This is a genomic window from Synechococcus sp. LTW-G, from assembly GCF_054459035.1.
This window is the reverse complement of the sequence record NZ_JBTKYW010000002.1, coordinates 168,529-277,344: the sequence shown is the minus strand read 5'-3', so window position 1 is coordinate 277,344 and position 108,816 is coordinate 168,529. Positions and strand designations below refer to the sequence as shown.

The following is a 108,816-nucleotide window of genomic DNA, read 5'->3' as shown; positions in this document are numbered from 1 at the left end:
CTGTACCCGCGTCGGTCCTGGGGGCGTGCTGGTGATCAGCGGCTTCAGTGAAGAACCCGGGGCGGACATGGAGCTCTGGCAGGCGATCGCCCGCGCCCGCTTCCACGCCCAAGGCATGGACTCCGAATCGATCGAGCGCGTGATGGCTTCCCGCAATGCCGGGGTCTACTCCGTGGATGCAACTCGACTGGCGGGGCAATTGCATCGGGCGGGGATGGAGCCAGCGACACAACTGCTGCAGGCCCTGTTCAACCGGCTTTGGTTCAGCCGCCGGCCTGCAGCGCAATGAGATCGTGAGGAGCCAACTGGCCCCCTTCGATGAGCGACGCCCTGCAAGAGCTGATCGCGGTGGTCGCCAAGCTGCGCGATCCCGATGGGGGCTGCCCCTGGGACCTGGAGCAAACCCACAAGTCCCTGGTGCCCTATGTGCTCGAGGAGGCCCACGAGGTGGCCGATGCCATCCGCCATGGGGATGACGTCCACCTCAAGGAAGAACTTGGCGATCTACTGCTGCAGGTGGTCCTCCATGCCCAGATCGCCCAGGAGGAGCAGCGCTTCGATCTCGAGGCCATCGCGCGGGGGATCAGCGAGAAATTGATCCGCCGCCACCCCCACGTCTTTGGCGATGCCATCGCCGAAGACAGCGCCGCGGTCAAGGACACCTGGGAGGCCATCAAAGCCAGCGAAAAAGGAGAGGCTCCGCCCTCCGCCAGTCCCCTGAGCGATCGCCTGGCGGGCAAGGTGCGCGGCCAAGGCGCCCTCGCCGGAGCGATGACCATCTCCAAGAAAGCCGCCAAGGCGGGCTTCGAATGGGATGACATGAACGGCGTCTGGGAGAAGGTGCACGAGGAGCTCGAGGAGCTCAAGGAAGCCGTGGCCTCAGGGGACAAGCGTCACGCCCAGGAGGAACTCGGTGATGTCCTCTTCACCCTGGTGAACGTGGCGCGCTGGTGCGGCATCGAACCCGAGGAAGGCCTCGCGGGCACCAACCGTCGCTTCCTCGATCGCTTCTCCCGCGTCGAAGCCGCCCTGGGGGGCGATCTTCAGGGCCGCAGCATCCGCGAACTCGAGGGTCTCTGGCAGCAGGCCAAGGCCCAGATCCGCCAGGAGCAGCAGGACGCGGTCTGATCGAAAAACCATTTCTAGTTTGAGGGGCCGGCACTTGAGCCCTCATGGGTTTTCGCTACCTCGATCGCCTGGCCAGCCCCGAGCAAATCCAGGGCTTTCTGGGCTTGATGGACCTGGCGGCTGGAGGAGGGGAGTCAGCCCAGAACGTCTTTGAGCTCTCCCACCGGCTGCGGGACTCCAACCCGATGAAGCTCTGCCGCAAGCGTCTGGCCCGCGATCCCGAAGCCGAGCGGCTGATCCAAACCCGGCAGCTCAGCGGGCCCTACGACCCAGCGGCCCTGAAAGCCCTGCCCAAAGGCAGCCTGGGTCACACCTACGCCACGGTGCTCGGGGCCCTGGGCTACGACATCAACTTCTTCCCCGAGCCCAGCTTCTTCAGCAATCTCGAGACCGACGCCGACTACATCAACTACCGGGTCTACGCGACCCACGACCTACACCACATCCTCACCGGCTTCAGCCTGGACAACTTCGGCGAATTGGGGGTGATCAGCGTCAGCGTCGCCCAGTTCTCCCACCCAGGATTGGCCTTCACCGACCTGATGTCCCTGCTGCTGAATTGGTTCAGGGATGACACCCCGATCGATGAGCTGGAAAGCCACGCCGACAAGGCCCACACCACGGCCTATGCCTTTGGCCGCATCAGTGAAGGGCTGGAGATGGGTGCCAACGCCCAACCCCTCTTTGCCCAGCCCTGGGAAGCTCTGATGCCCCGCAACCTGGAGGACCTGCGCCGGGAGCTGCAGATCGACGCCGTCACCAGCGGCCCCTGGAGCTGGCACAGCCGCCCTGAGCTCATCGAGGCCCTCAAGGCCTAGGGAGGGCGGTGCGCAAATCTGGAGAGATCTCCCCGCGCCCCTGCGATGGCCGACAGTGCCGCTCCCGCTCCAACCCCCGGCTGGGTGGACGAGATCTTTGATGGTGTCCGCTACGGACTGGCCGGGCGGGTGATCGCCGAAGAGCAATCCCCCTTCCAGAAGGTCACCATCATCGAGAGCGAGCGCTACGGCAAGGGCCTGCTGCTCGATGGCTGCTGGATGACCGCCGAGCGGCAGGAGCGGCACTACCACGAATCGATCGTGCACCCAGCGCTCTGCAGCGCCGAAGCGGTGGAGCGGGTGCTGGTGATTGGCGGTGGGGACGGCGGCACCGCCCGCGAGTGCCTGCGCCACGCCGGCGTGCAGCACCTGGACATGGTCGAGATCGACGGACTGGTGGTGGAGTGGAGCCAGCAGCACCTGCCCTCCATCGGCGCAGGCTGCTGGAGCGATCCCCGCTTCCACCTGACCGTGGGCGACGGCATCGCCTGGGCCGCCAATGCCGCTGACGCCAGTTACGACGTGGTGATCGTCGATGGCTCTGATCCCGCTGGCCCCGCCGAAGGCCTGTTCAACCGGGCCTTCTTCGAGCAGTGCCGCCGCATCCTCAAGCCCGGTGGCGTCTTCGCCACCCAGAGCGAATCCCCCGAGGCCTTTCGCCAGGTCCACATCGACACCGTCCAGGTGATCCGCGAGGTCTTTGGCCACGCCGATCCGATGTACGGCTGGGTGCCGATGTACCCGAGCGGCTGGTGGAGTTGGACCTTCGCCGCCATCGACGGCCGCCGCTATCTGGAGCCGGATCCCTCCCGCGCCGCGGCCGTGGTCGATGGCTGCCAGATCTGGAGTCCCCGCTGGCAGCGCGGCGCCTTTGACGCCATCCCCGCCGCCATCGAACGCGCGATCAACGCATGAACGACCTCTTTGACAGAGACGGCGCCATCTACATGGGCAGCCAGCGGGATCCCGCCGGCTGCCGGGTGGGCCTATTCGGCGTGCCCTACGACGGCACCACCTCCTTCCGGCCTGGCACCCGCTTTGGCCCAGCGGCGATCCGCGAGGTCAGCCCGGGCCTCGAGAGCTACTGCCCCCAGCTCGATCGGGATCTCGAGGAACTGGCCATTGCCGACCTGGGCGCCGTGGACATCCCCTTCGGCGCCCCAGAGCCGGTAGTGGCGGCGGTGAAGCAGGCGACGCAGGCGGTGCTGGGGCTGGGCCTCAAGCCGCTGATGCTGGGCGGTGAGCACTCCATCAGCTCAGGAGCAGTGGCCGCCGTCGCCGAGCAGCATCCCGAACTGGTGCTGGTGCAACTCGATGCCCACGCCGACCTGCGCCATGAGTGGCTCGGCGCCAACCACAGCCATGCCTGCGCCATGCGCCGCTGCCTGGAGGTCCTGCCCAGCCAACAGCTGCTGCAGATCGCCATCCGCAGTGGCACCCGCGAGGAATTCAGCGAACTGCGCCAAACCGGACGCCTGGTCGCGATCGAGCGGATGGCCGAGGCGCTCAAGCCACTCCGGGGCAAGCCGCTTTATCTCACGGTTGATCTGGACTGGTTTGACCCTGCGGTGATGGCCGGTACGGGCACCCCGGAGCCGGGGGGGTTCCTCTGGCGGGACTTCGCCGCCCTGGTGGATGAACTGCGCCACCACAACCTGGTGGCCGCCGATGTGGTGGAACTGGCGCCCATGCTCGACCCCAGCGGCGTCAGCAGCGTGCTGGCCGCCAAGGTGGTGCGCAGCCTGCTCTTCCTGCTGGATCGCTGATTCAGTAGGCGCAGGTGCCGCTGGCGCGCTGCTCACGCAGCCGCTCGTGCTGCTGGGCGATCAACTGCACCGCCAGGGTGGGGTGGTTATGCAGCAGGTTCAGGAAGCGCAGGCGATCGAGCTTGACCAACTCCACCGGCGTGCGGGCGACGGCGTCATTGCGATAGACACCGTCCTTCCAAACGATGTCCTGGTAGCTGAACAACTCACCCGGCCTGCAGCAGAGCTTGTCGCCGTTGGCGTCAATCACTTCAACGATGCCGCGGCGCACGCCGTAAATGGCGTTAGCCGTCTGGCCACTGCTGAAGATCGCAGCACCGGTGGGGAACGAGAGGGTCTCGCTGTCCACCTGGGCGGACATCAGCTCAATCGGAGTCGCGATGGTGGACGTGAGCATGCGTCTCTGACCTCCCGTACCCCAAAACTTGATCGGCTCAGCTTGACACCTACAGCACGGCAATCCAGGACGCCCAGACAACAAAACAGAAGAGATCAAAGATCTTCGGTTTTGCTTCAGCTTTCAAGAACGTCCGTCAGGGCGAGCTGGCGGTCGCGCATCGCTGGCTGCAGGCCGTCCCCTTGACCGACAACGGGCAGACGCGGCGGCCGAGCCGTCCAGTGATGGCACCACAACTCCCCCGCCAGCTCCGGATGAATCGGCAGCTTGCGCAGACGGCACCAACCCAACTCCACCCCCTTGGGGGAGGCGCAGTGGCGGCAACTTCTGCAGCAGGGACGCGGGCCTATCGCTTTGGAGGCTTGGGCTGCCAACCGTAATCAGGCCGTCCCGTGGCGGCCATAGGAAGCGGCAAAGCTCCGGGTTCTCTTCCCCTTGTTGAACAAGATCCATAGGATCCGCCTGAGCATTGGACTGCCATGGCCGCCTCGCCTTCCCTCCAGCGCACGCCGCTCTTCGATGCGGCGCGGGAGGCCGGCGGACGGATGGTCCCGTTTGCCGGCTGGGAGATGGCCGTGCAATTCAGCGGCCTGATCGACGAGCACCAAGCCGTCCGTGACCACTGCGGCCTGTTTGACATCTCCCATATGGGCGTCCTGCGCCTGCGGGGAGCCAACGTCAAGGACGCCATGCAGGGCCTGGTGCCCAGCGACCTCTTTCGGATTGGGCCTGGCGAGGCCTGCTATTCGGTCCTGCTCAATGCCGAAGGGGGCATCCGGGACGACCTGATCATTTACGACCGGGGCTGGCTGGAGAACGAGCAGGTCCACGAACTGGTGCTGGTGATCAACGCCGCCTGTGCCGAGAGCGACACGGCCTGGATGCGCAGCCAGCTGGAGCCCGCCGGCATCGAGCTGATCGACCTGAAGGGCTCCGGCACGCTGCTGGCCCTACAGGGACCGGAGGCCGCACAGCACCTGGAGGAGTTGGCGGGCTGCTCCCTCGCTGGGCTGCCGCGCTTTGGCCACCGGGAGCTGACGCTGCCTGGCCTGGGTGAGGCGTTTGTTGGACGGACCGGATACACCGGTGAGGACGGCTTTGAGCTGCTGCTCTCCGCCGATGCCGGCCAACGCTTCTGGACCACCTGCCTGGAGCGGGGCGTCAAACCCTGCGGCCTGGGTGCCCGCGACACCCTCCGACTGGAGGCGGGCATGCATCTCTATGGCAGTGACATGGATGCCAGCACCTCGCCCCTGGAGGCCAGCCTGGGCTGGTTGGTGCATCTGGAAATGCCCAAGGACTTCATCGGCCGCCCGGTCCTCGAGCAGCAAACCGCGGACGGGCTGAAACGGCGCCTGGTTGGGCTGAAGCTCCAGGGCCGCGCCATCCCCCGCCATGGCTACCCGGTTCTCCAGAACGGAGAGGTGGTCGGGACCGTCACCAGCGGCACCTGGTCCCCGAGCCTGCAGGCCGGGATTGCCCTGGCCAGCGTGGCCACCGGCGCCGCCAAGCTCGGCACCAGCCTGGCCGTCGAAATCCGGGGCAAAGCCGAAGCCGCCGAGGTGGTCAGGCGCCCCTTCTACCGGCACTGAGCCCACTCCAAGTGGGACAATCGCCGATCACCCACTTGTTTCCACATGCGCAGCCACGGATGCGGCGACCTGCGTCAGAGCGCCACCGGCCAGGCTGTGCAGCTGTGCGGCTGGGTCGACCGCAGCCGTGACCACGGCGGTGTGATCTTCATCGATCTGCGCGACCGCAGCGGCACCGTTCAAATCACCGTCGACCCCGACAACGGCGCCGAGATGTTCGCCGTGGCGGAACACCTGCGCAACGAAACGGTGATCCAGGTGGAGGGCAAGGTGCGCGAGCGCCCCGCCGATGCCATTAACGACAAGCTCTCCACCGGTCAGATCGAGGTGCTGGCCAGCTCCATCCGCGTGCTGAACAGCGTCAAGGGCAACCTGCCCTTTGCCGTCTCTGTGCACGACGAGGAGAACACCCGCGAGGAGCTGCGGCTGCGCCACCGCTACCTCGACCTGCGCCGCGAGCGCATGAACAGCAACCTGCGCCTGCGCGCCCAGACGATTCAGGCCGCGCGCCGCTTCCTCGAAGAGCAAGGCTTCATCGAGGTCGAGACACCTGTGCTGACGCGCTCGACCCCCGAAGGAGCCCGCGACTACATCCTCCCCAGCCGGGTCTGCGGCGGCGAGTGGTTTGCCCTGCCCCAATCCCCCCAGCTGTTCAAGCAGCTGCTGATGGTGGGCGGCATCGAGCGCTACTACCAAGTGGCGCGCTGCTTCCGCGACGAGGACCTTCGGGCCGACCGCCAGCCGGAATTCACCCAGCTGGACATGGAGATGAGCTTCATGGATCAGGAGCAGATCCTGGAGCTCAATGAATCCCTGATCGCAGCCATCTGGAAGAGCGTCAAAGGCATCGAGTTGCCCCGACCCTTCCCGCGCCTGACCTGGCACGAGGCCATGGAGCGCTACGGCACCGATCGCCCCGACACCCGCTACGGCATGGAGCTGGTGAACGTCAGCGACCTGGTGGCTGACATGGGCTTCAAGGTCTTCAGCGGCGCCGTGGCCTCCGGGGGCTCGGTCAAATGCATCGCCGTCCCCGGCGGCAACGACGCCGTCTCCAACGTCCGCATCAAACCCGGCGGCGATGTCTTCAGCGAAGCCCAAAAAGCCGGCGCCGGCGGCCTGGCCTTCATCCGCGTCCGCGAAGGCGGTGAGATCGACACGATCGGCGCCATCAAGGACAACCTCAGCGACGAGAAGAAGGCGGAGCTGCTGAAGCGCACTGGCGCCGAGCCCGGCACCTTGATCCTCTTCGGGGCCGGCGACACCGCAACGGTCAACAAGGCCCTGGACCGCGTCCGTCAGTACCTGGCCCGGGAACTGGGCATGGTCAAAGCCGACGGCGAGAACGACAGCTGGAACTTCCTCTGGGTGGTGGATTTCCCGATGTTCGAGTTCAACGCCGACGAGAACCGCTACGAGGCGCTGCACCACCCCTTCTGCGCCCCAAACACCGACGACCTCGGCAGCGATCCGGCCGCCTGGGCCGAGACCCTGCCCGGCGCCCGCGCCCAGGCCTACGACCTGGTGCTCAACGGCCTAGAGCTCGGTGGCGGCTCTCTGCGCATCCACGATTCGGCCCTGCAGCGCCAGGTGCTGGAGACCGTGGGCCTGCCCCTGGAGGAGGCCAATGCCCAGTTCGGCTTCCTGATGGAAGCCCTCGACATGGGCGCCCCGCCACACGGCGGCCTGGCCTTCGGGGTCGACCGGATGGTGATGCTGCTGGCGGGCGAGGAGTCCATCCGCGACACCATCGCCTTCCCCAAGACCCAACAGGCGCGCTGCCTGATGACCAGCGCCCCCGGCGGCGTGGCCGAGAAGCAGCTCGAGGAGCTGCATGTGGCCAGCACCTGGGTGGACGAGGAGGACTGATCCTTCCCGGCAGAACCCGAATACAAACAAAGGCTTTAGGGCACTGTCTCAGTTGAGACCTGAAGCTTGATGGTGGCAATCGCCATCGGCCTATGGCCAAAGGTCCTCCCCGTCCACCAGCAAACTCCGGCAAAAAGCGCGGCAGCAGTGACCTGGTGCGCCTGTACCTGCAGGACATCGGTCGCGTTGACCTGCTCAGCCATGAGGAGGAACTCACCCTGGCCCGGCTGGTCCAGCGTCGCGAACGACTGCTGCAGGAACGCCGCAAACTCGCCCAACAATCGCCTGAAGTCCAGGTCCTGGAGGAGCTGGAGCACAGCCGCCAACAGTTGGCCTCCCATCTGGGGCACTGGCCCAGCCTTCAGCTCTGGTCCGAACACCAGCAGCGCAGCGGCGCCGAGCTCAAAGCGTCCCTCAAGGCAGGCCATGAAGCCTGGGCCACCCTCTCGGAGCTGAGCATCGCCGAACTCAAGCAGGCGCTCCACCAGGGGCGCCGGGCCCGAGATCGGATGATCCAGGCCAACCTGCGCCTGGTGGTGGCCGTCGCCAAGAAATACCAGCAACGGGGCATGGAGCTGCTGGACCTGGTGCAGGAGGGCACCCTGGGGCTCGAGCGGGCGGTGGAGAAGTACGACCCCACCCGCGGCTTCCGCTTCAGCACCTACGCCTACTGGTGGATCCGCCAGGGGATTACCCGGGCCATCGCCACCCAAAGCCGCACGATCCGGCTGCCGGTTCACGTCACCGAGAAGCTCAACCGGATCAAAAAAGCGCAGCGCCAGATCGCCAGCGAACACGGACGTCTGGCCTCCGTGGCCGACCTCGCCAAGGAACTGGGCCTCAGCGAAGAGGTGATTCGCCTCACCCTGATGCGGGTGCCGCGCTCGGTCTCCCTGGACACCCGGGTGGGCCGCGACCAAGACACGGAGCTGGGGGATCTGCTGGAGGACGGCCACGCCACCCCGGAGCAGGCCCTGACCAAGACCCAACTCCACGACGACCTCGAAGCCCTCCTCGAGGAGCTGAGCGGCCGCGAGGCCGAGGTCATCCGCCTGCGCTTCGGCCTGGAGAACGACACCCCGCAAACCCTCTCCCAGATCGGCGAAGACCTGCACCTCTCCCGTGAGCGCGTCCGCCAGATCGAAACCCGCGCCCTGCTCAAACTGCGGCAACCCCAGCGCCGCTGCCGGGTGCATGACTACTTGCTGAACATCGACGGAGACAGCGCTCCCAGCGGCTGAAAATCCAGCTATCAATCGGGCAGCAGCGCGCCCGAGAGATGGCCAATTCCATGCCCAGCATCGACATCGGCATCCCCGAGGCCCAGCGCCAGGAGATCGCCCAGGGCCTCAGCCGCCTGCTGGCGGACACCTATGTCCTCTACGGCAACACCCACGGGTTCCACTGGAACGTCACGGGGCCGATGTTCAACACGCTCCATCTGATGTTCATGGACCAGTACACGGAGCTGTGGACCGCCCTGGACGTCATCGCCGAACGCATCCGCGCCCTCGGGGTCGTCGCCCCCCATGGCGGCAGCAGCCTGGCCAAGCTCGCCTCCATTCAGGAAGCCCCCCAGCAACCCGCCGCCCTGGAGATGGTTCGGCTGCTGGTCAGCGGCCACGAGTCCGTGGCCCGCACCGCCCGCAGCATCTTCCCCCTGGCCGATGCCGCCAGCGATGAGCCCACGGCCGATCTGCTGACCCAACGGCTGCAGATCCACGAAAAAACCGCCTGGATGCTCCGCAGCCTGCTGGATCAATAGACCTTCGCGGCGAGGGCCCCTAGATCAGGCCGGTACATTGAAGGGTCGCTTCAGGAGCCATGGCCAAATTCGTCTTCGTGACCGGTGGCGTGGTGTCCAGCATCGGCAAAGGGATCGTGGCGGCCAGCCTGGGGCGCCTGCTCAAGAGCCGCGGCTACAGCGTCTCAATCCTGAAGCTCGACCCCTACTTAAACGTGGACCCGGGCACGATGAGCCCGTTCCAGCACGGTGAGGTCTTCGTCACCGAAGACGGCGCCGAGACCGACCTGGACCTGGGTCACTACGAGCGCTTCACCGACACCGCCATGTCGCGCCTGAACAGCGTGACCACCGGTTCGATCTATCAATCGGTCATCAACAAGGAGCGCCGCGGCGACTACAACGGCGGCACCGTGCAGGTGATCCCCCACATCACCGGTGAGATCCGCGAGCGCATCCACCGCGTCGCCGCCAACAGTGGTGCTGATGTGGTGATCACCGAGATCGGCGGCACGGTCGGTGACATCGAGTCCCTGCCCTTCCTCGAAGCCATCCGCGAATTCCGGGGGGATGTGGGCCGCAACGACCTGGCCTACGTGCACGTGACCCTGCTGCCCTACATCGGCACCTCCGGTGAACTCAAAACCAAGCCGACCCAGCACTCGGTCAAGGAGCTGCGCTCCATTGGCATCCAGCCCGACGTCCTGGTCTGCCGCAGCGACCGCGAGATCAATGAGGAGCTGAAGGGCAAGATCGGCGGCTTCTGCGGCGTCCCCACCCGGGCGGTGATCCCCGCCCTCGATGCCGACAGCATCTACGCCGTTCCGATCACCCTCGAGAAGGAGGGGCTCTGCCGCGAGGTGCTCGATCTGTTGGGCCTGACGGACCACGAGTCCGACATGCAGCGCTGGGAGCAGATGGTCACCAAGCTGCGCAACCCCGGCCCCGCCGTGAAAGTGGCCCTGGTGGGCAAGTACGTGCAGCTCAACGACGCCTACCTCTCGGTGGTCGAAGCCCTGCGCCATGCCTGCATCGACCGCGATGCCGCCCTGGATCTGCATTGGATCTGTGCCGAGCAAATCGAAGAGCAAGGGCCGGAGGCCCTGCTGCGCGGCATGGATGCCGTGGTCGTCCCCGGTGGCTTTGGCAACCGCGGCGTCGACGGCAAGGTGGCGGCCATCCGCTGGGCCCGGGAGCAGCGGGTCCCCTTCCTCGGCCTCTGCCTGGGGATGCAATGTGCCGTGATCGAGTGGGCCCGCAACCAGGCCGGACTGACGGGAGCCACCAGCGCCGAACTGAACGCTGACAGCCCGCACCCGGTCATTCACCTGTTGCCCGAGCAACAGGATGTGGTCGACCTGGGCGGCACAATGCGCCTCGGGGTCTACCCCTGCCGCGTCGCGCCCGGCACGCTGGCCCACCGCGTCTATGGCGATGAGGTGGTCTACGAGCGCCACCGCCACCGCTACGAGTTCAACAACGCCTACCGCAACCTCTTCCTGGAGTCGGGCTACGAGATCAGCGGCACCTCCCCCGATGGCCGCCTGGTGGAGCTGATCGAGCTGAAGAACCACCCCTTCTTCACCGCCTGCCAGTACCACCCGGAATTCCTCTCCCGCCCGGGCCAACCCCACCCGCTCTTCCGGGGTCTGATCGAAGCGGCGCAACAGCGCCTGCCCTCCAGCCCCAGTGAAGCGATTGCCCAAGGGGCGAACATCTCGGCGGCATGAGTGAGCAGGAGCCATTGGGCTCCAGCGGCCTACCCGTCGTGGAGACCTTCCACTCCCTGCAGGGGGAGGGCCTCCATGCCGGCCGCAGCGCCTTTTTCATTCGTCTCGGGGGCTGCAGGGTCGGTTGCAGCTGGTGCGACACCAAGCACTCCTGGCCCGCCGAGGTGCACCCGCAGCAGAGCCTTGAGGAACTGGCCTTGGCCTGCGCAGAGGCGGCCTCAGCGGGCGCGTCCTTCGTTGTACTCACGGGCGGCGAACCGCTGCACCACAACCTCGACGCGCTCAGCGCGGCCATCCGCCAGCACTGCTCGCTGCCCATCCACCTGGAAACCAGCGGCGTGGATCCCCTGACGGGATCCCCCGACTGGATCAGCCTCTCCCCCAAGCGCCATCAACCTCCCCGGGCCGAGCTGCTGCAACGCTGCGATGAGCTGAAGGTCGTGGTGCATGACGCTGCAGATCTGCTCTTTGCCGAGGTCAGCGCCAGCCAGGCCCCCCAGGCGACCTGGCTGCTGCAACCGGGCTGGGACTGCCGCGAAGGCCAGGCCCTGGCCCTGGAGTTTGTGCAGTCCCAGCCTCGCTGGCGCCTGAGCCTGCAATCCCACAAGTGGCTGGGGGTGCGCTGAGGCGAGTGGGCATCATGGAGTCGGTGCCCTCCACCGAAACCTTGCCCACTGCGATCGCCCTGCTCTCCGGAGGGCTGGATTCCGCCACCGCCGCCGCCCTCGCCCAAGCGGAGGGCTACCGCGTGATCGGCCTCTCCTTCGACTACGGCCAGCGCCACCGGCGCGAGCTGCAGGCCGCCGCGGCCGTCGCCCAGACCCTGGGCCTCGCCGAACACCAAACCATCCAGGTCAACCTGGCCGCCTGGGGCGGCTCCGCCCTGACCGACACCGCCATGGATGTGCCCAGCGAAGGCGTGAAGGAGGGCGTCATCCCCAGCACCTATGTCCCGGGGCGGAACACGGTCTTCATCGCCATCGGCCTAAGCCTGGCGGAAGCGCGCGGGGCCGAGCGGCTTGTCCTGGGGGTCAATGCCGTCGACTACTCCGGCTACCCCGACTGCCGTCCGGATTACCTCGGCGCCTTCCAGACCCTGGCCGACCTGGCCAGCAAAGCCGGCCGCGAGGGCCATGGCACCCAGCTCTGGGCCCCCCTGGTGGAGTGGAGCAAGACCAAGATCGTCGAAGAGGCTCTGCGCTTGGGGGTCCCGATTGATCAAACCTGGAGCTGCTATAGCGGCGGCGAGCAGCCCTGCGGCGTCTGCGACAGCTGCCGGATTCGTGATGCGGCCCTGATCGAGGCCGGGCGCCCCGATCTGGCGAGCCGCTGAGTGATGGCCAGAGCGCCGCTGCCCTGGATCGAACCCGCTGATCTAGCCCGCCATCTCGCCGCCCGTTTTGGATCAGAGGGGCTGATCTGGCTGGATGGGGACGGCAGAGACTTGGGGCGCTGGGCCAGCCTGGCCGCCGACCCGCTCGAGCAGATCGTCTGCCGCGGCCTCCCCGGGGAAACCGAAAGCTGCGATCCGTTTGCGGCCTTGCGGGAGCTCGGGGAAGGGCACTGGTGCGGCTGGCTGAGCTACGAGGCGGCGGCCTGGGTGGAACCCGCGGCGCACTGGAAGCCCGATGCGATGGCGACCCTCTGGATGGCGCGCCACGACCCCATCTTTCGCTTTGACCTGCAGGAGCGCACCCTCTGGCTGGAGGGGTTCGATCCAGGGCGCCTCGAAGCCATGGCCACCTGGGCCTCAGGACTGGCAACCAGCGGCCCCGGCCCAGCAGCTGCGGCGGCCATTGCGGACTGGCAGTGGCAGACCAGCCCAGAGCAGTTCAGCGATGGGGTCCAGCAGATCCGCGAACGGATCGCGAGCGGAGACATCTTTCAGGCCAACCTCACCGCCTGCTGCTCCACTGAGCTGCCCGCTCCCGCCGACCCGCTGCAGCTGTTTGAGCGGCTGCGGCGGCGCTGCCCCGCCCCCTTCGCCGGCCTGGTCGTGGCCCCTGGAGAAGCGGTGATCTCCGCCTCGCCGGAACGCTTTCTGCAGGTCAGCCCCAGCGGCCTGGTAGAGACCAGGCCGATCAAAGGCACCCGGCCGCGGAGATCCGATCCGGAGCAGGACGCCGACCAGGCAGCGGACTTGGTCTGCAGCAGCAAAGACCGCGCCGAGAACGTGATGATCGTGGACCTGCTGCGCAACGACCTGGGCCGGGTCTGCCAAAGCGGCTCGATCCAAGTCCCGCAACTGGTCGGACTGGAGAGTTACGCGCAGGTCCACCACCTCACCTCTGTGGTGACCGGGCAACTGAAAGCCGGAGCCGACTGGGTGGACCTGCTCGAGGCCTGCTGGCCGGGGGGCTCGATCACAGGGGCGCCCAAGTTACGGGCCTGCCAGCGCATCGCTGAACTCGAGCCCGTGGCCCGCGGGCCCTACTGCGGCTCCTTGCTACGGCGGGATTGGGATGGCAGCTTCGACAGCAGCATCCTGATCCGCACCGTGCTGCAACACGGCACCACCCTGCGCTGCCATGCGGGCTGCGGGATCGTGGCCGACTCCGATCCCAAAGCTGAAGCCGAGGAGCTGGGTTGGAAGCTGAACCCGCTGCTGGAGGCCCTGGCATGACAGGCCACAGCCTGGTCTGGAGCGATGGGCGCTGGGGCGAAGCCAACGCCCTACAACTCCCCCTGAACGACCGCGGCTTACTGCTCGCCGATGGCCTGTTCGAAACGGTGCTGGTGCTGGACGGACGTGCCCGTCTACTGGAGCCCCACCTTGAGCGCTGGCGCAGTAGTGCGGCGCTGCTGGGCCTGCCCGAACCGCCCCAAACGGCCGTGGTCCAACCACTGGTGGAGGAAGCGATTACGCGTTGCAACCTGCCTGCAGGCCAGGGCGCCCTGCGGCTGAACTGGAGTGCCGGCAGCGGCGGCCGCGGTCTGGATCGCCCAGACGCCCTGGATCCGCGTTTCTGGCTGCAGCTCAGCGCCCATGCCCCGACGTTTGCGCCGGTTCAGGTCATCGTCAGTCGCCATGAGCGGCGCAATGGCTCCAGCCGCCTGAGTCATTGCAAAACCTTTGCCTACGGGCAGGCGGTGCAAGCCCGCCGCGAGGCCCGCGGCGCCGGAGCCGAAGACGCCCTACTGCTGAGTACCAGCGGTGAACTCTGCTGCGGGACCGCCGCCAACCTGCTGGTGCAGCGCCAAGGGCAATGGCTCACGCCCGCGCTCAGCAGCGGCTGCCTCCCCGGGGTCATGCGGGGGCAACTGCTGGAGCGTGGCCTAGCCACAGAAGAGCAGTTGGATGCCACACCCCAAGACGGCGACCGTTGGCTGCTGATCAACAGCCTCAGCTGCAGACCCATCACCAGCGTGGATGGAGCCGCTCTGACTCCCCTCAGCTTGGAAGAGGTCAGAGCGCTCTTTGATCCACTCCTGGCGGACTGAGCTCAGACGCTGAGGAAGCGATTAACCACGTCCTGACTGAGCTCACGGGTAGGACCGCTGGCCACGATGCCCCCCCGTTGCATCGCGTAGTAACGATCCGCCTGGCGAACGAAGTGGAGGTGCTGCTCGACGAGCAAAACACCGATGCCGGTCTCAGCAATGATCCGGCGCACCGCGGACTCAATGTCCTGCACGATGTTGGGCTGAATCCCTTCGGTGGGCTCGTCCAAGAGCAGGAGCTTGGGCTGCCCCAGCAGGGCCCGGGCAATCGCCAACTGCTGCTGTTGACCGCCGCTCAGGTCCCCGCCCTTGCGGGGTAAAAACTCCCTCAGGATCGGGAACAACTCATAGACGAAGGGATCAATGCGGCGATGGCGGGCCAATCCTCCAGGGAGGGCCTCCATGCCGAGCATCAGGTTCTCCTCAACCGTCAGCTGCGGAATGATCTCGCGCCCCTGGGGGACGTAGCCCACACCAGCGCGGGCCCGTTGGTGGGGCGCCTGGCGGTCCAGGGCCGCACCGTTGAACACGATCGTGCCCTGACGGGCCCGCAGCAAACCGATCAGCGACTTCAGCAGGGTGGTTTTTCCCACCCCATTACGGCCAATCAGGCAGACCATCTCTCCGGCATTCACGGTGAGATCGACATCGCGCAGGATGTGGCTCTCGCCGTAATAGGTGTTCAGCCCGCGGATCTCCAGCAGGGCGGTCATGGGTGTTCCTCCTCTGATGTTCCGAGATAGACCTCAATCACCCGGGGATCGTCCTGCACCTGATCCATCGTTCCCTCGCAGAGGACGTGGCCCTGGTGCAGCACCGTCACGGGACTCTCCAAGCGGCGGATGAACTCCATGTCGTGCTCGATCACCAGCACGGTGTGATCACCAGCGAGGGACTTGAGCAAATCAGCCGTCAGGTCGGTCTCCTCATCGGTCAGGCCCGCCACCGGTTCATCCACCAGCAGCAGATCGGGGTCCTGTCCCACCAGCATCGCGATCTCTAGCCATTGCTTCTGGCCATGGGAAAGCGCCCCGGCCTGCCAATCGGCGCGGCTCTGCAGGTTGACGATGCCCATCAGGTGTTGAACCCGATCGCGCTCCCCTGAACCAAGACCGCCAAACAGCAGGGGCCAGGGCTGCTTCGGCCGGCTGACAGCTAAGGCCAGATTCTCCTGAACGCTGAGCTTCTCAAACACCCGCGGGCTTTGGAACTTGCGACCAATCCCCAGCCGGGCAATGCGGTGCTCTGCGCGACCCACCAAGGAGCGGCCCTTGAAGACCACATCTCCCTCCGTCGGAGCGGTCTTGCCGGTGATCACATCCAAGAAGGTGGTCTTGCCAGCACCATTCGGGCCGATCACCGCCCGCAGCTCCCCGGGCTGGAGGCTGAGATTCAGATCGCGCAGGGCCAGAAAGCCGTCAAAGCTGACGGTGATCTGGCTCAGCTCAAGCAACGGTGCACTCATGGCTGAACCTCCTCTTGTCCTTCCAGTTCCAGTTGCGGGTAGGTCCCCATGCGCCGGGCGACGCCCAGGCGCGAGAGCAGGTTGCGGGGGCCGTCGCTACGCCACCAACCGATCACACCCTCCGGCAGGGCAGTGACCACGAGGATGAACAGACCGCCCTGGATGAACAGCCAGCTCTGGGGCATGGCTTCACTCACGAGGCTCTTGGCGTAGTTGATCGCCACGGCACCCAAGATCGCCCCCACCAAGGTTCCCCGTCCGCCAACGGCGACCCAAATCACCATCTCGATCGAGAAGGGAACGGTCATGTACTGAGGCGAAACGATGCCCGATTGCACCGTGTAGAGCGCTCCGCCGATGCCGGCCAGACCACCGGCAATGGCGAAGACGATCGTCTTGAACAAGGTGGGATTGAATCCCGCAAAGCGCAGCCGCGGCTCGTCATCGCGAATGGCGATCAACACATCGCCGAAGCGGCCGCGGACCACCCAGCGCACAAAGGCCCAGGCCGCAATCACCATCAGGGCAGTGAACCAGAAGAAGCCGCGCTGCATCTCTGGTGAACCCACCATCTGACCAAACAGCTGGGTCACATCGGTCTTGAGACCGTTGGTGCCGTTGATCAATTTCTGCTGGCCGTTAAAGAAGTTGAAAAAGACCAGCAGGGCCGCCTGGGTCAGGATCGAGAAGTAGACCCCTTTGATCCGGTTACGGAAGACCAGGTTCCCCAGAACAGCGGCCAACACCGCGGGGATGAGCCAGATCGCCACCAGGGTGAACAGGGGCGAATGGAACGGAACCCAGAACGCCGGGAGTTGCTTCACGCCGTAGAGACCGAAGAACTCCGGAATCCCATTGGGGAAACCCGCTGAACTATTCAGCTGCAGATACATGGCGGCCGCATAGCCCCCCAAGGCAAAGAAGATGCCCTGCCCAAGGCTGAGCAACCCCGTGAAGCCCCAAATCAGATCGATGCCCAGGGCGACGATCGCCAAGGAGAGAAAGCGTCCCAGCAGGTTGAGTCGAAAGACGGGAAGGACCGCCGGAGCCGCGACGATCGCAGCGATGATCACCACCCAAAGCAGCAGCTTTGGCCAGCGGGACTGTTGAAGGCGTAGAAACATTGGTTCAGGCCTCCACCATGCGTCCCTTCTGCGGGAACAAGCCCGCGGGACGGAATTGCAGGAAGAGCACGATCAGGGCGAAGACCATCACCTGGGCCATGCTCGTGGTCGCAAAAAACTTCACCGTGGCGGCCAGCGGCGACGGCATGGCCGGCCAGAGGCTGAGCAGACGGCCGGCACCGATCAGATCCGTCAGCCAGCCAATCGCGAAGGACGCCAGAACGGCGCCAAAGAGGTTGCCGACGCCGCCCAGCACCACAACCATGAAGCAGCCCACGATGTAAGAACCACCGACGTTCGGCCCCACCGAACCCAACAACGAGACAGCCACACCAGCGATTCCCGCCAGTCCAGAACCGATGCCAAAGGTCAGGACATCGACCGTGTCGGTGGGAATACCCAGGCAGTCGCTCATCGTGCGGTTCTGGGTCACCGCCCGTATGCGTGTTCCCCAAACACTGCGGTTGAGGAACAGGGTGACGCCCAGAACAGAAACTACCGTCATGGCGATGATCACCAACCGGGGCACCGGCAGGGTGAGATCGGCCCACTCCAGGCCGCCGCGCATCCATTGGGGCGCAGTCACATCAACGTTGCGGGAGGTCGCCCGGGCAATCCGCGAGATCTGGGAGGCCAGTCCACCGGCCAACAGCACCCCGGCAAGCGCCGAGGTGGCCCAGCAACCGGCACGCACCAGCCGCGCCCGCGGGCCTTCGAGCAGGGGGGCCGGCAAGAGCAGCGGCAAGCTGAAGCCCACCACCAAGGCGAGAACCACTCCAGCAGCCGTCGCCAGCGGAACACTGCGCACAAACTGCTGGAGGATCAGGCTCACGCCCCAGGTCGCCAGCAGGGTCTCCAGGGGATTGCCGTAGAGACGGCGAATGACGGTGCGCTCCAGCAGGATTCCGACAACGCCGCTCACCACGAAGGCCAGCGGAATCGCCACCAAGACATAAAGGTTGTAAACGGGCTCAAAGGCCGGCAGCTTGAAGATCAGCTGCACGACGTAGGTCGTGTAGGCGCCGAGCATGATCAGCTCGCCATGGGCGAGGTTGATCACCCCCATCAAGCCGAACACAATCGCCAATCCAAGGGCGGCCATCAGCAAGACCGAGCCGATGGCCACTCCGTTGAAGAGGCTTTCAAACAGCAATTGCACGGAAATCCGAAGCAGGGCAGCAAGGGAGAAAGCAGAAAAAGAGGAGCCCCCGGAAGGACTCCTCCATCAGTCAGAGCAACCGGAGAGGGCGATCAGAGCTTGTAGCGCTCACCCTTCTTGGCGTCGGTCCAGTCGCAGGCGTAGCCCTTGGAGCTGGGCTCGTACTGGTTCCAGGCCTGGGGAGCCACAGGACCATTGGTGGACTGGAGGATCTTGAACTGACCGTCCTTGGTGATCTCACCGATGCGCACGGTCTGGGAGAGGTGGTGATTCGGCATCACCTTGACCTTGCCCTGGGGCGCATCGAATTCGATACCAATCAGGGCTTCGCGCACCTTGTCGTCATCGAAGCTGTTGGCCTTCTCAACGGCGGCCTTCCAGAGGTAGACCATGTTGTAAGCCGACTCCTGCGGGTCGGCGACCATGCGATCGCTGCCGTACTTCTTCTTGAAGTCAGCGGCGAACTTCTTCGATGCCGGGGTGTCGATCGACATCATGTAGTTCCAGGCGCCGTAGTGGCCCTCAAGGAACTCAGGTCCAATGGTGCTGATCTCTTCTTCCGCGATGGAGTAGCTCATCACGTAGTAGCCATTCTCCGGGGTCAGACCGGCGTCCTGGATCTGCTTGAAGAAGGCAACGTTCTGGTCACCATTGAGGGTGTTGATGATCACACCGCCGTTGGGCATCGCCTTTTTGATCTTGGCGATGATCGGAGCGACTTCGGTATTACCCAGGGGCAGGTAGTCCTCGCCAACCACCTTGCCGCCCAGAGACTTGAGCTGCTGCTTGGTGATGGTGTTGGAGGTGCGGGGGAAGACGTAGTCAGATCCCACCAGGAAGAAGGGCTTGCCAGCGGCAGGCGACTTCTTGAACATGAACTCAGTTGCAGGCTCCGACTGCTGGTTCGGAGTTGCACCGGTGTAGAAGATGTTCTTGGAACACTCCTGACCTTCGTACTGAATCGGGTAGTAGAGGAACGCGTCCTTCGACTCGTAGACGGGCAGCATCGCCTTTCGGCTTGCTGACGTCCAACCACCGAAGACCACAGGCACCTTGTCCTGATCGATCAGCTTTTTGGACTTCTCAGCGAAGGTCGGCCAGTCGGAAGCGCCGTCTTCAACGATGTATTCAATCTTGTATTTCTTGCCATCAACGGTGACACCACCGGCGGCATTGATCTCATCAATAGCCATCTTCTCAGTGTCCACCAGAGTGGACTCCGAGATCGCCATCGTACCGGTCAAGGAGTGAAGAATCCCGACCTTGACCGTGTCGTCGTACTGAACATTGGAGGCAGAATCACCACCACCACAAGCCACCAGGCTCAGAGAAGTGGCGAGAGCCGTTGCACCGGTCAGCAGACGCAACGAAGACTTTCGCATCAAAGGAGATGCCATAACTTTGAATCAATGAAGGCCGCCGCCGTCGTTCAGCGGTGCGAGGAATGTATTGATCGAGGCAGGTGCTCACGGGTAGCAATAAGCACCAAATCGGCAATTGCGAGACTGATCAGACTCGCGCCGATTCACCAGGAGATTTGCCGCCCTCTGCGCCGTATCAACGGCCACCAATCGGCGACTACTTCGGTAGCTGTTGCAGCAAAAACGCCTCGACCTGCTCGAGGCCCTCGCCGCTGTGGAGGTTGGTAAAGCACCAGCTCCGGCCCGAGCGCATCCGCTCGGTGTCACGCTCCATGACCTCCAGGCTGGCCCCCACCATCGGAGCCAAATCGATCTTGTTGATCACCAGCAGGTCGGAGCGGGTGATGCCGGGCCCTCCCTTGCGCGGAATCTTGTCGCCGGCGGCCACGTCAATGACGTAGATGCAGAGATCCACCAGCTCCGGACTGAAACTCGCCGCCAAGTTGTCGCCGCCGCTCTCGACCAACACCAGATCGAGATTCGGGTAGGCCGCCTCGAGGTCCGCGACCGCAGCTCGATTGATCGAGCAGTCCTCCCGGATCGCCGTGTGGGGACAGCCCCCGGTTTCCACACCGCGAATGCGGCCGGGCTCCAGAGCGCCAGCGCGGGTCAGGAACTGGGCGTCCTCCTGGGTATAGATGTCGTTGGTGACCACCGCCAGCTCCAACCGATCACGAAGGCGCCGGCAGAGGGCTTCGACGAGGGCGGTCTTTCCCGAGCCCACGGGCCCAGCCACACCAACCCGCAGACGACTGGTGGTCATCTCCTTCGCCAATTCATTCTTTGCATTGTGCTCAGCTCAACTGCGGAACAGGCGGGAGTAGAGCTCTGCGTGGCGCAGCTGGGCCAGCCCCGCACCGACGCCGCCATTCCACTGCTGGCCTGGATCCATCGACGCCAGCTCCTGAGCCCGCTGAGCGAGAAGCGGAGCGAGCCTCAACTGCAGCCGCTGGGCCTGGGTTGGCCCAAGAGGCACCAAGCGCACCGCTGCACTGAGCTGGTTGGCGACCCAGGAATAGAGGTAGACCTCCTCCACCTCCGGGGAGTCCAACTCCAAAACCGCGCAGGCCCAGGCATAGGCCGCCGGCCAGGCCAACAACGTTCCAGCTCGGGGCAAGGGCCAGCCCAGATCCGCCAACAACTGCAGGAGCGAACGCCCCATCTGCCGCTGCTGAGCCCGCAGCTCCGCTGATTCCCGCTGCACCAGCAACCACTGATCAAGGCTGCGCAGCTCCTGCTCCGCCTGCGGCTCACCGTCTTTCCAGGCGCGCATGAACGCCATCAAGGGCGCGAGCGCTGCAGCCTCAATCGCCACCCCACCACGCCGCAACTCAGCGCTGAGCCAATCCTCCATCGCCTGCTCGGAGGTGACCTGACCGGCCTGAACCAAGACCTCAAGACCCTCGGAATAACTGAAGGCCCCCACCGGCAAGGCCGGACTCACCAGTTGATAGAGCCTGAGCCGCGCCAATTGCCGATCAGCCATGGGAGTGGGCATGGGGAACGCCCGCATAGGCACCGGCCTCCGGCTGAAATGGAGCATCCAGACAGTCCACCTGCAGCTGCCTTTGGCGCAGCAGCTCCGCCAACACGCTGTCCTGCAACAGAACCAAGCGGTCGGGGTGCAGCTCCATCGCCACGTGGCGATTACCCAGGTGATAAGCAGCCTGCAGCAGAGCCAGGGGCTCAGCGCTGCGCACCTGCATCACCGGCTCCGGTGCCGCCTCCACCAGAACCTGCCAACAGCCGTCGTCACTCAGCAGCTGATCACCGGGCTGCAGGGCAGCGCCCCGGGGAAGCTGCAGCACCAGATCCCGCCCGCAGCGACTGCGGCGATGGCCCCGCAGGCTGGTGCGCTCATCCGCCGTCAACGCCAAGGTCAACGCCTTGGGGCCGAGCTCCGGCAGCACACCCTTGGGGCGGCGCTCCACCAACACGATCGCTGAACCCTGCTCCACCTGAGGCGACCCGAGGGCCATCACCCTGACGAGCCACCGCACCGGGCCTTTGTGCCGATTGCTACCAAAGCTGGACCGGCGGAACCGGAGTATGCGCCCATGGCTGAGTCGCAATCCACCTGGAGGGGACGTGTCGCGCTCCAGTTCGAGCGAAGGGGCTCGGCGGGGGGCGAACGGACCATTCACCAAGGACAGGCCAGCTCCCCGCTCAAATTGCAGCGCGCCCAGTGGCAGAGCAGTGGCCACTGCGAGCTGCCGATCCTGCACACCGCCGGGGGCTTGGTCGGTGGTGACGAACTCGAGATCAGCGCCCAGCTCGCACCCCAGAGCCAGGCCCTACTCACCAGCGTCGCAGCCCAGAAGGTCTACGGAAGCGTTGGACGCTCCCGCCAACAACCGCAGGGACGCTGGTCTCGGCAGGCCTTGAGGTTTGAACTCAAACAGGGCAGCCAACTCGAATGGCTTCCGCAGGAGCTGGTGCTCTACGCCAATGGCCTGTTCGAGCAGACCTGCCGTATCGAGCTGGAACCGGGTGCCAGCTTCCTCGGAGCGGAGGTCGTGCGCCTGGGGCGCACCGCCGCGGGGGAGTCCCTCGAGCAGGGCTGCTGGCGTTCCGCCCTGGAGATCCACCGCAGCGGAGCCAACGGCGGACGCTGGGAATTGGTCGATCGCCTGGAGCTCAAGGATGCAGCTCTGACGGGGGAACACGGCATGGCAGCCCAGCCGGTCTTCGGCTCCCTGACCTGGATCGCCGGGGAACCACTCCCCCCAGCTGTCATCGAAGAATTACTCCAAGCCTGCCGCCAGCAGCGCGCTGGTCTCGAAGGAACCATGGCCTGCGGCGCCCTCGAGCAGGGCCTGGTAGCCCGCTATCGCGGCCCCTCCAGCCAAGCCGCCCGGTTCTGGTTCTGCCGCATCTGGGCCTTACTTCGCTCCATCCAAGGGCAATCCCCGCCGGAGCTTCCCCGGGTCTGGCCCTTTCAGGAAAACCCCTTGGAGCAGGCGGCTGAGTGTTCAGCCTGAACAGAGGACGGTCCAGCGCGCAACCAGAGTGAAGGCTTCTGATCAACTGGATCAGGCTCCTGCCCCGCCATGCATCTGACCCCTCAGGAGAAGGACAAGCTCCTGATCGTCACCGCGGCCCTCTTGGCCGAACGCCGGTTGAACCGCGGCCTCAAGCTCAACCATCCCGAGGCGGTGGCCTGGCTGAGCTTCCTGGTGCTCGAAGGGGCCCGGGACGGAAAAACCGTGGCGGAACTCATGGCCGAGGGAACCACCTGGCTGAGCCGAGATCAGGTGATGGAGGGCATCCCTGAGCTGGTCCACGAAGTCCAGATCGAGGCGGTGTTTCCCGACGGCACCAAGCTCGTGACCCTGCATGACCCCATTCGCTGATCGGCCATGGCTGCACTCATTCCCGGCGAACTGATTCCCGAACCAGGGGAGCTGGAGCTCAACAGCGGACGCCCCATCACCACGGTGCTGGTGGCGAACACCGGAGATCGCCCCGTTCAGGTGGGTTCCCACTTCCACTTCTTTGAGGCCAATGCCGCCCTGCAGTTCGACCGCGAGGCCACCCGGGGACAACGGCTCGACATTCCTGCGGGCACGGCGATCCGCTTTGAGCCTGGCGACAGCCGCGAAGTGCAGCTGATTCCCTTCGCAGGCGGACGACGCGTCTTTGGCTTCAACGGCCTGATCAACGGCCCCCTCGACTGAACGGACACCCCATGCCCTACCGGATTTCCCGCCGTCAGTACGCCGAGACCTACGGCCCCACCACCGGCGATCGCCTGCGCCTGGCGGACACAGAGCTGATCCTTGAGGTGGAACGGGACCTCACCGTCTACGGCGATGAAGTGAAATTCGGCGGCGGCAAGGTCATCCGCGATGGCATGGGGCAAGCCCAGACCACGCGGGCAGCCGGAGCGGTGGACACCGTGATCACCAATGCCCTGATCCTCGACTGGTGGGGCATCGTCAAAGCCGACATCGGCATCCGCGATGGCCGCATCTGCGGCATTGGCAAAGCGGGCAACCCGGATACCCAGGCAGGGGTCGACATCGTCGTGGGCCCAGGCACCGAAGCCATCGCCGGGGAGGGACACATCCTCACCGCGGGCTCGATCGACACCCACATTCACTTCATCTGCCCCCAGCAGATCGAAACGGCCCTGGCCAGTGGGGTGACCACCTTGCTCGGCGGCGGTACCGGCCCGGCGACAGGAACCAACGCCACCACCTGCACCCCCGGGGCCTTCCACATCAGCCGGATGTTGCAGGCCGCTGAGGGGCTGCCGGTCAACCTGGGCTTCTTTGGCAAGGGCAACGCCTCCACCCCAGAGGCGATTGAGGAGCAGGTCCAGGCCGGCGCTTGCGGGCTCAAGCTGCATGAGGACTGGGGCACCACTCCGGCGGCCATCGACTGCTGCCTGAGCGTTGCCGATCGGATGGATGTGCAGGTCTGCATCCACAGCGACACCCTCAATGAAGCGGGCTTTGTCGAGGACACGATCCGAGCCATCGGCGGCCGCACGATCCACACCTTCCACACCGAAGGGGCCGGTGGTGGTCACGCCCCCGACATCATCAAAATCTGTGGCGAAGCCAACGTCCTGCCGAGCAGCACGAACCCGACGCGCCCCTACACCCGCAACACGCTCGAGGAGCACCTCGACATGCTTATGGTGTGCCACCACCTCGATCCGAAGATTCCGGAGGATGTGGCCTTCGCCGAGTCGCGCATCCGCCGCGAGACCATCGCCGCCGAGGACATCCTTCACGACATCGGCGCCTTCTCAATCATCGCCAGCGACTCCCAGGCCATGGGCCGCGTCGGTGAGGTGATCACCCGCACCTTCCAGACGGCCCACAAGATGAAGGTGCAACGGGGCGCACTCCCCGAGGACAGCGGCCGCAACGACAACACCCGCCTGAAGCGCTACATCGCCAAGACCACCATCAACCCTGCCATCGCCCATGGCCTCGATCAGCAGGTGGGCTCTGTGGAAGTGGGCAAGTTGGCGGATCTGGTGCTGTGGAAGCCCGGCTTCTTTGGGGTGAAACCAGAGCTCATGATCAAGGGGGGCTCCATCGTCTGGGCCCAAATGGGCGACGCCAACGCCTCCATCCCCACCCCTGGCCCCGTCCATGGACGGCCCATGTTTGCCGCCTTCGGGAAAGCCTTGGCCCCCAGTTGTCTCACCTTCGTGAGCCAAGCGGCCCTGGACAACGACGTACCCCGGAGACTGGGACTGGAACGCTCCTGCGTCCCGGTGCTCAATACCCGCAGTGGGATCAGCAAGGCGGCGATGAAAAACAACACCGCCCTGCCCAAGGTGGAGGTGGACCCCCAGACCTACGAGGTCTTTGCCAACGGCGAACTCCTCAGCTGCGAACCCGCCGAGGTGCTGCCGATGGCGCAGCGCTACTTCCTGCTCTAATTGCAGCCCTGGACGGAGATCCGGTAGGTGAAGCCCGTGGCCGCCTGATCGCCGCTGGCGCCGATCTTGAAGTTCACCTGGTTCACCGTTTTGCCGGGAACAGCACGAACGGTCCACTGACGGCCGGTGCCGACATTGGGGGCATAGGAGTCATTGACGACCCGGAGATTGGAGCCGTCGGTGAACTTCAGGTAGGCCTGAATCGGATACGTCGCGCTCACCGAGGAGTTGGCGGTGAAGAACAGCTTGTAGCTGCTGTAGGGCTGGTTAACGAAGAAATCGGTGTTCCAGTTCGGGCGGCTGAAGGGCAAGGGGCTGCCCAGGCTGATGGTCTTGGTGACGATGTTGCTCTGGCCATTACCGCCCACGGGGGCGAGGAACTGACAGGAGGCCAAAGCCGGGGCAGACGCCATGAGGGCACCAGCGCCGATCAAGGCGGTGACTCCAGCACGCATGAAAGCCGACATCGAAAAGAAGGATCACTGGTTTCGCTCTAGCCAGAGCTGACCAGGATGGGAAGCACTGCAGGAAACACCCCAAATGGCCCTGTCGCGCAGCCTCGGCCTGCGCAGCCTGACCCTGGCGGTGGTGAGCGGCACCATCGGCTCGGGCTGGCTGTTCGCACCCTTCTATGCCGCCCGCAGCGCCGGGGCTACGAGCCTGATCGCTTGGCTCCTGGGCGGAGTGCTGGCCTTTGGCCTGGCCATGGTCTTCGCCGAACTCGGGGCACTGGTACCCAGCTCCGGCGCCCTGGCGCAAATCCCAATGCTCAGCCATGGCCGCCTGGCCGGGTTCATCGGCGGATGGTGCGCCTGGGTGGCCTACCTGGCCCTTCCCACCATTGAGGTGCTGGCGATGATCGAGTACCTGGCCAGCGACCTGCCCTGGCTCACCCTCGATGGCGGCCAAGGCCAGGTGCTCAGTCCCTGGGGCATGGCCTTCGCCGCTCTGCTGCTAGTGCTGATGACCTGGGTGAACTTGGCGGGGGTGCGCACCCTGGCCCGCTGGATTGACACCCTGACCAGCTGGAAGCTGGTCATTCCCCTCCTGATTTCGGCCGTCCTGATGCTCAGCGCATCGGACTGGAGCAATCTGCTGGTAACCGTGGGAGCACCCGGCGCAGGGGAGAACTGGCTGCCCGGCATTGTTCATGCCATCAGCAGTGGCGGCATCCTCTTCAGCCTGCTGGGATTTCGCACCGCCATGGATTTGGCGGGCGAAGCCAGAGACCCCCAACGCACCGTGCCCCTGGCCATGGGCCTTGGACTGGGGCTCTCCATCGCCATCTATCTAGCGCTGCAGCTGGCCTTTCTCGTGGCGGTGCCCCACAGCAGCCTGGGCGCGGGCTGGGGAGCGCTGCAGCTGAGCGCCCACGGCGGCCCCCTGGCGGCGATCGCCATGGGACTCGGTCTGAGCTGGGTCGTGGGGTTGCTGCTGAGTGATGCGGTGATCTCCCCGGGAGCGACCGCCATGACCTACTTGGGGCTCTCCGGCCGGGTGGCCTGGATGATGGGCAGCCTGCGTCTGCTGCCCAGACGGCTGGAGCACCTCAACCGCCAAGCCGTACCCAGCACAGCACTCATCCTGAGCTTGGTGATTGGCGTGGTGATGCTGCTGCTTGGCCCCAGCTGGCAGCAGATCGTGAGCTTCCTGACCGCCTGCTTGGTGATTGCCTTGGCCGTTGGGCCCGTCAGCCTGCTGGCCCTCCGTCAGCAGCTCCCGACTGCCCATCGCGCCTTTGCGCTTCCTGCTGCCGCCCTGGTCTGTCCGCTGACCTTCATGGCCGCCAGCTGGGCTGTGCTCTGGTGCGGACGCACCGCCGTTGAAGGCGCCATCGCCCTCGTCCTGGTTCCGGCCCTGATCTTTACGGGAGTCAACCGATGGCAAGGCCGACCGCTCGATGGGACGCATGGCCGTTGGTGGTTTGGCTACTTAATCGGCCTGCTGCTGATTGCCGAGCTGAGCGGCTCCAATCGCCTGATTCCCGGCGGCGAACTGACACAGATCGCTCTGGCCAGCGCCTTCTCCTTGGCCGTTTTCCCCTTCGCTGTGCGATCCCGCCTGCCGCAGGTCTCGAGCGAAGCCCAGGTCCAGATCAATTAACCGGCCGCCGCTGTCGATGGTCAGTTGCTGACATGGGTCGAGACCGGGGATCACTGGCGAACGGCTCAGGCACACCATGAACTAGGCACATTCACCTACAAAAAATAGAAATCAAGGCGCAATCAGGGGCGATCCCAAAGAAAACGTGAAGGGCTTTTTGGTTTGCCTTCCAAAGGCTCACGTTTGATTGCGTGGGGAAACGAACACAGAGCCGGGAGACATTCACCGGCCTTAGAAATCACCCAGTCAGCAGTCGGATTCATGGGCGACCATCTGCATCTCGTCGGACTCACCGGTGATGGCTGCCGGATCGCCCGTGACGGGGGCGGCGGCTATGTCGTGAACCACGACGACAGCGACGGAAGCTGGGAGCGGGTCGCCAACCTTCCCGCGGCCTATGCCGTTTGCGAGCGCTTCAGCCAACGGGACGCCCTCGGGTTGCCCAATTGGCGCGCCGAGGCCTAACAACCAGAAGGCAACTGGCCCAACCCTGATTAGCGTTAGTCCAAACCTTGGAAGGTTGCGATGACAGCCCCCTCCAGCAGCTGCACTGACCGCCCGGGCCGCGCCGGGATCAGCAGTGACAGCTTTTCTGCCCGCAAAGAACAGGCCCTGGTGATCTTGTTGGCCCAGTCCCTCGCCGAGGCACAGATCGGCCGGGCCGATGCCCAGGCCAGCCAAGGCCTCTGGAATGAGGTGGCGGAACTGGAGCTTGACCCAGATCGGATCATCAACCTGCTCTATGGCGGCGAAGACCTAAGCGATCGAGCAGCCCTCAAGGAACGGGATCAGCAGTGGCTCTCCGCCCAGGTGCGCCAAGCACCTCGCGGATGGTCCCTGCGAACCCTGCACCTGGGACGCCCTCAGCCCTATTTGAGCGGAATCGGCATCTCCACGAGGGCCGGCTCAGGGGCGCAGCTTTCAACGCGCTGACTGACGACATCGCCAATCACCACGATGGACGGGGAGGCCAGCTCCGCCTCCTGAACGGCTGCAGCCAAACCACCCAAGGTGGAGACCACCGCCTTCTGCCCCCGCACCGTGCCTTGCTGCACCGCAGCAGCAGGGGTCGAGGCGTCCAGGCCGCCGGCAATCAACTCCTCACAGATATGGGGCAGGTTGTGCAGGCCCATGTAGATCACCAGGCCATCACTGCTGCGGGCTAAGCCGCGCCAATCCACCCCAGGACGACGCTTATCAATCTCCTCGTGACCGGTCACGAAGGTGACGGAACTGCCGGCACGGCGGTGGGTCACGGGAATGCCGACATAGGCAGGGGCGGCGATCCCAGCCGTCACCCCGGGAACCACCTCAACGGCGATCCCATGACGCTCGAGGTGGGCTGCCTCCTCACCGCCACGACCAAAGAGAAAGGGATCCCCACCCTTCAGGCGCACCACGCAGCGATGGCGCTTGGCCATCTCCACCAGCACGGCATTGGTGCTGGGTTGGGGCACAGAGTGATGGCCCCGGCGCTTACCAACGAAGTGCTGCTCGGCACCGTCCGGCACCAAGGCCAAGACCTCGCGCGGCACCAGTGAGTCATAGACCAGGGCATCGCACTGGCTGAGCAAACGCTGGGCCTTGACCGTCAGGAGGTCGGGATCACCGGGACCAGCCCCCACCAGATACACCTTGCCGGCAACGTCAGCGGTCATGGCAGATCGAGCAGGAGGTTGAACAAGAACTGACGGGTGGCCGGACGCTCCAGCAGCGCCAGACATGGGGAGACGTCCGTCCGTAGGTGGGCCGTCATCCGATTGGGCGCAAGGGCCAAGGGCAATGCCGCCGCATCGCTCGGGGCGCTTCGATCTGCACTTAAGCAGGGCACCCCCAGGTAGCGGCTCAGGGCCGAGAGGTAGCGATCCGCCACCCCTGGCCGAAGGGGATGGTGCAACACAGCCGGAGCATTCAGCGCGCGCAAATGCTCCAACCAGGGGCCCCAGGCCCCGAGGAAAGGAAGGGTGCACACCTGATGCCCTTCTCGGCGCAGCCGATCACGGATCCCCGGGACATCACTACGGGCATGGCTGCCGGGCGTCAGCAGCAGGGGCACCAACAGCAGCGATTGCCCCTGGGGCAGCTCCAGAGGATCAGCCGTGAGGGCTTGCAACCAAACCGGAGCCTGACGGGCCTGGGCGAGATCGTTCAGCAGCTCAGTGATGACCTGGGGAATCTGCCCACCGGCGTGGCCATGGACCACCAAGAACAAGGGCGACGGCCCAGCAGCGGAGGGCTTCGGTAGCAACGGCCACCGCCAGCACCCCGGGCCTGCTGATGGAGTCACATCCACCGGATTCATAGGAACACGATGCCAGCTGCCCGCCCCTTGCCCAGCTCCCGCCGCAGGCCCCAGAGCAGCTACGGACGCCCCCGCTACCGGGAGATGCAGCCCACCCCGCAATGGAGGCGCGAACTCGATGCCGACTTCGCCGCCATGGGCAAGGTCTGGCAAATGATTCGCAGTGGAGCGACGCGAATGCTGGGCGAAATCGGACGCCAATACTGAGCTGCGCGGGGCCGAAGAGCGAGACCATCAACCCGGAAGATGGGGCCCCTTTAGGTATCCGTTGACACCCTTTTCACCACTCCCCTTGGACGGCGTCGATCCGTAACAACGGCGACAAAGCAGTGCAGAGGGCGAGTGATTTGATTCCTCTCACTAGTCGTTCTTTGTTTTGGAAACGGCTCAGTTGCTGACTTCATCTGAACCGATTTCCCATGGTGGCGACGCCAACGATGTCCAACGCAAACGAGACACCCAGCGCACTACCGAGCTGGCTCGAAGGTAAAAAGCTCAATAAGATTGAGCAGAACAAAGCGGCCAAAGACGGCCTACTCGTCGGCAGCGAAATCGAGACGTTCGCCAAACTTGGATGGGAGAACGTCGATGAGACGGATCTTCAGCTGCGACTGAAGTGGTACGGAATGTTCTGGAGACCCAAAACTCCAGGGCTGTTCATGATGCGCCTGCGGGTTCCCAACGGGGTGATCTCCGCAGAGCAGCTTCGGGTCGTCGGCAACATCGTGGCTCGTTACGGCAGCAACGGAAGCGCCGACATCACCACGCGCCAAAACATCCAAATGCGCGGCATCCTCCTGGAGGACCTGCCCGAGATTCTGGGTCAACTCAAAGCGGTTGGCCTGACCACCATCCAATCGGCCTTTGACAACCCCAGGAACGTCACCGGAAATCCCATTGCCGGCATTGACCCCCTGGAGATTGTCGACACTCGCCCGTACACCCAGGAGCTCGAAAACTTCCTCACGAGCAACCACCAGGGCAACCCCGAGTTCTCCAACCTTCCGCGGAAGTGGAATACGGCTGTCGCTGGTGCACGCGACAACTTCCTGCTCCACAACGACATCGCCTTCCACCCCGTTGAGCGCAACGGCGAGATGGGCTTTGGCGTCTGGATCGGCGGCATCCTCTCCTCCCAGATGAATGCCTATGCCATTCCCTTGAACGCCTGGGTCAAACCAGATCAAATCTGCGCGATCACCGAAGCCGTGATCAAGATCTGGAGGGACAACGGAGAGCGGGACAAGCGCCCTAAGGGTCGCTTCCGCCTGTACCTCGACGAGGTTGGTCTGGAGGCTTTCCGGGCCATGGTGGAAGAACGCTTTGGTCCGCTGACCCCAGATCCAGGTTCAGTCTTCGACGCTGAACCCCGCTCCCACTACGGCATCCACCCGCAGAAGCAGCAGGACCTGCACTACGCCGGTGTCCATGTTCCCGTCGGACGCCTGCTGGCCGAAGACTTCCAAGACATTGCCGCCCTTGCCGAGCGCCATGGCGACGGCAGCGTGCGCCTGACGGAAGATCAAAACGTGATCTTTACCGGCATCAGCAGCGCTCAACTCCAGGCCTTTGAAACGGAACCACTGCTGCAGCGCTTCAGCATGAACCCCAGCCACATTGCCGCTGGCACCGTCAGCTGCACCGGCAACAGCTACTGCAGCTTTGCCCTCACCAACACCAAGGATCAAGCCCTCGCTGCTGCTGAAGCGCTGGATCGTGAATTGGTCCTTCCGGAGGAACTGAAGATCCACTGGACGGGCTGCCCCAACACCTGCGGCCAGGCCTACATGGGCGCCATTGGTCTCACCGGAACCAAAACCAAACAGCCCGATGGCGGCATGGGCGAGGGCTACAACATCACCATTGGCGGTTCCCAAGGTGCCAACCCTCAAATCGGCGAGATGCACCGCAAAGGAGTTCCCGCCAGTGAAATCCAAGCGGTGCTGAAAGAGGTTCTCATTGAACAGTTTGGCGCCAAGCCCAGGACGTAAAAAGCCGCAGTCCGCACTACACATTTACCGGCATTTTTGAGACCAGGTGCTCCTTTCTTCTGAAGCCTGTCCTCAATCAGATCGCACCGTCTCACCCTCAACTTCGGACGCATGTCTTCATCAACGACGCAACAAAAGAGAGATGTCTTCTCTCGGTTTGTGAATTGGCTGAGCAGCAGTGGCACTGACAAAGCTGCCGTCAACAGGCCCCAAGGCAGCCAAGACATCATTTCTCGCTTGATGAACCGCATTAGCGGTTAATTCCCTTCCTCACACATCACTTGCAGAGCAAAACATGAGCGCGACAGCTTCACAGATGGACTATGTCCTACCCAACGAATTAGTCGACGGCATGATTGCTGCCGGCGGCAAAAAAGCAACCGTCAGCGTCAAGAACCTGCTGATCCGCGGTTTCTATTCCGGAGCCATCCTCGGTCTCGCCGTGATCCTGGCCCTGACCGTGGCCGCCCAGAGCAAGATGCCCTTCCTGGGCTCGCTGCTCTTCCCCTTCGGCTTCGCCAGCATCGTCCTCTTCGGCATGGAGCTGGTCACCGGCAACTTCGCCCTGCTGCCCATGAGCGTCTGGGCCGGCAAGGCGAGCTGGAGCGCCACCTTCCGCAACTGGGCCTGGGTCTGGATTGGCAACTTCATCGGCACCGCCGTTGTTGCCCTGATCATGTGGGCCAGCCTGACCAGCGCCGGCACCGTTGAGCCCCTGGCCGCTGCCGACGGCGGTAAGGGCTGGCAGGTTGTGGCCGCCACGATCATCAAGCTCAACAAACTGAATGTGGTCACCAAGTACGAAGCCCTTGGCAGCACTGGCTTCTTCCTGGCCTTCCTGCGGGGCATGGTCGCCAACTGGCTGGTCTGCCTGGGCGTGACCATGGCCCTGGTGAGCAAGAGCGTTCCCGGCAAGCTGCTGGCCTGCTGGCTGCCGATCACGGCCTTCCAAACGATGGGCATGGAGCACATCGTGGTGAACCAGTTCCTGCATACCGCCGGCCCGCTGCTGGGCTCCGGTGTGTCCTTCGGCAAGGTGATCGTCTGGAACTTCATCCCCGTCACCCTCGGCAACATCGTGGGCGGGATGGTCTTCATCGGGATGCTCTTCTACAGCACCCACCGCACGAAGATGACCAACGTTCTCCCCAGTGAGCACGACGACAAGCTGGAGCGGGAACTGGCCGCCGAGCTGGGGGCTCGCTGATCAATGGGACTCGCTGTCGCCCCTGCCTCTGACCTTCTTCAGCCCCATGAGGAAGCTGCTCTGAGCGAACGGCTCGGACGCTGGCGGCGGCAGCCCCTCACCCCTGAAGAACTGAGCGCTCTGCTGCCTCGGGTCTCCGATCCCACCCTTGCCCTCAGCCTGGCTGAGCGGCTGGGGATGGCCGGACCCGAGGCCATTGCCTTGATCCTTCCCCTCTGTCAATCGCAGGGCATTTCTCTGCCCCTCATTCGCGCCCTGGGGATTTGTCATCACCCCCAGGCCTGCACCCAACTCCTGGCCTGGCTGCCAGAGGCCGGACCCCTGGAGCCCGATGTGCTCGAAGCCCTCGGCTGCTGGGGCAATCTGATCGATTTCAGAATCATCGAATCAGCGCTGAGCGCCCCGGGCCAGAGCCATCGCCTGGCAGGCCTCAGCCTGCTGACCTTCCGCAATCGCAGCCTGACGGCCGAGGAGGTCCTACGCCTGACGACGCCTCTGCTGCAGGACTTTCGCGCCGATGTGGTGATTGCCACGATCAAGCTGCTGCAACGGCGCAACGAACCCAGCGTCTTAGCTGCCATTCGCAGCTGCATCAGCACCGAAGCCTTGCCCCGCGTCGCTGAAGCGGCACTCCAGGCCCTCGGTTGCATCGGCAGCCTGGAATGCTGCCAGCAGCTGCTGGAGCTTCGAGGCGAATTGGCTGGCACAGCCTTAGAAGAGCCGCTGCAGCGTCAACTCAAGGCTCAGGTCAGGCATCAAGCCCTGGTCGAGCAGGCCTTGGCATAACTATTCATTTCTACAATTCGCCACAAAAAAAGCCCACCAACGGTGGGCTTTTGCGTTGGGAGCCGAAGCTCACCATTTCTTATAAGGAAGGAACTTGCCACACATGGTGACTTTCACGCGGTTACCAGCAGGATCTTCGACTTTGTCCACATCCAAGGTGAAGTCAATGGCGCTCATAATGCCATCACCAAACTTCTCTTGGATCACGTCCTTCAGGGGCATTCCGTACACCTGCATGATCTCGTAGAAGCGATAGATCAGCGGATCAGTCGGGATCACAGGATCCAGACCGCCCTTGGTCGGGAACGACTGCAGTGCCTCGGTAATGGCATGGTCAAGGCTGAGCAGTTCAGCCAGCTTTTGGGCTTCTTCAGCCGAAGCGGTGGACTGGCAGTAGAACAGCGAAGCGATCCACACTTCATCGCGACCCAGGGCGGCCTCCAGATCAGCGAAGCTCAGCCCTTTGGCCTTCTTCGCCGCCATCAACGTCGCCGTGATTGTGGCGGGAGAGGGAGCTGCCAACGAGGGCATTGAAACAGGAGTAACCGTCATGGAGACAGGCCAGAATTGATGAGAGGAGTGAACAGAATGAAGCGCGATCTGCGTTCTGCTCGCATGTCAGATTCGCTGCAGATGGGGATCAACTTCGCAGCCTTTGTTACCGAGCCTGAAACAACTTGGTAGCTGCTGCTACCAGATCGGGCCTTGTCGGCACGGAGAATCCAGTGAGAACGAGCTCTTCTGTCGGCTTGACCTACGCCGCTCCCCCAACCGACGGCCCACCAAATGGCCGTGAGCTGTTCAAGGCCTATCTGCGCAAAGTCGGCAGTGGCGAGCACACCAGTAGTGGACTGACGCGCGAGGAAGCCGCCCACGCTCTGGAACTAATGCTCGATGGGGCCGCCAGCCCGGCCCAAATCGGCGCCTTCCTGATCGCCCACCGCATCCGCCGGCCTGAACCTCAGGAGCTCACCGGGATGCTGGATGTGTACCGAAAGCGGGGCCCACAGCTCACCACCGAGAAGCCAGCCATCAGCTTCGGCATGCCCTTTGACGGGCGCACGCGCACCGCTCCGATCTACCCCCTAACCGCCCTGGTGCTCTCGAGTGCCGGACTCCCCGTGGTGCTGCAAGGGGCCGGCCGCATCCCCGTGAAATACGGGATCACGGCCCAGGAGCTGTTCGCCTGCTTGGGCCTGCAGCTCGCCGGCCGAAGCGTCGAGTGGGTCCAGGCCAAGCTCAACGCTTGCGATCTGGCGTTGGTCCATCAACCGGACCACCTCCCGGATGCCGAAACCCTGATCCCTTACCGCGAGGATCTCGGCAAGCGGCCACCGCTGGCCAGCCTCGAATTGCTCTGGACTGCGCACCAGGGCGAGCACCTACTGGTCAGTGGCTTTGTCCACCCGCCAACCGAAGCGCGGGCCTGGAAGGCACTGGACTTAGCGGGGGAAACCAACGTGCTGACCGTCAAAGGCCTCGAGGGGAGCACCGATCTGCCGATCAGTCGGGCCTGCGTGACGGGTCGTCCAACCCGAGAGGAGGACGGGCGCCAGATTCTCCACCCCCGCGACAACGGTTGCTACGGAGCCGACCCGCTTTGGGACGGGCTGGAGAACTGGGGGAACCAAGCGGCCGCCGCCCTCGGCGGGCAAGGGGAACTCGCGACCGCCTTGATCTGGAATGCCGGCACCTACCTCTGGCAAGCCGGACTGGAGGCGAACCTCACAGGCGGCCTCGAGCGCTGCCGGGATCTTCTGAGCTCGGGGGTGGTGATGGCCCACCTCCAGCGTCTGCGCCAGGAGATGGGCTGAGAGCAACCAATCAGCGCTCGCCCAGCACCTGCCACATCGCCGCTTGGCCAGCAATCACGGGCTGCACCGACGCGGGTGCGGAAGCCGAGATGGAGGCACTACGGATGAGTTGGACGCCCAAGGAGGCGACAACAAAGGCTCCTAGGAAACCTGTGGCGATCGTCAGGGGATGGCGGCCCTGAACCGCAACTCCAGTTTTGGTTGCCATGACGGCATGGGGGATTCAACCCATCCACTATGGAGACGTCAGCCAACCCTCGCCAGCTGAACCGGTCCAAAACGTTGTGGACGCCGCCGGCGCCATGGACCAGGCGGCCGCCCCTGCGAGAAGTCGATCGCTGCTCACCCAGCCGTGGGAACTGCCCAGCAGAACCCCAAGAGCAACGGCCAGACGCATGGTGAATGGAAGAATTGAAGGGAGTTTGAAGAGACCAACGCACCGATTTGGCCGCCGTTGACACCAAACCCATCCGCCGGGAGCAAGCAATCCTCAGAAGCGTCAAAATCACTACCAGAACGACGTCTGGCCGTGACAACTGAGGCCCCCTCAGCAAGCCATTGCTTTGACTTTGAAAGCGATTTCATCGGCAACTGGCGCTGCATTCCCCTCTGCGTGCGCCGCAAGCTGGACCTCTGCGGCATCAAGCTCAAGCTCAACCATTGGCTCGCCCTCAACCAAGACGAGCGGCAAACACTTGTCGACTGGCTCGACACCCAAGACGCGCTTGAGCAACTGGGGGAGCACCTCTTGAGTCGCACGGAGGCCATGGCCGACGGTCAGGCCAAAACGCTGCCGATCGCCAGCGGCGAGCCCTGGCAAAACCCGCAGCAGATTCCCGAGGTCTTGATTGAGGCCGCGCAACTCCGCGGCATCCCCCTGCAAACAGAGCAATGGGTCGCGCTCAACGAATTAGAGCGGTTTGCCCTGTGCAAGCTGGCCAGGCCAGGGCATGACCACCACAACTTGGAGGCCGCCTTCAGCGAAGTGCTGGGCTGAACCAGCGCCGCAGGGCCTCCAGGCGCCCCGCCTCCTGCTCCACCGGTTTGACCACCGACACCGCCGGGGCAACGATGACCGCGCAGGCCTTGAGTTCAGGCTGCTTGGAGACGGGGCAGGCCTGATCGTGCATCAAGGTATTGGCCTCGCAGGCCTTCTCCTGGGTAAACCCCCAATGCATCGGAAGAAACACCGACCCCCGGCGGATGCGATCGGTGACTTTGACGTTGGCGGTGATATGTCCGCGGCGTGAACTCACAGCCGCCAACTCCCCATCCCGCAGCTTGAGCTCAAGGGCATCTTGGGGGTGAATCTCAAGCAGCGGTTCGGGATGCATGGTCTGCAGCCGATCGACCTTTCCCGTGCGGGTCATGGTGTGCCATTGACCGAGATACCGGCCCACGGTGAGCACCAGTGGATAGGTCTCGCAGGGAGGTTCCGCTAATCCCAGGGGTTGGTCGATGCAGAAGCGAGCACGTCCCGAGGGTGTCGCGAATTGATGGTCGCTGTAGAGCCGCTTGGCCTCGGTGGTGGCTGAACTGCCCGCCGGGAAGGGCCACTGCTGGGGGCCGGCCTCCTCCAACAGGGCATGACTCAAGCCAGAGACATCACAGAGACGCCCGGCCGTGAGCTGACTGAATTCCGCGTACACCTCAGCCGCGGAGTCGTAGCTGAACTGCTCCTCAAAGCCCAGGCGCCGACCCACCTCCGCGAACACCTCCCAGTCGGGCCGGCTCTCGCCGTGGCGAGGGCGATAGGCCGGGCAATAGGTGACCCTGCGCTCGGAATTGGTCATCGCACCGGCCTTCTCGCTCCACTGGGCCGCCGGCAAGACCAGGTGGGCGTAGTGAGCCGTTTCCGTGTCGGCGTAGGCATCGCTCACCACCACCAGAGGGCAGCGCCGCATCGCAGCTTTGACGCGATCGAGGTCCGGCAGGCTCACCAGGGGATTCGTTGCGGCCACCCACCAGAGATCCAGCTCGCCGCGCTCCATGGCCTCCACCTGCTGCCAGGCCGCCAAGCCCGGCGTCGCCGCGATGCTGCCGGCGGGGAGTCCCCAGGCCTGCTCAACCTCCTGACGGTGTTCGGCGTTGGTCACCAGGCGGTACCCCGGCAACAGATGGGACAGGCCCCCGGCCTCCCGGCCTCCCATGGCGTTGGGCTGCCCCGTCAATGAAAAGGGTCCCGCTCCCTCTTTGCCGATCTGACCGGTGAGCAGGTGAAGGTTGATCAGGCCGCCGACCACCGCGGTGCCCTCGCGCCGCTGATTGACCCCCATCGACCAGAGACTGAGGACCCGCTCACGCCGGTGAAACAGCTCCGCCACCTCCCGCAGCCGTTTTTCTGGGATGTTGCAAAAGCGGGCGACCTTTCGGGGCGTCCAACGGGCCGCGACATCAAAAAAAGCGTCGTAGTTCTCGGTGTGGTCGTCGATGAACGCCGGGTCTTGACCGTTCTCCCGCAGCACCAGATGGGCCAGACCGTGGAGCAGCGCCAGATCAGTGCCCGGGGCGATGGGCAGATGAATGTCAGCGGCCTTGGCTGTGTCCGTTGAGCGGGGATCGACCACCACGATCGTGACGCTGCCTGGATTGCGTTTTTTGCGCTTCAACAGACGCTGGAACAGGACCGGGTGGCACTCCGCGGTGTTGGTTCCAATCAGGAAAGCCACCGAGCAGTGGTCCAGATCCTCGTAACAGGCAGGGGGGCCATCGGAGCCGAGGCTGCGGGTATAGCCCGCCACCGCGGAGCTCATGCAAAGCCGGGAATTGGCATCGAAGTTGTTGGTGCCCAACGCACCCTTCAACAACTTCTGGGCCAGGTAATAGTCCTCGGTGTGGAACTGGCCAGAGCCGTACATGGCAATGGCGTCAGCCCCCTTGGTGGCCAAGGTGCTGCGGATCCGGCCCACCAGCAGGTCCATGGCCTGCTCCCACCGGATGGGTTGAAACGGGTCGTCCAGGCTGGAGCGATAGAGCGGCTCCCGGAGACGCCCACGGTCCAAGGTCTCGCCGACGGTCGCACCCTTGATGCAGACCTGGCCCAGGCTTGAGGGGTGCTGGCGATCGCCCCGCGCGGTCCAGATCGGATTGCCCTCGGCGTCGCGCTTGACCGCCTGACCGGGCAAAGCCGGCGGAATCAGCTCAAGCCCACAACCAACACCGCAATAGGGGCATTGGCTACGCACGTTGCCGGAAGCGGACTGGGCCATGACCAGGAACGAAACAAGGTCGAAAGAAAAAGGGGCGGCTCGTGATGGCCGCCCCCTGAGAACCCCAGCGACGGGGAGGATTAGGCGTTGACGAGAGCCTTCTCGTCCGCATGCTCTTCAGCGAAGGAGCCCTTGGGCTCTTTCAGGAAGAAGAAGCAGAGGAAAGCGACGATCAATCCCGCAGTACCGAGGATTTGGAAGAAGGCGCTGTTGGAGGAGGCAACGATCTCCGCAGAGGGATCTTTGCCACCACCCATCCACATCGGCAGCAGGCTGAAGATCGTCAGGTAAGCAACCGCACCAACGTTGCCGTAGGCGCCCACAAGACCTGCGATCTGCCCCGTCACACGCTTCTTGACCAGCGGCACCATCGCGAAGGTCGCACCTTCACCGGCCTGGACGAAGAACGAGGCCAGCATCGTGATCAACACCGCGACGGTGATGCCCAGGGAGCCGGAGAACGCGCCGGGCTTGATCATGCTCATGATCAAGTAACCAATGCCCAAGCCACCGGTCAGGAAGGCCATGGTGTTTTTGCGGCTGCCGAGCTTGTCGGAAATCAGACCGCCACCGGGACGAGCCACCAAGTTCACAAAGGCAAAACAGGACGCCAGGATGCCGGCTGTTGCCTTCGGCAGATCAAACGTGGTCTCAAAGAAGGTCGGCAGCATGGAGACAACCGCCAACTCAGATCCGAAGTTCACGATGTAGGTGAGCTCCAGAATGGCGACCTGCTTGAACTCGTAGCGATCTTCCTTGGGATATTGCTTAACGCCGTTGATTAGATCGCGGTTGGTGCGAATAATGCCCCAGGTCTGGAAGCCGAACCAAACCAGAACTGCCAGGAGCGCCAGGGGATAGGTGCCGGCGTTCAGGAAGCCAACTTTTTGCAGGCGCCAGCAGAGCACGCAGAGAATGGCCGCAAAGGGAACATTCATGCCCAGCAAGCCCCAGAAGTCCCGCATAGAAGTCACCTCAAGACCAGCAGACTTGGCCGGCTTTTGGTAGGCCTTACCGGGGGGAGTATCAGTGACGCTAAAGAAGTAGATCACCCCATAGACGGCCGAAATAATGCCGGTCAGAGCAATCGCACCACGCCAATTCAAAATGGCGCCGGTGGGCAGCTCGAAGCCACCCGAGAAGGACAGGAAGCCAGCAAGGGCGACAAGAGTCAGCGCAGAGAAGGCCGAGCCAAAGTTGCCCCAACCGCCGTAGATCCCTTCCGCCAGCCCGATTTCCTTGGGCGGGAACCATTCGGCCACCATGCGGATACCGATCACAAAGCCAGCACCAACGATGGAGAGCAGCAGACGAGCAACCACCAGTTGATTGAAGTCCTGCGCTGATGCAAACAGCAGGCAGGGGATCACCGAGAAGACAAGAATCGCCGAGTAGGTCTTACGGGGACCGAACTTATCCAGCAGCATGCCGATGAGCACGCGAGCAGGAATTGTGAGGGCAACGTTGCAGATCGCAACGGTACGGATTTGACCAAGGTCGAGGCCAAGATCGGCCTTAACCGTTGTAGCCAGTGGAGCCAGGTTGAACCAGACGACAAACGTCAGGAAGAAGGCGAACCAGGTGAGATGAAGAGTGCGATATCTCCCCTGGAGCGACCAAAGATCGCCAAGCATGGAGGACAGGGACAGTGGAGTAAGCCCAGGCCTTCAAAAAGCAGCGACCGGGGGAATCGCGCATCAAGCGCTGACGGAATTGGACCACCCGAGAGCCACCCCAACGGGTAACGACTGCTACCAAAGATCAATCCAGGCCGCGGACCGGACGCGGGCTAATCAATGCAATCAACCAGGCTTATCGCCTGTCCGAGCAACAAGGCCCAGGGATTTGTTTGGTAGCAACAGCGACATTAAGAGCGGTTCCCAGCGCTACATCGTGCAGGCATGACTCCAGTGCGGATCCATGGCGCCGTGCTCTGCGGCGGTGCGAGCCGGCGCATGGGCCAAGACAAGGCAGCACTCCCGCACCCCGATGGCGGGAGCTGGCTTTCACGCACTGCGGAGCTCCTCAGTCGAGTCTGTGAATCGGTCGCGGTTTGCAGCCAATACCCAAGCCATGCGGCATTGGTGGCCGGGCTCGAGCGGGTCCACCTCACCCTGGAGCCCCCGCCTGCCCAAGGCCCCCTCAGGGCCCTTGCACACGTGCTTTCCAGCACAGGCGACAGCGCTGTGCTGATCGCTCCGGTGGACATGCCCAGCCTGAGCCGAGAGACGCTGGAGTCGCTGATCACCCAGTGGGAGCTCGCGCCAGGCCAGGCTGCGGTGGCCCATGACGGCCAACAGCTGCAGCCCCTGCTGGGGATCTACCCGGGTGGAGCCAAGCAGCGCAGCACCCTCGCCCAGGCGCTAGAGGCGGGGGAGCGGCGCTGGCAGGGCTGGCTCGCCACCATCCCCCATCAAGCTGTGGTGCTTCCTGCCCAGCAACTCCTCAATGCGAACACGCCTACGGAGCGAGCCAGGCTGATGCCATGAGCCCAGGACCGGCCGCCGATCAACTTCAGCGTCCCCTTGGGGTCCTGCGGCTCTCCTTGACCGCGCGCTGCAACTTGGCTTGCCCCTACTGCCAACCGGACGGGGAAGAAGCACCAGACCGACTGACAACGGAGCAGCGTCTGCGGGTGATCGAAGCGGCCTGCAGCCTGGGGGTCAGCAGCCTGCGCCTAACCGGTGGGGAACCGCTGCTGACACCTGATCTGGAGGACTTACTGGAGGCCATCGGCCTCGCAAGAAGGCATGCCAACAGCCCCCTGCGGGACTTGAGCGACATCGCGTTAACGACCAATGGCCTGCTGCTCAGCCCTGAGCGAGCCCAGCGGCTGCGGCGAGCAGGGTTGCAGCGCATCACCATCAGCCTTGATGCCGTCGCGCCTGAGCGTGTCGGGGAGATGAGCGGCCGACCGCACCAGGGAGCACAGCTCCTGCAGCAGGTCTTGGCGGCCATCGCCGCGGCCAAGGCCGCTGGATTTGATCCCGCCGTTGGCGCGCTGAAGCTCAACAGCGTGATCCAGCGGGGACGCAACGACGATCAATTGCTACCTCTCGCCGCCCTCGCCCGCGACCAGGCCCTGGAGTTGCGGCTGATCGAAACCATGGATGTGGGCAACCGCAACGGCTGGTCCCCCGAGCAGGTCGTGCCCGCTGCCGAAATGATCGAGCGCCTGGGCAGCCAATGGCCCCTGGAGCCCCTGGGACGCCCTACCCATGGCACCGCCAGCCGCTGGCGTTACAGCGATGGCCGCGGGGCCGTTGCCGTCGTGGCCTCCATCACGCAACCGTTCTGCGGCGACTGCAACCGGCTGCGGGTCACAGCCAATGGCATGGCCTACACCTGCCTGTTTGCCTCGCAGGGCCAAGACCTCAAGCCTTGGCTACAGACCCCGGAAAGCCTTCGCCAAGCGATCGGCCAGCTCTGGAGCCACCGCCGAGATCGCTACAGCGAAGAACGTGCCTCGCGCCTGGCGCAGCCCAAAGCCGAGATGGCCTATCTGGGGGGCTAAAACCAAGCCAACAGACCCGACAACTTGAAGCTGGCCAACAGCAGCACCAACGCCAGCAGTCGACGAATCCAGACCTCTTGAAACCGCCGGCTGCCGCACCAGCTCCCCAAGGCTCCTGCCAAGGCCACCAGGGGCAACGGGGCCAGCAGAACTGGCACGGGCGGCAGAGCAGAAGCGCCATAGCTCAGCAGCCAACCACTGAAACCCGCCAGGGAGTTGCACCAGATAAAGGCCGCTGAGACTCCGGCCGCCAGGCGAATGGGAAGCCAACCCGCCAGCAGCACGAGGGGAGTCAAGAAGATCCCTCCCCCGGTTCCACTCAACCCAGCCAACAGACCCAGCAGGGCTCCGGTGCACAAGACCGAGGGGAGTGGAGGCAGGTCCACGGCCGCCGCCGCAGGCGCCGCCGTCGGCCGCCAAAGCCGCAGGGCCGAAAAGAGCAACACCACAGCCAAAAACAGGCTCAAGCCATCGCTCGGCAGCTGCCAACTCCCACCCAGCAGCGCCGCGGGAATCGAGCAGGAGAGCAGGGGCAGCAGGAAACGGCGCTGGACGACAACCGGCAGGTGGCCATCGCGGTAAAAACGCCAACTGGCCAGGCTCGCCACCACCAGATTCATCACCAAGGCCATCGGCCGAATCCACTCCAGCGGCGCGGCGAAGAGGGCCAGGCTGGCGATGTAGCCAGAGGCGCCCGCATGGCCAACGCAGGCATACAAAAAGGCGATGAGCCCCAGGGCCAAGAGCAGCCCGGGCTCCAGCGCAGTCATGGGGCCTCGGTCAGGCGCGGCAGCAACTGCACCAAGTTGCAGGGACGGGTCGCCCCATCCAACTGAGCGGAGATCAGGCGATCCCAAGCCGTTTCCACCGCATCCAGGGAACCCGGCAGAACAAACACGACCGTGCCATTGGCCACACCCGCCAAACAGCGGCTCTGGAGACTGCTGGTGCCGATGGTGTCAAACGACAACACACGGAAGAGCTCGCCAAACCCCTCAATGCGTTTATCGAGCAAGGGCTCCACGGCCTCCGGAGTCCCGTCCCGCCCGGTCAAGCCGGTCCCGCCACTGGTGATCACCACCTGCACCGCCTCATCGGCGATCCAACGGCTGAGTTCGGCGCGGATGCGGTAGCGGTTGTCCGGCACCAGGCGACGCTCCTGCAGAACATGGCCCGCCGCCTCCAGCCGCTGCTGCAGGGCATCGCCAGAGCGATCCTCGGCAAGGGTCCGCGTATCGGAGACGGTCAGCAGCGCAATCGAAAGGCCCACGCGCGGGATCAAGGGGTCCGTTGATGCTGCCAAACCCCGATCGTCCGCTGGGTAGCGTTTGAACCATGGGCTCCAGCGCACCCGGCTCGATTCGCATCCGCCTGTTCGCCAGCCTGCGGGAGCAGGCGGGTTGGGCGGAGCGTCAATGGCTGCTCGAGCAGCCCACCACCGCCGAAGAGCTCTGGCGGACGCTGGAGTTGCCCGGGGCCATGGACGCGGTCCGGGTGGCCATCAATCAACGCTTTGCCAGCGCCGAGACGCCTCTGCAGAACGGAGACGAGTTGGCCTTTCTGCCACCGATCTCTGGGGGCTAATGGAGCAGCCCATCGCGATTCAGATTCGACTGCACCTGGAGCGGTTTGAGCCGCTGATCTCCCTACAGCAGTGGGAACAACAGCTGCTCGAGGCGGGCCACCAGCGGGCGGCGGCCTGCAGTTCGTTCATCGGCCGTGTGCGCGCCGGCCAAGCCAATGCCAGCAGCGCCAGTGCCGTTATCGCCCTCGAACTTGAGCACTACCCCGGGATGACCGAGGCGGAACTCCAACGCATTGCCGAATCCGTCGGCAAGCGCCATGGCGCCTTGGCCTGCCTGATCGAACACCGCGTCGGCCGCATCGCGGTGAACGACGCCATCGTCTGTGTCGCGGTCTGGGCCGACCGACGCGGGCCAGCCCAACGGTGCTGCCAAGAGCTGCTCGAGGAGCTCAAGCACAACGCCCCCTTTTGGAAGCGGGAATGGACCGCCGATGGATCCAGCCAGTGGATCGAGGGCAACACCCCGCTCTAGGGCTTCAAAAAATCGGCAGCCGCAGGAGCTGGGCCCAGAGCTCCGCACCCGCCTCCAAGCTCCCCAGCTCCGCGGGAATCTCCAAGAGCAAATCCGCCTGCGCCAGGGAGCCAATCCGGGAGGACGCCTGGGAACCCGCGACCCGGGCCAACAAGCGACCGTCATCGGCCACCACCAAGGACGCCCGGGCCAATTCAGGGCGCCCCGAACCGCGCCGCAGGGGATGCTCCAACTGAACCCGCAGACGCGGCAGCAGCGCAACCTCAGCCCCCTCCAGCCGTTGCAGCGCCGGCCAGAGCAACTGCAGGGCCGTCACGGCGGCGGCCACGGGATTGCCCGGCAGGCCGAAGAAGGGCCTCCCAGCCACCGTTCCCCAGGCCAAGGGACGACCGGGTTTGAGGAACAACTTCCAGAACCGCACCTCCCCCAGTTCCGCCACCAAGGGCCGGATCCAATCGGTATCCCCCGCAGAAACGCCGCCGGTGCTCACCACCACATCAGCGTTCGCCGCCAGCTCGAGCAGGGCCTGACGCAACGGCTCGGGCTGGTCGCCAACCACCCTCTGCACGGCAACCCCGTAGCCCAGGCGTTGCAACAGGGCGCAAAGCAACGTCGAGTTGCTTTCCCAGATCTCCCCCAACTGCCGGGGCTCACCGGGGGGAAGTAACTCATCGCCACTAATCAGCAGACCCACGCGCGGCCGTGACCAAACCCGGCACTGCTGCACGCCACAACTGGCCAGGCGCGCCAACTCCGCTACACCCAAGCGATCCCCGGCCTGGGCCAAGACCCCGCCCGCGGCCGCCTCTTCATCCATGGCGCGGATCCAGGGGTTGACCCCGCAGGCCTTCAGCAAACGGAGCTGGCCATCACAGGCCTCCACCAATTCCTGGGGCAACACCCAACCGCTTCCCTCAGGGACGACAGCCCCCGTCAGGACACGAACGGCCTGTCCCGGCTGCAGGCTCTCGCGAAACGGTGCCCCCGCGGCGGAGCGTCCCATCAGCTGCCAGGAGTCCCCCGGCTCAGGCGGCTCAGAGCCGGCGATGGCATAGCCATCCATGATCGAAGCGCGGAAACCTGGCACGGCTTCCGCCGCATGAAGCGTTTCCGCCAGGGTGCGGCCCAGACAGTCCGGCAGGGGCAAGGACTCCGAGAGCCCCAAGGGTTGCAGCGCCTCCAAGACCAGGGCCCGGGCCTGATCCAGGGGAAGCCCTTCGCGGGGATAGGGCTCAGTCATCACGCTGCCAATCGCCACGCCGCCCGCCGGTCTTGCTCAGGAGGCGCACGGGACCAATCGTCATGGCGGGATCGACCGCTTTAACCATGTCGTAGAGGGTGAGCAGGCCCACCTGCACGGCGGTCAGCGCTTCCATCTCCACACCGGTCACACCGGTGGTGCGGGCCGAGGCCTCGATGCGAAACCCATCCGCCACGGGCTCAATCGCCACGGAGACCCCGCTTAAGGGCAGGGGATGGCACAGGGGAATGAGTTCCCAGGTCCGCTTCGCCCCCTGAATCGCCGCGACCCGAGCAACGGCCAGAACATCCCCTTTGGCAGCACGCCCCTCCACCACCAGGGCCAGAGCCTCCGCCGAGAGCTGAATAAACCCCTCCGCAACGGCTACACGATCACTCACGGCGCGGCCACCCACATCCACCATGTGGGCCTCCCCGCTGGCATTGAGGTGACTCAGACCAGAAGGAGTGGAACTCACCGTGAATCGATCGCGCGAACCATCACGATGCATCCTGCCCGGAGCGAATCCAAAACCTAAAAACGTTCACTTCTGACGAGCGCAATCGAGACAGGGGGCATATCTTTCGCGCACCCAGCGGTTCATCTCATGCTTGTCAAAGGCGGGACTGGATCCTTTTCGATGGTGGGTGGCCTGGTGATGAGTTCACCGCAGCGCCAGTACCCCCGATCCGCACAGTCCTTTTCCCTGCGTCAGTTCATCCTGAAGCTGATCCGACGGATCCACTAAGGAGCGCTCAAGCCTCCATGGGAAGGTGAGGCAAACACTGGGGACATCCCTGTGAGCTGGAAACGGCCCTCCACCTCTCTCTGCGCGTTCCTCACGCTGCTGAATGATCGGCTCGGGGAAAGCATTGTTTTCCCCTTGCTGCCGTTCCTGCTGGCGAGCTTCACGGACAACGGCCGCACCCTGGGACTGCTGGCCGGGAGTTACGCGATCGCCCAATTCGCCGTCACCCCCCTGATTGGCTCCCTGAGCGATCGCTTTGGCCGCAAACCCGTCATCGGCATTTGTGTGGCGGGCTCGGTGCTCGGCTTGAGCCTCTTTGCGATCACGGTCAGCATTGATTGGCAGGCCATTCCCTGGGCCGCCGGGACGAGCCTTCCCCTGATCCTGCTGTTTACCGCCCGACTCATTGATGGGGTGAGCGGCGGCACCGCCGCCACGGCCGGGGCAGTGCTCGCGGATATCTCGACCCCAGAAAACCGTGCCAAGGCTTTTGGTCTGATTGGCGTGGCCTTCGGCCTGGGCTTCATCCTGGGCCCCGCCTTTGGCGGCCTGCTCTCCCAGACCAATGTCACCCTGCCGGTTTGGGCCGCCGCGGCCTTCGCCCTGATCAACCTGGTGCTGGTGCTGCTGCTGTTGCCAGAAACCCACCCGCCCGAGGCGCGGCTGGCGATGCCACGCAAACGGGACCTCAATCCCTTGATCGCCCTGCAGAAGGTGTTCACCAACCCCCAAGTGCGGCGCTTGTGTGGGGCGTTCTTTCTCTTTTTTCTTGCCTTCAACGGCTTCACAGCCGTGCTGGTCCTCTATTTCAAACAGGCCTTTGATTGGGGACCGGGCTTAGCCGCTAATGCCTTCTTGGTGGTCGGCATCGTGGCGACGGTCGTCCAGGGGGGCTTGATCGGACCTCTGGTGAAACGCTTTGGCGAATGGCGACTGACCCTGGCTGGCTTGGGCTTCGTGATCGCCGGCTGCCTGCTGGTGCCGATGGCCACCGCCGACAACGCCACCCGTGTCGTCTTCCCCGCCGTTGCGATCCTGGCGCTCGGTACCGGCCTGGTCACCCCCTGCCTGCGGGCCCTGGTATCCAGGCGCCTGGATGACTCCGGCCAGGGGGCAGCCCTGGGAAGCCTTCAGGGCCTCCAGAGCCTGGGCAGTTTTATCGGCCCTCCCCTCGCCGGCCTGGCCTACGACGTGGTGGGACAACGCAGTCCCTTCTGGCTGGGCATCACGGTGCTCGCGGGGGTCGCAGCCCTGGTGGCTGGAGGCCTGCCGCGTCGCGAGCAACACGCCTGAGATCCCTTCTGATTGCTACGTTGATCAGCAGAAAGTGATGGGTCATCCATGGCTGATCCAGTGGTTGCTCCGGAGCTCTACATCAATCGGGAGCTCAGCTGGATCGCCTTCAACCAGAGGGTGCTGGCCCAAGCCCTGAGCGAGCACACGCCGCTGCTGGAGCAGGCCAAATTCAGCGCGATCTTCAGCAATAACCTCGACGAATTTTTCATGGTCCGTGTGGCTTCACTGAAGTCACAGGTGGAAGCAGGCGTTCAGACCCTGAGCGACGACGGACTAACCCCCACCCAACAGCTGGCGCTGGTGCGCAAAGAACTCGCACCGCTGCTGCAGCAACAACAGGCCCACTACCGCCACTACCTGAAGCACCAGCTGGCCGAGGCCGGCGTCCATCTTCTCGACTACCGGGGACTGAATCAGAAGCAGAAGGCCTGGGTCAACGACTACTTCCAGCGCGCCATCTTCCCGGTGCTCACGCCCCTGGCGGTGGACCCGGCGCACCCCTTCCCCTTCATCAGCAACCTGAGCTTGAACATCGCGGCCTTAATCCGCGATCCCGATAGCGGCGTTCAACAATTCGCCCGGGTCAAGGTCCCGCAAAAGAACCTGCCGCGGTTTGTCGAACTGCCGGCCGAACTGAGCACCACCGAACCGCAACCGGTCTTCACCGCCGTCCCCCTGGAGCAGGTGGTGGCCTTCAACCTGCAGCTGCTCTTCCCTGGGATGGAAGTGGAAGGGCACTACTTCTTCCGGGTCACCCGAGATGCGGACCTGGAATTACGGGACCTGGAAGCCGACGACCTGATGGAGGCCCTGCAGCAGGGCCTGCGCAAACGACGGATGGGCGGGGAGGTGGTGCGCCTGGAGGTCGCCGATGAGATGCCTGATGCCGTGGTGGAACTGCTGTTGGAGGGCACCGGCGTTGAACCGGAGGATCTCTATCGGGTCGGCGGTCCGCTGGGCCTCGATGACCTGATGAGCCTGCTGGCCATTCCGCTGCCGGCCCTGAAGGATGCCCCGCACCGGGGCCGCACTCCCACCAGCCTGGCCAGGGCTCAGAAGAGCCTCCTGGAGGACGGCTCGATTAAGGCCGAGGAATTCACCAGCATCTTCTCGGTGCTGCGCCGCGGTGACGTGCTCCTGCACCACCCGTTTGACCTGTTTTCCACCTCCGTCGAGGAGTTCATCAATCAGGCCGCCGATGACCCCTCGGTGCTGGCCATCAAGATGACTCTCTATCGGGTCTCGAAAGACTCCCCGATCATTGCCGCCCTGATTCGCGCCTCAGAGAACGGCAAGCAGGTGATGGTGCTGGTCGAGCTCAAGGCACGCTTCGACGAGGACAACAACATTCAGTGGGCCCGCCAACTGGAGCGCTCAGGCGTCCACGTGGTCTACGGGGTGATCGGCCTGAAAACCCACACCAAGATCACGCTGGTGGTGCGCAAGGAAAAGGATTTGCTGCGCAGCTACTGCCACATCGGCACAGGCAACTACAACTCCAAAACCGCAGCCCTCTACACGGACCTGGGTCTGCTCTCCGCCCGGCCGGAACTGGGGCAGGACCTGGCCGAACTGTTCAACTATCTGACGGGGTTCTCCAAGCAACAGGATTTCCGGCGCCTCCTGGTGGCGCCGGTGAGCCTGCGGCGCCGCATGCAAGAACTCATCCGACGGGAGATCGAGCACGCCAAGGCCGGTCAGCCCGCCGCCATCAAGGCCAAGATGAATGCCCTGGTGGACCCGCGCATCATCGCCCTGCTCTACGAGGCCTCCCAAGCAGGTGTCCAGGTCGACCTCGTGGTGCGCGGGATGTGCAGCTTGCGGCCTGGGCTGGCGGGTGTCAGCGACAACATCAGGGTGAGCAGCGTCATTGGTCGCTTCCTGGAGCACTCCCGTCTGTTCTGGTTCGAGAACGGCGGCAAGCACGAGACGTATATCGGCAGTGCCGACTGGATGGGTCGCAATCTCGACCGGCGCGTCGAAGCGGTGGTCCCCATCGAAGATCCCGATCTACACGAACGGCTGACACGGCTGATCGACAGCTATCTCAATGACAACTGCACAGCCTGGGACATGCAGAGCGATGGCAGCTTCAGCCGCCGCATTCCCGAAGAGGACAACATCGCCGTGCAAGCCAACTTGATCGATGGCTGGAGAAAGGGCCTGATCCCTGTCGAGGCGGGCGCGTAGCGAGGGCTACAAACAGAAAGAAAAACGAACGAAAAGGCCTTAGTAAGTCTTCCAATTCCTGACATCTCGCAGTGGCCAGGAGTGCTACATTCCGGCCAAATCAATTCGTTTTGCGGCCTTTAGTTCAGTTCTGCAACCCTGCAGAGACAACCAACCGCCCAAAGCAACCTCCGAAGCCTGCGCATCTGCTGCCATGCCTGCAAACAAGCCCGCTGCTTCAGGCTCTTCGAGCAACAAATCAACGGCTCGATCCGCCGCGTCCCGGCAGGGAGGTCGCCTTAGTGCTGACTCGATCGGCTGGTACCTGAGCAATATCGGCCGGGTACCCCTCCTCACTCCCGCCGAAGAGATTGAGTTGGCTCACCATGTGCAGGCGATGAAGCGTCTGCAGGAGCTCCCCGCCGCCGAACTCACCGCCCGCCAAAAACATCAGATCCGGATGGGCACCCGCGCCCGGGATCGAATGATGGCCGCCAACCTGCGGCTCGTCGTGAGCGTCGCCAAGAAATATCAGAACCAAGGCCTGGAACTGCTTGACCTGGTCCAAGAGGGCGCGATTGGTCTGGAGCGAGCCGTCGACAAGTTCGACCCCGCCATGGGCTACAAGTTCTCGACCTATGCCTACTGGTGGATTCGCCAGGGCATGACCCGGGCCATCGACAACAGCGCCCGCACGATTCGCCTGCCGATTCACGTGAGCGAGAAGCTCTCGAAGATGCGTCGCATCACCCGCGAGCTCTCCCATCGCTTTGGCCGCCAACCCAACCGCCTGGAGCTGGCCCATGCCATGGGCATGCAGCCGGAAGAACTGGAAGAGCTGATCACCCAAAGCGCCCCCTGCGCCTCCCTCGATGCCCATGCCCGGGGCGACGATGACCGGAGCACCCTCGGCGAGCTGATCGCGGATCCCAATAGCAACGAGTCCATGGATTCCATGGATCGCAACCTGCAGAAGGAGCACCTGGGCACCTGGCTCTCACAGCTCAATGAGCGCGAGCGCAAGATCATCGAACTGCGCTTTGGACTCGCCGGCCAAGAGCCCCTGACCCTGGCGGAAATCGGACGCCAGATCAACGTCTCCCGCGAACGGGTGCGTCAGTTGGAATCGAAAGCGATTCTCAAGCTGCGCCTGATGACCAACTACCAGCAGGCTGCTTGAGCCGTATCGCCTGAGTTCTGTGGTCACGCAACAGCTCCTGGGCGTGGCCGCTGTCTTGGCCTGGCTTGCTGCTGTGCTGCTGACGGCCCTGGCAGTACGCCGGCGCTGGCCGCAACAGAAGGAGTGGAGCCGCAAGGTCGTCCACATCGGTACGGGCGCGGTCGTACTCCTGGCTTGGGCCTTTGCGATTCCGCGAGGCCTGGCCCTGGGCGCCGCGGCCCTGGTCACGCTGGGCACCGCCCTGAACCACCGCTTCCGCCTGCTGCCTGCCGTCGAGGACGTCGGACGCCACAGCTACGGGACGATTGCCTACGGCGCCTCGATCACGATTCTCCTGGCCCTGTTCTGGCCCCAGCAACCGCTACCCGTGGCCGCAGGCGTTCTGGTAATGGCCTGCGGCGATGGACTCGCGGGGCTGGTGGGCCCCCAGATCCAGTCAGCGCGTTGGCAGATCTTCGGGCAAACCAAATCCCTGGCGGGCACCGCGACCATGGCCCTCACCAGCTGGCTGGTCCTGGCCCTATTGATCGGAGTCGCCCAGGGAACGGGCGCAGCCGCACCCAGCTTGGTGGCTGCGGCTGCCATCGCGATCGCCGCCACGGGGCTCGAGCAACTGAGTGGCTTTGGCCTCGACAACCTGAGCGTGCCGTTAGCCACCGCTTATCTCTGGCAACTCGCTATGCCCTGAGCATCGCCTCACAGCGCTGCTCCCAGTCCCGTTGGGTGCCAAGGCCGGTGACCAACTGGGTCTCTCCCGGTTCACTGCGCAAACACAACTGCCACTGGCGGATCGCCTCAGCGCGCTCCATCCAAGCGTTCATCACACTGCGCTGGGTCAGCTCTGGATCCCACTGGCGGCAACTGGCGGTCTCCAGGGCCCAGGCCATCAAGGCATCCAGCTGAACCGGGCGAAAGCCCGTGAACACCGGACCGGCACCATCCACGGAACTTTGCTGCAGGTAAAACAGCTGCAACGGATCAGACAGACCAAAAAACTGCAGCAGATAGGCCATAGGCAGCCCCCTTTCAGTTGCAGACAAGGTAATTGGACAGGCAGAAGATTCTGCTCACTGCCAACAGTTTTAAACCACACTATTGAGCACCGAAGGCAATTAGCACTCTCGATCTTCGAGTGCTAATTGAGCAAAACGCTTCGCTTAAACCGCGACGACAGAAGCGCTCTGGGCCGCCGCAACCGCATCAGCCAAGCTCGCCAGCACCTCACGGGTCGTCTGCAGATCGATGCAGGCGTCGGTGATGCTCTGGCCATAGGTGAGGGCCGAGCGATCGGGGCTGATCTTCTGATTACCAGCCACCAAATGGCTCTCGATCATCACGCCCATGACATCGCGGGAGCCCGCCCGCAGTTGCTCAGCCACCTGCGCCGCCACCTCGCCTTGACGGCGGTAGTCCTTATTGGAGTTGCCGTGGCTGCAATCCACCATCACCCGAGCCGGCAGTCCGTCTTTCACCAGAGCAGCCGAGGCTTCTTCAATCGCCTCTCGGTGGTAGTTGGTGCCCTGCTTGCCGCCCCGCAGCACCAGGTGCCCGTCGGGGTTGCCGGTGGTGGTGACGATGGCCGCTTGGCCATCCTTATTAATGCCCAGGAAATGGTGGGGGCGTGCTGCCGCCTCCATCGCATTGATGGCGGTGATGGCGCTGCCGTCGGTGCCGTTCTTGAAACCGATGGGCATGGACAGCCCAGAGGCCATTTCCCGGTGGGTCTGGCTTTCGGTGGTGCGGGCGCCGATGGCCGTCCAGCTGATCAGATCAGCGATGTACTGGGGAACGACAGGGTCCAACAGCTCCGTGGCAGCCGGTAGCCCCATGTCGGCCAGATGCAGCAGCAGGCCGCGTGCCAGGCGCAGACCGGTGTTGATGTCGTAGCTGCCGTCCAGATGCGGGTCGTTGATCAACCCCTTCCAACCGACGGTGGTGCGGGGTTTCTCGAAATAGACCCGCATCACCACCTCGAGTTGATCGCGGTGGCGCTTGTGTTCTTCAGCGATGGCGGCGGCGTATTCCTGGGCCGCCTCCACGTCATGGACCGAGCAGGGTCCAACGATCACCAGCAAACGCTGGTCGTCACCCCGAAGGATGGCCTTGATGCGCTCGCGGGCCTCGCGCACGGTGCGCCCAGCGGTCTCGCTCAGTGGCAGCTCCCCGTGCAGCAGGGTGGGCGCCACCAGGGGCCGGGTTTCCACCACGTGGAGATCAGAGGTGGGAATCATGCCGGCAACCATCCCAGGGGCTCGGAGCAACCCACCCTAAAAGCCCAGTCGCATCGTTCGTCACATCGGGGGGGACCGGCGGCAAAGAACAATGGTCGGACGTCCACCGATCGAGGCCCCCTGGGGTTCCAGCGCCGATGTCCGCCAGCAGCTTCCTTGCCGACTACCGCGCCGCCGCTGCGGAGCGAGAAGCCCAAGGGGTCCCCGCCCTGCCGCTGACAGCCGCCGAAACCCAGGCCCTGACTGAACTGCTGCAGGCACCCCCCGCCGGGGAAGAGGAGTTCCTGCTGCATCTGCTCTCGGAGCGCATCCCCCCCGGCGTGGATGAGGCGGCCTACGTCAAAGCGGACTGGCTCAGTGCCGTGGCCCAGGGCAGAACCACCAGCCCCCTGGTCGCTCCCGTGGAAGCGGTGAAGCTGCTGGCCACCATGATCGGCGGCTACAACGTCGGCGCCCTGATCGAGCTGCTCTCCCACGCGGACGCAGCCATCGCTGACGCCGCCGCGACTGGGCTCTGCCGCACCCTGCTGGTCTACGACGCCTACAACGATGTCCTGGAGCTGGCCGCCAGCAACACCCAGGCCAAACGGGTCATCGATAGCTGGGCCAATGCCGAGTGGTTCACCGCCAAGCCCGAGCTGCCGGCGGAGATCACCGTCACGGTCTTCAAGGTGGAAGGCGAGACCAACACCGATGACCTCTCCCCGGCAACCCACGCCACCACCCGTCCGGACATCCCGCTGCACGCCACGGCGATGCTCGAGACCCGGATGCCCGGCGGCCTGGATCTGATCGCCGAGCTCAAGAAAAAGGGCCATCCCGTGGCCTACGTCGGCGACGTGGTCGGCACCGGCAGCTCCCGTAAATCCGCCATCAACTCGGTGCTCTGGCACACCGGCACCGACATCCCCCACGTGCCCAACAAGCGCAGTGGCGGCGTGGTGCTCGGCGGCAAGATCGCGCCGATCTTCTTCAACACGGCTGAGGACTCCGGCGCCCTGCCGATTGAGTGCGATGTCACCGCCCTGAACTCCGGCGATGTCATCACCATTCGCCCCTACGCCGGCACGATCGAGCGGGCAGCGGGCGAGGCCAATGCCGGTGACGTGGTGGCCCGCTTCGAGCTCAAGCCGAGCACGATCACCGATGAGGTGCGTGCCGGCGGCCGCATCCCCCTGATGATCGGCCGTGCCTTGACCGACAAGGTGCGCGCCCAGCTGGGACTCCCCGCCAGCGACCTCTTCATCCGGCCCAGTGCCCCCGCCGACACCGGCAAGGGCTTCACCCTGGCCCAAAAAATGGTGGGCAAGGCCTGCGGCCTGCCGGGCGTGCGCCCCGGCACCAGCTGTGAGCCGCTGATGACCACGGTCGGCTCCCAGGACACCACCGGGCCGATGACCCGCGATGAAATGAAGGAGCTGGCCTGCCTGGGCTTCTCCGCCGATCTGGTGATGCAGAGCTTCTGCCACACCGCGGCCTACCCCAAGCCGGTGGACCTCAAGACCCACGCCGAGCTGCCCGACTTCATTAGCTCCCGCGGCGGCGTCGCCCTGCGCCCCGGCGACGGCATCATCCACAGCTGGCTGAACCGGATGCTGCTGCCCGACACCGTGGGCACCGGCGGTGACAGCCACACCCGCTTCCCCCTGGGCATCTCCTTCCCCGCCGGCTCCGGCCTGGTGGCCTTCGCCGCCGCCATCGGTGCGATGCCCCTGGACATGCCCGAGTCGGTGCTGGTGAAGTTCTCCGGCTCCCTGCAGCCCGGCGTCACCCTGCGGGATGTGGTGAATGCCATTCCCTACGTCGCGATCCAGCAGGGGCTGCTGACGGTGGAGAAGGCCGGCAAGAAGAACATCTTCAGCGGCCGAATCATGGAGATCGAGGGCCTACCCGACCTGAAGCTGGAGCAAGCCTTCGAGCTGACCGATGCCACCGCCGAGCGCTCCTGCGCCGGCAGCACCATCAAGCTCTCTGTGGAGACCGTCAGCGAGTACCTGCGCAGCAACGTGGCGCTGCTCAAGAACATGATCGCGCGGGGCTACAGCGATGCCCGCACCCTGGCCCGCCGGATCAAGGCCATGGAGGACTGGCTGGCCAATCCCGTGCTGATGGAAGCCGACACCAACGCTGAGTACGCCGCGGTGATCGAGATCAACCTCGATGAGATCACCGAGCCGATCCTGGCCTGCCCGAACGACCCCGACAACGTCAAAACCCTCTCGGATGTGGCCGGGAGTCAGATCGATGAGGTGTTCATCGGCTCCTGCATGACCAACATCGGCCACTACCGCGCCGCCGCCACCGTCCTGGAGGGACAAGGGGAGAACACGGCTCGCCTCTGGGTCTGCCCACCCACCCGGATGGATGAGGAGATGCTCAAGCAGGAGGGCTACTACGCCATCTTCGAGAAGGCCGGCTCCCGCATGGAGATGCCCGGTTGCTCCCTCTGCATGGGCAACCAGGCGCGGGTGGAGGACAACTCCACGGTGTTCTCCACCAGCACCCGCAACTTCAACAACCGCTTGGGCAATGGCGCCCAGGTGTATCTGGGCAGCGCCGAGCTGGCTGCGGTCTGCGCCCAGCTGGGCCGACTCCCCAGCAAGGAGCAATACCTGGCCATCGCAGCCGCCAAGATCGATCCCAAGGGCGCTGAGCTCTACCGCTACCTGAACTTCGATCAGATCGAGGGATTTGAGGACAGCGGTCGCGTGGTCAGTAGCGACGACGAGGCGAAGGTCCTGGCAGGGGTCTGAGGGCATTGCAGACCCATGGCCTGAAGCTGGAACTGCAGTCCTGGAGGACCAGCCGCAACCTGGAGCGGATGGTCCAGCAACGCTGGCCGGCCGTCGTCCTCACCCTGATCGTCACCGGCCTGGGGGCTGCGGCCGCCGGCCTGCTGTTCAAAACGGGCGTGGGCTGGCTGGGCAGTTGGCGCCTGGGGCTCCTGCAAACCGCCAGCCCTTGGCTGGTCCTGCCCTTAATGGGAGGGATCGGCGGCCTGCTCTCGGCGGTGCTGATCAGCACCCTGGCGCCAACGGCGGCGGGCTCGGGGATCCCGCAGGTGATGCGCTTCCTCTCGCGCCAAAGCCTGCCGATGAACCTGCAGGTGGCCATCGTCAAATTGCTGGCGGGGATCCTGGCCATTGGCAGTGGCTTCCCGCTTGGGCCCGAGGGTCCGGCCGTTCAGATGGGCAGTTCCGTGGGCTGGCAGATGGCCCGCTGGTTCAAGGCCCCGCCCTCGCTGCTGCGCGTGATCGTGGCGGCCGGCGGCGGCGCAGGGATCGCAGCCGTCTTCCATGCCCCCCTGGGGGGCTTCTTCTATGCGATTGAGGAGCTGCTGCGGAAGTCCGGTCCGATCCTGCTGCTGCTGGTGCTCGGCACGGCCTTCGCCGGCAGCTTCTGGGCCGACGTCATGGGCCTGGCTGGCTTTGGCCAGCAAAGCGCGGGCATCGGCCAGAAGGGCTTCCAGATCAGCAGCGAGTACAACCTCGATATTCAGTTCCTGCCCAAGGACCTGATCTATCTGGTGGCCCTGGGGATTGTGGTGGGCCTGCTGGCGGAGCTCTACACCCGCTACGTGGTGAAGATGCAGTCCCTGGGGCAGCGCTTCTTCTCCGGAAAGATCGTGGTGCGGATGCTGCTGGGCGGCATCGCCCTGGGCTGCCTCTACGCCGCCCTGCCGGCTGAGTTCCGCAACAACGCGGCCCTCCAGCACACGATCGTCGACGGCCACGTCGAGATCAACAAGGCCGTGGGCATCTTCACCCTGCTGTTTTTCGCCACCGGCCTGGCGGCCGCCACCGGGGCCCCGGGCGGCCTGTTTGCACCGATGCTCACCCTGGGCGGCGCCCTGGGGCTGACCGCCGCAGGCATTGCCGAGCACCTCTCCGGCCATGCCCCAAGCACCTACGTCTTCGCCGGAATGGCGGCCTTCATCGCCGCCTGCTCCCGCACACCGATCACGGCGGTCTTCCTGGTCTTTGCCCTGACCAAGGACCTGCTGATCCTCAAGCCCCTGTTCGTCTGCGCCGTGGTGAGCTTCGTGGTCTCCCGCATCACCCACGAGCACTCGATCTACCAACGCCAGCTGGCCCTGCAGAGCAGTGCCACCAGCACCCAAGGGGAGATGAAACTGCCGGGCACTCCGCTCAGCCCGCGGGACCTTTGAACCAAGAAACCCTGCTGTTTGAGCCAGCTGCTGCGCAGCAGGGTGCCCTTCGGGCAGTGTTGGCCTTCCCCAGCACCTACACCGTGGGGATCACAAGCCTGGGCTACCAGGTGGTCTGGGCGACCTTGGCCCAGCGCGCCGATGTGGATGTGCGGCGGCTGTTCACCGACCAGGGCGATCCGCAGCACCGCCACTGCGATCTCTTTGGCCTGTCCCTGAGCTGGGAACTCGACGGGCCGGTGCTGCTGGATCTGCTGGAGCAGCAGCGCATCCCGATCTGGGCGAGCGAGCGCGGCGACAACGACCCGATCGTCTTTGGCGGAGGGCCGGTGCTCACCGCCAACCCCGAGCCCCTAGCCCCCTTCTTTGACGCGGTGCTGCTCGGGGATGGCGAGCTGCTGCTGCCGGCCTTTATCGATGCCCTGCAGGACTGCAAAACCGCCCCGCGCCAGCAGCGGCTGCGGCGCCTGGCGGAGGTGCCCGGTGTCTATGTCCCGTCGCTCTATGCCCCTCGCTACGGCGAATGCGGCGACCTGCTGGCGATCGAACCAATCGAGGCCGGCATTCCCGAAACCGTGGAAAAGCAGACCTGGCGCGGCAACACCCTGAGCCACTCCACGGTGATCACCCCGGAGGCGGCCTGGCCTTCTATCCACATGGTCGAGGTGGTGCGCAGCTGCCCGGAGCTTTGCCGCTTCTGCCTGGCCAGCTATCTCACCCTGCCCTTCCGCACGCCGAGCCTCGATGACGGGCTCATCCCGGCCGTGGAAAAGGGCCTAGGCGCCACCCAACGCTTGGGGCTTTTGGGGGCCTCGGTCACCCAGCACCCGCAATTCAGCGACCTACTGCAGTGGCTCGATCAGGACCGTTTTGACGACACCCGGGTCAGCGTCAGCTCCGTGCGTGCCGCCACCGTGACCCCCGAGCTGGGGCGGATCCTGGCCAAACGCGGCAGCAAGTCCCTGACCATCGCCATCGAGAGCGGCAGCGAGCGCATGCGCGAGGTGGTCAACAAAAAGCTGGCCACCGAGGAGATCTACGCCGCGGCCCGCTACGCCAAAGAAGGCGGCCTCAGCGGCCTGAAGCTCTACGGCATGGCCGGCCTGCCTTCGGAAACCGAGGACGATGTTGAGGCCACCGCCGACCTGCTGCTGCAGCTCAAGAAGGCCACCCCAGGCCTGCGCCTATCGCTCGGGGTCAGCACCTTTGTGCCCAAGGCCCACACCCCCTTCCAATGGCAGGGCGTCCGCCCCGAAGCCGAGAAACGGCTGAAACTCCTGGCCAAACGGCTGAAGCCCAAGGGCATCGACCTGCGCCCCGAGAGCTACGGCTGGAGCGTGATTCAGGCGCTGCTCTCCCGCAGTGACCGGCGCCTTGCACCCGTGATCGCCGCGGTGCGCGGCCGCCACGAAAAACTCGGCGGCTGGAAGCAGGCCTACCGCGAAGCCGAGACGCCCCTGCCCCCCTGGGAGGAGGTCATCCACGGGGCATGGGACGCCGATCGGGTCCTGCCCTGGGAGCACCTCAAGGGCCCCCTACCCAAGGCCACCCTGCGCAAGCACCACGACGAAGCCCTGGCCTAGAGCCGGCAGCGCAGACCCGCCAGCAGGATCCAACCGGCGATGTTCAGGCGGCTGTCGTACATCGGGATGTCGGTGGCATGGAGCACCACCAGCACCAGCGCCGCGGCCCACCAGGCCCGCTCAAACAGCGCGCCACTGGCCATGCCAAGCCTCACGCCGCGGATCAAGAGCCACAGCACCAGACCGACCAGACCCACGGCCACCGGCAGACCGTGACTGAGGGCCAGATCCAAGGCGATGTTGTGGGGATGGCCATGCCAATGGCCCGTCCGCAGGGGATAGATCACGCTGAAGGCCGCCGCCCCCCAGCCCAGCCAAGGACGCTCGCCCACCAGCCCCAGGGCCGAGCCCCACTGACTCAGACGCGTCAACGCCAGGGGCCGCTCCCCATGGGAATTGAAATCGTTCAGGCGTCCCCAGATCGACTGGGGAACGATCTCCCGCAGGGGGACCTGAATCACCGCCGGCACCCCCGGCAGGGTGGCCAGGGCAACGGGCACCAGCGCCAACAGCAGCAGGGGCATCAACCAAATCCAGCGCCCCGGGCCCAGCACGATCGGCAGCGCCAGGACCAGAGCACCCCAACCGTTGCGGGAGTCGGTAGCCAGCATCTCGGCCACCTGGGTGACCACCAGGGCAAAGCTGATGCCCCAGAGCCCAAAGGCCAGCGGGCCGGAGCGCCAGCGGCGGCAGTGCTGCAGAAAGGCCGCCAGCACCAAAGGCCAGCTCAAGGCCAGCCAGGCCGCCGTGATGTTGGCGTAATCAAACAGGCCCGAGAGCCGCCCAGGGGGATTGCCACCACCGCGGATCCACCAGACGATCGCCCCACCCAACAGTTCATAGGGGCCGCTCCAGCCGAGCACCATCTGGCCAAAGCCGGTCCCCAGAACCGGAACGGTGCCGGCCACCAGCCACAGGGCCACCCGGCGCCGGGCCTCCGGTGTGGCCAGATAGGGCTGATAGGCCCAGAACGCCCAGAAAAACGGAAGCCAATTACCCAGGCCCACCCAGGCCAGCCAGCCGCTGGAGGCGGTGAAGCAGCCCAGGAGCATCCACAGACCGATGCCAGCCAGCAGCCAATTGACCCGATCGTCCCGCCAGGCGGTCGGCTGACGACTCCCCAGGATCAAGGCCACAAACAGCAGCAACCCCGCCAGAAGCGCACTGGCCGGCAGCAGCAGCAGGGCGACCTGGAAGCAACGCCAACCCCAGAGGGTCGCCGCCGCCGGCCGCTCCCCATCCAGCAACACCAAACCGGCCTGCAGCGGCTTGCGCCAGAGCTGGGTCATTCGAACACCGCTGTACGGCCGCGGTAGACCATCACCTGTCGCTTCAGATGCAAGCGCACCGCCCGTGCCAAGGCCAGACGCTCGGTATCGCGGCCTTTGCGGATCAGATCCTCCACCTCATCGCGGTGACTCACGTTGACGGTGGACTGGGCAATGATCGGGCCCGCATCGAGCTCGTCGGTCACGTAGTGCCCGGTGGCCCCGATCAACTTCACCCCCCGCTCCCAGGCCCGGTGATAGGGCTGCGCCCCCATGAAGGCCGGCAGGAAGGAATGGTGGATGTTGATCACCCGGTGGAAGGCATCCGGCGGGTCAAAGGCCGCCAAAAAGGCTGGTGTCAGCACCTGCATGTACTTGGCCAGGATCACCAACTCAATGCCGTGCTCCTTCAGCAGCTCCAAGTGACGGGCCTCGGCCTCCTGGCGGTTGGCGTTGTTGATCGGCACATGGGCGAACTGGGCGCCGAACTCCTCGGCGATCGAACCCAGATCGGGATGGTTGGAGACCACCAGCGGCACCCGCATCGGCAACTCGCCGGTGCGCACACGCCAGAGCAGATCCAAGAAACAGTGGTCCTGCTTGCTGACGAAGATCGCCACAGCCGGGCACTGATCCGAGAAGGTGACCCTCTGTTCACCCCCCAGGCGCTCCGCCAGGGAGGACGCCGCCGGAGCAATCGCTTCCCGGGGCAACCCAAACCCCTCGAGCTGCCACTCGATGCGGCTTAGGAACAGACCAGCCCCTTGGTCGCTGTGGTGATCGGCGTGGACGATGTTGCCGCCGTTGCCAGCCACCCAACCGGAGAGCTCCCGCACAAGACCCGGCTGGTCCGGGCAAATCATCTGAAGGATGGCGGTAGCAGCCGTCATGGAATGGCATCAAAGCCCGGGAGACCTGAATTCTGCCGTTCAAGCCGTTGCAGCTCGTTATGGAGAGCTCCCAGGCCAGTTGCCCTGGGTAAAGTCCCGCAATCAAGCTCAGCAACAATGGCTGCTCAACCGCTCTATTCCGGCCTGCGGCGACTGGCCCTGGCGGCCCTCGCTCTGGTGATCAGCTTTGGCCTGACCGCCTGCGGTGGCGCCAAAGCGAAGGCCCCCACCCTGAGTGCTGACGACATCACCGTGATCGAGCGCCAGGCCGAAGGCTTCCTGGCAGCGCGCGACCGCCTGCCTGAGCTCGCCACCCTGGTGAATGAGCGCAACTGGGTCTTCACCCGCAACCTGATCCACGGCCCCATGCAGGAAGTGGGCCGCGAGATGCTCTACATCAACCAGCGTCTGCTGCCCGGCGACCGCGCTGAGGCCACCAAGCTGGCCACCGATCTGAAGGCCGCCCTGGCCGACCTCGACGAAGCCGCCCGTCTGCAGGACGCCAACAACCTCAGCAAGTCCTACATCAAGGTCGCTAGCGGTTTCGGTCGTTACGCCCAGATCCTTCCTGAGCAGGTTCAGTCCGACCTCAAGCAGATCTGAATCCGCTGAACCCCCTGCCCACCAGCCGGCCCTACTCGATCTGCGTGATCGGAGCCGGCGTGGTGGGCTTTTCTGTGGCCTGGCACCTGCAGCGGAGCGGGCACCAGGTCACGCTGTTTGACCCCCGGCTGGGGCAAGCCCAAGGCGCAGACGCCGGCAGCAGCGCTGCCCTAGGGCTATTGATGGCTCGCGTCTTTCGCCGCAGCAGCGGCCGGGGCTGGAGGCTGCGGCAGCAGTCCCACGCCCTCTGGCGGCAGTGGCGGGAGGAGCTCGAGCAGCGGGGCCATGTCCTGCCCTTTCGCCCCGGCCTCCTGCAGCTCGCGACCACGGCGGCCGAGCAAGAGGCGCAGGCCCAACTTGCGGAGCAGCGGCAGGACCTGCGCCTGCTGGATCCCGCAGAACTCGAGGCCCTCAGGCCGCTCATCCCCCAACCGTCCCTCGGAGGCCTTCTCTCCCCGGAGGACGGCCAACTCGATCCCATCCCAGCCATGCGGGCGCTGCAGGAGGACGGGGCACGGCTTGGGGTCCAGCTCAACGCGACGGCGGTCCGCGGGCTGGAGCGCAGCGGAAGCGGTCAATGGCGCGTCGTCGGCGGACAGGGGTCCTACGACTGGGTCGTCCTCAGTGCCGGCCTGAGTAGTTCAGCGTTGCTGGAGCCCCTGGGCCACGAGCGCCCCCAACACCCGGTGCTCGGCCAGGCCCTTGAGCTGCAACTCGCCGACGGTGATCAGGCTCCCCTCAACTGGCCGGGCAGCCTGAGCTGGAGCGGCATCAATTTGGTGCCGCGGCCCCAGGGGCGCCTTTGGCTAGGCGCCACGGTGGAAATCGATCAACGGCAGGGACAGCCCGAGCAGCTGCTCGCCCTGCGCGAGCTCGACGGCAAGGCCCCAGCCTGGCTGCAACGGGCCACGGTGTTGCGTCAGTGGCAGGGGCTGCGGGCCCGTCCCCTCGGCCGGCCCGCACCGCTGCTGGAGCAGCTCGAACCGGGATTACTGCTGGCTAGCGGCCACTACCGCAATGGCGTCCTGTTGGCTCCGGCCACGGCCTCCTGGGTGGCTGAGCAGATCGAACAAGGCTGACCACTTGAAGGGGCTTCTTTAGCCTTGGGGCTCTTGTCGACATCTGCCGACGATGCTTCGCACCCGCACCCTGGTACCCCTGAGCCTCCTGGCCGTCCTGGCCCTGACGGCCTGCGGAGGCTCTGGCTCTGGCGGCGGTGCATCCAGCGCCCGCCTGCAGGGTGCCGGAGCCACCTTCCCCGCTCCGATTTACCTGCGCTGGTTCCAGGACCTGGCCGCCAAGGGCGAGGTGAAGGTCAACTACCAGTCGGTGGGTTCAGGCGCTGGCATCCGCCAGTTCGAGGCCGCCACCGTTGACTTCGCCGCCAGCGACAAACCCCTCAGCGACGAGGACGCCGCCGGCATCAAGCGCGGTGCCGTGCAGGTCCCCATGACCGCCGGTGCGATCGCCGTGGCCTACAACAACCCCGGCTGCGAACTGAAGCTGACCCAACAGCAGCTGGTCGGAATCTTCGAAGGCAAGATCACCAACTACAGCGACCTGGGTTGCGGTGATCAGGCCATCAAGGTGGTCTACCGCTCCGACGGCTCCGGCACGACCTACAACTTCACCAAGTCCCTCTCGGCCTTCAGCCCCGCCTGGGCCTCGGGTCCGGGCTCCGGAAAATCGATCAAGTGGCCCATCGGTCTTGGCGCCAAGGGCAACGAGGGCATGGCCGCCAGCCTGCAGCAGATCAAGGGCGCCCTGGGCTACGTCGAGAGCTCCTATGTACGCGGTGATCTACAGGCCGCTGCCCTGCAGAACGCAGGTGGCAGCTACGCCAAACCCACCACCAAAGAAGCGGCTGAGGCCCTGGGCAGCATCGATCTGGGTCCCAACCTGACGGGCAGCAACCCCAATCCCAAGGCGGGCTATCCGATCGTCACCTTCACCTGGATCCTGCTCTACAAGAGCGGCAACGGCGACAAGCTCAAGAGCCTGCAGCAGGCCTTCAACTACACCCTCAGCGATGCGGCTCAGGCCAATGCCCCGGCCCTGGGCTACGTGAGCCTGCCGGGCAACGTGCTCCAAAAAGCACGGGCCGCCGTCGCCAGCATCGGCGAATAAGACCCGAAGCGTCTAATCCCCAAAGCCCATCTCCGCATGGAGATGGGCTTTTTTTTGCTGAAGGGCTTCAAGACACAAAAAACCCCCGGCCGAAGCCGGGGGTCATGGCTCACGCCCGTGAGCGCTGAATCACTTGGACTCGGTGAACTCGGCGTCGATCACGTCATCGCCGGCGGCACCAGCATCAGCACCAGGTGCACCAGCTGCAGCGCCTTCAGCACCAGCGGCCTGCTGGTAGACGGCGGCACCGGCGGCGTAGAGGGCCTGCTGCAGGGTCTCGAGCTCGGACTTCATCGTGTCGAAGTCGTCCTTCTCGATGGCTTCCTTGAGCTTGGCGGAGGAGGACTCGACCTTGGCCTTGTCCTCAGCACCCACCTTGTCGCCCAGTTCGCCCAGCTGCTTCTCGGCTTGATACACCAGGGTTTCGGCCTGGTTCTTCACGTCGATCCGCTCGCGCTTCTCCTTGTCGGCGCTGGCGTTGGCCTCGGCGTCCTTGACCATCTTCTCCACCTCGTTGTCGCTGAGGGTGGAGGCGCCGGTGATGGAGATGCTCTGCTCCTTACCACTGCCCTTGTCCTTGGCGGTGACGCTCAGGATGCCGTTGGCGTCGATGTCGAAGGTGACTTCGATCTGGGGCACTCCACGGGGGGCAGGGGGGATGCCATCGAGGCGGAAGGTTCCAAGCGACTTGTTGTCGCTGGCCATCTCGCGCTCGCCCTGGAGCACGTGGATCTCGACGTTGGTCTGACCGTCCACAGCGGTGGAGTAGGTCTCCGACTTCTTGGTCGGGATGGTGGTGTTCCGGGGAATCATCTTGGTCATCACACCGCCCAGGGTTTCCACGCCCAGGGACAGGGGAGTGACGTCCAGCAGAAGGATGTCCTTGACCTCACCGGCGAGCACACCGCCCTGAATGGCGGCACCCACGGCCACCACCTCATCGGGGTTCACGGTTTGGTTGGGGGACTTCCCGGTGACGCGCTTCACCAGCTCGAGGACCGCGGGGATGCGGGTGGAACCACCCACCATCACCACCTCATCCAGCTCGGAGGAGGCGAGCTTGGCGTCCTTCAGGGCCTGCTCGACGGGCACGCGGCAACGGTCGATCAGCTTGGAGGCCAGCTCTTCGAACTTGGCCCGGGTGAGGGTCAGGTCGAGGTGCTTGGGGCCCTCGGGGGTTGCCGTGATGAACGGCAGGTTGATCTCGCTTTGGGTCGCGCTGGAGAGCTCGATCTTGGCTTTCTCAGCGGCCTCGGTCAGGCGCTGCAGGGCCTGCTTGTCACTGCGCAGATCGATGCCTTCGTTGGACTTGAAGGTGTCGGCCAGGTGATCAACGATCACCTTGTCGAAGTCATCACCGCCCAGATGGGTGTCGCCCGAGGTGGAGAGCACCTCAAAGACACCGTCGCCCACCTCAAGAACGGACACGTCGAAGGTGCCGCCGCCCAGGTCGAAGACCAGGATTTTCTCGTTGCTCTTCTTGTCCAGGCCGTAGGCCAGGGCAGCCGCGGTGGGCTCGTTGATGATGCGCAGCACCTCAAGGCCAGCGATCTTGCCGGCGTCCTTGGTGGCCTGGCGCTGGGAGTCGTTGAAGTAGGCGGGAACGGTGATGACCGCTTGGGTCACGGTCTCACCGAGGTACTTACCGGCGTCTTCGGCCAGCTTGCGCAGGACCTGAGCGCTGACTTCCTCAGGAGCAAATTGCTTGTTGAGGACGGGGCACTTGACCTTGACGTTGGAGCCGGCCTTCTCGACGCCGTAGCTCACTTCCTTGGACTCTTCGTTCACCTCGTCCACCCGGCGTCCGATGAAACGCTTGACGGAATAGAAGGTGTTTTCCGGGTTCATCACCGCCTGGCGCTTGGCGATTTGACCCACCAGCTGATCCTGGTTTTTGGTGTATGCCACCACGGAAGGCGTGGTGCGGAAGCCCTCGGCATTGGCAATCACGGTGGGCTTGCCGCCCTCCATGACTGACACGCAGCTGTTGGTGGTGCCAAGGTCGATACCGACAACCTTGCCCATGGGTGACCTCTGAACTGCAGACATCCTCTGCAGCGGCACCCGGGTGGGGCTAGGTGTGGTTGCCGAACAGTGCCCGAACCACCGTGAACGCCGAGGCCCGAATCCAAGGCAGCACCGCGCTTGTGGGGGTACTGGGCGATCCGGTGCGCCACTCCCTTTCGCCGGTGATGCACAACGCGGCGCTCGAGGCCATGGGCCTGGACTGGGCCTACCTGGCCCTACCCGCGCCAACGGCTGAGCTGGGCACCGTTATCCAGGCCCTCGAAGCGATGGGCTGCCGCGGCCTCAACGTCACCATTCCCCACAAGCAGGCCGTGGCGCCGCTCTGCAGCGAGCTGAGCCCCCTGGCCGAGCGCCTGGGGGCCGTCAACACCCTGGTGCCACGCCAGGGGGGCGGCTGGCTTGGCACCAACACCGATGTGGAAGGCTTCTGCGCGCCGCTGCGGGAGGTCAGCTGGAGCAGCAAGCGGGCGCTGGTGCTCGGCTGCGGCGGCAGTGCCCGCGCCGTCGTCGCCGGTCTGGTGGAGCTGGGCTTTGCCGAGATCGTTCTGGCCGGGCGACGGCCGGAAGCCCTCGAGACCTTCCAGGCGGACTGCCAGCCCTGGGCGCCCCAACTCAGCACCCTCAGCTGGGACAGCGGAATCGCCGCAACCCTCGCCCAGGCGGATCTGCTGGTGAACACCACGCCCGTGGGCATGGCCTCGGCCACGGACCCCGCCGCCGCCCAGGCCTGCCCCCTCAGTGACAGCGAACTCGCGGCGCTTTCAGCCGAGGCCTGGGTCTACGACTTGATCTACACACCTCGGCCGACCACGCTGCTGCAGCGGGCAACGGCCAAAGGCTGCCGCAGCCTGGATGGCCTGCGCATGCTGGTGGAGCAGGGGGCCGCCTCCCTGCGCCTCTGGAGCGGCAGGAGCGAGGTGCCCGTCGAGGTCATGCACCAGGCCGCCCTGCGCCAGCTCTAACGTCACACCCAAGGCGACGGAGTGCGATGACGATCCCCAGTTGGCAGCGGCTTCTGGCCTTGCTGACCTATCTCCTGCCCTGGAGCGATGGTCTGCCCTTCGGGCGCTCCCTGACGAGCCTGTTTCCAGTTCTGCAGTGGTTGAGCCTGCCGGCCCTGCCGCTGGTGCTGATCGAGCAGGCCATTCCCTTCGGCGGGTTCATCCTGTTTTTGGTGCTCTTTCTGGGCGTGGTGCGCAACCAGCGGGTCCCCTACTTCATCCGCTTCAACGCCCTGCAAGCCATCCTGCTGGACATCATCCTGATCGTGCTGTCCCTGGCGTTCAACCTGCTGCTCGCCCCCCTGGGCGGGAACTTTGCGGTGCGGACCCTGGCCAACACCGTCTTCCTGGGGATGCTCGTGCTGGTGCTGTTCGGGATCATCCAGTGCCTGCGCGGCAAGGAAGCCGACATCCCCAGCCTGTCTGAAGCGGTTCGCATGCAGCTGTAGGGTGGACGATCCGCCGCTGATGAACCGGGCTCACCCCCACCCCATCAGCCACCGTCCCTTTCGGCGTCCACGTCGGATCGCGTAAGCCATGTCGCAGCCCTACTACGAAACGATGTACATCCTTCGTCCGGACATCCCGGAGGAAGAGGTGGAAACCCATATCACCAAGTACCGCGATCTCGTCACCGAAGCCGGTGCTGAGGTTCTGGATTGCCAGATGCGCGGCAAGCGCCGCCTGGCCTACACCATTGCCAAGCACAAGGAAGGCATCTACGTGCAGCTGGCCCACAACGGCGACGGCCAACAGGTGGCAGCTCTCGAGAAGGCCATGCGCCTGAGCGAAGACGTGATCCGCTACCTGACCGTCAAGCAGGACGGCCCCCTGCCGGCTCCCCGCAGCGGCCCTGCCCCCCAGGCCACCAGCGACGAAGCCGCTCTGCAGACCGCAGACGCCTGATCTCGAAAGGCATCTCGCCCCTTGTTCCCTCCTGGAGCCTTGGTTAGGTTCCAGGAGGTTTTTTGTTGACCAGCCGTTGGAGCACCAAGACCTGCAGGCGGCCTTGGCCAAAAGCCAACAGGAGCTGGAGCGCGCACAGGAGCAGATCGCCGAACTGGAGGCCCTGCTGGCGGAGTTGCCCGGCATTTTTGAGCGGAAGTTCAGCCAGCGGCTCGAGCCAATCCTTGAGCGCCAGCGGCTCTTGAGCGCCGACAACGAACGGCTCCAGCAGGGCTCCCAGCGGGAGGAGCCCCTGGTGCTTCCACTGCAGCCGGCGCAGCAGCGGATGGGATCCCGGGTGCGGGCGCTCTGGCCCCAGAACCAGGACCCGTCCGTGGCGGCCTGAAGCAGGCCCTAGCGCTGGCTGTTCGCCCAGAGACGGGTCGGCAGACCCCAGACGTAGATGAAGCCCTCGGCGGCGCGGTGATCGAACTGATCCCCTGCGTCGTAGGTGGCCATGTCAGGCACGTAGAGGCTGTTGGCGCTGCTGCGGCCGACGACGGTGGCGTTGCCCTTGTGCAGCTTCACCTTGACCGTGCCGTTGACGGTGCGCTGGGTGCGATCGATGAAGCCATCCAGCGCATCCTTCAACGGGCCGTACCACAGGCCTTGGTAGACCACATCGGCCCACTGCTGCTCCAGCTGACGCTTGCTGCGCAGCACGTCCGCCGCCAGGGTCAGGCTCTCCAGTTCCTGGTGGGCCTTGATCAGCAGCAGCAAACCGGGGGTTTCGTAAATCTCACGGCTCTTGATCCCCACCACGCGGTTCTCGATCATGTCGAGACGGCCATAGCCGTGGCTGCCGGCCAGGGCATTGGCGCGGCGGATCAGGCTGACGGGATCCAGGCGCTCGCCATCGATACTGACGGGATTGCCGTTCTCGAAGCCGATCTCCACCACCTGGGCCTGCTCCGGGGCCGCCTCCACGCTGACGGTGAGGGCATAGATCTCCTCAGGGGGTTCCACGTTGGGATCCTCCAGAGGTCCGGCCTCAATCGAGCGACCCAGCAGGTTGAGGTCGATCGAATAGGGCGACTTCTTGCTCACCGGGGAAGGGATCCCGCAACGCTCGCCGTAGGCGATCGTCTCCTCACGGCTCATGCCCCATTCCCGCGCCGGGGTCAGGACCTTCAAATCCGGCGCCAGAGCGCCGATCGCCACGTCGAAGCGCACCTGGTCGTTGCCCTTGCCCGTGCAGCCATGGGCCACGGCATCCGCACCGACTTCGCGGGCAATCTCCACCAGGCGGCGGGCGATCAGAGGACGCGCCAGGGCCGTGGAGAGGGGATAGCGACCTTCGTAGAGGGCGTTGGCCCGGATCGCCGGGAAGGCGAAATCACGGATGAACGGCTCGATCAGGTCACCCACGATCGACTGGCTAGCACCGGAGTCCAGAGCCTTCTGACGGATGGGCTCAAGCTCATCCCCCTGTCCCAGATCCGCAGCGAAGGTAATGACCTCCTCCACGCCCCACTCGTTCTTGAGATAGGGAATACAGACGCTGGTATCCACACCACCGGAATACGCCAGCACAGCCTTCTTGGCCCGGCCCATCAACGCTCTCCATGCGCGCAATCGATCGATTCTCCACTGTCGTGGTGGCGGATCATCTGGAAGGCCAGCCAACCGGCCATGCCCAAAGGCGGAACCAGCACCAGGGCCAAGGCCAGAACCGCTGCCAGCTCAGGCCGCGCGAGGGCCCAGGACTGCTCCAGCAGGGGCGTGCTCCAACGCTTCCCGGCCCAGACCAAGCCCGCACTGATGGCCAGGGCTGCACCCCAAGCAGGCCAGAGCCGCCATGTCATAAGAGCCTTGGGGAGAGTCTCAGATAGGATGGCGGATTGGCGCCAGCTGGGTAGCTACGAACCCGGCAAACCTGTACACCGACGTCCGACGGGCCTCACGCGATGAGCAGCAACCTCAGCACCAGCCTCTCCCAGCTGGATGGCATTAACCCCTCGCTGACCCGTTACGGCCGCAGCGAACCCGCCCCGGTGCTGCCCCTGCGGGAGGAGCCCGACCTGTTGAGCTGGCTCGAGACCAGCGGCCGCCTGGTGGTTGATGAGGAAGCCGCCACCAGCGACGTCAGCACCGTGGAAGAAGAAGAACTCTCCGCACTGATGGGCGAGAAAGAGGACTACAAAGCCGACGACGAGCAAAACGAGGAAAACTGGGAGGACTGATTCCCCCCACCTCTGTGGTCTCCACCACCAGGCTCATCGCCTCGATGCCCAGCAACAGCCGCCAACTGGCGCTGCTGCTGGGCTTGTTGCTGCTTGGAGTCTGTGCCGGCTGCGACTGGTTCACGCGGACGCCGCAGCTCACCGCGCCCCTGCTCGTGGCCGCAGCGATCAGCGCGGTGGTGTGCGCCTGGGGTGTGCCGCGCCTGCGGAACCTCAAGCTGGGCCAGGTCATCCGCCAGGAGGGGCCGCAGAGCCACCTCAGCAAAGCGGGCACCCCGACCATGGGTGGACTGCTGGTGATGCCTGTCGGCGTCCTGATCGGTGGGCTGATTGCCCCCAGCGACCTGCGCCTACCCGGAGTCGCGGCCATCACCCTGGCCTACATGGCCATCGGCGGATTCGATGACTGGCGCAGCTTGACCAAGCGCCACAACACCGGCCTCTCCCCCAGCGGCAAGCTGCTCCTGCAGGCCCTCAGTGCCGGCGGCTTCCTCGCTTGGGCCGCTTGGCATGAACTGATCCCAGACAGCATCGCCCTGCCCCTGGGCTGGATCCTGCCGCTGGGCCTCTTGATCTGGCCCCTGGGATTGTTTGTCTTTCTGGCGGAGAGCAACGCCACCAACCTCACCGATGGCCTCGATGGCCTGGCGGCCGGATGCGGAGCCATCGTCTTCAGCGGCATGGGGGTCCAGCTGATGCTGAGGGGAAACCAGGGGGACCCCGCCCTGGCCGCCTTCTCCGCCGCCATGGCCGGCTGCTGGCTGGGCTTTCTGCTGTTCAATCGACACCCGGCACGGGTGTTCATGGGAGACACCGGCTCCCTGGCGATGGGCGCCGCCCTCGCGGCCGTCGCGCTGCTGAGCGACAGCCTTTGGGCCCTGCTCTTGATGGGGGGAATCTTCCTGGCGGAGTCCCTCTCGGTGATCGTTCAGGTCTGGGTCTTCAAAGCCACCAAAGGCCCCGATGGAGTCGGCAGGCGTGTCTTCCGCATGGCGCCCTTGCATCACCACTTCGAACTGGGCGGAGCAGCCGAACAGCAGGTTGTCGTTGGGTTCTGGCTGATCAGTGCTGCCCTGGCCGCCCTGGGGTTACTGCTGCTGGCCTGAGCCGGCTCGGTAGTAACGGCAGTAGCCAAGAACCGTGGAATAGGCGTTGTAGCGGCCGGGCTTCAGGCGCAATTGCTGCATCGCTTCGGCATCTGTCAGCTGCATCGAGGCCCAGCGGGCACAGACCTGGCGGTGGTCCACCCAGAACCAGGCCACCACGGCAGCAAGGGTCCCCAAGAGCAACAGCACGAGCCAAGGCCAGCGCTGACTCATGCGGCCACGTCCCAATCGCGAGGCTGCTCCAGATCGAAGCGCTGCGGATCCAGGGTTCGAGGCGAGAAGCCCACGACCTGGGAATAGCCCGGCTGACGCAGTCGCTCCCGCTTGGCTGCCCGCTGGACGGCCGCGGAGTAATAGGAGTAGCCCATGAAAGCCGCCGAAGCAGCGACCATCACGGCAGGGAGATGGATCAGGATCTCCATCAACTCAAACCGCTTGCCAAAGCTTTGGAGTGGGCATTGCTTTGCTTTGCCGCCAAACCAAGAAGTTCGGTCTTAATCGTTACGCAAGCCAGGCAGGTTGTCCAGGGCAATCAGAACTATTGGGCCTGCAGCGCAGGCATTGCTTCATCCGCCTCTGTGTTGTTCACAGGGGGCGGACCATCCCCGAGCCAGGTACACATCACCACCCCAAGGGCCAGCAACAGGATCAATACGATCAATCGCACAGCGCGGCCCGTTGAAGTCATGGCCAAACGGTTGTTTTGATCACCCAACCCTGTCAGCGGGAGCCCACAGAGAGCGCAGAGCGTTACAAGAGCAACAGTTCAAAGCCTTGAGGCAGCGCATCATTCACCCACGACCTTCGGGTCGGGCAAGGGAGATTCTCAAGGGGGTGTGGCAACCCCCTTTTTTATTGGCCAGGCGCAAGCTGCTGAGGGCGCCTACGGTCAAGTCAGCACTCCTGAGCCATGGCCTACTTCACCTGGAAGGAAACAGGACTGACGGGCGACTGCGCCAGCCTCGAGGCGATGGCCTCGCGCTTTGAAGAAGCCGCGGCCCTGATGCGTCGGATGGCCTCTGAGGGATTTGTGCTGGAGCGCCATAGCGATGGCCAACACATCACCCACAGGGATGACGGGGTCTTCGCCGCCTATGGCTTCATCGATGAACAGTCACCGGTGCGGCAGTTGAACCTGATCGAACTGGACTGAACGGTCAGCCCGCGCGGCGCAGGTAACCGATGAGCCACACCAGCACAAACGCCAGCACCGAAATCCCGAGATAGATCAGCGTCCAACGCTGGAGATCCTCAATGCTCAGACCATTGAGCAGACCATCCGCTGCATCACCGGCAGTGGCGTAAGCAAACGGGGCGAACAACAGCACGGGCACGCGGCGATGCAAGATCGCGCAAGTCTCTCGTCTCCGCGGCGGCCATGGCCAGCTCCAACTTCCCCCGCACCCTGATGCTCTTGGGCAGCGGTGAATTGGGCAAAGAGGTGGCCATCGCCGCGCAACGCCTGGGTTGCCGTGTAATCGCAGTGGATCGCTACGCCGGGGCCCCCGCGATGCAGGTCGCCGATGTGGCCGAAGTCGTACCGATGACGGACCCGGAGGCGCTCAAGGCGGTGGTCCGTCAGCACCAACCCGATGTCCTGATCCCCGAGATCGAAGCCCTGGCCGTGGACGCCCTGGCGGAGCTGGAGGCCGAGGGCACCACCGTGATCCCCACGGCCCGCGCCACGGCCGTGACCATGAACCGCGACCGCATCCGCGACCTCGCCGCGACGGAACTGGGGCTACGCACGGCCCGGTTCGCCTACGCCAGCAGCGCCGAGGAATTGGCGCAGGCCGCCGCACCCCTGGGTTGGCCCGTGGTGGTGAAGCCGGTGATGAGCTCCTCCGGCAAAGGCCAAAGCGTGGTGGACGGTCCAGAGGGCATTCCCGCCGCCTGGGAGGCCGCCATGGCCGGTGCCCGAGGTAGCGGCGCCCGGGTGATCGTCGAGGAGTTCCTCCACTTTGAGCAGGAAATCACCCTGCTGACCGTGAAGCAGTGGAACGGCCCCACCCTGTTCTGCCCACCCATCGGCCATATCCAAGAGCGGGGCGACTACCAGTGCAGCTGGCAACCCGCCCAGCTCGAGTGGGAGCAACTGGCCGCCGCCCAGACCATGGCACGGGAGGTCACCGACAACCTCGGGGGCGCTGGCATTTTTGGCGTGGAGTTTTTCGTCTGCCGCCTGCCCGATGGCAGCAGCGAAGTGGTCTTCTCCGAGCTCTCGCCCCGACCCCACGACACCGGCCTGGTGACCCTGGCCGGACAAAACCTGAGCGAATTTGAACTGCACCTGCGGGCCGTCCTTGGGCTGCCCATCCCTGAGATCCGCTCCGAGGGGGCAGCCGCCAGCCGCGTGATCCTGGCTGAGCGACAAAGCGACAGCGTGACCTTCAGCGGCCTGGACGAGGCCCTGGCCGAAACCGATGTACAGGTGCTGCTGTTTGGCAAACCCGACGCCCGTCCCTACCGGCGCATGGGGGTAGCTCTGGCCCGCGGTGCGGACCTCAAGGACGCACAGCAAAAAGCCGATCAAGCCGCCGGCAAGATCCAGGTGATCTAGAGGCCCAAACCCCTCTAGCTCCAAGGGATAACGCGAGGTACTTTGCGCTCATCTGAGTGCCTTATGTCCCCCGCCCAATCCAATCCCCGGCGCCAAGGGCGCAGTCCGCAGCGGGACCCCAGGCGGGGGAAAGCGGATCTCCAACCTGCTGAGCGCCGCGGCCGCCGCGACAACGTGACGCCGCTGGATCGCCGGCGACCAACCGCGGCACCGGCCAAACCCGTCAAGCGCCGGCAGGGGCTCCCCCGCCTGCCCCTGTTCGTGGCCGGCCTTGGACTGGGCTACGCCCTGCATGGCCTGCCCGCCGTGGTGATGGGAGCCTTTGATCAGCCCAAACAGCTGATCGGATCCCTGGTGGCCCCGGTGGCCTCGGGCGATCGACGCATCGTCGTCCTGGGGACCGACGACGTCAGCACCAACACCGACGTGATGCTGACGATGCATCTCGACGAGGGCCGCACCAAGCTCACCCAGGTCCCCAGGGACACCTTCATCGACTCCGAGCGCTACGGCGTGATGAAGGCCAACGCCCTCTACAGCAGTGGCGGCCCCGAGATGGTCAAGGCGGAGCTCAGCAAGCTCCTCTCCGCCAAGGTCGACCGCTATCTGGTGCTGAACCTGAACGCCGTTCAGCGACTGGCGGATGCCATCGGCGGCGTCGAGATCGACGTCCCCAAACGGATGGCCTACGTCGACAACAGCCAAGGCCTCTACATCGACCTCTATCCCGGACGGCAACTGCTCAAAGGGGAGGCACTGGAAGGATTCCTGCGCTTCCGCCACGACCAGCTGGGTGACATCGGCCGAATGGAGCGCCAAAAGCTGGTGCTGGGGGAGGTCTTCCGCAAACTGGCCAACCCAGTCATGGCGACCCGACTTCCAGAGTTGATGGAGATCGCTGGCAAGGACATGCGAACGGACCTCTCCCCAATCGACATGGGCAAGCTGATCACGGCCATGGCCACGACCAAACTGGCCTCCAGCCGGGTCGAGGGGGTCCCGTTCTGGCACCAGGAGATCAGCTATTGGATGCCCGACAGCAACCCCAATCGCCAGAGCTACCTGAGCCAAGACCCAGACGCCCTGCTGCCCTAGCGGCTCAAGAAGCGGTAGTGGTCTAGACCCTCCAGCACACCCCAGGCCTGAGGCCTGGAGGCGAAAAAGACCTTCGGACGGCGGCGCAGCTGATCCAGGGAGTGGTCGTGCTCGGAGGCCACCAGGCCAAGCGAGCTGCCGTTCAGGAGCTCCGCATCACCCTGCTGGGCCGCCACCACCAGCACCTGATCCAGGGGTAGGCCCCAGTTCAGGCAGAGGTGACGAATGGCATCCGCCTTGGACGCCCGCATCGGCAGCACATCCAAGAACCAATGGTGGAACAGATGGGCGCGGGCCTCCAGCCGGTGCTGGCGCAACCGCTGGCGCACCATCTCGAGCACCCCCGCGGTGGGCGCCTCCAGGGTGTAGCTGACCTTGTAGCTGCCCTGATTCACCTCCGGCTGCAACGACAGGCGGGGGCTGAGTCCTTCGAGCACCTGCTCGACCCGTTTGCGCTGCCAGCCCTGGGCGATGTGCTGGTGCCAACTGACATCTGGCCGGCCCTCAGCGCCAAAGCGCAGGTCCGCCCCGGCCTCCAGGATCCAGACCTGGGGTTCTGGCAGATGCAATTCGGCAAAGCGCAGCCGCGCTGAAGCGAAGTGGCGACCGCTCAGCATGCCGATGCCGCACTGGGGATCAGCGGCCAGTCGGCGACGGAGATCCTCGAGGCCAGCCGGCTGCGCCGACTGCAGGCAGACATCGAGATCGAGCAAGAGCAACCGTTGCACCGGAGGAGCCTCGACCTTCACCGGTTGGGCCGGGGACGCAGCCACCACCCCGGGGGTGCAACGACGGTCGCCCTCCCCGAGGTAGCTGCAGACATGGGCATCCCAACTGAAATTGCGGCTGATGGCCTCGATGCCGTTGTCGCGCCAGGAGCGCCAGCGATCGAGATCAGCACCCGCCTCTTCCAGGGCTTGCTGCAGCACATCCAGATCGGTCACATCCGCCAGCTGGCCGTTGGAGCAGCGCTGCAGGATGTCCCGCGGCCCCCCGTCATCGGTGCTGACCAAGGGCAGCCCGCAGGCCGCCGCCTCCAGCAGGGTCAAACCAAAGGGCTCCGTCAGGGCCGGGTTGACGAAGATTCCGCAGCGCTGTGCCGCCCAGCGATAGATCGCAGGGATCTGCTCACCGCGGTGGTGCTTGGGATAGGCGACCTTGCCGTAGAGATCAAAGCGATCCACCAGCTCAAAAATCTGCTGGAACTGATCCCGCTGCTGCTTCTCGAGCGAGCGGGGATCCTCACGGCAGCCCAGCACCAGGACGAGGTTGTGGCGCTCCTGCAGTAGGGCGGAGCGGCCATAGGCCTCCACCAGAGCCGGGACGTTCTTGCGGCGAACCGCGCGGCAGATCGTGAGCAGCGGTGACTTGTTGGGCTCCCGCAGGAATGGCTCCATTAGGGCCTCCACATCGGACGCCTCGCCAGGCATCGCCACCGGGTGGAAGCGCTGGGCGTCCACCCCAGGGGGCACGACACAGGCCTGCTCCGCCTCAAAGCGGTTGTAGCGGGCGTACTGGTGCTGGGCTTCCTGCTGGGTGCTGGTGATCACCAGGGAGGCCTGGGCCAAGGCACGCTCTTCGGCGTCAATGCGACGGCCAATGGCATAGGTCTGCTCGATCTGCTCATGGGTCAGGCCGCCTTCGAGCAGGCGCCGCTGCTTCTCGCGGCCCAGGGAGTGACCGGTGAAGACCAAGGGGATCCCAAGCCTTTGGGATACCAAGGCCCCCACATAGCCGGCATCGGCGTAGTGGGCGTGGATCCAATTCGGACGCTGCGGCTGAGCCGCAATGTGGGCCGTGACCGCATCGGCCATCTCGTCGAGATAGGGCCAGAGCAGTTCCTTGCGCAGGTAGCGCCGCGGTCCGCAGGGGAAGCGAACGATGTTGGCGCCGTCAGCCAGCGGCTCATGGGCCTGGGCGTAATCAGCGGAAACCCGCTTGTCCTGAATCAAACGGGTGACGACATCGACGCGGTCGACCTCCGGGCGAGCCGCTAATCCTTTGGCCAGCTCGAGCACATAGGTCGTCTGACCACCGGTATCTGCATCACGTCCCAGCTCCAGGTCATGGCCGCGGAACAGGCCATGCAAATGGAGATGGAGCAAGTAGTAACCCAATTCGCCTCCTCGGCGATTAGCTCACCTTTAGCCGCGATTCCAGGGGCGAAGTCGGAAGAAAAGGGAAAGATCAAGCTGAGATCGCATCACGGTTTTCGCTGACTTAGGGCTTCCCTACTAGCTTTTGGCGCAGGCTTTTGATGCGATCGCGCAGGTTGGCCGCTTCCTCAAAGTCAAGATTTTTTGCCGCTGATTTCATCTTGTCCTCGAGCTGTTGAATCAGCTCCGGCAGGGCATCGAGCGGCACATCGTTGTGCTCGGCCTGCTCGGTGGCCTGCTCCAACTGCTCGTCGTTCAGGCGCCTGGAGACCTCCAAGAAAGCCAGGATCGAATTGCCGCCCCGCTTACCCGCGGGCGTCGGAGTGATTCCGTGCTTCTCGTTGTAGGCCTGCTGAATCGCGCGTCTGCGCTCGGTTTCTGAGATGGCCTTGGCCATCGAATCCGTCAGGTTGTCGGCGTAGAGCAGGGCCACCCCCTCCACGTGGCGAGCGGCCCGACCGATGGTCTGAATCAAGGAGCGCTCAGCCCGCAGGAACCCCTCCTTGTCGGCATCCAGGATCGCCACCAGGGACACCTCGGGCAGGTCCAGGCCCTCCCGCAGCAGGTTCACACCCACCAGCACGTCGTACTCGCCATTGCGCAGGTCCTGGATGATCTCGATCCGCTCGATCGAGTGGATCTCCGAGTGGAGATAGCGAACCCGGACGCCGTTCTCAGCGAGGTAGTCCGTGAGGTCTTCCGCCATCCGCTTGGTCAAGGTCGTGACCAAGACCCGCTCCTTCTTCTCGGCACGGGTGCGAATTTCACCCAAGAGGTCATCCACCTGGCCATCGGTGGGACGCACCTCAACGATGGGATCCAGCACCCCGGTCGGACGGATCACCTGTTGGACGACCTCGGAATCGCTCTGCTTGAGCTCCCAATCCCCGGGTGTGGCGCTGACAAAAATGCTCTGCCGGGCCTTCTCCCAGAACTCATCCCCCTTGAGCGGACGGTTGTCTGCAGCACTGGGGAGCCGGAAGCCGTGCTCAATCAGCACGCCCTTGCGCGCTTGGTCGCCGTTGTACATCGCCTGCAGCTGGGAGCAGGTGACGTGGGACTCATCCACCACCAACAACCAGTCCTCAGGGAAATAGTCGATCAGGCACTCCGGCGGTGTGCCCGCCTCGCGGCCCGCCAGATGGCGCGCATAGTTCTCAACGCCATTGCAGTAGCCGACCTGCTCGAGCATCTCCAGGTCGTAGGTGGTGCGCTGCTCCAGGCGCTGTGCCTCCAACAATTTCCCCTGCTCGTTGAGCACATCCAGGCGCTCCCGCAGCTCCGAGCGAATGGCCTTGATCGCATCCTCCAGGCGCTCCTTGGGAGTCACGAAGTGCTTGGCCGGATAGATGCTGATCGATTCCAGGCTCTGCAGGATTTCCCCGGTGGTGGGGTCCACATAGCGAATGGCCTCGACCTCATCACCAAAGAGTTCAATCCGCACCAGGCGGTCCTCGTAGGCGGGGCCGATCTCCAGCACGTCCCCCCGCACCCGGAATCGTCCACGGGAGATCTCCAGGTCGTTGCGGGAATACTGGTTGTTGACCAAGTCCCGCAGGGAACTCCTGAGATTGAGGGTCTCGCCCACCTCAAATTTGACAGCGGCCTTGAGGTACTCACTGGGGATTCCCAGGCCGTAGATACAGCTAATGGAGGCCACCACGATCACATCACGGCGCTCAAAGAGAGAGCGGGTCGCGGAGTGCCGCAGCATGTCGATCTCTTCGTTGATCGAGGCTGTTTTGGCGATGTAGGTATCGGAGACCGGCACATAGGCCTCCGGCTGGTAATAGTCGTAGTAGGAGATGAAGTACTCAACGGCGTTCTTCGGGAAGAACTCCCTGAGCTCATTGCAGAGCTGGGCCGCCAGGGTTTTGTTATGGGCCAAGACCAAGGCCGGCCGGCCGGTCTTGGCAATCACATTGGCGATGGTGAAGGTCTTGCCAGTTCCCGTCGCACCCAACAGGGTCTGATAGCGCTCGCCTGATTCCACGCCAGCCACCAGCGCCTTGATCGCCTCGGGCTGATCCCCCTTGGGCTCGTAGGGAGCGTGGATTTCAAACGGGTTAGGCATCGGGGCATTCTCGGACAACCGCCCAGGCGGCGTGGCTGCCGAACCAACAAAAAACCCATGCCCCGGAGGGCATGGGTGACGTCCAAAGCGGTCATGCCTTGAGGATCAGACGGCTGCCTTGACGGTGGTGCCGAGGGCCTCGCGCAGGCCACGAACCACGGCGACCATGGCCAGCTCATCGTTGAGCTTGTTGACGGCGGAGCCGACGCCCACGCCAGCGGCACCGGAGGCGATCGCCATCGGCACGGTGACGGAAGACAGGCCAGAAGCGCAGAGCACCGGCACGGAAACGGCGCGGCTGATGCTGTGGGCAGCGGCCAGGGTGGGAGCGGCCTTCTCGATCAGGCCGAGGCTGCCGGCACTGAAAGGCTTTGCACTGGTGCCACCTTCGGTCTGGATGATGTCGGCACCGGCGGCCACCAGATCAGCGGCGAGCTGCTCCTGTTGGTCGATGGGCAGCACGTGGGGGACGGTCACGCTCAGCACCACCTCGGGCAGCAGCTCGCGGGTGCGACGGGTGATGGAGAGCACCTCAGCGGCATCAAAGATGCGGCCGAGGGGATAGAAGGCGTCGTAGTTGCCGATCTCGACCATGGCGGCACCGGCGGCCACGGCGGCGGGGAACAGCTCAGGATCGACAGCGCTCACGCAGATGGGCAGGCCCGAGACCGAGGCGGCCAGCTGCACCAGCTCAGCATCACAGGCCACGTCGATCAGATCCGCACCACCGAGGCCAGCCGCACGGCTGATGCGCTCGACGCTGGCGGCGTCAAAGTTGGTGAGGCCAGCAATCACCTTGAGAGCGCGCTTCTCGGCCAGGGCCATGCGCAGGGAAGCGGGCAGCCGATCGAGGCGGGACATGCCAGTACAGATGGAGTTTTGCGATTCTCACACGCTGGGCCAGGGCGAATCAGGCTGGGGGTATGGCTGAACGCTGGAGTGATCTGCATCGGCGCCTGCATCAGCAGCTGCTCCAGCAGCAGGATCTGCTGCCCGACGGGGAACCCCTGCTGCTGGCCGTCTCCGGTGGCCAAGACTCCATGGCCTTGGTGGGGCTCCTGAACGACCTGAAACGTCTCCACCACTGGCAGCTGCAGCTCTGGCATGGCAACCACGGTTGGCGCCCTGAAGCCGAGCAGCAGGCCCGCGAACTCCAGGCCTGGGCCCAGGACCAGGGCCTGCCGATCCAGGTCGACGACTGGGAGAGTCCAAAGACGGATGAAGCCTCAGCCCGCGACTGGCGTTATGGGCAGCTCCAGACCCACGCCCAGCGCCTGGGCTGCCGCAGGGTCGTCACCGGACACACCGCCAGCGACCGCAGCGAGACGGTCCTGCTCCAGCTCGCCCGCGGCAGCCATCGCCGCGGCCTCTCCAGCCTCCGGCAACGGCGCACGCTCAGCGGCACGATTGAGCTGGTCCGCCCACTGCTGGGGTTCTCCCGCAGTGACACCGTCCAGCTCTGCCAGCAGCTGGGCCTGCCGATTTGGCTGGACCCCAGCAACAGCGACCCGCGCTTCAGTCGCAATCGGATCCGCCACGAGGTGCTGCCTGTGCTCGAGGCCCTCCACCCCGGAGCCAGCGAACGCATCAGCCAACTGAGCGAACGGCTGGCCCAAGAGCAGGACGGCGGCGAGCAGTTGGTGGATCTCGCCCTGGGCAGCCTGCAAACCGAAACAACCCAGGCTCAGCCGGCGTTAAAGCGACGCCCCCTCAGCGGCCTGACCCTCAGCAATCAACGGCTACTGCTGCACCACTGGCTGACCCGCCAGGGCCTCAGGCTGGGCAACGCGGAACAGCTGGAGCAGCTCCTCCATCGCCTGCCGCCCCACTGCGGTCCTGGCCAGTGGGATCTCAGCCGGGGGCGCTCCCTGCGCTGGAACCGCGAGCTGATCTGGCTGGAGCCCTGAAAAAGCGCGGCCAGGTCTGGCGAAACGACCTAAACCGGAACGGGAACGGCGCAACGCCATGAGCAGCGCAAGCAGTGATCGCTACGCAGCCATCGAACGGGCCTACGGAGAAGGGCGCTTCAGTGATGCGCTCCAGGGAGCTGAGGCCTTGCTGCACGAGCTGCAAGGCAGCGCCTCTGGGCCTGAGTCAGAAACCGTCCTCAGCCGGCTCCAGCTGCTAACGGGTCACATTCACCTCTACGGACTGGGGCAGCCCCAGGTCGCCCAGGCCTACTACCAAGCGGTGGCGGGCAGCACGGCCCACTCCACCCTGGTGGACCTCGCCCAGGCCGGGCTCCAGCGCTGTCAACTGCAACCAGCAGCCCAGGAGGAGCCCAGCTCCCAGCAAGCCATTGGGGATCTGCCCGAACTTCCTGCCACCCCCTGGCTCAACCAACTCAGCGAACCCCAGGAGGCCCTCACCGCCCTGCAGGCGGCCTGGACTGAGGTACCCGCCAGTGAAGCTCCGCCCGTCATCGCAACGCCGACGGTGATTGACGGCTCGCCTGCAACGCCCTGGGGCGATGCCGCACCCAACGTCGAGGTCCTCGCCGATGAACCCGCGCCCATGGAAGACATGACATCAGGGGATCCTGAGGAGATCCCAGAGAACGCCCTGGAAGAGGTCTCGGTGGAGACCAGCGAGCCTGAGGCCCATCCCGAGTGGCCCGACTACAGCCAAGGCAACCTGGTGGTGGAGCTGCCCTTCAGCGAAAACCGCCCCCAGGAGCCCCTCCATGAGGGGAGCAACTGGAGACGGTTCTTCAGGCTGAAACGGCCCTAGGGCCGCAGCAGCAGTCAGCTCGCGGCGGAGCGGCGACGACGGGTGCGGCCGGCGATTTCAGGTTCCTCGACCTTGGGAGCAGCCGCAACAGGAGCAGCCTTCACCGGCGCAGGCGCAGGGGCAGCCGAAGCGGCGGAGGCGGCAGCACCGACGGGAGCCAGTTCACGGCGGGGCGTGCGATCCCGATCCCGGTCACGGTTGCCGTCGCGGCGACCGCGGGGGGCCGGACGGGTGTCGGGCTCTGCATCCGCACGGCCCTTGTAGGCCGGGGTGCCACCAGGGGCGGGCTGCACCAGGCAGATGATCAGCGGCTCAACTTGCAATTCGCGGCGCAGGCGACGCTGCAGACCCACTTCGATTTCGCGCTGGACGCCCATCCAGTCGACTTCCGGAGCCTTGCCGCCGGTGTTCCGGGACAGTTGCTGCCAGCGGTTCTCGAGCACCCAGGTGATTTCCCGCTCGGTCCAAAGGCTGAGCTTGCGGGGATCCGCGGCGGTGACCACGCCCCGCAGGTTGACCCGCGGAGGCGCCGCCATCACACCATCGGTGCTGATCACGGCGAGCATCGTGATGACGCCGTCGTCGGCGAGCTGCTGACGCTCTTTGAGAACACGGGCATCGACGATGCCATTGCGGGAGGCGTCGAGCAGTTCGATGCCCGCCTTAACGGGCTCGCCCTTCTTGATCGAATCGGCCGTCAGTTCAACAACATCTCCGTTGTCGATGATCAGCATGTTGTCGGCCGGAACGCCCATGGACTGGGCGGTCTTGCTGTGGCAGACGAGCATGCGGTGCTCGCCGTGCACCGGCACGAAGAACTTGGGACGGGTGAGGGCCAGCATCAGCTTCTGGTCCTCCTGGAAGCCGTGGCCAGAGACGTGGATGCCCTCGCCCTTGCCGTAGACGACCTTCGCGCCCAGCATCATCAGCCGGTCGATGGTGTTCACCACGGAGATGGTGTTCCCCGGGATCGGGCTGGCGGAGAAGATGATCGTGTCGCTGCTCTTGACCTGCACCTGGGGGTGCTCGCCACGGGAGATGCGGCTCAGGGCAGCCAAGGGCTCACCCTGGCTACCGGTCATCAGCAACAGGGTCTCGCGATCGGGCAGATCACGGATTTGCTTGATCGGGACAAACAGATCATCCGGAGCGCGCATGTAGCCCAATTCACGGGCCTTGGCGATCACGTTGAGCATGGAGCGGCCCAGGAGGCCGACCTTGCGGCCGTTCTTCATGGCCAGCTCGAGGATCATCGCGACGCGATGGATAGAGCTCGCAAAGGTGGTGATGATCACCCGGCCTTCGGCCTGGGCGATATGGCGATCGAGGGCGGGGAAGACCGAGCGCTCAGGAGGACAGAAGCCAGGGACCTCAGCGTTGGTGGAGTCACTGAACAGGCAGAGGACACCCTGCTCGCCGTGGTGGGCGAGGCGGGCCATATCGAAATACTCACCGTCGACCGGGGTGTGGTCGAACTTGAAGTCACCCGTGAAGATGATTGTCCCCACCGGAGTGGTGATGGCCAGCGAGAAGCTGTCCGCCATCGAGTGGGTATTGCGGATGAACTCGACCGAGAAGTGCTGGCCCACCTTCACCACGTCCCGCGGACCCACGGTCTGAATGGTGGTGCGGTCGGTGACGCCGGCCTCTTCCATCTTTCCCTGGAGCATCGACATGGCCAGCCGGGGGCCATAGATCACCGGGATGTTGAAGTTCTTGAGGTGGTGGGAAATACCACCGATGTGGTCCTCGTGACCGTGGGTCACGATCATGCCGCGGATGCGCTTCTGGTTCTCCTTGAGATAGCTGGTGTCGGGCATCACGACGTTCACGCCGTGCATGCCATCACTGGGGAAGGCCAGGCCGGCATCCACGAGCATGATGTCGTCGCCGTACTCGAACACACAGGTGTTCTTGCCGATCTCGTGGAGGCCACCGAGGGGGATCACCCGCAGGTGGGGCTGCTTAGCGGCGCCGTTACGGCCAGGGGTTTGAGAAGTCATTCAGAAAAGGGGAGGCGGCTCAGCCGCACGGGGAACAAACGTTGAGAAAGGGGTTGCTCAGCAACAGGTCAGGTCGGCCTTGGCGTCAAGTGGGACGCAGGGCTGCCAGGACGGAGGTGAGTTGTTCGCGCACATCGCTCGATGCAGAAACCAAAGGAAGACGTGGGGCACCAACGGGCCAACCGCTCAGTTCCAAAGCCGCCTTCACGGGAATGGGATTGGTGGTGCAGAAGAGGGCCTTGCAGAGCGGAAGCAGTTGCTCATGCACGGCCAGGGCGGCACTGAGTTCTCCGGCCAGGAAGGCCTGGACCATGCGCTGGATCTGATCGCCTGCAATGTGGCTAGCCACGCTGACCACACCAACGGCGCCGACGGCCATCATCGGCAGTGTCAGCGCATCGTCACCGCTGTAGATCGCCAGACGCTCGCCGCAGACCGCACGCAGGGCGCTGACCTCCTCAGTCGTGCCGCTCGCGGCCTTGAAGCTGACCACGTTCGGACAATCCATCAACCGTGCGGCGGTCTCTGGATTGAGGCTGCAACCGGTGCGTCCAGGAATGTTGTAAAGCATCAATGGCGTCTGGGGCGCCGCCTGGGCCACGGCCCGGAAATGGGCCTCAAGGCCTTCCTGGGGAGGCTTGTTGTAGTAGGGCACGACGACCAGGGCGCCATCGGCACCGAGGGCTGCCGCTTCGGCGATGGCCTCCACGGCCTCGGCCGTGCAATTACTGCCCGTTCCCGCCAACACCTTGGCGCGGGCACCGACGGCCTCCTTCACGGCGGAGAACAGTTGGTGCTGTTCATCCCAACTCAAGGTGGGGGACTCGCCGGTGGTGCCACAAATCACCAGACCATCGGAACCGTGCTCCACCAGATGGCTCGCCAGCTTGGCCGCCATCGGCAGGTCCACCGAGCCATCGGCCGCGAAGGGAGTGATCATCGCGGTGATCACACGACCAAAGGGGGCAGGGGAGTGGGCGCCTGGTGTCAAGGCCTTGCTCATGCCGACGCTCCAGCTGGGGCCTGAGCAGCGGCGGCAGCGGCCACCGGATCAAGCAGTAACTCAGCGATCTGAATCGCGTTGAGGGCCGCCCCCTTGCGGATCTGGTCACCGCACAGCCAGAGCTCGAGGGCGTTGGGTTCGCTGAGGTCCTGGCGGATACGTCCAACGGCCACCGGATCACGCCCGGTGACGTCCGTGGGCATGGGGAAGCGATTCGAGCTGAAGTCTTCAATCAGCTCAACGCCGGGGGCGTCCTTGAGCAACGTCCGCGCCTCCTCGACGGGGAAGGGCTCGCAGAACTCGATGTTGATCGCTTCGGAGTGGGCCCGCAGAACCGGAACGCGAACGCAGGTGGCCGAAATACGCAGATCCGGCAAAGCCATGATCTTGCGGGTTTCATTGACCATCTTGAGCTCCTCTTCGCAGTAGCCGTTGTCCTGAAGAGGAGAGTTGTGCAGGAAGAGATTGAACGCCAGGGAGTAGGGCAGAACACTGCTCATGGGCGTGCCACCGTCGAGGACAGTGCGACTGAGCTCACTGAGCTCCTCCATGGCACGGGCTCCGGCACCACTGGCGGATTGGTAGGTGCTGACCACAACACGGCGCATGGCCCGGCGGGCGGCCAAAGGCGCCAAGGCCAGGGTCATCAAAATCGTGGTGCAGTTGGGATTCGCGATCACCCCTTGATGGCGGAAAGCCTCATGGGGATTCACCTCTGGCACCACCAGAGGAACGCCAGCATCCATGCGAAAGGCGCTGGAGTTGTCGATGACCACTGCACCAGCCGCAGCCGCCACAGGCGCCCACTGCTTGGACACGGAGCCACCGGCCGAAGCCAGGACCACATCAACGCCCGCGAAGGCCTCAGCACTCACGGGCTGAATCGTCAGGACCTGGCCGTTCCATTCCAGGGTTTGTCCGGCCGAACGCGGCGAGGCCAGCAGGGTGAGTTGACCAACGGGGAACGCCCGCTCTTGGAGCAAGGTCAACAACTCTTGGCCGACGGCACCCGTCGCCCCAAGAACGGCGACATGCAGGGGACGGCTGGGTAGCGAACGGACGTCGGTGGAAGTCAACGGAGGTGCAAGGGATAAGGAGAGCTCTATGCCTTGGGATCTGAACAGGGCCTCACTCGGAGGTGGAATCCGTCAAACAGAGAGAAGGGCTGAAACGGGGAAAGGCTGAATCAGAAGCGTCGATCAGCAGAGGGAGGTGGAAGGAGAAAAGGTGTGGAGCGAAAAATCAACGGTGAGCGCGATCAACGAACCCAAGACCGAGAAAGACGAACGGTGGAGCATCCCGGTAAAGGCGGATGCACAACCTGCAGAAGCTGCTCGGAGTCCCGAGGGACACCGCCACAAAACTCTTCAGGTCACTGGTTCTTGATCAAGACAATACGTGGCCAACGCCGAGGGCGTACAGCCCTGTTGGAGCTCGTCACAGGTGACTAATTAGGATCGTGGGCTGCCCCAGCCGACCCATCGGCCCGCCGTCTCGATCACATCCATGAGCCCTGCCGCTAGCACCGCCAGTAAAGCCACTGCCAAACAGGCAGACCTGAAGCTGAGCACCAGCGCCCGTCCCGGCAGCCGGATGGCCATCGAGATCGCCGTTCCTGGTGAACGCACCCAAGGGAGCCACAACGCGGCTGTCGAGAAGCTGAGCCGCAGCGTGAAACTCCCAGGCTTCCGCAAGGGCAAGGTGCCCCGCGCTGTGCTGATGCAGCAAATCGGCCCCCTGCAGATTCGGGCCACCGCCCTGGAGTCTCTGGTCGACAGCGTTTTCAAGGACGCTCTGAAACAAGCCGAGATCCCCGCCATCGGCCAACCCGCCCTGGACGGTGGCTTCGAGTCCCTGCTCGAGCGCTTTGAGCCCGGTCAGGAACTGACCTTGACCCTTGAGATGGATGTGGAGCCCACTCCGAAGCTCAAGAGCACCAAAGGCCTGAAGGCTGAAGCTGAATCCGTGAGCTTCGATCCAGCTCGCGTCGATGAGCTGATCGAGCAGTCCCGCCGTCAGATGGCCACCCTGGTGCCGGTCGAAGGCCGCGCCGCGGCCGCCGGTGATGTGGCAGTCCTGAGCTTCAAGGGCACCTACAGCGACAACGGCGAAGCCATCGAAGGCGGAAGCGGCGACGCCATGGAGGTGGAGCTGGAAGAGGGCCGCATGATCCCCGGCTTCGTGGAAGGGGTGATCGGCATGAAGGCTGGCGACAGCAAAACCATCAAGTGCGAGTTCCCCGAGGATTACGCCCAGGAGGATGCAGCCGGCCGCAAAGCCAGCTTCGACATCACCCTGAGCGAACTGAAGAGCCGTGAGCTGCCGGCCCTCGATGACGCCTTCGCCCAGCAGGCCAGCGACAAAGAAACCCTGGCCGAACTGCGCAGCGATCTAGAGACCCGACTGAAGGAAGACGCCGAGCGCCGCCACCAGTCCAACCGCCACGACGCCCTGCTCGCCGCCCTGGTGGAGCAACTGGAGGTGGAACTGCCCGAGACCCTCGTCCAAGAGGAAATCGTCACCCTCCTGGAGCAAACCGCTGGCCAACTGGCCCAGCAAGGGATGGACGTCAAAAAGCTCTTCACCCCTCAGCTGATCCAAAGCCTGCGCGAAAGCTCCCGCCCTGAAGCTGAGGAGCGACTGAAGCGCAGCCTGGCCCTCAAGGCCCTCGCCGCTGCCGAGAAATTGGAACTGGAAGCCAGCGAGATTGACGCCAAGGTCAAGGAACTGAGCCGGGGCTTCAGCGACAGCTCCCGCATTGATCCCAACCGTCTGCGCCAAGCGGTTCAGGAGGATCTGATGCGCGAGAAGCTCCTGGGCTGGCTCGAGAGCAACTCCACCGTCACAGAGAAGGCAGCTGAGGCCTCCGAGGAGAAGCCCAAGGCCAAAGCGAAGCCGGCTGCGAAGAAAAAAGCCAAGGCCGACGACGCCGAGGCGGCCACCACCGAGGCCTGATCCCCATAGATTGGCCGGACTGACTCCAGTCCGGCCGAGTGATCAACGCCAGCACTCCTCATCCAATCCAGAACCGCTGGCTGGGCCAAGGGCCCCAATCCTCGATCGTCACTGGTCCGACCGCCGCACCGGGTGTGCTCCCCACCGTGGTTGAGCAATCCGGCCGAGGCGATCGGGCCTTTGACATCTATTCCCGTCTGCTGCGGGAGCGCATCATCTTTCTGGGCAGCGGGATTGATGACCAGGTGGCGGACGCCATGGTTGCCCAGCTCCTCTTTCTCGAGGCCGAAGACCCCGAGAAGGACATTCAGATCTACGTCAACTCCCCTGGGGGATCGGTGACAGCGGGTCTGGCGATCTACGACACCATGCAGCAGGTCGCGCCCGACGTCGTCACCATCTGCTACGGCCTGGCCGCCTCCATGGGAGCTTTTCTGCTCTCCGGCGGCACCAAGGGCAAGCGCCTGGCTCTCCCGAACGCGCGGATCATGATCCACCAGCCCCTTGGCGGAGCCCAGGGACAGGCTGTCGACATCGAAATCCAGGCCAAGGAAATTCTCTATTTGAAGGAGACCCTCAACGGCCTGATGTCCGAACACACCGGCCAACCCCTGGAGAAAATCGCTGAAGACACCGACCGCGACTACTTCCTTTCCCCGGCAGAAGCGGTTCAATACGGCCTGATCGATCGTGTCGTCACCGATACGACCCCGGTTTGATCCTTAAGGACGGCTGACGAAGCGCTGGATCGCACCGATCCTGAAGTTTCGGGACACCGCCCCGAAGCCCTCCCGCTCAACGCCGCCACAGCCCTTGCCCGATGGCCAAGTTCGACGCCCACCTGAAGTGCTCTTTCTGCGGGAAGTCGCAAGACCAGGTGCGCAAACTGATCGCCGGCCCTGGCGTCTACATCTGCGACGAGTGCATCGATCTCTGCAACGAGATCCTCGACGAAGAGCTGGTTGAGGGCCATGGTGGCGGCGGCGCTGGCCGCCAAGCCCAGGAAACCAAGGGCAAAGCTCCCGCCAAAAAAGCGAGTAAGCCTGCTCCGACGCTGGCCGAAATCCCCAAACCTCAAGACATCAAGGCTCACCTCGACGCCCAGGTCGTGGGGCAAGAGGAGGCCAAGAAGGTCCTCTCCGTTGCGGTCTACAACCACTACAAGCGCTTGGCCTGGCAGGGCGACGGCAAGGGCGAGAGCAACGAAACCGCCACCAAGCTGCACAAGAGCAACATCCTCCTGATCGGCCCCACGGGCTGCGGCAAAACCCTGCTGGCGCAGACCCTGGCCGAGTTACTGGATGTGCCCTTCGCCGTGGCTGATGCCACGACCTTGACCGAAGCCGGCTACGTCGGGGAGGACGTGGAGAACATCCTGCTGCGGTTGCTGCAGAAGGCTGACCTGGACGTCGACCAGGCCCAGCGCGGAATCATCTACATCGACGAGATCGACAAGATCGCCCGCAAGAGCGAGAACCCCTCGATCACCCGCGATGTCTCCGGGGAGGGCGTTCAGCAGGCGTTGCTGAAACTGCTGGAGGGAACCGTGGCCAACGTCCCCCCCCAAGGGGGCCGCAAGCATCCCTACCAGGACTGCATTCAGATCGACACCAGCCAGATCCTGTTCATCTGCGGTGGTGCCTTCGTCGGCCTCGATGACGTGGTCCAGCGCCGGATGGGCCGGAACGCCATCGGCTTCATCCCAGAAGGCGGCCGCCGCGGCCGCCAGAGCAAGGACCAACAGGCCGCCCAGGTCCTGCGCCACCTCCAGCCCGACGACCTGGTCAAGTACGGCCTCATCCCCGAGTTCATCGGCCGCATGCCGGTAAACGCCGTGCTCGAGCCCCTCGACAACCACGCACTCGAGGCGATTCTCACCGAGCCCCGCGACGCCCTGGTGAAGCAGTTCCAGACGCTGCTGAGCATGGACGACGTGCGGCTCGAGTTTGAGCCCGGGGCCGTTGAAGCCATCGCCGCCGAGGCCCACCGCCGCAAGACCGGAGCCCGGGCGTTGCGCGGGATCGTCGAGGAACTGATGCTCGACCTGATGTATGAGCTGCCGTCCGACAAGAGCACCAAGGCCTTCACGGTCACCCGGGCCCTGGTGGAGGAACGCACCCAGGCCAAGGTCCTCCCTCTTCCGGGCAGCGAGTCCGCGCAGCAGGAATCGGCCTAGGGCTCCGTGGCTGCCGCTGATCACCTTGAGGTGCCGCGGCAGCACGGTCTCTTCAATCACCACGGCATCGACCTCGGGGACGGCAGCGTCGCCCACTACCTGGAGGGGCGCCAGATTCTGCGCAGCCCCCTCGACGCATTCAGCCGCAGCCAGCCCTTAACGGTGGTGTCCTACCCCGAGGGGGCCTGTTTGCCGGCAGGGCAAACCCTGCGCCGAGCCATGGGGCGACTGGGGGAGCAGAACTACAACCTGCTCTTCAACAACTGCGAACACTTCGCCCACTGGTGCAAAACCGGACGCCATCGCAGCGCCCAGGTGGAGGAGGTCCTCCAGGCCGGCAGCTGGGGGGCCCTCGCCCTGGGCCAGTTCATGCCTGCTGCGGTCCTGAGCGGCGCCAAGCTGCTCCTGCGTCAGGGGCGACGACTGGAGGCGAGCCAGCTGGAGAAGGGACGCGAACTCGTCAGACGCAGCCTGGAGCAACTCGATGCCCTGCGCCTGAAGCTGCAAAGCAAACTGGAGACCGAGCTGTCCCGCGCCGAAGAGCGCTGGGGAGCCGGAGCTGAGCAACCCCAATTCCAGCGACTGCGCCTGGCTGCCCAGACCCTGGCGGATCAGCTGAGCGAGGTGGAGGAGATGGAAGCCAAGCTCGAGCGCCTCCTGACAGATCAGCAGCAGGATTCAAACCCGAACAGAGGCGTCGAGGGCCAGTAGCCTCCAGCGATGCCGGCCGCCTACCAACCGCTCCACCACAAGTACCGCCCGCAGCGGTTTGACCAGCTTGTGGGGCAAGAGGCGATCGCCGCGACCTTGGGCAATGCCCTGCGCTCCGGTCGCATTGCGCCGGCCTACCTCTTTAGTGGTCCCCGAGGAACGGGGAAAACCTCCAGCGCCCGCATCCTGGCGCGCTCCCTCAACTGCCTCAGCTCGGATCACCCAACCCCAGAGCCCTGCGGCAGCTGTGAGCTCTGCACCTCCATTGCCAACGGCAATGCCCTCGATGTCATCGAGATCGACGCCGCCTCCAACACCGGGGTCGACAACATCCGCGAGCTGATTGAACGCTCTCGATTCGCCCCGGTTCAGGCCCGCTGGAAGGTCTACGTCGTCGACGAGTGCCACATGCTCTCGACCGCGGCCTTTAACGCCCTACTGAAGACCCTGGAGGAGCCGCCCCCGCGGGTGGTCTTCGTCCTGGCGACCACTGACCCGCAGCGGGTCCTGCCCACGATCCTCAGCCGCTGTCAACGCTTCGACTACCGGCGCATTCCCCTCGATGCCCTCGAGCAACACCTGGGCTGGATTGCCAAGGAAGAGAACATCCAAATCACGCCAGAAGCCCTGCATGTGGTGGCCCAGCGGGCCCAGGGGGGCCTGCGGGATGCCGAAAGCCTGCTGGATCAGCTGAGCTTGCTACCCGGGCCGGTCGAACCGACGGCGGTCTGGGAGTTGCTGGGGGCCGTGCCCGAGCAGGAACTGCTGCAACTGGCCCAGGCCCTCGCCGGGGCCGAGCCGCTGGGGGTGATCGAAGCGATCCGCAACCTGCTCGAGCGCGGCCGCGAACCCGGTGCCGTGCTCCAGGGAATGGCCGGCCTGCTGCGGGATCTGGTGCTCGCGGGGGTTGCCCCCAATCGCCTGGAGCTCACGAGCTTCTCGCCCCAAATCCGAGGGGAGCTGCCGGACCTCGCCCGCAGCATCGGCAAAGCGACCCTGCTGCGCTGGCAGGCGCAACTCAAAGGCAGCGAACAGCAACTGCGCCAAAGCGTGCAGCCCCGGCTCTGGCTTGAGGTGCTTCTCCTGGGTCTCTTGGCTGAACCCGCCGTCGCCGCCGCCACCAGTGTCCCCACGACCAGTCCCCGCCCGACCCCGCAGGCGGCAGCCCCCACACCAGCAGCCCCGGCTCCCGCACCGCCTGCCCCAGACGTCGTCGTTGCGCCCATAGCTCCGCCGGCTGCCGCTCCTGCCCCTGAACCGGTCACGGCAACCAGCACGGAGACACCAGATCTGGCCGCCCTCTGGCAGCAGATCCTGGCGGGGCTGGAGCTGCCATCGACCCGCATGCTCCTCTCCCAGCAGGCCTCCCTGGCCCGCCTCGACAGCCAGCGCGCCGTGGTCCAGGTCGCCGGCAACTGGACCGCCATGGTCCAGAGCCGCCTACCCCTGCTGGAGAAAGCCGTCGCCTCCGCCCTGGGCAGCCCGAGGCAGGTGGTTCTCGAGGCCGGCGCCGCACCCGCAGCACCCGTAGCGCCGGCCCCACTCGTTCCCGCGCCTGCGCCGCAGCCCGCGCCTCAAGCGCAGACACCGCCGCCGCCGGAGCCTCCGCAGGACCCTCCAGGCGCTGCTACTCCTCCCCAACCCCAGACTCCAGCTCCAGCTCCAGCTGAGGCTCCGACTCCGGCACCCACGTCAGCAGCACCGGCAGCAACGCCAGCCCCGCCGCCTGAACGGAAACCCCATGGGCTGATCGATGACCAGGCCAAGCGGCTAGCCGAATTCTTCAACGGCGAAGTGGTGGACCTGCAGGATCCCCTGCCGGAACTCAGCGACGATCAAGCCGCGGCCTGATCAGGCTCAGCCCCTACATGCAGGGTCTTGGCCCAGACCAGACGCTTAGGCAGGAGCGCCATCCGCAGGGTGGTGTAGGGAATCACCACGAACCAGTGGCCCAGATAGGCAATGCCCCAGGCCAGGTTGATCGGGCCCATCGCGGGTAGGTCCGGTCCTTCAGACCGGCGGGAGCAGCCCGCCAAAATCGCTCCGCCCGAGAGGCCAAAGGCCACAAAGGACAGGGGCCAACTCAGCGGTGGCGTGCGGGTGATCAGGGCCGTGAGGGCATCGGCTGCGGCCATCACGGGCAGGGCGTATTGCAGCAGAAAAAAGCAGCTCAGATCGAGCTTGCGCGCCGCAGAGACCTCGCTTCCGGTCAGCTGAGGCCAGTAATCGAAGAAACGCTGCAGTCCCCCCTCGGCCCAACGTTGCCGCTGGCGCCAGAGGGCACTCCAGGCGGTCACGGCCTCCTCTTGCACCGGGGGATCCCAAAGCAGGGCAACCGGTTGCTGCTGCACCAGCAGACGGAAACTCAAGTCGAGGTCATCGGTGACGGTGGCTTCGTTGAAGCCTTCGCAGCTGAGCACCGCCTCCCGCCGGAGCAGTTGACCATTGCCCCGAAGCTCAACAACACCGCCGGAGAAAAGTCGGCCCTGCTGGATGACGGCATCGAGGGCCATCTCCATGGCCTGGGCGCGGGTCAGCCAATTGAGGTCGGGATTGACCACGGACTTGCGCAGCTGCACGGCGGACCAACCGCCCTGCTCGGCAAAGCGAACCAATCGCTCCAGCAGATCCGGCTGCAACTGGGCATCGGCATCCAAGACCAAGAGCCAACGCCCCTGGAGGTTCGGCAGCACCGCGTTCAGAGCACCCGACTTGCCGCCGCCGGCATCGCGGGGACGGCGCAGGACCTGGAGCTGAGGGAAACGGGCCTGATACTCGCTCAGGACCTCTGGGGTGCGGTCTTCGCTGCCGTCATCGACGATCCAGATCTTGAGGCGATCGGCCGGGTAACTCAGGGCGGCCAGTCGCTCCACCAAGCGACCAATCACGGCCTCCTCATCGCGGGCTGCCACCACCAGATCAACGGCGGGCAACGCCTCCAAAACGGCTGGGCCTTCCGCCTGAACACCTCTCAGCGCTGGAAGGAAGACGGCGCGCAGGACGTACAGACCCAGCAGCACCGTCAGGGCCGTGGCAGGCCAGAGGGCCTGGGAGGCAGGCAGACGATGGGGAGCCGCAGCCGCACCGCAACAGCAGAGGAGAAAGAGGGAGGCCTGCAGTCGGCGCGCTCCTGTGGCTGTGCCCCCAGCGGCCATGGCGATCCCAAGGATGTGCGGACTCTAAGAGCCCCCCTTCGCAGCCTTGATGGCTGGCAGAGGAACCAACTCCGTTCCCGGGTAGTAGTGACGAAGGATCTGCTTCACGCTCCAACCCCGTCCTCCCAAATCGATGGCGCCGGCCTGAGACAAACCAGCGCCATGGCCAAAACCACCTCCATCGAAGCGCCAAAGACCTGCCCCGGCGGGTTCAATCACAAAGAGGGTGCTGGGTAAACGACGCAGTGTGCGGCGGATGGCATCCCGCACCAGCACCTTTTCTCCCAGGGGCCCCCTGAGGGCCAACCGCACCACGCGACCACTCGGGCCCCGCTCCAGAACAACCGGATTCACCGGCGATCCAACGGCGGCCGCTCCCGTACCCAGGGCACGGGCAAAGGTGTCCTGCCCGAGGACGCGCTGCCAGCGGAAGTAGGGGTGGTTCTCGCCATAGACACCCGCTGTCGCCGCCAAGACCGATCGAACCTGCTGACGCTGGGTGAGGGGCAACGCCAATCCCTGGGGAGGGCCTCCGGCCCGATCAAAAGCGGGCTCCAGATAGGCGAGTTCGGGCAAGGTCCAGGCCTCGTCCTCGTCGGCACTGACTCCTCCGTTACTGGCGTGATAGACGGCATGGATCGGTTGCCCCTGCCAGGTCAGCACCTGGCCCTGGGTCGATCGAATGGCCTGCTTCACCCCCGCGCGGGCCAGGCGTGGATCGCTATAGACCTGGCACTGGGTATCCGAGCAAAGGTGGTAGCCATCCAGGGCAAAACGATGCTGATTGCCCAGAGCCCAAGTGCGCGCCAACACCGCCTGAGCAGCCAAAGCCGCAGGCGGCGCTCCAGCACCGATCTCATGGGGCACGACACCGTGGAGATAGCGCTCTAAGGGCACCTGCTCCACCAGGGTCCAACTGCCATAGGCGTCGGGCTGCAGCCGGAAGGGCCCCTGGAAGACCCCGCCCTGCCAGCGCAGGCCAGCGGAGGCTTCAATCCGAACAGGCCCCTGGAGATCCCTCCAGCCATCGGGCCGTTCCAGCTGCAGGGTCAGGAACTCACTGACAACCTTCTCTTCAACCTTGGAGCCGTAGGCCGGCGGAACAGGCTGCTCCGGGGCAGCCCAGACCTCCCACTCCCCGGGGTGGGCGACCACAGCCTTTGCTCCGAGACGACGCCAAGCCAGGGCGGCCTGCTCAGCGGTCTCAAAGCTGGAGAACGGCCCCAGCACTCGCCGGCGAATCGTGAGCGGCTCGCTCAGCGGCTTGGGTCTCCAGCGCAAGGACAGGCGCTGGCCACTGGCTTGAAAGCCGGAGGCATCGCTGAGCCTCACTACAGAAGCAGCCGCCACCAGCTGCAGCGGCGCGGCCCCCAGATGGTCCGCTAGAGCCACCCAGAGCACGGGCTGGGCACCATCCACCCTTGGCGGGGCGGGCACTGGCCGGTGGGTCAGGGCCTGGGCCTGGGCATCCGTTCCTTGGCAGCCCGCCAGGAGACAGGACGCGGCGAGGACCGCCATCAAGGAACGCTGCATCGCCTGACTGGATCCAGGCCAAACCCTAGGGGGAGTTGGCGGAAGGCACTCTGAAGTCTTACTCTCATCGTTTGTGCACGAGCGCGTAGACAATGCCGAAGCTCAAGACCCGCAAAGCAGCCGCCAAGCGGTTCAAAGCGACCGGCACCGGGAAGTTCATGCGCCGGCACGCTTTCCGCAATCACCTGCTCGATCACAAGAGCCCTAAGCGCAAGCGCTTCCTCGGCACCATGGCCGTGGTTGACGAGCGTGATGCGGACAACGTGAAGGCCATGCTCCCTTACAGCTGATCGCTTCACCTCACAGCAGTTTCAACATTCACTGAGAACTATTCATGGCCCGCGTTAAGAGGGGCAACGTCGCCCGTAAACGCCGCAACAAGATCCTTCGCCTTGCGCGTGGCTTCCGTGGTGGCAACGGCACCCTGTTCCGGACCGCCAACCAGCGGGTGATGAAGGCGCTCTGCAACGCCTACCGCGACCGTCGCCGCCGCAAGCGCGACTTCCGTCGTCTTTGGATCGCCCGTATCAACGCTGCTGCTCGCCTGAATGGCCTGAGCTACAGCCGTCTGATCGGTGGCCTGAAGAAGGCTGACGTGCAGCTGAACCGCAAGATGCTGGCCCAGCTGGCCGTGCTGGATCCCACCAGCTTCGCCACTGTCGTGGGCGCCGCCAAGAGCTGAACGCCCCCTTCAATCACAACTAAGCCCAGTCCGGTCGGTCCATGGATGTTTCACTCCCACAGGCCTACCTGATTGGGCTTTTGTTGTTGCTCGGCACCGCTGCGGTGCTCGTCGCACGGCAGATCCTGCGGGTCCGCCGCGACGAGTCCGCCCTGGCACGGCTCGAAGCCCAGGCCAAGGCCGGCGACAAGAGTGCCGGCGACCTCTACGAATTGGCCTCAGTCCAGCTGCGCAAACGCCTCTACGGGCAAGCCACGGAAAACCTGAAGCTTGCCGCCAAGCGAGCCAGCGGCGAACCCAGCGAAGCCCAGGCCCTGATCGAAAACGCCCTGGGCTTTGCCCTGGCGGCCCAAAGCAATTACAGCGGCGCGATCAAGCACTACCGCGCAGCCCTGCGGGCCAAGTCGGACTACCCCGTCGCCCTCAACAACCTGGCCTTCGCGCTGGAAAAGCAACAGAAAAGCGACGAGGCCAAAGAGACCTACGCCAAGGTGCTCGAGCTCGACGCCGCCAACAAAACAGCAAAGCGTCGGCTCAAGCGGCTGGAGCGCACGGCCGCCTAGATCACCACAGGCCGCGAATGGCTGGAGCGGCGCTGGTCTCCGGAGTCATCACGAGTTGTCCGCCAGGGTTCGTCAGCCGAGGGGCAGACCATCCAGACAAGGTGAAGCCCTGCAGACCCGCGAACGAGCCGCCGTCCTGGAGATCTGCGCTGGGGTAATTCCCAAGCAGCAACAAGTCCAATTGATCCGACGCCGCATTCAAGTTGCCTTGCACAGGAATGGTGGAGGAGCCAAGGGTGATCTCGCCTCGGACATCCACCATTTGCCCTAAGGCCCTCAGCGACGAAAGGGTCAAGCGTGCGCTGGCCGCTTGAGCGGTGCCAAAAGGCGTGTAGCTACCCGACCAAATCCGAGGCAGCTCCTGCACCAACTGCGCCGCACGCGCGACCGGATCAAATTGGCGGACGGTGGCCGCCATGCCGAAGTTTTCCTCGTATGGAGTGCTCTGACTGGGAGCAATGGCCTCGGTGGTCAGCGGGACTGCAGCCAACAGCAAAGGGATCACGGTGGCGCCATCAAGTGGCCCCACGCTAAGGACGACAGGGCTGCGCGGTACGGTCTCAACACAGCTGATCACATCCCTGTGTCTGCAGAGCCGCTGCACGCTGACGACCTGATCATCGGCGGGCGACACTTCCGCAGCCGTTTGATGACGGGCACGGGTAAGTACCCCAGCCTGCAGGCCATGCAGGCCAGCCTCGAATCCAGTGCCTGCGAGATCGTCACCGTGGCCGTGCGACGGGTGCAGTCCCAAGCCGCCGGCCATGAGGGCCTGATGGAAGCGGTGGATTGGAGTCGAATCTGGATGCTCCCCAACACCGCCGGCTGTGCCACCGCTGAGGAAGCCATTCGCGTGGCCCGACTGGGGCGAGAACTCGCGAAGTTGGCCGGACAAGAGGACAACACCTTCGTCAAGCTGGAGGTGATCCCCGACTCCAAACACCTGTTGCCCGATCCAATCGGGACCCTGGAGGCCGCGGAACAGTTGGTGAAGGAGGGCTTCACCGTTCTTCCCTATATCAATGCCGATCCCCTCTTGGCCAAACGGCTGGAGGAGGCCGGCTGCGCAACGGTCATGCCCCTGGGCTCACCGATTGGTTCCGGCCAAGGCATCCGCAATGCCGCCAACATCGCCCTGATCATCGAGAACGCTTCGGTTCCGGTCGTCGTCGATGCCGGCCTGGGGGTTCCAAGCGAAGCCGCCCAAGCGATGGAAATGGGAGCCGATGCGCTGCTCATCAACAGCGCCATCGCCCTAGCTGGGAATCCAGCGGCCATGGCCCGGGCGATGGCCATGGCCTGCGAAGCCGGACGCACCGCCTTTCATGCCGGCCGTCTGCCCATCCGCGGCGAGGCCAACCCCAGTTCCCCCACGGGCGGACGGGTCGGCACATAAAGCTTCCGCACAGGTGCGAGTCAAGTCCCGACTTCGTCCGTACTGTCGCCTCAACCACTTGCCCATGCGATGCAGGTCACAGAAGAGGACGGCGGCAGGCTCAATGCCTTCGCCCGGGAGCCCCGGATGGAGGTGATCGAGGCCGGTGAGGCCCGTGGCGCCAACAGCAAAGTGCTCCTGATCGGCGGCGCTCTGTTGGTGATCCTGATGATGGCCGTTGCGGTAGGAATCAGCTGAATCCCTGTAGTAGCTTGCCCTGACGGAGCAAATGCTCGTTCAGCAGGAGTCCAGCGGTGAAGGTTTTCGTTCTCGGCGGTGACGGCTTCTGTGGCTGGCCTTGTGCCGTGAACCTGGCCGACCAGGGCCACGATGTGGTCATCGTCGACAACCTGAGCCGCCGCAAGATCGATATTGACCTGGAAGTGGAGTCCCTGACTCCCATCACCAGCATTGGCGAACGCCTGAAGGCCTGGGAGGAGATCGGCGGCAAGCCCATGCGCTTCGTGCACATGGACATCGCCCATGAGTACCAGCGGTTGGTGGATCTGCTGCTGGCTGAGCGGCCCGACTCGGTGGTGCACTTCGCCGAGCAGCGAGCTGCGCCCTACTCGATGAAGAGCAGCGCCACCAAGCGCTACACCGTCGACAACAACGTCAACGGCACGCACAACCTGCTGGCCGCCATCGTTGAGACTGGCCTCGATTGCCATGTCGTGCACCTGGGCACCATGGGCGTCTATGGCTATGGCTCCCACCGCGGCGCCACCATCCCCGAGGGCTACCTGAAGGTGGAGGTGCCCCAGCCCGATGGCAGCCGCTTCGAGGAGGAAATCCTCCACCCGGCCAGCCCGGGCAGTGTGTATCACATGACCAAGACGCTGGATCAGCTGCTCTTCCTCTACTACAACAAAAACGACCAGGTCCGCATCACCGACCTGCACCAGGGCATCGTCTGGGGCACTAACACCGAAGCCACCGACCGCGACCCGCGCCTGACCAACCGCTTCGACTACGACGGCGATTACGGCACGGTGCTCAACCGCTTCTTGATGCAGGCGGCCATCGGCTATCCCCTGACCGTGCACGGCACCGGCGGCCAGACCCGCGCCTTCATCCACATCCGTGACTCGGTGAAGTGCGTCCAGCTGGCCCTGGAGAACCCCCCCAGCAAGGGAGAGCGAGTGAAGATCTTCAACCAGATGACCGAAAGCCATCAGGTGGGTGAGCTCGCCAAGAAAGTCGCCGCCCTGACCGGAGCCCAGGTCAACAACCTCCCCAACCCCCGCAACGAGGCGGTGGAAAACGACCTGATCGTTGATAACCGCTGTTTCATCGAGCTGGGCCTCAACCCCACCACCCTTGATGACGGTCTGCTGAAGGAAGTGGTGGAGATCGCCACCCGCTACGCCGATCGCTGCGACCGCAACCGCATCCTCTGCACCTCCGCCTGGACCAAGACCCAGGAGCAAGCCATTAAGGCCACCTGATTGCCTTGAAAATCGCCCTCTTCACCGAGACCTTCCTGCCGAAGGTTGATGGGATCGTGACCCGGCTCACCAAAACGGTGCAGCACCTTGTTGCGGCCGGTGACGAGATCATGATCTTCTGCCCTGAGGGGGCGCCTGAGTCCTACATGGGGGCCCAGGTGGTGGGGGTTCCGGCCATGCCCCTCCCGCTCTACCCAGAACTGAAGTTGGCGTTGCCAAGGCCGTCGGTCTCCGACGCGCTTGAGGCCTTTGCCCCTGATCTGGTGCACGTCGTCAACCCGGCCGTACTCGGCCTGGGGGGAATCTGGCTCGCCAAGACCAAGGGGTATCCACTGGTGGCGAGTTATCACACGCACCTACCCAAATACCTGGAGCACTACGGCCTGGGCATGCTCGAGCCGGTGCTCTGGGAGCTGCTGAAAATGGCCCACAACCAGGCTCAGCTGAACCTCTGCACCTCCACCGCGATGGTGGCCGAGCTGAGTGAGAAGGGCATCCAGCACACGGATCTGTGGCAACGGGGGGTCGACACCGATCTCTTCCGGCCCGAGCTGCGCAGCCAGGCCATGCGCGATCGTCTTCTGGCGGGCCGCAGCGACACCGGCAAGCTGCTGCTCTACATCGGACGCCTGTCGGCCGAAAAGCAGATCGAGCGCATTCGCCCCGTCCTCGATGCGATGCCCGATGCACGTCTGGCGCTGGTGGGAGATGGCCCCTATCGCCAACAACTCGAGACCTTGTTCGCCGGCAGTGCCACCCACTTCGTCGGCTATCTCGCCGGCGAAGAGCTGGCCAGCGCCTACGCCAGCGCCGATGCCTTCCTCTTCCCCAGCAGCACCGAGACCCTGGGCTTGGTTCTGCTCGAAGCAATGGCGGCAGGCTGCCCCGTGGTCGGAGCGAACCGCGGCGGGATCCCGGACATCGTCAGCGATGGAGTCAATGGCTGCCTCTATGAACCCGATGGAGCCGATGGCGGCGCCGGAAGCCTGAGCGCCGCCACCCAACGGCTCCTCGGAGATCCAGGACAGCGGGAACAGCTGCGGCGCAACGCCCGAGAAGAGGCCGAGCGCTGGGGTTGGGCCGGTGCCACCGAGCAGCTGCGTGGCTACTACCGCCAGGTGCTCAACGCACCAGCACCAAGCCTCACCTAGCGGCTGCGTTGCTGGGCCCAGACCTGCAGCACCTGGCGGGCCATGGGCAAGGCATGCACTGAACCACCGCCAGGGGTGTTCTGGGCAAAGGCGACCACGACAATCTCGCCGTTGGGATACGGGGCAAAACAGGCAAACCAGGCGTGGTCAGGGCCACCGGTGCTGTCCTCGGCGGTTCCGGTCTTGCCCGCCACGGGCGGCAACTCCGCCGCCTGGTTCATGGCATAGCCCGTGCCCTCCTGAACCACCTTGCGCAAGCCGCGGTTGATCGTGGCCAGGGTCGAGGGCTTGATGTCCACCTTGGTGCGGCGAGGCGGAGCGGTCCAATCCAAGCCGCGATCAACCAAGTGGGGGGTGATCAGATAACCACCATTGGCAAAGACGGCGTAGGCCCGAGCCAACTGCAAAGGGGTGACCTGGACCACGGACTGGCCAATGGACATGCTCGCCATGTCCTCGGGGATCCAAGGGGTGGTGCCGGGCTTACCCCAGGTGCGTCCCTTGGCGGCCCACTGCTCATTGCCCACCAGGCCGGTGCTTTCCTCGTAGCCGATCTCAATGCCCGTGGGCTTCGTGAATCCCAACTTCACCGCGGCGTCATAGAGGGGCATCGAGCCCACCCCAACACCGACTTGGTAATAGAAGGTGTTGCTTGAGAAGCGCAGGGCATCCTCGTAGCCGATCAGGCCAAAGCCGGCACCGTTGTGGTCCGGGAAACAGTGCCCGCCGTAGGTGATGCAGCCGCGGGTCATCAGCTTGGTGTTCGCCGGAAACTTGCCCGAGGCCATCCCAGCGAAGGCCGTCACCGGCTTCCAGGTGCTGCCGGGGTCATAAGCATTCATCGCCCGGCTGAAGAGAGGCTTAGAGGGAGAGGCAAAGAGGGCGTCGTACTCCCGCTGGGTCGTGACGGTCTTGGAGAAGAAGTTGGGATCGAAATTGGGGCGACTGGCCAAGGCCAAGATCGCCCCGGTCCTGGGATTCAGGGCAACGATGGCCCCACCGGGCTTGCCCTTCAGGGCCGCCTCAGCCGCCCGCTGCAGCGGGAGATCAAGCGTGACCACCAAGTCCTTGCCGGCCTTGGAGGGGCGATCGCCGAGGACGCGCTGGATCTCGCCCATGGCGTTGACCTCGACCATCTGGCCGCCCCAGGTGCCGCGCAGGTGTTGCTCATAGGCGGCCTCCACACCAATGCGGCCAATGCGGTCGCGGATCTTGTAGCCCCGCTTGGCCAGAACCTTGTATTCCTGCTCAGTGATGGGCTGGGTGTAGCCCAAGGTGTGGGCGCCAAGTGAGCCGTGGGGGTAGCTGCGCACGACATCCAGATCCACCTGGGCTCCCCGCAGGTCGCTGGCCTGCTCCCGGAAGCGCAGGACCTGCTCCGGCGTCAGTTCACTGGCGAGCTCAATGCGGTATTCCTGCTTGCCGGGACCGCGACGCTTGCGCTGCTCCAGTTGCTTCTGGGGGATGTTCATCAGAGCGCTCAGCCGCTCCCGCAGAGCGGGCCAAGAACCCTTCGGCAGATCCTTGGGCTGCAGATACAGGCTGTAGATCAGGCGGCTTGAGACCAGGACCTGTCCATGGCGATCCAAGATCCGCCCCCGGACGGGGTTACGCGCCAGCAGGCGGATGCGGTTCTCGTCAGCGCGCTCCCGGTTTTCGCTGCCATGGAGCAGCTGCAACCAACCCAGACGCACGACCATCGCCGAAGCGAAGAACAGCACCAAACCCAGCAGAATCGCGGGCTGACGCTGGAGCCCGGCACTGCGGTGAGGGTTGGAGGCGATGGCCAATGGTCAGCTCCCTTCCGTGAGCCGTTGCTCCAGCAACGTCAACCGCTTGGAGATGCGTGCCAGGGCCAGCTGCAACTCCTCCTCTCCGGCATCCTTCGCCAGGGCCGGCTCCACCGGCACGTCCGTGACCTGCACCTTCATCACCGGATTCCCCAAACCAGGCTGGATCCGATCGAGACGCTCACGAACCTGACGGGCCGCCTCTGCCCCTTCCTCGCGGAGCTCCGTGAGGCCCTCTGGACCCTTGGAGAGTGCATCAGCCAGATCACGGGCGCCACCACGCTTGGCCCGCTCGACCGCAGCCATTCCGACCGGCAGGACCTCCTGCATCAGGGTCAAACGCAGACTGTCGAGGGGGTCGGAACCCATGAAGTGAGGCATTGAGTGCGCCCAGTCTGGCGCCTGATCCCCGATCTGGCTGGCCTAGCCCGCGCTGCGCGAGATGGCCGGCTGGACGATCTGCTGACGGCAGAACTGCTGGGAGCCAAGCCACCAGCCCGCACCCACCGCGATCACCATCAAGGCCGAGAGGGGAAGCAAAGCCTGCCGCGTCACCGGCAGCACCATCCACTCGCTCCAGTCACGGATCAGGCGTTCGCGATCGAAGCGACGGCGCTCGCTGGCCTCCTGCTGCAGACGACGCTTGAGCGACTTGGAGACCCAACGCTCAAAGGCCTTCTTCTTGGTGACGGCCATCTTGCGCTCCACCTCCAGCAGCTGGCCGGGGGTGAGCTCAGGGTTAAAGGTGCTGATCAGCTCCAGGCTCTTGAGGAACATCTCAACAGCCCCGTCCTTCACGGCACGGTCGGTCTCGTTGAGCAGCTCCCAATCCAACTCGGGATAGAAGCGCACCCGGTTGGTCGTGATCTGATCCTCTGCCAGCTGCCCCGGTTCCCGCAGCCAGCGATCGGTATTGGCGTCAAAACGGCGCCAATAAAGGAAGGGATTCAGATACACCACCTTCCCTGCCAGCTGAATGCTGTCCTGCTGAAGGCGGCGCTGCAGCTGGATGTCCTGCTGTGGGGCGGCAGTCAAGGCTCCTAGGCCGGGGGACCCGAGGGTAACGGAGTCACCCGGCCTAGGCCATGGCTCAAGGGGTGGGAATTATTCCCACTCGATGGTGCCGGGGGGCTTGCTTGTGATGTCGAGCACCACCCGGTTCACGCCCTTCACCTCATTCACGATCCGGTTGGAGATCTTCTCCAGCAGGTCATAGGGCAAGCGGGACCAATCCGCCGTCATGCCGTCTTCAGAGGAGACACAGCGCAGAACAATGGGGAAGGCATAGGTGCGCTTGTCACCCATCACACCAACACTGCGCACCGGTAGCAGCACCGCGAAGGCCTGCCAGATGTCGTGATAGAGACCAGCGTTTTTGATCTCTTCGCGCACCACCAGATCGGCATCGCGCAGGATGTCGAGCTTGTCGTCCGTCACCTCACCGAGGATGCGGATCGCCAGGCCAGGACCGGGGAAGGGGTGGCGGCCGACGATCTCCTCAGGAAGTCCCAGGGTGCGACCCACCTTGCGGACCTCGTCTTTAAACAGACGCCGGAGGGGCTCCACCAACTTGAACTGGAGATCCTTCGGCAAGCCGCCCACGTTGTGGTGGCTCTTGATCTTCACTGCCACCCGCTCGCCCGTTTTGGGATCGACGTTGGTGCCAGCGCTCTCGATCACATCGGGATACAGAGTTCCCTGGGCGAGGTAATCAAAGGGCCCAAGGCGCTTGCTCTCCTCCTCGAAAACCCGAATGAATTCGGTGCCAATCAGCTTGCGCTTCTCCTCAGGATCGGTGACCCCAGCGAGTTTGTTGATGAAGCGCTCACGGGCGTTGATGTATTCGACCCTGATGTGGAACTTCTTGTCGAAGAAGTCCATGAGGAATTCAGGCTCCCCTTTACGCATGAAGCCCTGATCAATGAACATGCAGGTCAACTGATCACCGATCGCCTTGTGCAGCAAGAAGGCGAGGGTGGAGGAGTCGACACCACCGGAGAGGGCGAGCAGAACGCGCTTATCGCCAACCTGACGGCGCACATCCGCCACCGCCTCATCGATGAAGGCGGCCGTCGTCCAATCCGGCAGGCAGCCGCAAACGTGATAGACGAAGTTGCGAATCAGGGCCATTCCGCATTCGGAATGGACCACTTCGGGGTGGAACTGAACGCCGTAGAGACGCCGCTGGTGATCCGCGACGGCGGCCTCAGGTGTGTTCTCGGTGTGGGCCAGACGGACGAAGCCTTCGGGCAAGCGCTCGACGGAGTCGCCATGGCTCATCCACATCGTCGAACCCTCGTCGACGTTGGTGAGCAGGTCGGTGGGGTCGTCGACAAATAAAGGTGCCTTGCCGTACTCGGCGCGGCCGGCAGCCACCACAGAGCCGCCCAGCTGCTGCACCATCAGCTGCATGCCGTAGCAAACCCCCAGGACCGGAATGCCCAGATCCCAAATCTCTGGATCGCACTTCGGGGCGTGCTCGGCATACACCGAGCTGGGACCACCACTCAGGATGATCCCCTTGGGATTCAGCGCCTTCAATTCAGCCGCGCTGGTGGAGTACCCCATCACCAGGGAATACACCTCGGTTTCCCTGACCCGACGGGCGATCAGCTCGGAATATTGAGAACCAAAATCAAGGATCACAATCGCCGGATGACGATTGGTTTCACCGATTGAGGTTGGAGTCACGTCTGACATGGAGCGGCCAGCAGCTGTGGCCTAGGCATTCAGATCACCCTAGATCTCAGGCCCGAAAGCCCTCCAGCAGCGCAGCCCCGACCGGGCCGCATGCACAGATGCTGCGGCTGCGATCAAACAGGACAGCGCCAAGCTGGGGAGCCGCGTCATGGTGCTTGGCCAGGTAGGCCCCTGCCCGCTGCTCAATCACGGCGGCCAAGCGCTGCTGCAACCCCGTGGCCAGGGCGGAATCACGCTCGGCCAACGCAGCGATTGCCTGATCAACGCTGGCCGCCTCTAGAAGCAGCCGGATCTGCTCCAGGGAACACCCGTGCTGGGCCGCCTGGGCCGCCAGGATCTCCAACCGTCCATCAGCCAGATGGTGATGGGTGTGAAAGATGCCCCCCGCCAGCTTGATCAACTTGCCCTGGTAGCCAAACAAGAGCAGGCGCCTGACCCCTGCCTCAGCGGCAGCCACCAGCAGTGGCCCAATCCAGTTGCCAGCCTTGAGCAACAGGCCAGAAGGCAGACCCTGCTGCGGGGCCAGATCCAGCCCGTTTTCCCCCAAGACGAGCACCAGATCGCCGCTCCAGCCTGGCTCCTGACTGCGACGCGCCAACTCCTGACGGGCCTGGTCCAGTTGATCAGGCGCGGCACTGCGCTGCACCAGGGCCTGGGTCCCAATTAGGGCCAAACCATCCACCACACCAAAGGCCGCATTGCTGGTGCGCGCCGCCCTTTGGCGCCCCTCCGGGAAGGTGAGCGTCAGCCGCAAACCCCGGCGCTCCGGCAGGAGCGGGCGCAGGTTGCTCTCGAGCAATTGCCTGGCATAGGCCGAGAGGCAGGCCTCGCCGGAAGCTGCGTGCACACCCACGCCCTCCCCAGCCAGCAACTCCAGCCAAGGCTGTTCCCCCTCAGCATCCGTCCAACTGGCCTCCACCCAAACCTGCAGGCCGCGGGTGAGGTCCAGCACCTCTCCGGGGTCACAGCAACTGGTGGCCAAGGCCCGCCCCGACCCCAACCGTGCGGCGGCCTGGACCGGAATCACCGTGGCTTCAAGACCCGCTTCTGGATCCAGAAGGAGCTGAACCTGCGCTTGAAAAGGCTGGCCAAGCAACTCTCGAACCGCCGCCACCGCTGCAGCCGCAACCCAGACCGGCAGGGTGTAGCCGCACTCAGCCATGGGCCAGGGAAGGGTGAGGTCCGTTTTTTATGTTGGTCGATTGCGCTGCTGATCCAACGGGCAGCGATCGCCCCGGCTCACCCACCATGCAGGACAAGCTGACTCTGATGATCCCCGGCCCCACACCGGTGCCGGAAAGCGTCCTGCAGTCCATGGGGCGTCACCCCATTGGACACCGCAGCGCGGACTTCCAGAAAATCGTTGAGCGCACCACCGCCCAACTCAAGTGGCTGCATCAAACCAGCAATGACGTTCTGGTGATCACCGGCAGCGGCACCGCCGCCATGGAAGCCGGAATCATCAATGTGCTGAGCAAAGGGGACAAGGTCCTCTGCGGCGATAACGGCAAATTTGGCGAGCGCTGGGTGAAGGTGGCTCAGGCCTACGGCCTGCAGGTGGAGGTGATCAAGGCGGAGTGGGGCTCCCCACTAGATCCCGAGGCATTCCGTGCCGCCCTGGAGGCCGACTCCAGCAAGGCGATCAAGGCCGTGATCCTGACCCACTCGGAAACCTCCACCGGGGTCATCAATGACCTCGAGACCATCGCCAAGCACGTCAAAGCCCATGGCACAGCGCTGACCATCGCTGACTGCGTAACAAGCCTCGGCGCCTGCAACGTGCCCATGGACGCCTGGGGGATCGACATCATCGGATCCGGGTCCCAGAAGGGCTACATGATGCCCCCGGGTCTGGCCTTCGTGGCCATGAGCGACAAGGCCTGGGAGGCCTACGGCCGCTCCGACCTGCCGAAGTTCTATCTGGATCTGGGCAAGTACCGGAAATCGGCGCAAGCCAATAGCAACCCCTTCACCCCGGCGATCAACCTCTACTTCGCGCTGGAAGCGGCGCTCGAGATGATGCAGGCCGAAGGGCTCGAGGGCATCTTTGCCCGCCATGCTCGTCATCGCGCCGCCGCCCAAGCGGGCATGAAGGCCATCGGCCTGCCCCTCTATGCCGCCGAAGGCTTCGGCAGCCCGGCCATCACCGCCGTGGCTCCCGAGGGCATCGATGCCGAGACCCTTCGCAAAAAGGTCAAGGATCGCTTTGACATCCTTCTGGCCGGTGGCCAAGACCACCTCAAGGGCAAGGTCTTCCGCATCGGCCACCTGGGCTTCGTTTGTGATCGCGATGTGCTGACCGCCGTCGCAGCGATTGAAGCCACCCTGCAGGAACTCGGACTGCACAAGGGGACCCCTGGTTCTGGCGTGGCAGCCTGCGCAGCCGCCCTGGCCAGCTGAAGCAGCCGACCACAGGGGAGCTCCTTCAACAGGGCTCCCTTGCTAGGTTGATTGGGATAGCCAAAAGCCTTGATCACGGCTTTTGACTATCAAATTGCGGATGTAATTCAGTGGTAGAATGTCAGCTTCCCAAGCTGAACGTCGCCGGTTCGAGCCCGGTCATCCGCTTGAGAATTAGTTTCTGGGCTTAATCAGCTGCATCACCTGCGGCCCCACGCTTCCTGCGCGGCGCTCGCAATCGAGGGAACGGAGAATATCGCGCGCTGACTGTTCAATTTCACCGCTTGATGCGGCCTGCTCAGCCGAAGCCGAAAAAGCGGCGGCCGCACGCATCAAATCGTCTCGTCGCTCGGCTACAGGTGCCTGCTGGCTGGATTGCATTTATTTGATCTGGCCTGAATAAATATTAGTCGCCACGTTCAAGCGACCCCAAACGGTGGGGCTGCCCTGACACAACTGAAACGGATCGGCCGAGTGGTTTTAGGTGCCTGGTTCCTCGCGATTGCCGCCCAGTGCTGCGATCTGATCACGCAGTTGCCTCACTCTTGAAGCATCACCACGGGTGATGGCAACGGCGAGGGCGAACTCGAGTTTCTCGAGCTGATGGCCGCCCTCAGCAAAAGAACGGCTGGCGCAGGCAGGTGTACCCGAGGCGGCAGGGGCAACGGGAACAGAGCGATGGCTGTTGGAGAAGGCCATGGTTCGCTTTCTTTCCATTGTGCCCCCGGCGCAAGGGGTCATGCAGCCATGAACTCATCCTCGTGAGGATTCACCGACGCAGGGAACTCCTCCTCGCTCACCCCGTCCTGCAGGAGGCTGCGGCAGTCGGCCAACAGCGTCTCCACATGGTCGAGACGGCTCAGCTCCTCAGGATCAGGCGTCTCGACAAAGGAGACCTGGTCCAGTTGCAGCTCCATCGCATTGAGGCGCTGCTCCAACTTCACCAGCCGCTGCGAGAGGGCCGCGACGGTCTGAGCGAGGTCCTCTGTGGTGCGCGTGATGCGAAACGAGACCGATTCGCCAGCCATGGACAGGGTTCAACTCGCCCGATAACACCACAGCCCTGGGCAGTTCTCAAGCCCAAGCGGCCAAGCAGACTGAAGGCATTCCAGGGCAGCCCGTCGATGCCATCAAGCCTCCACCTGCTGGCCTATGTCCTGGCGGGCATTGGCGGCGGTTTGCTGGCGCTGCGCACGGGGATCCCCGCCGCACCCCTCGCTGGCGCGCTGCTGGGAGCGGGACTGCTGAGCATGAGCGGCAAGCTCGAGGCCGCCAACTGGCCCGCAGGCACCCGGACTGCCCTGGAAATTGGCATTGGCACCGTCATCGGCACCGGATTGACGGCGACGGCCTTCAGCGAGCTCAGGCAGCTCTGGCGGCCAGCTCTTTTGATCACGCTCACCCTGGTGATGACCGGCCTGGTGGTGGGGCTCTGGTGCAGCCGTCTGCTGGGAATGGACCCGCTCATTGCCCTCTTGGGAGCCGCGCCAGGGGGAATCAGCGGCATGAGTCTGGTGGGCGCCGAATTCGGAGTCGGTGCCGCCGTTGCTGCCCTTCACGCCGTCCGCTTGATCACGGTGCTGCTCGTGCTGCCGCTGGCGGTCAGGCTGCTCCTGGGCCACGGGGACCTGCCGCCGCCTGCCAGCTGATTGATCGGCACCTAGATCCAGCAGGAAACGATCGATACGGTGG

Annotated in this window: 115 protein-coding genes and 1 tRNA gene (1 of these 116 only partly in view); 67 read left to right on the top strand and 49 right to left on the bottom strand. The window is 64.6% G+C overall.

Annotated features, from left to right (window positions below; genetic code table 11):
- The 5 genes in view from ACXIQ9_RS05390 to speB are tightly spaced (at most 45 nt apart) and all read left to right on the top strand, a layout consistent with a single transcriptional unit that may run on beyond the window.
- Positions 1 to 289, top strand: the 3' end of a protein-coding gene (locus tag ACXIQ9_RS05390; protein WP_459015990.1) for a class I SAM-dependent methyltransferase. Its footprint begins 398 nt before the window's first position; 289 of the gene's 687 nt are visible here — the last part of the coding sequence; its start codon lies beyond the left edge, outside the window; its stop codon occupies positions 287 to 289.
- A gap of 29 nt (positions 290 to 318) precedes the next feature.
- Entirely contained in the window at positions 319 to 1,128 is an 810-nt protein-coding gene (mazG, locus tag ACXIQ9_RS05385; protein ID WP_459015989.1) for a nucleoside triphosphate pyrophosphohydrolase, read from the top strand.
- Between the two features lie 44 nt (positions 1,129 to 1,172).
- The gene (locus ACXIQ9_RS05380) at positions 1,173 to 1,946 is read left to right on the top strand and encodes a Coq4 family protein (RefSeq protein WP_296420560.1); all 774 of its coding nucleotides are present in this window, start codon (positions 1,173 to 1,175) and stop codon (positions 1,944 to 1,946) included.
- A 45-nt stretch (positions 1,947 to 1,991) separates the two neighbouring features.
- Positions 1,992 to 2,861 carry a polyamine aminopropyltransferase gene (speE, locus tag ACXIQ9_RS05375; RefSeq protein ID WP_459015988.1) on the top strand — a complete coding sequence of 290 codons (870 nt, stop codon included), beginning with the start codon at positions 1,992 to 1,994 and terminating at the stop codon, positions 2,859 to 2,861.
- On the top strand, positions 2,858 to 3,712 hold the full coding sequence (speB, locus tag ACXIQ9_RS05370; protein ID WP_459015987.1) for an agmatinase: 855 nt from the start codon (positions 2,858 to 2,860) through the stop codon (positions 3,710 to 3,712). Before speE ends, speB begins: the two co-directional genes overlap by 4 nt.
- 1 nt (position 3,713) lies before the next feature.
- Here the strand turns inward: speB and ACXIQ9_RS05365 are convergent, their stop codons facing one another.
- Both ACXIQ9_RS05365 and ACXIQ9_RS05360 read right to left on the bottom strand, forming a co-directional pair.
- Positions 3,714 to 4,109: a Crp/Fnr family transcriptional regulator gene (locus tag ACXIQ9_RS05365; protein WP_010313705.1), complete on the bottom strand. Its 396-nt coding sequence runs from the start codon at positions 4,107 to 4,109 to the stop codon at positions 3,714 to 3,716.
- A gap of 116 nt (positions 4,110 to 4,225) precedes the next feature.
- Positions 4,226 to 4,405: a hypothetical protein gene (locus tag ACXIQ9_RS05360; protein ID WP_296420562.1), complete on the bottom strand. Its 180-nt coding sequence runs from the start codon at positions 4,403 to 4,405 to the stop codon at positions 4,226 to 4,228.
- Positions 4,406 to 4,588: 183 nt separating this feature from the next.
- Between ACXIQ9_RS05360 and gcvT the strand changes: the two genes are divergently transcribed.
- The 9 genes from gcvT (at position 4,589) to ACXIQ9_RS05315 (ending at position 14,485) form a co-directional block, all read left to right on the top strand.
- Entirely contained in the window at positions 4,589 to 5,701 is a 1,113-nt protein-coding gene (gene gcvT, locus ACXIQ9_RS05355; RefSeq protein ID WP_459015986.1) for a glycine cleavage system aminomethyltransferase GcvT, read from the top strand.
- A 45-nt stretch (positions 5,702 to 5,746) separates the two neighbouring features.
- A complete protein-coding gene (gene aspS / locus ACXIQ9_RS05350; protein WP_296416124.1) occupies positions 5,747 to 7,570 on the top strand; it encodes an aspartate--tRNA ligase in 1,824 nt (607 codons plus the stop codon).
- Positions 7,571 to 7,662: 92 nt separating this feature from the next.
- The gene (locus ACXIQ9_RS05345; RefSeq protein WP_459015985.1) at positions 7,663 to 8,811 is read left to right on the top strand and encodes an RNA polymerase sigma factor, RpoD/SigA family; all 1,149 of its coding nucleotides are present in this window, start codon (positions 7,663 to 7,665) and stop codon (positions 8,809 to 8,811) included.
- A gap of 38 nt (positions 8,812 to 8,849) precedes the next feature.
- Entirely contained in the window at positions 8,850 to 9,335 is a 486-nt protein-coding gene (locus ACXIQ9_RS05340; protein ID WP_010313715.1) for a Dps family protein, read from the top strand.
- A 59-nt stretch (positions 9,336 to 9,394) separates the two neighbouring features.
- The gene (locus ACXIQ9_RS05335; protein ID WP_459015984.1) at positions 9,395 to 11,044 is read left to right on the top strand and encodes a CTP synthase; all 1,650 of its coding nucleotides are present in this window, start codon (positions 9,395 to 9,397) and stop codon (positions 11,042 to 11,044) included.
- A complete protein-coding gene (locus ACXIQ9_RS05330) occupies positions 11,041 to 11,670 on the top strand; it encodes a 7-carboxy-7-deazaguanine synthase QueE (RefSeq protein ID WP_459015983.1) in 630 nt (209 codons plus the stop codon). The genes ACXIQ9_RS05335 and ACXIQ9_RS05330 overlap by 4 nt, the downstream gene beginning before the upstream one ends.
- Before the next feature lie 14 nt (positions 11,671 to 11,684).
- Positions 11,685 to 12,377, top strand: coding sequence for a 7-cyano-7-deazaguanine synthase QueC (gene queC, locus ACXIQ9_RS05325; protein ID WP_459015982.1), 693 nt, complete (start codon positions 11,685 to 11,687; stop codon positions 12,375 to 12,377).
- Positions 12,378 to 12,380: 3 nt separating this feature from the next.
- Positions 12,381 to 13,667 (top strand): anthranilate synthase component I family protein, encoded by a 1,287-nt coding sequence (locus ACXIQ9_RS05320; protein WP_459015981.1) that lies wholly within the window; start codon positions 12,381 to 12,383, stop codon positions 13,665 to 13,667.
- On the top strand, positions 13,664 to 14,485 hold the full coding sequence (locus ACXIQ9_RS05315) for an aminotransferase class IV (RefSeq protein ID WP_459015980.1): 822 nt from the start codon (positions 13,664 to 13,666) through the stop codon (positions 14,483 to 14,485). Before ACXIQ9_RS05320 ends, ACXIQ9_RS05315 begins: the two co-directional genes overlap by 4 nt.
- Positions 14,486 to 14,487: 2 nt before the next feature.
- Here the strand turns inward: ACXIQ9_RS05315 and urtE are convergent, their stop codons facing one another.
- The 8 genes from urtE to ureE all read right to left on the bottom strand — a co-directional run bounded on the left by urtE (position 14,488) and on the right by ureE (position 21,654).
- On the bottom strand, positions 14,488 to 15,198 hold the full coding sequence (gene urtE, locus ACXIQ9_RS05310; RefSeq protein WP_459015979.1) for an urea ABC transporter ATP-binding subunit UrtE: 711 nt from the start codon (positions 15,196 to 15,198) through the stop codon (positions 14,488 to 14,490).
- Positions 15,195 to 15,950, bottom strand: coding sequence for an urea ABC transporter ATP-binding protein UrtD (gene urtD / locus ACXIQ9_RS05305; RefSeq protein ID WP_010313730.1), 756 nt, complete (start codon positions 15,948 to 15,950; stop codon positions 15,195 to 15,197). Before urtD ends, urtE begins: the two co-directional genes overlap by 4 nt.
- Positions 15,947 to 17,074 carry an urea ABC transporter permease subunit UrtC gene (gene urtC, locus ACXIQ9_RS05300; protein WP_459015978.1) on the bottom strand — a complete coding sequence of 376 codons (1,128 nt, stop codon included), beginning with the start codon at positions 17,072 to 17,074 and terminating at the stop codon, positions 15,947 to 15,949. The genes urtD and urtC overlap by 4 nt, the downstream gene beginning before the upstream one ends.
- A 4-nt stretch (positions 17,075 to 17,078) precedes the next feature.
- Complete coding sequence (locus ACXIQ9_RS05295) at positions 17,079 to 18,233, bottom strand: ABC transporter permease subunit (RefSeq protein WP_247476711.1); 1,155 nt, start codon at positions 18,231 to 18,233, stop codon at positions 17,079 to 17,081.
- 92 nt (positions 18,234 to 18,325) lie between these two features.
- Positions 18,326 to 19,615, bottom strand: coding sequence for an urea ABC transporter substrate-binding protein (urtA, locus tag ACXIQ9_RS05290; protein WP_459015977.1), 1,290 nt, complete (start codon positions 19,613 to 19,615; stop codon positions 18,326 to 18,328).
- Positions 19,616 to 19,811: 196 nt separating this feature from the next.
- Positions 19,812 to 20,417, bottom strand: coding sequence for an urease accessory protein UreG (gene ureG, locus ACXIQ9_RS05285; protein WP_029626041.1), 606 nt, complete (start codon positions 20,415 to 20,417; stop codon positions 19,812 to 19,814).
- 36 nt (positions 20,418 to 20,453) lie between these two features.
- Positions 20,454 to 21,152, bottom strand: coding sequence for an urease accessory protein UreF (locus tag ACXIQ9_RS05280; RefSeq protein ID WP_459015976.1), 699 nt, complete (start codon positions 21,150 to 21,152; stop codon positions 20,454 to 20,456).
- On the bottom strand, positions 21,133 to 21,654 hold the full coding sequence (gene ureE / locus ACXIQ9_RS05275; RefSeq protein WP_459015975.1) for an urease accessory protein UreE: 522 nt from the start codon (positions 21,652 to 21,654) through the stop codon (positions 21,133 to 21,135). The genes ACXIQ9_RS05280 and ureE overlap by 20 nt, the downstream gene beginning before the upstream one ends.
- A gap of 57 nt (positions 21,655 to 21,711) precedes the next feature.
- On the opposite strand from ureE, the gene ACXIQ9_RS05270 reads away from it, so the two are divergent.
- From ACXIQ9_RS05270 to ureC, 4 genes are all read left to right on the top strand, one after another.
- Positions 21,712 to 22,635: an urease accessory protein UreD gene (locus tag ACXIQ9_RS05270; RefSeq protein WP_459015974.1), complete on the top strand. Its 924-nt coding sequence runs from the start codon at positions 21,712 to 21,714 to the stop codon at positions 22,633 to 22,635.
- Between the two features lie 69 nt (positions 22,636 to 22,704).
- The gene (locus ACXIQ9_RS05265; protein ID WP_010313747.1) at positions 22,705 to 23,007 is read left to right on the top strand and encodes an urease subunit gamma; all 303 of its coding nucleotides are present in this window, start codon (positions 22,705 to 22,707) and stop codon (positions 23,005 to 23,007) included.
- A gap of 6 nt (positions 23,008 to 23,013) precedes the next feature.
- The gene (locus ACXIQ9_RS05260) at positions 23,014 to 23,331 is read left to right on the top strand and encodes an urease subunit beta (protein WP_247476706.1); all 318 of its coding nucleotides are present in this window, start codon (positions 23,014 to 23,016) and stop codon (positions 23,329 to 23,331) included.
- Positions 23,332 to 23,342: 11 nt separating this feature from the next.
- Positions 23,343 to 25,055: an urease subunit alpha gene (gene ureC, locus ACXIQ9_RS05255; protein ID WP_459015973.1), complete on the top strand. Its 1,713-nt coding sequence runs from the start codon at positions 23,343 to 23,345 to the stop codon at positions 25,053 to 25,055.
- Here the strand turns inward: ureC and ACXIQ9_RS05250 are convergent.
- Positions 25,052 to 25,522: a hypothetical protein gene (locus tag ACXIQ9_RS05250; RefSeq protein ID WP_459015972.1), complete on the bottom strand. Its 471-nt coding sequence runs from the start codon at positions 25,520 to 25,522 to the stop codon at positions 25,052 to 25,054. The genes ureC and ACXIQ9_RS05250 overlap by 4 nt on opposite strands.
- Positions 25,523 to 25,595: 73 nt before the next feature.
- Here ACXIQ9_RS05250 and ACXIQ9_RS05245 point away from each other — a divergent pair, with 73 nt between their 5' ends.
- The 3 genes from ACXIQ9_RS05245 (at position 25,596) to ACXIQ9_RS05235 (ending at position 28,091) form a co-directional block, all read left to right on the top strand.
- A complete protein-coding gene (locus ACXIQ9_RS05245; RefSeq protein ID WP_459015971.1) occupies positions 25,596 to 27,158 on the top strand; it encodes an APC family permease in 1,563 nt (520 codons plus the stop codon).
- Between the two features lie 261 nt (positions 27,159 to 27,419).
- A complete protein-coding gene (locus ACXIQ9_RS05240) occupies positions 27,420 to 27,623 on the top strand; it encodes a hypothetical protein (protein WP_459015970.1) in 204 nt (67 codons plus the stop codon).
- A 60-nt stretch (positions 27,624 to 27,683) separates the two neighbouring features.
- Positions 27,684 to 28,091, top strand: a complete 408-nt coding sequence (locus tag ACXIQ9_RS05235; protein WP_247476701.1) for a hypothetical protein — start codon at positions 27,684 to 27,686, stop codon at positions 28,089 to 28,091.
- Here ACXIQ9_RS05235 and cobA read toward each other — a convergent pair.
- A complete protein-coding gene (gene cobA, locus ACXIQ9_RS05230) occupies positions 28,028 to 28,816 on the bottom strand; it encodes a uroporphyrinogen-III C-methyltransferase (protein WP_247476700.1) in 789 nt (262 codons plus the stop codon). The two genes, ACXIQ9_RS05235 and cobA, sit on opposite strands and share 64 nt — an antisense overlap.
- Positions 28,813 to 29,361, bottom strand: coding sequence for a hypothetical protein (locus ACXIQ9_RS05225; protein WP_363155132.1), 549 nt, complete (start codon positions 29,359 to 29,361; stop codon positions 28,813 to 28,815). The genes cobA and ACXIQ9_RS05225 overlap by 4 nt, the downstream gene beginning before the upstream one ends.
- A 126-nt stretch (positions 29,362 to 29,487) precedes the next feature.
- Between ACXIQ9_RS05225 and ACXIQ9_RS05220 the strand changes: the two genes are divergently transcribed.
- The 4 genes from ACXIQ9_RS05220 (at position 29,488) to ACXIQ9_RS05205 (ending at position 33,444) form a co-directional block, all read left to right on the top strand.
- The gene (locus ACXIQ9_RS05220) at positions 29,488 to 29,667 is read left to right on the top strand and encodes a hypothetical protein (RefSeq protein ID WP_296418885.1); all 180 of its coding nucleotides are present in this window, start codon (positions 29,488 to 29,490) and stop codon (positions 29,665 to 29,667) included.
- Between the two features lie 212 nt (positions 29,668 to 29,879).
- A complete protein-coding gene (locus tag ACXIQ9_RS05215; RefSeq protein ID WP_459015969.1) occupies positions 29,880 to 31,451 on the top strand; it encodes a ferredoxin--nitrite reductase in 1,572 nt (523 codons plus the stop codon).
- A gap of 316 nt (positions 31,452 to 31,767) precedes the next feature.
- A complete protein-coding gene (locus ACXIQ9_RS05210) occupies positions 31,768 to 32,658 on the top strand; it encodes a formate/nitrite transporter family protein (protein WP_424163357.1) in 891 nt (296 codons plus the stop codon).
- A 3-nt stretch (positions 32,659 to 32,661) separates the two neighbouring features.
- On the top strand, positions 32,662 to 33,444 hold the full coding sequence (locus ACXIQ9_RS05205) for a hypothetical protein (RefSeq protein ID WP_459015968.1): 783 nt from the start codon (positions 32,662 to 32,664) through the stop codon (positions 33,442 to 33,444).
- 69 nt (positions 33,445 to 33,513) lie between these two features.
- On the opposite strand, the gene cynS is transcribed toward ACXIQ9_RS05205, so the two are convergent.
- Positions 33,514 to 33,975, bottom strand: coding sequence for a cyanase (gene cynS, locus ACXIQ9_RS05200; protein WP_071777923.1), 462 nt, complete (start codon positions 33,973 to 33,975; stop codon positions 33,514 to 33,516).
- Between the two features lie 218 nt (positions 33,976 to 34,193).
- Here cynS and ACXIQ9_RS05195 point away from each other — a divergent pair, with 218 nt between their 5' ends.
- Positions 34,194 to 35,258 (top strand): anthranilate phosphoribosyltransferase family protein, encoded by a 1,065-nt coding sequence (locus ACXIQ9_RS05195; protein ID WP_459015967.1) that lies wholly within the window; start codon positions 34,194 to 34,196, stop codon positions 35,256 to 35,258.
- A 10-nt stretch (positions 35,259 to 35,268) separates the two neighbouring features.
- Here the strand turns inward: ACXIQ9_RS05195 and ACXIQ9_RS05190 are convergent, their stop codons facing one another.
- On the bottom strand, positions 35,269 to 35,466 hold the full coding sequence (locus ACXIQ9_RS05190; RefSeq protein ID WP_296420585.1) for a hypothetical protein: 198 nt from the start codon (positions 35,464 to 35,466) through the stop codon (positions 35,269 to 35,271).
- Positions 35,467 to 35,493: 27 nt separating this feature from the next.
- Positions 35,494 to 35,655 carry a hypothetical protein gene (locus tag ACXIQ9_RS05185; protein ID WP_156797755.1) on the bottom strand — a complete coding sequence of 54 codons (162 nt, stop codon included), beginning with the start codon at positions 35,653 to 35,655 and terminating at the stop codon, positions 35,494 to 35,496.
- A 132-nt stretch (positions 35,656 to 35,787) separates the two neighbouring features.
- On the opposite strand from ACXIQ9_RS05185, the gene ACXIQ9_RS05180 reads away from it, so the two are divergent.
- Entirely contained in the window at positions 35,788 to 36,255 is a 468-nt protein-coding gene (locus tag ACXIQ9_RS05180) for a nitrate reductase associated protein (protein WP_247476690.1), read from the top strand.
- Here ACXIQ9_RS05180 and ACXIQ9_RS05175 read toward each other — a convergent pair.
- Positions 36,236 to 38,467, bottom strand: a complete 2,232-nt coding sequence (locus ACXIQ9_RS05175; protein WP_247476689.1) for a molybdopterin oxidoreductase family protein — start codon at positions 38,465 to 38,467, stop codon at positions 36,236 to 36,238. The two genes, ACXIQ9_RS05180 and ACXIQ9_RS05175, sit on opposite strands and share 20 nt — an antisense overlap.
- Before the next feature lie 80 nt (positions 38,468 to 38,547).
- Positions 38,548 to 40,101, bottom strand: a complete 1,554-nt coding sequence (locus ACXIQ9_RS05170; protein ID WP_424163344.1) for a NarK family nitrate/nitrite MFS transporter — start codon at positions 40,099 to 40,101, stop codon at positions 38,548 to 38,550.
- Between the two features lie 267 nt (positions 40,102 to 40,368).
- Between ACXIQ9_RS05170 and ACXIQ9_RS05165 the strand changes: the two genes are divergently transcribed.
- Together ACXIQ9_RS05165 and moaA are read left to right on the top strand one after the other, a co-directional pair.
- Positions 40,369 to 40,956: a molybdenum cofactor guanylyltransferase gene (locus ACXIQ9_RS05165; RefSeq protein WP_459015966.1), complete on the top strand. Its 588-nt coding sequence runs from the start codon at positions 40,369 to 40,371 to the stop codon at positions 40,954 to 40,956.
- Positions 40,953 to 41,981, top strand: a complete 1,029-nt coding sequence (gene moaA, locus ACXIQ9_RS05160) for a GTP 3',8-cyclase MoaA (RefSeq protein ID WP_459015965.1) — start codon at positions 40,953 to 40,955, stop codon at positions 41,979 to 41,981. The genes ACXIQ9_RS05165 and moaA overlap by 4 nt, the downstream gene beginning before the upstream one ends.
- On the opposite strand, the gene ACXIQ9_RS05155 is transcribed toward moaA, so the two are convergent.
- Both ACXIQ9_RS05155 and moaB read right to left on the bottom strand, forming a co-directional pair.
- On the bottom strand, positions 41,978 to 42,751 hold the full coding sequence (locus ACXIQ9_RS05155) for a TSUP family transporter (protein ID WP_459015964.1): 774 nt from the start codon (positions 42,749 to 42,751) through the stop codon (positions 41,978 to 41,980). The genes moaA and ACXIQ9_RS05155 overlap by 4 nt on opposite strands.
- Positions 42,748 to 43,251: a molybdenum cofactor biosynthesis protein B gene (gene moaB / locus ACXIQ9_RS05150; RefSeq protein WP_459015963.1), complete on the bottom strand. Its 504-nt coding sequence runs from the start codon at positions 43,249 to 43,251 to the stop codon at positions 42,748 to 42,750. Before moaB ends, ACXIQ9_RS05155 begins: the two co-directional genes overlap by 4 nt.
- A 65-nt stretch (positions 43,252 to 43,316) precedes the next feature.
- Between moaB and moaD the strand changes: the two genes are divergently transcribed.
- Positions 43,317 to 43,565, top strand: coding sequence for a molybdopterin converting factor subunit 1 (gene moaD, locus ACXIQ9_RS05145; RefSeq protein ID WP_424163350.1), 249 nt, complete (start codon positions 43,317 to 43,319; stop codon positions 43,563 to 43,565).
- Entirely contained in the window at positions 43,565 to 44,038 is a 474-nt protein-coding gene (locus ACXIQ9_RS05140) for a molybdenum cofactor biosynthesis protein MoaE (RefSeq protein ID WP_459015962.1), read from the top strand. Before moaD ends, ACXIQ9_RS05140 begins: the two co-directional genes overlap by 1 nt.
- 4 nt (positions 44,039 to 44,042) lie before the next feature.
- Here ACXIQ9_RS05140 and ACXIQ9_RS05135 read toward each other — a convergent pair whose 3' ends face one another.
- Together ACXIQ9_RS05135 and moaC are read right to left on the bottom strand one after the other, a co-directional pair.
- Positions 44,043 to 45,278 carry a molybdopterin molybdotransferase MoeA gene (locus ACXIQ9_RS05135; RefSeq protein ID WP_459015961.1) on the bottom strand — a complete coding sequence of 412 codons (1,236 nt, stop codon included), beginning with the start codon at positions 45,276 to 45,278 and terminating at the stop codon, positions 44,043 to 44,045.
- The gene (moaC, locus tag ACXIQ9_RS05130; RefSeq protein WP_459015960.1) at positions 45,271 to 45,789 is read right to left on the bottom strand and encodes a cyclic pyranopterin monophosphate synthase MoaC; all 519 of its coding nucleotides are present in this window, start codon (positions 45,787 to 45,789) and stop codon (positions 45,271 to 45,273) included. Before moaC ends, ACXIQ9_RS05135 begins: the two co-directional genes overlap by 8 nt.
- Positions 45,790 to 46,077: 288 nt before the next feature.
- Between moaC and ACXIQ9_RS05125 the strand changes: the two genes are divergently transcribed.
- The 4 genes from ACXIQ9_RS05125 (at position 46,078) to ACXIQ9_RS05110 (ending at position 51,359) form a co-directional block, all read left to right on the top strand.
- Positions 46,078 to 47,319 (top strand): tetracycline resistance MFS efflux pump, encoded by a 1,242-nt coding sequence (locus tag ACXIQ9_RS05125; protein ID WP_010313804.1) that lies wholly within the window; start codon positions 46,078 to 46,080, stop codon positions 47,317 to 47,319.
- Positions 47,320 to 47,367: 48 nt separating this feature from the next.
- Positions 47,368 to 49,512 carry a polyphosphate kinase 1 gene (gene ppk1 / locus ACXIQ9_RS05120; protein WP_459015959.1) on the top strand — a complete coding sequence of 715 codons (2,145 nt, stop codon included), beginning with the start codon at positions 47,368 to 47,370 and terminating at the stop codon, positions 49,510 to 49,512.
- Positions 49,513 to 49,705: 193 nt separating this feature from the next.
- Positions 49,706 to 50,671 carry an RpoD/SigA family RNA polymerase sigma factor gene (locus ACXIQ9_RS05115; protein WP_029626052.1) on the top strand — a complete coding sequence of 322 codons (966 nt, stop codon included), beginning with the start codon at positions 49,706 to 49,708 and terminating at the stop codon, positions 50,669 to 50,671.
- A 19-nt stretch (positions 50,672 to 50,690) separates the two neighbouring features.
- A complete protein-coding gene (locus ACXIQ9_RS05110) occupies positions 50,691 to 51,359 on the top strand; it encodes a diacylglycerol/polyprenol kinase family protein (RefSeq protein WP_247476676.1) in 669 nt (222 codons plus the stop codon).
- Here ACXIQ9_RS05110 and ACXIQ9_RS05105 read toward each other — a convergent pair.
- Together ACXIQ9_RS05105 and ACXIQ9_RS05100 are read right to left on the bottom strand one after the other, a co-directional pair.
- The gene (locus ACXIQ9_RS05105; RefSeq protein ID WP_010313812.1) at positions 51,349 to 51,684 is read right to left on the bottom strand and encodes a hypothetical protein; all 336 of its coding nucleotides are present in this window, start codon (positions 51,682 to 51,684) and stop codon (positions 51,349 to 51,351) included. The genes ACXIQ9_RS05110 and ACXIQ9_RS05105 overlap by 11 nt on opposite strands.
- Before the next feature lie 144 nt (positions 51,685 to 51,828).
- Positions 51,829 to 52,902 (bottom strand): 3-deoxy-7-phosphoheptulonate synthase, encoded by a 1,074-nt coding sequence (locus ACXIQ9_RS05100; RefSeq protein ID WP_459015958.1) that lies wholly within the window; start codon positions 52,900 to 52,902, stop codon positions 51,829 to 51,831.
- Positions 52,903 to 53,039: 137 nt separating this feature from the next.
- On the opposite strand from ACXIQ9_RS05100, the gene acnB reads away from it, so the two are divergent.
- Genes acnB through ACXIQ9_RS05085 form a run of 3 tightly spaced genes read left to right on the top strand, consistent with a single transcriptional unit; the run spans position 53,040 to position 58,653 of the window.
- Positions 53,040 to 55,655 carry a bifunctional aconitate hydratase 2/2-methylisocitrate dehydratase gene (acnB, locus tag ACXIQ9_RS05095; protein ID WP_459015957.1) on the top strand — a complete coding sequence of 872 codons (2,616 nt, stop codon included), beginning with the start codon at positions 53,040 to 53,042 and terminating at the stop codon, positions 55,653 to 55,655.
- Between the two features lie 5 nt (positions 55,656 to 55,660).
- Positions 55,661 to 57,070 carry a ClC family H(+)/Cl(-) exchange transporter gene (locus tag ACXIQ9_RS05090; protein WP_296418500.1) on the top strand — a complete coding sequence of 470 codons (1,410 nt, stop codon included), beginning with the start codon at positions 55,661 to 55,663 and terminating at the stop codon, positions 57,068 to 57,070.
- 56 nt (positions 57,071 to 57,126) lie between these two features.
- A complete protein-coding gene (locus tag ACXIQ9_RS05085; RefSeq protein WP_459016092.1) occupies positions 57,127 to 58,653 on the top strand; it encodes a B12-binding domain-containing radical SAM protein in 1,527 nt (508 codons plus the stop codon).
- Here the strand turns inward: ACXIQ9_RS05085 and ACXIQ9_RS05080 are convergent.
- Both ACXIQ9_RS05080 and purU read right to left on the bottom strand, forming a co-directional pair.
- The gene (locus ACXIQ9_RS05080; protein ID WP_459015956.1) at positions 58,650 to 59,942 is read right to left on the bottom strand and encodes an O-antigen ligase family protein; all 1,293 of its coding nucleotides are present in this window, start codon (positions 59,940 to 59,942) and stop codon (positions 58,650 to 58,652) included. The genes ACXIQ9_RS05085 and ACXIQ9_RS05080 overlap by 4 nt on opposite strands.
- Positions 59,939 to 60,811, bottom strand: coding sequence for a formyltetrahydrofolate deformylase (gene purU, locus ACXIQ9_RS05075; protein ID WP_459015955.1), 873 nt, complete (start codon positions 60,809 to 60,811; stop codon positions 59,939 to 59,941). The genes ACXIQ9_RS05080 and purU overlap by 4 nt, the downstream gene beginning before the upstream one ends.
- 117 nt (positions 60,812 to 60,928) lie before the next feature.
- Here purU and psbQ point away from each other — a divergent pair, with 117 nt between their 5' ends.
- Genes psbQ through pstS form a run of 3 tightly spaced genes read left to right on the top strand, consistent with a single transcriptional unit; the run spans position 60,929 to position 63,541 of the window.
- Positions 60,929 to 61,414 carry a photosystem II protein PsbQ gene (psbQ, locus tag ACXIQ9_RS05070; RefSeq protein ID WP_010313827.1) on the top strand — a complete coding sequence of 162 codons (486 nt, stop codon included), beginning with the start codon at positions 60,929 to 60,931 and terminating at the stop codon, positions 61,412 to 61,414.
- A 44-nt stretch (positions 61,415 to 61,458) separates the two neighbouring features.
- Positions 61,459 to 62,493, top strand: a complete 1,035-nt coding sequence (locus tag ACXIQ9_RS05065) for an NAD(P)/FAD-dependent oxidoreductase (RefSeq protein ID WP_459015954.1) — start codon at positions 61,459 to 61,461, stop codon at positions 62,491 to 62,493.
- Between the two features lie 52 nt (positions 62,494 to 62,545).
- Positions 62,546 to 63,541, top strand: a complete 996-nt coding sequence (gene pstS / locus ACXIQ9_RS05060) for a phosphate ABC transporter substrate-binding protein PstS (protein ID WP_459015953.1) — start codon at positions 62,546 to 62,548, stop codon at positions 63,539 to 63,541.
- Positions 63,542 to 63,670: 129 nt separating this feature from the next.
- Here the strand turns inward: pstS and dnaK are convergent, their stop codons facing one another.
- Positions 63,671 to 65,566, bottom strand: coding sequence for a molecular chaperone DnaK (gene dnaK, locus ACXIQ9_RS05055; RefSeq protein WP_010313834.1), 1,896 nt, complete (start codon positions 65,564 to 65,566; stop codon positions 63,671 to 63,673).
- 83 nt (positions 65,567 to 65,649) lie between these two features.
- Here dnaK and ACXIQ9_RS05050 point away from each other — a divergent pair, with 83 nt between their 5' ends.
- The 4 genes from ACXIQ9_RS05050 (at position 65,650) to ACXIQ9_RS05035 (ending at position 67,861) form a co-directional block, all read left to right on the top strand.
- On the top strand, positions 65,650 to 66,531 hold the full coding sequence (locus ACXIQ9_RS05050) for a shikimate dehydrogenase (RefSeq protein ID WP_459015952.1): 882 nt from the start codon (positions 65,650 to 65,652) through the stop codon (positions 66,529 to 66,531).
- A 26-nt stretch (positions 66,532 to 66,557) separates the two neighbouring features.
- Positions 66,558 to 67,019 carry a Tic20 family protein gene (locus tag ACXIQ9_RS05045; RefSeq protein ID WP_010313838.1) on the top strand — a complete coding sequence of 154 codons (462 nt, stop codon included), beginning with the start codon at positions 66,558 to 66,560 and terminating at the stop codon, positions 67,017 to 67,019.
- Positions 67,020 to 67,107: 88 nt separating this feature from the next.
- Positions 67,108 to 67,476, top strand: a complete 369-nt coding sequence (gene rpsF, locus ACXIQ9_RS05040; protein WP_029626057.1) for a 30S ribosomal protein S6 — start codon at positions 67,108 to 67,110, stop codon at positions 67,474 to 67,476.
- Positions 67,477 to 67,552: 76 nt separating this feature from the next.
- Positions 67,553 to 67,861, top strand: coding sequence for a hypothetical protein (locus ACXIQ9_RS05035; protein WP_459015951.1), 309 nt, complete (start codon positions 67,553 to 67,555; stop codon positions 67,859 to 67,861).
- An 8-nt stretch (positions 67,862 to 67,869) separates the two neighbouring features.
- Here ACXIQ9_RS05035 and ACXIQ9_RS05030 read toward each other — a convergent pair whose 3' ends face one another.
- Entirely contained in the window at positions 67,870 to 69,069 is a 1,200-nt protein-coding gene (locus tag ACXIQ9_RS05030; protein ID WP_010313846.1) for an argininosuccinate synthase, read from the bottom strand.
- Positions 69,069 to 69,320, bottom strand: a complete 252-nt coding sequence (locus tag ACXIQ9_RS05025) for a hypothetical protein (RefSeq protein ID WP_459015950.1) — start codon at positions 69,318 to 69,320, stop codon at positions 69,069 to 69,071. The genes ACXIQ9_RS05030 and ACXIQ9_RS05025 overlap by 1 nt, the downstream gene beginning before the upstream one ends.
- Positions 69,321 to 69,422: 102 nt before the next feature.
- Between ACXIQ9_RS05025 and ACXIQ9_RS05020 the strand changes: the two genes are divergently transcribed.
- Both ACXIQ9_RS05020 and mraY read left to right on the top strand, forming a co-directional pair.
- Positions 69,423 to 69,698 carry a DUF3134 domain-containing protein gene (locus ACXIQ9_RS05020; protein ID WP_010313850.1) on the top strand — a complete coding sequence of 92 codons (276 nt, stop codon included), beginning with the start codon at positions 69,423 to 69,425 and terminating at the stop codon, positions 69,696 to 69,698.
- 44 nt (positions 69,699 to 69,742) lie between these two features.
- Complete coding sequence (gene mraY / locus ACXIQ9_RS05015; RefSeq protein ID WP_459015949.1) at positions 69,743 to 70,804, top strand: phospho-N-acetylmuramoyl-pentapeptide-transferase; 1,062 nt, start codon at positions 69,743 to 69,745, stop codon at positions 70,802 to 70,804.
- On the opposite strand, the gene ACXIQ9_RS05010 is transcribed toward mraY, so the two are convergent.
- Both ACXIQ9_RS05010 and ACXIQ9_RS05005 read right to left on the bottom strand, forming a co-directional pair.
- Positions 70,787 to 71,017 carry a hypothetical protein gene (locus ACXIQ9_RS05010; protein WP_029626059.1) on the bottom strand — a complete coding sequence of 77 codons (231 nt, stop codon included), beginning with the start codon at positions 71,015 to 71,017 and terminating at the stop codon, positions 70,787 to 70,789. The genes mraY and ACXIQ9_RS05010 overlap by 18 nt on opposite strands.
- On the bottom strand, positions 71,014 to 71,226 hold the full coding sequence (locus ACXIQ9_RS05005) for a hypothetical protein (protein ID WP_459015948.1): 213 nt from the start codon (positions 71,224 to 71,226) through the stop codon (positions 71,014 to 71,016). The genes ACXIQ9_RS05010 and ACXIQ9_RS05005 overlap by 4 nt, the downstream gene beginning before the upstream one ends.
- 488 nt (positions 71,227 to 71,714) lie before the next feature.
- Here ACXIQ9_RS05005 and ACXIQ9_RS05000 point away from each other — a divergent pair, with 488 nt between their 5' ends.
- Positions 71,715 to 71,957 carry a hypothetical protein gene (locus ACXIQ9_RS05000; RefSeq protein WP_459015947.1) on the top strand — a complete coding sequence of 81 codons (243 nt, stop codon included), beginning with the start codon at positions 71,715 to 71,717 and terminating at the stop codon, positions 71,955 to 71,957.
- A gap of 4 nt (positions 71,958 to 71,961) precedes the next feature.
- On the opposite strand, the gene ACXIQ9_RS04995 is transcribed toward ACXIQ9_RS05000, so the two are convergent.
- Positions 71,962 to 72,138, bottom strand: coding sequence for a cytochrome B6 (locus ACXIQ9_RS04995; protein ID WP_247476649.1), 177 nt, complete (start codon positions 72,136 to 72,138; stop codon positions 71,962 to 71,964).
- A 44-nt stretch (positions 72,139 to 72,182) separates the two neighbouring features.
- Between ACXIQ9_RS04995 and purT the strand changes: the two genes are divergently transcribed.
- Positions 72,183 to 73,364 carry a formate-dependent phosphoribosylglycinamide formyltransferase gene (purT, locus tag ACXIQ9_RS04990; RefSeq protein WP_459015946.1) on the top strand — a complete coding sequence of 394 codons (1,182 nt, stop codon included), beginning with the start codon at positions 72,183 to 72,185 and terminating at the stop codon, positions 73,362 to 73,364.
- A gap of 63 nt (positions 73,365 to 73,427) precedes the next feature.
- Entirely contained in the window at positions 73,428 to 74,459 is a 1,032-nt protein-coding gene (locus ACXIQ9_RS04985; protein WP_459015945.1) for an LCP family protein, read from the top strand.
- Here ACXIQ9_RS04985 and ACXIQ9_RS04980 read toward each other — a convergent pair.
- From ACXIQ9_RS04980 to ACXIQ9_RS04970, 3 genes are all read right to left on the bottom strand, one after another.
- The gene (locus ACXIQ9_RS04980; protein WP_459015944.1) at positions 74,456 to 76,576 is read right to left on the bottom strand and encodes an HAD family hydrolase; all 2,121 of its coding nucleotides are present in this window, start codon (positions 76,574 to 76,576) and stop codon (positions 74,456 to 74,458) included. The two genes, ACXIQ9_RS04985 and ACXIQ9_RS04980, sit on opposite strands and share 4 nt — an antisense overlap.
- Positions 76,577 to 76,679: 103 nt before the next feature.
- Positions 76,680 to 78,689 carry an excinuclease ABC subunit UvrB gene (gene uvrB / locus ACXIQ9_RS04975; RefSeq protein ID WP_010313886.1) on the bottom strand — a complete coding sequence of 670 codons (2,010 nt, stop codon included), beginning with the start codon at positions 78,687 to 78,689 and terminating at the stop codon, positions 76,680 to 76,682.
- A 105-nt stretch (positions 78,690 to 78,794) separates the two neighbouring features.
- Entirely contained in the window at positions 78,795 to 79,550 is a 756-nt protein-coding gene (locus tag ACXIQ9_RS04970; RefSeq protein ID WP_459015943.1) for a DUF561 domain-containing protein, read from the bottom strand.
- A 62-nt stretch (positions 79,551 to 79,612) separates the two neighbouring features.
- Between ACXIQ9_RS04970 and tilS the strand changes: the two genes are divergently transcribed.
- Together tilS and ACXIQ9_RS04960 are read left to right on the top strand one after the other, a co-directional pair.
- Positions 79,613 to 80,596 (top strand): tRNA lysidine(34) synthetase TilS, encoded by a 984-nt coding sequence (gene tilS / locus ACXIQ9_RS04965; RefSeq protein ID WP_459015942.1) that lies wholly within the window; start codon positions 79,613 to 79,615, stop codon positions 80,594 to 80,596.
- Between the two features lie 58 nt (positions 80,597 to 80,654).
- Entirely contained in the window at positions 80,655 to 81,419 is a 765-nt protein-coding gene (locus tag ACXIQ9_RS04960) for a hypothetical protein (protein WP_459015941.1), read from the top strand.
- A gap of 14 nt (positions 81,420 to 81,433) precedes the next feature.
- Here ACXIQ9_RS04960 and ACXIQ9_RS04955 read toward each other — a convergent pair whose 3' ends face one another.
- The 3 genes from ACXIQ9_RS04955 to ACXIQ9_RS04945 all read right to left on the bottom strand — a co-directional run bounded on the left by ACXIQ9_RS04955 (position 81,434) and on the right by ACXIQ9_RS04945 (position 85,501).
- Positions 81,434 to 83,422, bottom strand: a complete 1,989-nt coding sequence (locus ACXIQ9_RS04955; protein WP_459015940.1) for a ribonuclease J — start codon at positions 83,420 to 83,422, stop codon at positions 81,434 to 81,436.
- A gap of 85 nt (positions 83,423 to 83,507) precedes the next feature.
- A complete protein-coding gene (dapA, locus tag ACXIQ9_RS04950; RefSeq protein ID WP_459015939.1) occupies positions 83,508 to 84,425 on the bottom strand; it encodes a 4-hydroxy-tetrahydrodipicolinate synthase in 918 nt (305 codons plus the stop codon).
- Positions 84,422 to 85,501: an aspartate-semialdehyde dehydrogenase gene (locus ACXIQ9_RS04945; protein ID WP_459015938.1), complete on the bottom strand. Its 1,080-nt coding sequence runs from the start codon at positions 85,499 to 85,501 to the stop codon at positions 84,422 to 84,424. Before ACXIQ9_RS04945 ends, dapA begins: the two co-directional genes overlap by 4 nt.
- Positions 85,502 to 85,931: 430 nt before the next feature.
- Here ACXIQ9_RS04945 and tig point away from each other — a divergent pair, with 430 nt between their 5' ends.
- From tig to ACXIQ9_RS04920, 5 genes are all read left to right on the top strand, one after another.
- Positions 85,932 to 87,380 carry a trigger factor gene (tig, locus tag ACXIQ9_RS04940; protein WP_010313902.1) on the top strand — a complete coding sequence of 483 codons (1,449 nt, stop codon included), beginning with the start codon at positions 85,932 to 85,934 and terminating at the stop codon, positions 87,378 to 87,380.
- Positions 87,381 to 87,418: 38 nt separating this feature from the next.
- Positions 87,419 to 88,099 (top strand): ATP-dependent Clp endopeptidase proteolytic subunit ClpP, encoded by a 681-nt coding sequence (gene clpP, locus ACXIQ9_RS04935; protein WP_029626062.1) that lies wholly within the window; start codon positions 87,419 to 87,421, stop codon positions 88,097 to 88,099.
- A gap of 101 nt (positions 88,100 to 88,200) precedes the next feature.
- Entirely contained in the window at positions 88,201 to 89,556 is a 1,356-nt protein-coding gene (gene clpX, locus ACXIQ9_RS04930) for an ATP-dependent protease ATP-binding subunit ClpX (RefSeq protein ID WP_459015937.1), read from the top strand.
- A 6-nt stretch (positions 89,557 to 89,562) separates the two neighbouring features.
- On the top strand, positions 89,563 to 90,267 hold the full coding sequence (locus ACXIQ9_RS04925; RefSeq protein WP_459015936.1) for a lecithin retinol acyltransferase family protein: 705 nt from the start codon (positions 89,563 to 89,565) through the stop codon (positions 90,265 to 90,267).
- Between the two features lie 9 nt (positions 90,268 to 90,276).
- Positions 90,277 to 92,118 (top strand): DNA polymerase III subunit gamma/tau, encoded by a 1,842-nt coding sequence (locus ACXIQ9_RS04920; RefSeq protein WP_459015935.1) that lies wholly within the window; start codon positions 90,277 to 90,279, stop codon positions 92,116 to 92,118.
- On the opposite strand, the gene ACXIQ9_RS04915 is transcribed toward ACXIQ9_RS04920, so the two are convergent.
- The gene (locus ACXIQ9_RS04915; RefSeq protein WP_459015934.1) at positions 92,103 to 93,422 is read right to left on the bottom strand and encodes a glycosyltransferase family 2 protein; all 1,320 of its coding nucleotides are present in this window, start codon (positions 93,420 to 93,422) and stop codon (positions 92,103 to 92,105) included. The genes ACXIQ9_RS04920 and ACXIQ9_RS04915 overlap by 16 nt on opposite strands.
- Before the next feature lie 24 nt (positions 93,423 to 93,446).
- Positions 93,447 to 94,955 carry a SpoIID/LytB domain-containing protein gene (locus ACXIQ9_RS04910; protein WP_459015933.1) on the bottom strand — a complete coding sequence of 503 codons (1,509 nt, stop codon included), beginning with the start codon at positions 94,953 to 94,955 and terminating at the stop codon, positions 93,447 to 93,449.
- Between the two features lie 92 nt (positions 94,956 to 95,047).
- Here ACXIQ9_RS04910 and rpmI point away from each other — a divergent pair, with 92 nt between their 5' ends.
- Genes rpmI through ACXIQ9_RS04895 form a run of 3 tightly spaced genes read left to right on the top strand, consistent with a single transcriptional unit; the run spans position 95,048 to position 96,200 of the window.
- Positions 95,048 to 95,245 (top strand): 50S ribosomal protein L35, encoded by a 198-nt coding sequence (gene rpmI / locus ACXIQ9_RS04905; RefSeq protein WP_010313917.1) that lies wholly within the window; start codon positions 95,048 to 95,050, stop codon positions 95,243 to 95,245.
- A 44-nt stretch (positions 95,246 to 95,289) separates the two neighbouring features.
- Complete coding sequence (gene rplT / locus ACXIQ9_RS04900; RefSeq protein ID WP_010313919.1) at positions 95,290 to 95,637, top strand: 50S ribosomal protein L20; 348 nt, start codon at positions 95,290 to 95,292, stop codon at positions 95,635 to 95,637.
- A 41-nt stretch (positions 95,638 to 95,678) separates the two neighbouring features.
- Entirely contained in the window at positions 95,679 to 96,200 is a 522-nt protein-coding gene (locus ACXIQ9_RS04895; protein WP_010313921.1) for a tetratricopeptide repeat protein, read from the top strand.
- 1 nt (position 96,201) lies between these two features.
- Here the strand turns inward: ACXIQ9_RS04895 and ACXIQ9_RS04890 are convergent, their stop codons facing one another.
- Positions 96,202 to 96,705, bottom strand: a complete 504-nt coding sequence (locus ACXIQ9_RS04890) for a hypothetical protein (RefSeq protein WP_296415430.1) — start codon at positions 96,703 to 96,705, stop codon at positions 96,202 to 96,204.
- Positions 96,706 to 96,783: 78 nt separating this feature from the next.
- On the opposite strand from ACXIQ9_RS04890, the gene ACXIQ9_RS04885 reads away from it, so the two are divergent.
- From ACXIQ9_RS04885 to ACXIQ9_RS04870, 4 genes are all read left to right on the top strand, one after another.
- Positions 96,784 to 97,596 (top strand): thiazole synthase, encoded by an 813-nt coding sequence (locus tag ACXIQ9_RS04885; protein ID WP_459015932.1) that lies wholly within the window; start codon positions 96,784 to 96,786, stop codon positions 97,594 to 97,596.
- 69 nt (positions 97,597 to 97,665) lie between these two features.
- Complete coding sequence (psb34, locus tag ACXIQ9_RS04880) at positions 97,666 to 97,833, top strand: photosystem II assembly protein Psb34 (RefSeq protein ID WP_247476626.1); 168 nt, start codon at positions 97,666 to 97,668, stop codon at positions 97,831 to 97,833.
- A gap of 56 nt (positions 97,834 to 97,889) precedes the next feature.
- Positions 97,890 to 99,083: an NAD-dependent epimerase/dehydratase family protein gene (locus ACXIQ9_RS04875; protein ID WP_010313928.1), complete on the top strand. Its 1,194-nt coding sequence runs from the start codon at positions 97,890 to 97,892 to the stop codon at positions 99,081 to 99,083.
- A 5-nt stretch (positions 99,084 to 99,088) separates the two neighbouring features.
- The gene (locus ACXIQ9_RS04870; RefSeq protein WP_459015931.1) at positions 99,089 to 100,234 is read left to right on the top strand and encodes a glycosyltransferase family 4 protein; all 1,146 of its coding nucleotides are present in this window, start codon (positions 99,089 to 99,091) and stop codon (positions 100,232 to 100,234) included.
- Here the strand turns inward: ACXIQ9_RS04870 and mrdA are convergent.
- The 5 genes from mrdA to cbiD form a co-directional block, all read right to left on the bottom strand.
- Positions 100,231 to 102,024, bottom strand: coding sequence for a penicillin-binding protein 2 (gene mrdA, locus ACXIQ9_RS04865; RefSeq protein ID WP_296419365.1), 1,794 nt, complete (start codon positions 102,022 to 102,024; stop codon positions 100,231 to 100,233). The two genes, ACXIQ9_RS04870 and mrdA, sit on opposite strands and share 4 nt — an antisense overlap.
- Before the next feature lie 3 nt (positions 102,025 to 102,027).
- Entirely contained in the window at positions 102,028 to 102,393 is a 366-nt protein-coding gene (locus ACXIQ9_RS04860; protein ID WP_459015930.1) for a hypothetical protein, read from the bottom strand.
- A gap of 54 nt (positions 102,394 to 102,447) precedes the next feature.
- Positions 102,448 to 103,059: a hypothetical protein gene (locus ACXIQ9_RS04855; protein ID WP_010313935.1), complete on the bottom strand. Its 612-nt coding sequence runs from the start codon at positions 103,057 to 103,059 to the stop codon at positions 102,448 to 102,450.
- 69 nt (positions 103,060 to 103,128) lie between these two features.
- Positions 103,129 to 104,724: a glutamine-hydrolyzing GMP synthase gene (guaA, locus tag ACXIQ9_RS04850; RefSeq protein ID WP_296415441.1), complete on the bottom strand. Its 1,596-nt coding sequence runs from the start codon at positions 104,722 to 104,724 to the stop codon at positions 103,129 to 103,131.
- A gap of 46 nt (positions 104,725 to 104,770) precedes the next feature.
- On the bottom strand, positions 104,771 to 105,886 hold the full coding sequence (gene cbiD, locus ACXIQ9_RS04845) for a cobalt-precorrin-5B (C(1))-methyltransferase CbiD (RefSeq protein ID WP_459015929.1): 1,116 nt from the start codon (positions 105,884 to 105,886) through the stop codon (positions 104,771 to 104,773).
- An 86-nt stretch (positions 105,887 to 105,972) separates the two neighbouring features.
- On the opposite strand from cbiD, the gene ACXIQ9_RS04840 reads away from it, so the two are divergent.
- Positions 105,973 to 107,124 carry a pyridoxal-phosphate-dependent aminotransferase family protein gene (locus tag ACXIQ9_RS04840; protein WP_459015928.1) on the top strand — a complete coding sequence of 384 codons (1,152 nt, stop codon included), beginning with the start codon at positions 105,973 to 105,975 and terminating at the stop codon, positions 107,122 to 107,124.
- Positions 107,125 to 107,220: 96 nt separating this feature from the next.
- Positions 107,221 to 107,292, top strand: a tRNA-Gly gene (locus ACXIQ9_RS04835).
- 6 nt (positions 107,293 to 107,298) lie between these two features.
- Here the strand turns inward: ACXIQ9_RS04835 and ACXIQ9_RS04830 are convergent.
- From ACXIQ9_RS04830 to ACXIQ9_RS04820, 3 genes are all read right to left on the bottom strand, one after another.
- Positions 107,299 to 107,505 carry a hypothetical protein gene (locus ACXIQ9_RS04830; protein ID WP_424175135.1) on the bottom strand — a complete coding sequence of 69 codons (207 nt, stop codon included), beginning with the start codon at positions 107,503 to 107,505 and terminating at the stop codon, positions 107,299 to 107,301.
- Between the two features lie 99 nt (positions 107,506 to 107,604).
- Positions 107,605 to 107,823, bottom strand: a complete 219-nt coding sequence (locus ACXIQ9_RS04825) for a hypothetical protein (RefSeq protein ID WP_010313945.1) — start codon at positions 107,821 to 107,823, stop codon at positions 107,605 to 107,607.
- A 38-nt stretch (positions 107,824 to 107,861) separates the two neighbouring features.
- On the bottom strand, positions 107,862 to 108,152 hold the full coding sequence (locus ACXIQ9_RS04820) for a hypothetical protein (protein WP_459015927.1): 291 nt from the start codon (positions 108,150 to 108,152) through the stop codon (positions 107,862 to 107,864).
- Between the two features lie 96 nt (positions 108,153 to 108,248).
- Between ACXIQ9_RS04820 and ACXIQ9_RS04815 the strand changes: the two genes are divergently transcribed.
- A complete protein-coding gene (locus ACXIQ9_RS04815) occupies positions 108,249 to 108,773 on the top strand; it encodes an AbrB family transcriptional regulator (RefSeq protein ID WP_010313950.1) in 525 nt (174 codons plus the stop codon).
- The last annotated feature ends 43 nt before the right edge of the window (positions 108,774 to 108,816 follow it).

Excerpts from the sequence above, each read along its gene's own strand:
- mazG (WP_459015989.1), top strand. The coding sequence starts at position 319 with ATGAGCGACGCCCTGCAAGAGCTGATCGCGGTGGTCGCCAAGCTGCGC.
- ACXIQ9_RS05380 (WP_296420560.1), top strand. The coding sequence starts at position 1,173 with ATGGGTTTTCGCTACCTCGATCGCCTGGCCAGCCCCGAGCAAATCCAG.
- speE (WP_459015988.1), top strand. The coding sequence starts at position 1,992 with ATGGCCGACAGTGCCGCTCCCGCTCCAACCCCCGGCTGGGTGGACGAG.
- speB (WP_459015987.1), top strand. The coding sequence starts at position 2,858 with ATGAACGACCTCTTTGACAGAGACGGCGCCATCTACATGGGCAGCCAG.
- ACXIQ9_RS05365 (WP_010313705.1), bottom strand. The coding sequence starts at position 4,109 with ATGCTCACGTCCACCATCGCGACTCCGATTGAGCTGATGTCCGCCCAG.
- gcvT (WP_459015986.1), top strand. The coding sequence starts at position 4,589 with ATGGCCGCCTCGCCTTCCCTCCAGCGCACGCCGCTCTTCGATGCGGCG.
- aspS (WP_296416124.1), top strand. The coding sequence starts at position 5,747 with ATGCGCAGCCACGGATGCGGCGACCTGCGTCAGAGCGCCACCGGCCAG.
- ACXIQ9_RS05345 (WP_459015985.1), top strand. The coding sequence starts at position 7,663 with ATGGCCAAAGGTCCTCCCCGTCCACCAGCAAACTCCGGCAAAAAGCGC.
- ACXIQ9_RS05340 (WP_010313715.1), top strand. The coding sequence starts at position 8,850 with ATGGCCAATTCCATGCCCAGCATCGACATCGGCATCCCCGAGGCCCAG.
- ACXIQ9_RS05335 (WP_459015984.1), top strand. The coding sequence starts at position 9,395 with ATGGCCAAATTCGTCTTCGTGACCGGTGGCGTGGTGTCCAGCATCGGC.
- ACXIQ9_RS05330 (WP_459015983.1), top strand. The coding sequence starts at position 11,041 with ATGAGTGAGCAGGAGCCATTGGGCTCCAGCGGCCTACCCGTCGTGGAG.
- queC (WP_459015982.1), top strand. The coding sequence starts at position 11,685 with ATGGAGTCGGTGCCCTCCACCGAAACCTTGCCCACTGCGATCGCCCTG.
- ACXIQ9_RS05320 (WP_459015981.1), top strand. The coding sequence starts at position 12,381 with ATGGCCAGAGCGCCGCTGCCCTGGATCGAACCCGCTGATCTAGCCCGC.
- ACXIQ9_RS05315 (WP_459015980.1), top strand. The coding sequence starts at position 13,664 with ATGACAGGCCACAGCCTGGTCTGGAGCGATGGGCGCTGGGGCGAAGCC.
- urtE (WP_459015979.1), bottom strand. The coding sequence starts at position 15,198 with ATGACCGCCCTGCTGGAGATCCGCGGGCTGAACACCTATTACGGCGAG.
- urtD (WP_010313730.1), bottom strand. The coding sequence starts at position 15,950 with ATGAGTGCACCGTTGCTTGAGCTGAGCCAGATCACCGTCAGCTTTGAC.
- urtC (WP_459015978.1), bottom strand. The coding sequence starts at position 17,074 with ATGTTTCTACGCCTTCAACAGTCCCGCTGGCCAAAGCTGCTGCTTTGG.
- urtA (WP_459015977.1), bottom strand. The coding sequence starts at position 19,615 with ATGCGAAAGTCTTCGTTGCGTCTGCTGACCGGTGCAACGGCTCTCGCC.
- ureG (WP_029626041.1), bottom strand. The coding sequence starts at position 20,417 with ATGACCACCAGTCGTCTGCGGGTTGGTGTGGCTGGGCCCGTGGGCTCG.
- ACXIQ9_RS05280 (WP_459015976.1), bottom strand. The coding sequence starts at position 21,152 with ATGCCCACTCCCATGGCTGATCGGCAATTGGCGCGGCTCAGGCTCTAT.
- ACXIQ9_RS05270 (WP_459015974.1), top strand. The coding sequence starts at position 21,712 with ATGGCTGAGTCGCAATCCACCTGGAGGGGACGTGTCGCGCTCCAGTTC.
- ACXIQ9_RS05265 (WP_010313747.1), top strand. The coding sequence starts at position 22,705 with ATGCATCTGACCCCTCAGGAGAAGGACAAGCTCCTGATCGTCACCGCG.
- ACXIQ9_RS05260 (WP_247476706.1), top strand. The coding sequence starts at position 23,014 with ATGGCTGCACTCATTCCCGGCGAACTGATTCCCGAACCAGGGGAGCTG.
- ureC (WP_459015973.1), top strand. The coding sequence starts at position 23,343 with ATGCCCTACCGGATTTCCCGCCGTCAGTACGCCGAGACCTACGGCCCC.
- ACXIQ9_RS05250 (WP_459015972.1), bottom strand. The coding sequence starts at position 25,522 with ATGTCGGCTTTCATGCGTGCTGGAGTCACCGCCTTGATCGGCGCTGGT.
- ACXIQ9_RS05245 (WP_459015971.1), top strand. The coding sequence starts at position 25,596 with ATGGCCCTGTCGCGCAGCCTCGGCCTGCGCAGCCTGACCCTGGCGGTG.
- ACXIQ9_RS05240 (WP_459015970.1), top strand. The coding sequence starts at position 27,420 with ATGGGCGACCATCTGCATCTCGTCGGACTCACCGGTGATGGCTGCCGG.
- ACXIQ9_RS05235 (WP_247476701.1), top strand. The coding sequence starts at position 27,684 with ATGACAGCCCCCTCCAGCAGCTGCACTGACCGCCCGGGCCGCGCCGGG.
- cobA (WP_247476700.1), bottom strand. The coding sequence starts at position 28,816 with ATGACCGCTGACGTTGCCGGCAAGGTGTATCTGGTGGGGGCTGGTCCC.
- ACXIQ9_RS05215 (WP_459015969.1), top strand. The coding sequence starts at position 29,880 with ATGGTGGCGACGCCAACGATGTCCAACGCAAACGAGACACCCAGCGCA.
- ACXIQ9_RS05210 (WP_424163357.1), top strand. The coding sequence starts at position 31,768 with ATGGACTATGTCCTACCCAACGAATTAGTCGACGGCATGATTGCTGCC.
- ACXIQ9_RS05205 (WP_459015968.1), top strand. The coding sequence starts at position 32,662 with ATGGGACTCGCTGTCGCCCCTGCCTCTGACCTTCTTCAGCCCCATGAG.
- cynS (WP_071777923.1), bottom strand. The coding sequence starts at position 33,975 with ATGCCCTCGTTGGCAGCTCCCTCTCCCGCCACAATCACGGCGACGTTG.
- ACXIQ9_RS05190 (WP_296420585.1), bottom strand. The coding sequence starts at position 35,466 with ATGGCAACCAAAACTGGAGTTGCGGTTCAGGGCCGCCATCCCCTGACG.
- ACXIQ9_RS05185 (WP_156797755.1), bottom strand. The coding sequence starts at position 35,655 with ATGCGTCTGGCCGTTGCTCTTGGGGTTCTGCTGGGCAGTTCCCACGGC.
- ACXIQ9_RS05175 (WP_247476689.1), bottom strand. The coding sequence starts at position 38,467 with ATGGCCCAGTCCGCTTCCGGCAACGTGCGTAGCCAATGCCCCTATTGC.
- ACXIQ9_RS05170 (WP_424163344.1), bottom strand. The coding sequence starts at position 40,101 with ATGCTTGGCGATCTTTGGTCGCTCCAGGGGAGATATCGCACTCTTCAT.
- ACXIQ9_RS05165 (WP_459015966.1), top strand. The coding sequence starts at position 40,369 with ATGACTCCAGTGCGGATCCATGGCGCCGTGCTCTGCGGCGGTGCGAGC.
- moaA (WP_459015965.1), top strand. The coding sequence starts at position 40,953 with ATGAGCCCAGGACCGGCCGCCGATCAACTTCAGCGTCCCCTTGGGGTC.
- ACXIQ9_RS05155 (WP_459015964.1), bottom strand. The coding sequence starts at position 42,751 with ATGACTGCGCTGGAGCCCGGGCTGCTCTTGGCCCTGGGGCTCATCGCC.
- moaD (WP_424163350.1), top strand. The coding sequence starts at position 43,317 with ATGGGCTCCAGCGCACCCGGCTCGATTCGCATCCGCCTGTTCGCCAGC.
- ACXIQ9_RS05140 (WP_459015962.1), top strand. The coding sequence starts at position 43,565 with ATGGAGCAGCCCATCGCGATTCAGATTCGACTGCACCTGGAGCGGTTT.
- ACXIQ9_RS05135 (WP_459015961.1), bottom strand. The coding sequence starts at position 45,278 with ATGACTGAGCCCTATCCCCGCGAAGGGCTTCCCCTGGATCAGGCCCGG.
- moaC (WP_459015960.1), bottom strand. The coding sequence starts at position 45,789 with ATGCATCGTGATGGTTCGCGCGATCGATTCACGGTGAGTTCCACTCCT.
- ppk1 (WP_459015959.1), top strand. The coding sequence starts at position 47,368 with ATGGCTGATCCAGTGGTTGCTCCGGAGCTCTACATCAATCGGGAGCTC.
- ACXIQ9_RS05115 (WP_029626052.1), top strand. The coding sequence starts at position 49,706 with ATGCCTGCAAACAAGCCCGCTGCTTCAGGCTCTTCGAGCAACAAATCA.
- ACXIQ9_RS05105 (WP_010313812.1), bottom strand. The coding sequence starts at position 51,684 with ATGGCCTATCTGCTGCAGTTTTTTGGTCTGTCTGATCCGTTGCAGCTG.
- ACXIQ9_RS05100 (WP_459015958.1), bottom strand. The coding sequence starts at position 52,902 with ATGATTCCCACCTCTGATCTCCACGTGGTGGAAACCCGGCCCCTGGTG.
- acnB (WP_459015957.1), top strand. The coding sequence starts at position 53,040 with ATGTCCGCCAGCAGCTTCCTTGCCGACTACCGCGCCGCCGCTGCGGAG.
- ACXIQ9_RS05080 (WP_459015956.1), bottom strand. The coding sequence starts at position 59,942 with ATGACCCAGCTCTGGCGCAAGCCGCTGCAGGCCGGTTTGGTGTTGCTG.
- purU (WP_459015955.1), bottom strand. The coding sequence starts at position 60,811 with ATGACGGCTGCTACCGCCATCCTTCAGATGATTTGCCCGGACCAGCCG.
- psbQ (WP_010313827.1), top strand. The coding sequence starts at position 60,929 with ATGGCTGCTCAACCGCTCTATTCCGGCCTGCGGCGACTGGCCCTGGCG.
- pstS (WP_459015953.1), top strand. The coding sequence starts at position 62,546 with ATGCTTCGCACCCGCACCCTGGTACCCCTGAGCCTCCTGGCCGTCCTG.
- dnaK (WP_010313834.1), bottom strand. The coding sequence starts at position 65,566 with ATGGGCAAGGTTGTCGGTATCGACCTTGGCACCACCAACAGCTGCGTG.
- ACXIQ9_RS05045 (WP_010313838.1), top strand. The coding sequence starts at position 66,558 with ATGACGATCCCCAGTTGGCAGCGGCTTCTGGCCTTGCTGACCTATCTC.
- rpsF (WP_029626057.1), top strand. The coding sequence starts at position 67,108 with ATGTCGCAGCCCTACTACGAAACGATGTACATCCTTCGTCCGGACATC.
- ACXIQ9_RS05030 (WP_010313846.1), bottom strand. The coding sequence starts at position 69,069 with ATGGGCCGGGCCAAGAAGGCTGTGCTGGCGTATTCCGGTGGTGTGGAT.
- ACXIQ9_RS05025 (WP_459015950.1), bottom strand. The coding sequence starts at position 69,320 with ATGACATGGCGGCTCTGGCCTGCTTGGGGTGCAGCCCTGGCCATCAGT.
- ACXIQ9_RS05020 (WP_010313850.1), top strand. The coding sequence starts at position 69,423 with ATGAGCAGCAACCTCAGCACCAGCCTCTCCCAGCTGGATGGCATTAAC.
- mraY (WP_459015949.1), top strand. The coding sequence starts at position 69,743 with ATGCCCAGCAACAGCCGCCAACTGGCGCTGCTGCTGGGCTTGTTGCTG.
- ACXIQ9_RS05010 (WP_029626059.1), bottom strand. The coding sequence starts at position 71,017 with ATGAGTCAGCGCTGGCCTTGGCTCGTGCTGTTGCTCTTGGGGACCCTT.
- ACXIQ9_RS05005 (WP_459015948.1), bottom strand. The coding sequence starts at position 71,226 with ATGGAGATCCTGATCCATCTCCCTGCCGTGATGGTCGCTGCTTCGGCG.
- ACXIQ9_RS05000 (WP_459015947.1), top strand. The coding sequence starts at position 71,715 with ATGGCCTACTTCACCTGGAAGGAAACAGGACTGACGGGCGACTGCGCC.
- purT (WP_459015946.1), top strand. The coding sequence starts at position 72,183 with ATGGCCAGCTCCAACTTCCCCCGCACCCTGATGCTCTTGGGCAGCGGT.
- ACXIQ9_RS04985 (WP_459015945.1), top strand. The coding sequence starts at position 73,428 with ATGTCCCCCGCCCAATCCAATCCCCGGCGCCAAGGGCGCAGTCCGCAG.
- uvrB (WP_010313886.1), bottom strand. The coding sequence starts at position 78,689 with ATGCCTAACCCGTTTGAAATCCACGCTCCCTACGAGCCCAAGGGGGAT.
- ACXIQ9_RS04970 (WP_459015943.1), bottom strand. The coding sequence starts at position 79,550 with ATGTCCCGCCTCGATCGGCTGCCCGCTTCCCTGCGCATGGCCCTGGCC.
- tilS (WP_459015942.1), top strand. The coding sequence starts at position 79,613 with ATGGCTGAACGCTGGAGTGATCTGCATCGGCGCCTGCATCAGCAGCTG.
- ACXIQ9_RS04960 (WP_459015941.1), top strand. The coding sequence starts at position 80,655 with ATGAGCAGCGCAAGCAGTGATCGCTACGCAGCCATCGAACGGGCCTAC.
- ACXIQ9_RS04955 (WP_459015940.1), bottom strand. The coding sequence starts at position 83,422 with ATGACTTCTCAAACCCCTGGCCGTAACGGCGCCGCTAAGCAGCCCCAC.
- dapA (WP_459015939.1), bottom strand. The coding sequence starts at position 84,425 with ATGAGCAAGGCCTTGACACCAGGCGCCCACTCCCCTGCCCCCTTTGGT.
- tig (WP_010313902.1), top strand. The coding sequence starts at position 85,932 with ATGAGCCCTGCCGCTAGCACCGCCAGTAAAGCCACTGCCAAACAGGCA.
- clpX (WP_459015937.1), top strand. The coding sequence starts at position 88,201 with ATGGCCAAGTTCGACGCCCACCTGAAGTGCTCTTTCTGCGGGAAGTCG.
- ACXIQ9_RS04920 (WP_459015935.1), top strand. The coding sequence starts at position 90,277 with ATGCCGGCCGCCTACCAACCGCTCCACCACAAGTACCGCCCGCAGCGG.
- ACXIQ9_RS04915 (WP_459015934.1), bottom strand. The coding sequence starts at position 93,422 with ATGGCCGCTGGGGGCACAGCCACAGGAGCGCGCCGACTGCAGGCCTCC.
- ACXIQ9_RS04910 (WP_459015933.1), bottom strand. The coding sequence starts at position 94,955 with ATGCAGCGTTCCTTGATGGCGGTCCTCGCCGCGTCCTGTCTCCTGGCG.
- rpmI (WP_010313917.1), top strand. The coding sequence starts at position 95,048 with ATGCCGAAGCTCAAGACCCGCAAAGCAGCCGCCAAGCGGTTCAAAGCG.
- rplT (WP_010313919.1), top strand. The coding sequence starts at position 95,290 with ATGGCCCGCGTTAAGAGGGGCAACGTCGCCCGTAAACGCCGCAACAAG.
- ACXIQ9_RS04895 (WP_010313921.1), top strand. The coding sequence starts at position 95,679 with ATGGATGTTTCACTCCCACAGGCCTACCTGATTGGGCTTTTGTTGTTG.
- psb34 (WP_247476626.1), top strand. The coding sequence starts at position 97,666 with ATGCAGGTCACAGAAGAGGACGGCGGCAGGCTCAATGCCTTCGCCCGG.
- ACXIQ9_RS04860 (WP_459015930.1), bottom strand. The coding sequence starts at position 102,393 with ATGGGTTCCGACCCCCTCGACAGTCTGCGTTTGACCCTGATGCAGGAG.
- guaA (WP_296415441.1), bottom strand. The coding sequence starts at position 104,724 with ATGTCAGACGTGACTCCAACCTCAATCGGTGAAACCAATCGTCATCCG.
- cbiD (WP_459015929.1), bottom strand. The coding sequence starts at position 105,886 with ATGGCTGAGTGCGGCTACACCCTGCCGGTCTGGGTTGCGGCTGCAGCG.
- ACXIQ9_RS04840 (WP_459015928.1), top strand. The coding sequence starts at position 105,973 with ATGCAGGACAAGCTGACTCTGATGATCCCCGGCCCCACACCGGTGCCG.
- ACXIQ9_RS04830 (WP_424175135.1), bottom strand. The coding sequence starts at position 107,505 with ATGCAATCCAGCCAGCAGGCACCTGTAGCCGAGCGACGAGACGATTTG.
- ACXIQ9_RS04825 (WP_010313945.1), bottom strand. The coding sequence starts at position 107,823 with ATGGCCTTCTCCAACAGCCATCGCTCTGTTCCCGTTGCCCCTGCCGCC.
- ACXIQ9_RS04820 (WP_459015927.1), bottom strand. The coding sequence starts at position 108,152 with ATGGCTGGCGAATCGGTCTCGTTTCGCATCACGCGCACCACAGAGGAC.
- ACXIQ9_RS04815 (WP_010313950.1), top strand. The coding sequence starts at position 108,249 with ATGCCATCAAGCCTCCACCTGCTGGCCTATGTCCTGGCGGGCATTGGC.